Origin of the sequence: Ensifer sp. LC11 (assembly GCF_001695835.1) — a bacterium.
In the GTDB taxonomy this organism is placed as follows: domain Bacteria; phylum Pseudomonadota; class Alphaproteobacteria; order Rhizobiales; family Rhizobiaceae; genus Ensifer.
The window spans coordinates 1-112,118 of the sequence record NZ_MBSO01000010.1; the positions used below are offsets into that span (position 1 = coordinate 1).

Below are 112,118 nucleotides of genomic sequence, written 5' to 3' on the forward strand. Positions count from 1 at the left end.
ATGGGTGCTGACCGCGCCATCCTGGTCGAGACCGAAGACCAGGTCGAGCCGCTCGCCGTCGCCAAGATCGTCAAGGGCGTCGCCGAGGCCGAACAGCCGGGCCTGATCATCGTCGGCAAGCAGGCGATCGACGACGATTCGAACCAGACCGGCCAGATGCTGTCGGCGCTGCTCGGCTGGGCGCAGGGCACGTTCGCCTCCAAGGTCGAGATATCAGATGGCAAGGCAACGGTGACGCGCGAAGTCGACGGCGGCCTGCAGACCATCGACATCAAACTGCCTGCGGTCGTCACCACCGACCTGCGTTTGAACGAGCCGCGCTACGCGTCGCTGCCGAACATCATGAAGGCGAAGAAGAAGCCGCTCGACAAGAAGTCGCCGGCCGATTTCGGCGTCGATACGTCCGCCCGCCTCAAGGTGCTGAAGACCGAGGAGCCGTCGGGCCGCAAGGCCGGCATCAAGGTCAAGTCGGTCGCCGAGCTCGTCGAAAAACTCAAGACCGAAGCCGGCGTATTGTAAGTTCAGGAAAGGGAGATTTCATCATGGCCATTCTTCTTCTGGCTGACCACGACAGCAACCACCTTTCCGACCAGACCGCCAAGGCGCTGAGCGCCGCCTCCAAGATTGGCGGCGAGGTGCATGTGCTGGTCGCCGGCGCCGGCGCCAAGGCGGCGGCCGAACAGGCCGCGAAGCTTGCAGGCGTCGCCAAGGTGCTCGTCGCCGACGACGCCTCGCTTGCCAACAACCTCGCCGAGCCCTTGGCAGCCCTGATCGTTTCGCTTGCCGGCAACTACGACACGATCGTCGCGGCTGCGACCTCGGTCGGCAAGAACGTCATGCCGCGCGTTGCAGCGCTGCTCGACGTCAGCCAGGTTTCGGAAATCATCGAGGTCGTCTCGTCCGACACTTATCGGCGCCCGATCTACGCCGGCAATGCCATCCAGACGGTGCAGACGACGGAAGAAAAGCGCGTCATCACCGTGCGCACCGCCTCCTTCGCGTCTGCTGCCGAAGGCGGTTCGGCAACGATCGAAACCGTCTCGGCTGCGGCCAACCCGGGCCTCTCTTCCTTCGTCGCCGACGCGCTGTCGTCGTCCGACCGTCCGGAACTGACCTCGGCCAAGATCATCATTTCCGGCGGCCGCGCGCTCGGCTCGTCGGAAAAGTTCCAGGAAGTGATCCTGCCGGTGGCCGACAAGCTCGGCGCTGCCGTCGGCGCATCGCGCGCCGCCGTCGATGCCGGTTATGCCCCGAACGACTGGCAGGTCGGTCAGACCGGCAAGGTGGTGGCGCCCGATCTCTACATCGCCTGCGGCATCTCCGGTGCGATCCAGCACCTCGCCGGCATGAAGGACAGCAAGGTCATCGTCGCGATCAACAAGGACGAAGAGGCGCCGATCTTCCAGGTCGCCGACTACGGCCTGGTTGCCGATCTCTTCGAGGCTCTGCCGGAGTTGCAGAAAGCGCTGTAAGTCCAAATCAATGCCACCCGCCGCACCCATGAAAAGGGCTGGCAAAAGCGCGGACTTGGCATTAACAATCTACCGGGCCGGCCAAACCGGCCCGGTTTGCATGTCTGATGGCGGCCTTGCCGCCAACTCTTGAAGATGGAAGTTCGCCGCGATGATCAAGACGGTCGGAATTATCGGTGCTGGGCAAATGGGCTGCGGCATTGCGCATGTTTCGGCAATCGCCGGATACAAGGTCCAGATCTACGATCTGGCCGCTGACCGGATTGAAGCAGGGCTTGCCACCGTCAACGGCAACCTCGCCCGCCAGGTATCCTCCGGCAAGATGACCGACGAGGCCCGCAAGGCGGCCCTGGCGCTGATCAAGGGCTCGACCGATATCAACGACCTGTCGCAGGCTGACCTCGTCATCGAAGCGGTCACCGAAGACGAGACGATCAAGCGCAAGATTTACGGTCAGGTGTGTCCGATCCTGAAGCCGGAAGCGATCCTCGCGACCAACACGTCGTCGCTGTCGATCACCCGCCTGGCCTCGGCGACCGATCGCCCCGAGCACTTCATGGGCATCCACTTCATGAACCCGGTTCCGGTCATGAAGCTCGTCGAACTCGTGCGCGGCATCGCCACCGACGAACAGACCTTCAAGACCGCCAAGGAATTCGTCGCAACGCTCGACAAGACGGTAACGGTCGCCGAAGACTTTCCGGCCTTCATCGTCAACCGCATCCTGCTGCCGATGATCAACGAGGCGATCTATACGCTTTACGAAGGCGTCGGCAGCGTCGAGGCCATCGACACGGCGATGAAGCTTGGCGCCAACCACCCGATGGGCCCGTTGCAGCTCGCCGACTTCATCGGCCTCGACACCTGCCTGTCGATCATGCAGGTGCTTTATGACGGTCTGGCGGACTCGAAATACCGCCCCTGCCCGCTGCTGGTGAAATATGTCGAGGCCGGTTGGCTCGGCCGCAAGTCCGGCCGTGGCTTCTACGATTATCGCGGCGAGGTTCCGGTTCCGACCCGCTAAGACTGCTGCGGCCCCAAGGCCCTGATCAAGACCCGGCGCAACGCCGGGTTTTTTCGTCATGGCTTCAGCGCGCCGGCGCGTCCGGGCGGCGCCAGCCGGCGAGCCCCCAATCGGCAAGCACGAGAAGAGCCCCGACTGCGAGGAAAGCGCCACTGAGAAGCAGGACGCTGCCGGCCAGGGCGACGAGCGCCATCTCTGCCGGATTGAGGAACCAATAGGCATACCAGCCATCGAGACTGCCGCGTGTCAGCGCATAGGCGAAGTAGAGAAGCGGAGGAACGGCAACCCAGGCAACATCCTTGCGGTTCAGGTCCCCGTGGCTGCCGACAAGCCATGTCGCCAGAAACAGAATCGGCGTGATATCGTGCAGCAGATGGTCGGCAACCGCCTGCCAGCCCGTTGGCTGCCAGGTGGACCGAAGCGCTACGGAATAGACGAGGCCGACAAGCACGATCGCGGTTGTGGCCATCAGCCGGCCGCGTGGGGTAGCGAACCGACCATCGGGCCGAAAGACCAGTGCCGCAGAAATGAGAACCACGGCGCAATTTGCAAGGATCGTGAAAAAGCCGAAGAAGCGCCAGACGGCAAAAAGAACCGTCGCGCCATTCGCGGTCATGCTGGAGAGCACGAGCTGCAGCTGGAGGCCGAGCGCTGCACAGGCCACAAGCGCCGTCAGGAGGGCCATTCCCGTCTCGAGCTTTTTCATCACACGCCCCTGCCCCGTTCACCGTCGGGAACAGTGATGGCAGAAAGGCAGCGCGGATTTCAAGTGCCGCCGCCTCAGACGGTGAAGTCGGCACCCGACGGGCGGCGCCCTTAACTACCGGTAGCCGGAGCGAGCGCAGCGCTGATCAGCGCCTTGGCGTCGTCACTGTCCCAGGCGGCCGGACCGTTCATCGAGCCGATAAGGCAGCCCTTGTCGTCGAGCAGCAGGGTTGCAGGAAGGCCAAAGGCAAGGCCTTCCTTCTTCATGTTGTTGAACACGCCCATGGAGGCATCGCGGTAGTAGGCAAGCTCGTGCACCGCAGTCTCGTCGAGGAAGGCCTTCGGCTTCTCATCGTCGCCGACATCGATGTTGATCGCCACGACCTCGAACTTGTCGCTGCCGAGCGATTTCTGCAGGGCGTTCAAGGCCGGCATTTCCTCGCGGCAGGGCACGCACCAGGTGGCCCAGAGGTTGACGAGCAGGGTCTTTCCGGCAAAAGCCGAGACATTGGTCGGCTTGCCGTCGGGACCGTTGAAGTCGAGCGCGATCGGGCGCGGTGATGACGCCGGCGACATGGCGGCGACCTGCCCCTTCATGAACCGCGTCAGAGAGGCGACCTTGGCAGCCGTCAGCGGGCAGCTCGCGCTCGCCGTTTCAGCCGGCTCGCCATTGCCAGACCCCGTCTCCTTCACGTATACCGCTGCCGCACCGACGATCACGCCGAACAGGGCGGCGAGCGCGAACAGTTTCACGGCCGGGGGGGATTTCTTCTGGTCGGGCATTTCATTCTCCAAGGCGGGCATTCTTCATGACTGACGGCAATTCCGAGACGAAATCCTCCAACCAGATGTGGGGCGGTCGCTTTGCCTCGGGTCCGGACGCGATCATGGAGGAAATAAATGCCTCGATCGGCTTCGACAAGAAGCTCTATGCCCAGGATATCCGCGGCTCAATAGCGCATGCGACGATGTTGGCGCATCAAGGCATCATTTCGGCAGAAGACAAAGACAAGATCGTTCACGGCCTCAACACGATCCTGTCAGAAATCGAAAGTGGTGCGTTCGAATTCTCGCGCCGCCTCGAAGACATTCATATGAACATCGAAGCGCGGCTTGCGACCCTCATCGGTCCCTCAGCCGGCCGCCTGCACACCGCCCGCTCGCGTAACGACCAGGTGGCGCTCGACTTCCGTCTCTGGGTCAAGGAAGAGCTGCAGCGGACCGAAAAGGCGCTGACCGGCCTGATCGCCGCCTTCCTCGATCGCGCCGAGGAACATGCCGAAACGGTCATGCCGGGCTTCACGCATCTGCAGACGGCGCAGCCCGTCACCTTCGGCCATCATTGCATGGCCTATGTCGAGATGTTCGGCCGCGACCGCTCGCGCGTGCGCCACGCCATCGAGCACATGGACGAAAGCCCGATCGGCGCCGCAGCACTTGCCGGCACCGGCTTCCCTATCGACCGGCACATGACCGCCAAGGCACTCGGCTTCACCGGCCCGACCCGCAACTCGATCGACACCGTTTCGGACCGTGACTTCGCGCTCGAATTCCTGTCGATGGCATCGATCACCGCGACGCACCTCTCGCGCCTGGCCGAAGAGATCGTTATCTGGTCCACGCCGCAGTTCGGCTTCATCCGCCTGTCGGACGCGTTTTCGACCGGCTCCTCGATCATGCCGCAGAAGAAGAACCCGGACGCGGCCGAACTGGTGCGCGCCAAAACCGGCCGCATCAACGGCTCGCTGATCGCGTTGCTGACCGTCATGAAGGGCCTGCCGCTCGCCTATTCCAAGGACATGCAGGAAGACAAGGAACAGGTCTTCGACGCCGCCGAGAGCCTGGAACTGGCGATTGCCGCCATGACCGGCATGGTGCGCGACATGACCATCCGTGCCGACCGCATGAAGGCGGCAGCCGGCTCCGGTTATTCGACCGCAACGGATCTCGCCGACTGGCTGGTGCGCGAGGCGGGCCTGCCCTTCCGCGATGCCCACCATGTCACCGGCCGCGCCGTGGCACTTGCCGAACAGAAGGCCTGCGAACTCTCGGAGCTTTCGCTTGCCGACCTGCAGTCGATCCATGCCGCCATCACAGAAAATGTGTTCGACGTGCTGACGGTCGAGGCTTCCGTTGCCAGCCGCACGTCGTTTGGCGGCACGGCCCCCAACGAAGTGCGCAAGCAGATCGCCTGGTGGCGCGCCCGCAACTAGGCCATCCGCTCCCAAGCCTGCGGGCAGTTTCCGCCCGCAGAAACAGGGTGCACAAGTGCCTGAAAAATCGGTAAGACATCGCACCTGCATCAGTTCCCGCGAAGGAAAATCACGATGACATTCACGAAGGCGGCCCGGCTTGCGCTTCTGCTGGCGATCCCCGGGCTGGTTCTTGTCGGTTGCGGACGCAAGGGCGACCTCGATCGTCCCGGCTCGACCGCACCGATCAATACCAAGGCGCCCGCCGGAACCGTCGAGCAAAAGGAAAAGGCGGATGACCGCCCGTTCCTGCTCGACCCCCTTCTCTAGTTGAAATTACGCAATTCCCAACGGAAACCGCTTCACACTTTCCTGGAATTGCCCAAAACCGAGCGTCTTGCCGTGAACCACTTTCAGTACCGCGACGGAATTCTCTATGCCGAAGACGTGCCGGTGACCGACATCGCCCGCGCCGTCGGCACGCCCTTCTACTGCTATTCGACCGCGACGCTCGAGCGCCACTACACGGTCTTTTCCCAGGCCTTCTCGGATGTGGACGCGATGGTCTGCTACGCCATGAAGGCCAATTCCAACCAGGCGGTGCTGAAGACGCTGGGCAACCTTGGCGCCGGCGTCGATGTCGTCTCCGGCGGCGAACTGCGCCGCGCGCTTGCGGCCGGCATTCCGGCAAGCCGGATCATGTTCTCCGGTGTCGGCAAGACGCCGCAGGAAATGGACCTGGCGCTCGAAGCCGGCATCTATTGCTTCAACGTCGAGTCCGAACCGGAACTCGAAGTCTTGAACCAGCGCGCCGTGCGCGCCGGCAAGCGCGCCCATGTCTCCTTCCGTATCAACCCTGACGTTGACGCGAAGACCCACGCCAAGATCTCGACGGGCAAGAAGGAAAACAAGTTCGGTATTTCCTGGGAGCGCGCCCGCGCCGTCTACGCCCATGCGGCCACGCTGCCGGGTATCCAGGTGACTGGCATCGACATGCATATCGGCAGCCAGATCACCGAGCTTCAGCCCTTCGACGACGCCTTCAAGCTGCTGCGCGAACTGGTCGATACGTTGCGCTCCGACGGCCATGCGATCGACCACGTCGATATCGGCGGGGGCCTGGGCATTCCCTACAAGGACGACAATAACCCGCCGCCGCTGCCCGATGCCTATGCCGAGATCGTCAAGAGCCAGCTGCAGTCACTCGGCTGCAAGATCGTCACAGAGCCCGGCCGACTGATCGTCGGCAATGCCGGCATTCTCGTAACCGAAGTCATCTATGTGAAGGATGGCGGCGACAAGACCTTCGTCATCGTCGACGGCGCGATGAACGACCTCATCCGCCCGACGCTCTACGAGGCCTATCACGAGATCCGCCCGGTTCGCATCTCCGCAGCCAATGCGCCGCGCATCCGCGCTGACGTCGTTGGGCCGGTCTGCGAGACCGGCGACTACCTGGCACTCGATCGCGAGATGGCGATGCCGAAGCCCGGCGATCTCTTCGCCATCAGCTCAGCCGGGGCCTATGGCGCCGTCCAGGCCAGCACCTACAACTCCCGCCTGTTGATCCCGGAAGTGCTGGTCAAGGGCGATCGTTTCCACGTGGTTCGACCGCGCCAGGATTACGATGCCCTGATCGGCCTCGATTCCGTTCCGGACTGGCTCGACTGATCCAGCCCGCGCCAAGCGACGACAATCTGTGGATCGGCCATCCGGACGATCACGATTGTGTTTGCGCCCTCGTCTTCGCCACAAACGATGGTATCCTGAGCGCCAGCGGGATAAGCGAAACTGTGCGCCGTTTTCCGGAAGCATGTCGCTTTTATTATACTGGTCAGCCACGCGCGTTGATGGGCGACCGAAAGGAAACTTGGGCGGATGACGCAATTCCGGCAGGATGAAACGCCACAACCGAAGCCGTTTTCGAGAATTCTGGGGCTGAAGAGATGGCTGGCGCGCGCAGTTCTGGTCGCCGAGCAGCTTCTGCCGCGCATCCTGCTGCCCGGCTCCATCGCGCTTCTGTTTCTCGCCTTCGCCTGGCTCGGCTTCTTTCGCGTGGCGCCGTTCTGGCTGCATGCCGCAGTGCTTTTTGCCTTCGCGGTCGGTTTCCTCGCGGCCCTCGTTCCCGTAACGCGGATCCGCCTGCCCGCAAGCGCCGATGCCGATCGCATGCTGGAGGAGCGCAACGCGCTGCCGCATCAGGCAATCCGTGTTCAGGACGATCGCCCGGCAACCGACGACCCCTTGGGCGAAGCGCTGTGGCGCGAACACCAGGCGCGCATGGCGCGTCTGATCGGCGCCCTCGATACCGGCTTGCCGCGCCCCGATATCGCCCGGCACGACCCCTTTGCACTGCGCACGGTCCCTGTGCTTCTTGCCTGCCTCGCCTTCGCCTATTCCTATTCCAACCGCGCGGGACTGCTCAGCGATGCGTTGCGGTTGCCGCAGGCGTCGGTCGAGACGGCCAACATCCGCATCGACGCCTGGGTGACGCCACCGCCCTATACCGGGCGCGCGCCGATCTTCCTCACCGGCAAACCGGGGGCCACACCGACGGCCGAGGACACCGGAACCATCACCATTCCCCAGTTCAGCGATCTGACGGTCCGCATCACGGGTGCCGGCCCGGATGAGATCGTCCACTATGCGGAGACTGGCGCGGCCGAACCAATCGCCATTCCAGCGGCCGGTGAGACGGCCAAGGAGGCACAGCCCCAATCAAAGGCTGCCGGCAACGCCGCTCAAGACACCGTGCGCAGCCCGAACGCCGTGCGCAATCACGTCTACAAGGTCGTCAAGGACGGCGAGCTCGTCGTCGGAGGCCAACGCTGGGCTTTCAAGATTACTCCGGATGGCGTGCCGCAGATCGCCTTCGACGGCATTCCGCGGCCGACCGTCAATGCGGCGCTGGAAATTGCCTTCGTCGCGACCGACGACTATGGCGTCGCCCAAGCCTGGGCCGAGATCAAGCCGCTCGATCAGGCCGCCGAGGGCGCGCGGCCGCTCTACCCGCTGCCGGAGTACCGGCTTGACCTGCCGCGTCGCAACGCACGCGAAGCCAAGGGCACAACCAGCCGAAACCTCAGCGAACATCCGCTTGCGGGCAAACGTGTGCAGGTCACGCTCGTTGCCCGTGACGCTGCCGGACAGGAGGGCCGTAGCCCGCCACAGGACATGATCCTGCCCGCCCGCCAGTTCCTGCAGCCGCTCGCCGGCGCGGTGGCCGAGCAGCGCCAGGTCTTCGCACTCAATGCCAATGATCTGCCGCGCGCCATCGACCTCAACGACGCCGTCGCCTCATTGGCCGAAGAATGGATTCCGAACCTCACCCATTTCCTGCTGTTGAAATCGGCGCGCACGCGCATGGCGCTCGCCTACAATGACGACATGCTGCGCGATGCCGCCGGATACCTCTGGGAGATTGCGCTTGGCATCGAAGACGGCGACCTGTCGCTTGCGGAGCGGCGTTTGCGTGAAGCCCAACAGGCGCTGTCGGATGCCTTGGAGCGAAACGCGTCCGACCAGGAAATCGCCAAGCTGATGCAGGAACTGCGCCAGGCGATGCAGGAGTACATGCAGGCGCTCGCTCAGCAGGCGATGAAAAATCCGCGCATGACCGGCAAGCTCGATCCAAACAACATCATGCGTCAGCAGGATCTCGAAAAGATGATGGATCAGATCGAGAACCTGGCGCGATCAGGTGCACGCGATCAGGCGCGCCAGATGCTGTCAGAGCTGCAGCGCATGATGAACAATCTGCAAGCCGGCCGCGGCCAGCAGCAGATGGGCGAGCAGAACGACGCCATGCGCCAGCAGATAGACAAGCTCGGCAAGCTGCTGCAGCAGCAACAGCAGCTGATGGACGAGACGTTCAAGCTCGACCAGGCTCTGCGCGACCGGATGCAGCGCGGCGACCCGCTGCAAGGTGAAGACAACGAGCTTTTCGGTCAGGAAATGCCACAGGAGCCCGGACAGCGCAGCGATCCGAATGCTCAGCCCGATCCGCTCGACGGAATGACGGCCGAACAGTTGAAGGATGCGCTGAAGCAGCTGAAGGAGCAGCAGGACGCCCTTGGCAAGCAGCTTGGCGAGCTGAACCAGAGCCTGGAAAGCATGGGCATCAAGCCGGGCAAGGGTTTCGGCGACGCCAAGCGCGAGATGGAAGGCGCCTCCGGTGCGCTCGGCAAGGGCCAGGGCGAACAGGCCGTCGGCAACCAGGGCCGCGCGCTGCAGGCGCTCCGCGAGGGCGCCCAGGACATGATGAACCAGATGCAGGGCCAAGGTCAGGGCCCCGGCATGGGCATACCGCAATATGGCCAGAACGGTCGTGATCCGCTGGGCCGACGGCAGCAGAATTCCGGCCCGGATTTCGGCGACCAGGTCAAGGTTCCCGACGAAATCGACTCGCAACGTGCCCGGCAGATCCTCGAAGAAATCCGCCGCAGGCTTGGCGACAGCCTGTCACCGGAAGCGGAGCGTCAGTATCTCGAGCGCCTGCTCGACATGCGGTAAGCAGCCGGGTTCGGTCTCACCGATGAGATCACAAGCGGCAGCATGCCGCTTGTCGCTTGCGCGCGTCGGCGCGCCCTGCCGCGTTCTCAACGATCGGTCGCCAACCCGGGTTGCGTCAGGCAGCCAGCGCCAGTGCCACGGCCTTGCGGATATCGGGAAGAGAGAAGGGCTTGGAAATGACGTCGACGATCTTGTCGGTGAGGTCGTCGGCCCGTTCACGTTGCTCGGCATAGCCGGTCATCAGCAGGATTTTCATCGCCGGAAAGGCGGCTGAGGCCTGGTGTGTGAGCTCTATGCCATCCATGACCGGCATGCGAATATCGGAAAGCAGAAGGTCGAAGGCTTCGGCCTTGAGGCACGCAAGGCCGTCGGCGCCATCGCCCGCCTCGACCGTCTCATGGCCATCGAGCCGCAAGGCCCGCGCGACAAAGGAACGCAATGCATCCTCGTCCTCGGTAATCAGGATCTTCGCCATCATGGCCTCCGCGTTCGCTTCCGAGTCCGGCGTTCACACCAGCACCCGCACCTGATCCAAATGTACAGCGCGCGTGGGTCAACGGGACGCGCTGCGCTGCAGCACCGCGGATCCATGACGAATCACAGGCGGTACGCCCCAAAACAACCAGTTTTTCGTTTGTGTTCGGTAAACGCGGAACGACCGGATTTCAGGGCAGGCGCCCCGAAACGGTACACTTACTCGGCATCGCCGGTGACAACGCCGACAAAAGGCAGCTCGCGGAAGGCATAGGCCACGTCCATGCCATAGCCGACGACGAAATGATCGGGGCATTCGAAGCCGACATAATCCGCCTCGAGTTCGACCTTGCGCTTGACCCGCTTGTCGAGCAGCACCGCAATCGTCACGTTGCGTGCACCGCGCTCGTACATCAGTTCCTTGGCGAAGCGCAGCGTGCGTCCGGATTCGAGAATGTCGTCGATCAGCAGCACGTCGCGCCCGTGCACATCGCTGTCGATGTCCTTGGTGATCTTGACGCCCTGCGAGACGGTGCCGGTGCCATAGCTCGACAGCGTGATGAACTCGACTTCCGGCGCAAGACCTGCCGAATGCATGGCACGGATCAGGTCGGCGGCAAAAATGAACGAGCCCTTGAGCACCGCGATCACCAGCAGGTCCTTGTGCGGACCGTCGACGATCATGTCAGCAAGCTCGTGGTTGCGTGCAGCGATCGTCTCTGCCGTGTAAAGGGGCTCGATATTCTTACCGCGAACGACGGGCATCAAGGCTTCTCCAGCGTTTCATCCGGAAGACCAGCGCCTTCCCATGCGCGCCGCTTAGCACAATCAGCGCGGCGAAACACCGTTTTCGGCGAAGGAAACCGTTACATCGGGCATTTTTCCACCTGCATAGGGCAGTCTTGTCATGAAATGACGGCTCTCCCCGGGCGCAATGGCCGCGCCTTCCGGCATCACCCGCGTGGCCGTGACCTTGCGTCCGTTCGCGGCGATCTCAACCACGACGAGCGGCAATCGCTGCTCGGCAGCAGAGCGGTTGTCGATCGAGCCGTAAACGGAAAGCACCCGCATGCCGCCGGAATAGTCGAGTGCGCTCGTAATACCTGATATCGCCAGAGGCTGGACATCAGCCTGCCCGTTGCCGGCGAAACCCACGATCATCAAAAAGGACGCAAGCGCAAAACCTGCCACCAGACCGGCAAAGCGGCGCGCGGGCATATCGCGAAGCCGTGTTTCGGCAAGGCCCATCAGCCGCGTGGCAAGTGAGCTTTGATCCGCCACGACCGTCAGCGTCGGCCGCGCTCGACCGCCCGCCTTCGCATTGTCGTTGAAAACGGGATAGGGCGTTCGGCGCGACGAGGCGGAGATGACTTCGAACTCTGCGTCAACATAATCGGTCCGTCTCGGCGCTGCCGCGCCATCGCGTCCACTGCGCTCAGGCGGCAGGAAGTCGGTATAGGCGCTGGCGCCCGTGGTCTTGCTCCGGAATGCCTGCATGATCATTTCCTCCTGTCCCGCAAGAGGACGCAGCGCCGCTGGCCTGCCCCGATCCGCGAAACCATCGGGCAATGCTCTGACCCCGGCGGTGCAAGAATCTGGGCATTGCATCAAATCTTTCCGACACGTAAACCGGAATGGTTAATGTTTCGGAAAGAGGTCGTGAAAGCGGCACCTTTTCATGAAAAATTAACCGCTGCTTAACCATGGTTCCGGAGGCGGTTTTGCCTTTCGAGGCTGGTCGTCCTATGCGCGGAGGACCGGAACCGGCTGTCGGTTGCAGGACCGCAAGAGAGACTGGGCTGCCGCTTGATTCACTTTGAGAACGTCGGACTGCGCTATGGCATGGGACCGGAAATCCTCCGGGACCTGACTTTCGATATTCCGCGCCGTTCGTTCCAGTTTCTGACCGGCCCTTCGGGCGCCGGCAAGACGACGCTTTTGAAGCTGCTTTTCCTCTCGTTGCAGCCGACACGCGGTCTGATCCGGATGTTCGACCGTAACATTTCGTCGATCCCCCGCGAAGAATTCCCGATGCTGCGCCGGCGCGTCGGCATCGTCTTCCAGGACTTCCGCCTGCTGGATCATCTCACGACCTATGAAAACGTCGCCTTGCCGCTGCGCGTGCGCGGCAAGGAGGAGGCCAGTTACCGCGCCGACGTGCTCGAACTCTTGAAATGGGTGGGTCTCGGAGAGCGCATCAACGTTCTGCCGCCGGTGCTTTCAGGCGGGGAAAAGCAGCGCGCTGCGATCGCGCGGGCGCTGATCGACCGACCGGAGATCCTGCTCGCCGACGAACCGACCGGCAATGTCGATCCGCCGATGGCGCGACGGCTCCTCAATCTCTTCCTTGAACTGAACCGGCTCGGCACAGCGGTGGTGATCGCCACGCACGATCTGTCGCTGATGGATCAGGTGGAAGCGCGGCGCATGATCCTCTCGCAGGGGCGGCTCGACATCTATGAGTGACAGCCGCACCAAGCGCCAGACCAACGCACCCGAGCAGGCCGGAGAGCCGCAGCAACGCCGGACGGAAATGCGTGTGCGGCCGACTGGCCCGATCGTACCCTCGAGCAATGTCTCCGGCCACGCGCTGATGTGCGTCATCGCCATCATGTCGTTCCTGGCATGCCTGACACTCGGCGGCGTCAGCATGGTGAGAGCCACCGCGCAGAGCTGGCAATCGCAGATCTCCCGCGAGATCACCATCCAGATCAAACCCGACGACAGCCTCGACATGGAAAAGGCGCTTGCCGACGCCCGAGATCTGGCACTGACCTTCAGTGGCACGACGGATGGCAAGATCGTCGACCGTGCCGCAACGGCCCGCCTGCTCGAACCCTGGCTTGGCGAGGGCCTCGACCTCGACGAATTGCCGGTGCCGCGGCTTATCATCATCACCATCGACGAGAACAATCCGCCCGATTTCGCCAGTATGCGCAAGGCATTGACCGAGACGATCCCGCAGGCTTTCCTCGACGATCACCGCACCTGGGTCGACCGGCTGGTCGCCATGGCCAACACGACGGCTATGATCGGTACCGGCGTGCTGGCACTCGTGTTCTCGGCCATGGTGCTGACCGTGGTCTTTGCCACCCGCGGCGCGCTGTCGGGCAACCGCCACATCGTCGAGGTGCTGCATTTCGTCGGTGCAGAGGCCGGCTTCGTCGCATCCGAATTCCAGAAGCATTTCCTCAAAATCAGTATCAAGGGTGCCGGCGCCGGCGGCTTGCTCGCTGCCCTATCCTTTGCGCTTGCAGGCTTCTGGCAGTCACGCACACTCGCGACACCGCAGACCGATCAGGCGACTGCGCTCTTCGGTACGTTCACGATCGGCTACGGCGGATATCTCGGCATCGCCGCGATCATCGTCGTCATCGCCATCCTGACGACCTTGACGGCACGCCTTACCGTCATGCGCACGATCTACGAGATCGACCTCATCCGTTCGGACCCGGGACGCACCGACCTCTACCAAAGCTGAACCGCCTGATGTTTCACCGCCTCTCGATCTATTCCTTGCCGCAATCTGCGGCTATGTGAAGAGAATCATGATGGCGCGAGAACTACGCGGGAACGGAATGGCTGGAGGAGGCAAATGGCAGGGCAACGCCGACGACCGCCGGCGACCCCGAAGCGTCTTGCGCAAGATTCTCCGTCGAACCTTCTTTGTCCTGCTCTTGCCGCTTGCGATCCTGGTCGCTGCCTTCCTGAATTTCGCAGACACGGTCGCGTCCTTGCAGCCGCCCACGCATCCCCGGGCCGACGCGATCGTCGTTCTGACCGGTGGCTTCCAGCGTATCGATCAGGCCGTCGATCTCCTGAAAGCCGGCGCCGGCAAGCGACTGTTGATCTCCGGCGTCCATCCGACCACGACCGGCAGCCAGATCCGACGCAACACGCAGAGCTCAGCTGACCTTTTCAAGTGCTGCGTCGATATCGGTCATGAGGCGATCGACACCATTGGCAACGCCACGGAGGCGGCACAATGGATCAGCGATCGCGGCTATACGCGCGTGCTTGTCGTTACCAACAACTACCACATGCCGCGCAGCCTGCTGGAACTTCGCCGCACCCGCCCGGAAACGGAATTTATCCCCTACCCGGTGGTCAATTCCGATCTGAAGACGACGAACTGGCTGCGCAATCCGATGGTGCTGAAAGCCATCCTGCTGGAATTCGGCAAATACACCGTCGCTTCGCTGCGCGATCTTGCCGGCGCGCGCCCGACGAGCGGCTTGCGCACCGACGCCTCACGCGCAACCCCGGCCGAAGAGTAAGGGCACGCAGCTCTTTGCGAGCCGCAAAGTGAAGCGTGACAGTTTTCCTTTGGCACTTATTCGTGTAGGCAGCCATCAACCGGCCTGAAGCGCCAGCACAAGAAATCGCCAACGAGAGCGTGCCTGATGATCGCCTTGCGTTCGATCCTTTTCAACGTGGTTTTCTACGCTAATCTGATCGTGCAGATGATCGTGCTCACCCCGATCTATTTTCTGCTGCCGCGCAAGAAGGCCTGGTTCGTGCCCAAAAACTGGGTGCGCAGCAATCACTGGCTGCTCGAGAAGATCGTCGGCACGACCTTCGAAGTCGAAGGCGTGGAGAATATTCCCGATGTGCCCTACATCTTCGCGCCCAAACACCAGTCCTTCTGGGACGCCTACGCGCTCTTGCCCTGGCTGAGCGATCCCTTCTACATTCTCAAGCGCGAGCTTACCTGGATCCCGCTCTTCGGCTGGTACATCCTCAAGCAGCGCATGGTCCCGGTAAACCGTGCAGCGCGCGGCAGAGCAATGACCGGCGTCATGGATCGCACAAAGCTGGAAATGGCAACCGGCCGCGAGCTCATCATCTATCCGGAGGGCACGCGGCGCCCGCCGGGCGCTCCGCCGGAGTATAAGTACGGGATCGCCCGGCTCTACCGTGATCTGAATGTGCCGGTCGTGCCGGTCGCCATGCATCCCGGCCTTTTCTGGCCGCGCCGCAAGTTCCTGCGTTTTCCCGGTCACTTCAAGGTCCGCATCCTGCCGCCGATCGAGGCCGGCCTGGATCCGGACGCCTTCCTCGCCAAGCTGGTGGAGGTGACGGAGAAGGCCAGCGACGAATTGCTCGTCGAAACCGTGCGGGACAATCCGCATGTGCCGCTGCCGCCGACGGCGGAGCAACGGCTAAAGGAATTGAGGGCGGCAGGTCAGGCCTGAGCGCGCAGTCGCGTTTGCCTCAGCAAGGCGACCACTTCTTCCAGCCAGTGATCGCGGATACCCATCTCCTTGAGGTGGGTCAGCGTGTTGAACACATATTCGCTGTTCGGTCCCGACTTTCCGGTCGAAACGGCGACGATGCCGGCCGCCTCGGAGGTGCTGAGCGCACCGGCATACTGCACATGGTCGCGGTCGATGACGTAGGCAAGTGCCGGCACGCGTCGCCCGTCGGCCAGCGACACCGGCACCGTGCGTTCCTTGTAGACATGCGTCACAAGTTCACGCTCACGCAGATAGTCGATGACGTTTGCCTTTTGCCCGCGCTCGACGCGAAACGCCGTGCCGATGCAGGAGCCGCCGCGATCGAGGCCCAGAACCAGCCCCGGCCGCTGTTCCGTGCCGCGGTGAACCCAGGAATGCACGCAGAGCGAACGGCGAAAACCGAAGGCGCGTGCCGTCAGCTTCTCCTCGAAGACAAAGCCCGGGTTCCACATCAGCGACCCGTAGCCAAAGACCCAAAATTCGTCCATATCCACTGTCATTCAACCCGCGCTGTCTGCTCTCGCCGCCGAATCACGATCGGCCCCCGTGGGACGGTCGGCCATGTCGGTTTCTACGGCACAGCATCTCGGCACGAAAGAGACAAGGTCGTCCTCGTGCACCCGAAGGAAAGAATAGTTTTGCGGATCGACGGCGCCACCCGAAAGGCTGCCGCTATCCCGTATAGAGTGAGGTACCCGCGCCCATGTCGGCAACCGCAGTTTCCAACCCCTCACCGGTCAGCCGGAAATTCCGCTGGCTGACGGCTGGCGTCGTGCTCGTCGCCGGCATCTATTCGGCCGGCTGGTTCCTGGCGGCCGATCAGATCGAAAAGCGGCTGGCGGCGCGCCTCGCCGAAGGGCAAGCGGCAGGTCTCGGCGGCGAATGCGCGAACATGGACGTGCGCGGCTTTCCGTTCCGCATCGGGCTGTTCTGCGACAAGGTGCATCTCGACGACACCCGCCACGGCACGTCAGCCTCCTTCGGAGCACTTAGGACAGCCGCCCAGGTCTACCAGCCCGGCCACGCCGTGATCGAGCTTGACGGGCCGGCCGAGATCCGAGCGTCGCCGGGCCTCAACATTTTCGCCGACTGGACCCTGTTGCATGCGAGCCTGCGTGCGACCCTGTCCGGTGTCGACCGCACCTCACTCACCTATGACAATCTCACCGGCCGGGTGCGCCTGCCCCTTTCGGGCGACGGACTTGGCTTCGGTGCCAGCCACGGCGAACTCCATTTGCGCCAGAACGGTGCCGATCTCGATGCGGCCTTGAGCGTCGACAAGCTCGACCTTCGCCCCGAGGAAGGTCCGAGCTTCGCGCCACCGGCGACCGTCGCTGCGGACCTGACCTTCACCGACAAGGCCGCATGGCTGAAAGCCTCTCCGACGCCGGAGATGTTTCGCGGCAGCAACGGCGAACTGAGGCAGCTCACCCTCGACCTTGGCTCCGGCATGAACGCCAAACTTTCCGGGCCGTTTTCGGTCAACGATCAGGGACTGATCTCCGGCGAATTCTCGCTGACGATGACCAATATCGAGGCTTGGCGGGCCAATCTGGTCACCCTGATCCCCGACGACGCCAACCTCGTCGACAACACCGCGAACATGCTGAAGGCACTGGCCAATGGCAAGAACGAGGCGACGGTGAAACTCAACGTGCGCGACGGCACGGCGTTTCTCGCCTTCATCCCGATCGGCGTGCTGCCGACGCTCTAAACTCTGCTGCATGGCGCTGCGCGCCCCGTTGGACGCACAGCCTTACAGCGTTATTTCTGGTCCATGGCATGCCGGCCGAAGTCCGGCATCGCCGTATCCTGGCCCGCCTGGATGATGGAGCGACGGATCGCACGGGTGCGCGTGAAGAGGTCGAAGAGCTTGTCGCCATCGCCCCAGCGGATCGCCCGCTGCAGATAGGCGAGATCTTCCGAAAACCGCGCCAGCATCTCCAGGATCGCATCCTTGTTGTGCAGGCAGACGTCGCGCCACATGGTCGGGTCGGATGCTGCAAGGCGGGTGAAATCGCGGAAACCCGAGGCGGAATACTTGATGACTTCGGATTCGGTCACCGTCTCCAGATCATCGGCGGTGCCGACGATGTTATAGGCGATGATGTGCGGCAAGTGCGAAACGATCGCCAGCACCTTGTCGTGATGCTCGGCGTCCATCTCCTCGACCATCGAGCCGAGCGTTTCCCAGAAACGCCGCAGCCGCGCGATGGCTTCCTCGTCAGCGCCATCGGGCGGTGTCAGGATGCACCAGCGGCCGCGGAAAAGGCCGACGAAACCGGCGTCCGGACCGGAATGCTCGGTGCCGGCGATCGGGTGCCCGGGCACGAAGTGGACGGTTTCCGGCAGATGCGGCGCCATCTGCGCAATGACGGAGCCCTTGGTCGAGCCGACGTCGGTGACGATCGCGCCAGGCTTCAAATGCGGAGCAATCTCGGCGGCGACGGCGCCGGACGCGCCGACGGGAACCGAGACGATGACGAGATCCGCGTCGCGAACGGCATCTGCCGCCGACAATGTGTAGCGATCGCCGAGCCCGAGCTCCTTCGTGCGCTGCAGCGTCGCCTCGCTGCGCGTGGAGACGACGAGGGTGCCGGCGAGCTGCTTCTCGCGGATTTCGCGGGCGATCGACGAGCCGATGAGGCCAATTCCGATGAGGGCGATCGTTTCAAACTGCTGTGCCATTACTTTCGTCCCATGAATTCGGTCAGCGCCGCAATGACGCCCTCGTTGGCTTCCGCAGAGCCGATCGTCATGCGCAGCGCATTGGGGAAGCCGTAACTGCGCACCGCGCGCAGGATGTAGCCGCGGCTCGTCAGGAAATCATCGGCATCCTCGGCGCGCTTGCCGTCCTCCTCAGGAAAATGGATCAGCACGAAATTCGTGACCGAAGGCGTAACACGGAGGCCGATTGCCACAAGGGCCTCGCTGACGCGCGAAAGCCAGGTGAGATTGTGGTCGACGGCGGTCGCCGCAAACGCCTGGTCGCGGATCGCGGCAGCCCCTGCGGCAATCGCCGGCGCGCTGAGGTTGAAGGGTCCGCGAACCCGGTTGACCGCATCGATCACCTCCACCGGAGCATACATCCAGCCGATCCTGAGGCCCGCAAGGCCATAGATCTTCGAGAAGGTGCGGGTCATCACCACGTTGCGGCTGGCAGAAACGAGCTCCAGACCGGCGGCATAGTCGTTGCGGCGCACATATTCGGCATAGGCGGCATCAAGCACCAGCAGCACGCCTTCGGGCAGACCCGCATGCAGGCGGCGTACTTCATCGACCGGGATGTAGGTGCCGGTCGGGTTGGCCGGATTGGCGAGGAAAACGATCTTGGTGCGCTCGGTCACCGCCGCAAGAATGGCGTCTACATCGACACGCGCATCCTTCTCCTTGACGGTAACAGGCGTGGCACCGGATGCCTGGATCTCGATCTTGTAGACGAGGAAACCGTGCTCGGTGATGATGCCCTCGTCGCCGGGACCGAGATAGGTGCGGCAGACAAGTCCGAGCAATTCGTCGGAACCGTTGCCGCACATGATGTTTGCCGGGTTGAGGCCATGAACGGCACCGATCGCCTCGCGCAACGCCTTGGCCTGGCCATCCGGATAGCGCTCCAGATTGAACGCAGCCGCCTGGAAAGCCTCGATCGCCTTCGGGCTGGCACCGAGCGGCGTTTCGTTCGACGACAGCTTGTGCACCTTGGCGACGCCAGGCGCGTGCTCCTTGCCCGGAACGTAGGCGTCAATATCCAAGATGCCGGGACGCGGCTCGGGGCTCTTCGAGGCAAGGCTCATCGGGTCAGCTTTCTATGGCCATCAAAGTGCTACAGCGACGTTACGAGCCTCGTCAGACACGACGGCGCCATAGCGGGAAAGAGGTCAAGCCATTACCGGCGCAAGCGGGTTTTGTCGAGGGTCCGCCGCGGCCGCGGCATGGCTCATCGGGGAAGACGCGGCCGGTCGCGCGTGCTTGGAACGCCCTGTGGTGCCAGGACAGGCACGAAGACGCGGCGCGACGCCCGTGCCGCGACCGGCAGCCCCTGGTAGAGCCGCTTCTGCGCCTCGACGACAATGACGCCGGAAAAGACCGGCCAGAGCGACCGGCCGAGACGCTCGAAGCCGCGGCGAAGGCGCAGGATCATCTTCAGCTTCGACGGCGGAAAGAACAGCGCCTCCGACGTCGCGCCCGGGGTGAAGTTGGTTTCCCGCAGAAGCGCCGTCAGCTGGCTGCGCGAATAGGGCCGGCCGGAGCCGAAGGGCGTATGCTCCATGCGCGCCCAGACGCCGCGCCGGTTCGGCACCACGATGACGAGACGCCCACCCGGCGCCAGTACGCGCCAGATCTCCTTCATGGTCTCGCGTGGGCTTTCGGCGAACTCCAGCGAATGCACCATCAGAACCCGGTCGATCGAAGCGTCGGGCAGCGGCAATTCCTCGTCGAAGACGAGGGCCGTGGAGGACAGTTCGGCAACCGGCCAGTTCACCGCCCCCTGCCCGGCAGGCATGAAGGCGAAGGTGCGCTCCGTATCCTTGCGGAACCGCTCGAGATAGGGAACGGCGTAACCGAGGCCGACCAGCCGCTCCTCCGGCAATCGCGCCCAGACGGACGAAAGCGCCATGGTGACGGACTGCTCCGCCATCCGGCCGAGCTCGGAGTGATAGAATTCGCGAAGGTCTACGATATCGGTGTGCATTCGCAACATGTTAGCTTCGAAGCGGTAGACTTCAAGGCAAGCCTCGCTACATTCGGCAGCATCTGATCCCGCCTCGACCGGAGGACATGCCATGGCCGCACTCGAACTCGATCTCTTTCTCTGCCGCACCGACAATTTCGGCGTGCTCGTGCATGATCCGGCAAGCGGCAAGACCGCGTCGATCGATGCGCCGGAGGAACAACCCATTCTGGAAGCGCTGGAGCGGCGCGGCTGGACGCTCACCCACATCCTGACGACGCATCACCACGGCGACCACGTGGCGGCCAACGCCGCCCTGAAGGAACGCTTCGGCGCCACGATCATCGGCCCCTTCGCCGAAGCCGCGCGGATTCCCGGGCTTGACAAGGCCGTTCGCCATGGCGAGCGCTTCGACTTTGCCGGCCGTTCCGTCGAAGTGATCGAGACGCCGGGCCACACGGCCGGCCATATCTGCTTCCATTTCCCCGAGGATAAGCTGCTTTTTGCCGCCGACACGCTCTTTGCGCTCGGTTGCGGTCGCCTGTTCGAAGGGACCCCGCAAGCCATGTGGCAATCTCTCGGGCGGCTGATGGCATTGCCGGACGACACTACCGTGTACTTCGGCCACGAATACACGCTCTCCAACGCCCACTTCGCCGTCACCATCGATCCCGCCAATTCCGAGCTCAAGGCGCGGGCCGCGGAAATCGAAGAAACGCGCTCTGACGGCGGCTTTACGGCGCCGACGACTATTGGTCTCGAAAAACGCACGAACCCGTTCCTGCGGGCTGCAGATCCCGGTATCCGCGCCCATCTCGGCATGCGAGACGCGAGCGACGCTGCGGTCTTTGCCGAGATCCGCAAGCGCAAGGACAATTTCTGATGGCGGCGGTCGAGGCGGCAGCGATCATCGAAGCGCTGGGCCTGGCGCGCCACCCGGAGGGCGGCTGGTACAGGGAGACGTTTCGAGATGCGGCCGGCGATGCTCGCAGCCATTCGACCGCAATCTACTATCTGCTGGAGCGCGGTGAACGCTCGCACTGGCACCGTGTCCGCGACGCCGTCGAGATCTGGCATTACCATGCCGGGGCGCCGCTCGAACTCAGCCTTGCCGAGGATGGAAAGCCCTCAGAAATGCTGCGGCTCGGGCCGGACATCTTCAGCGGCGAACGTCCCCAAGGGGTGGTTCCGGCCAATTGGTGGCAGTCAGCGGCATCGCTCGGCGCGTGGACACTGGTCGGCTGCACCGTGGCGCCGGGCTTTGATTTTGCCGCTTTCGAAATGGCGGCTCCCGATTGGCAGCCGCCTGAACGATAGGATTTCCAGCTATTCCGCCGGCTGCGCCGCTGCAGCCTGCTTGCGCAAGATCAGGTCCTTCGCCGCGAGCACCGCGCCGCCGGTCACAAACAGGCAGGCAAGCGCTATGCGCCAGGACGGCTCGGCAAAACCGAACAGGATCAGGATCAGCGTCGACAGCACCGGCGCCGCATAGCTCGATACGCCGAGAAGCTGGATGTTGCCGTTCTTCACGCCGAAATCCCAGGCATAGAAGGCCGCCCCAACCGGCAGCAACCCGAGGCCGGCAACCGCCAGCCACTCGAACGTCGTCGCTGGCCAGACCGTCGTTTCGAGGGCCAGGTGGCAGACGAAAGACAGGATCGAGGTGGCAAGGCAAAAGCCGGTGACAACATCCGTCGAAACCGCCTCGAAGCGGCGCGTGATCAGCGAGTAACCGGACCAGGTGAAGGCACAAAGAAACGCAGCGCCGTAGCCGAGCAGATAGGCATCGTCGAAAGCGACGCCGTTGCGCGCCACGATCAGGATCGTGCCCATGAGCCCTGCGAGCGCACCGGCGATGTGATACCAGCGCAGACGCTCACCCGGCAGCAAGGCGGAGCCGACGACGATCAGGAGCGGCCAGAGATAGGCGATTAGCCCGGCTTCCACCGCCGGCGCGCTGCGAAGCGCCGTGAAATAGAGAAAGTGATAGCCGAACAACCCGGCAATGCCGGTTATCCAGACCTTGGCGGGCTGCCTGAGCAGCGCCATGCGCTCCGGCTTCAACGCCAGCACAACCAGCCCGGGCAAGCTGCCGATCAGAAAGCAGATCGCCGAAAGCTGAAATGGCGGCATCTTGCCCGACGCCGCCGTGAACAGGGCGAGCAGCGACCACATCAGGATCGCGGAAAAGCCGATCAGCGTTGCCTTGAATTTCATAGTCATCCCCCGCGCAGATTTCCCTCCCGGAAATCTGCATCGATAAAATCATCCGGCAGTTGAATTTAGCCTTTTAGTTACACGCCATCGTGCGTCAACCACCAAATCGCGTCGCTGAAACCGTCACCGGCCCAAGCTTTGTGGGGATGCGAACATAGACAGGTGCATAGACGTTCACAGTCTGCGCCTTGGCGAACCAGATTTCCATTGTCTGCAGCCGACGCAGATATTCGACGTCCTCGCGCCCCTTCTTGTAGCCGGCCTTCGGCACGAAGCGGATGCCGCACACGATCACCTCTCCCTCGAAGCCCTTCGTCTTGAAGGGTCTCGTGCCCTTCGACGAAAGCTTGATGTCGAGCCGCGACTCGCCGTCAAAGATCGGCAGTGTATTGGGGCAGACCCGCGCGTCGGCGGGGATGATCAGTCCGGAAAGCGGGTCGAGCACGTTGCGCATGTCGCGGGATGTCACCGGTACCCAGTTCTTTGGCAGCGGCGTGCGCTTCGGCGTCATGCTCGCACGCACCACGTTGCCGTTGCGGTAGGTGACGCTGATCGCCCGGCTCTTCGAACCGCTGCGATAGGACATCGAATATTGCGAGGCACGCAGGTAGTCCTTGTCGACGACGCCCGAAACCTGCGTCTGCCCGGACGTGCGGCTCAGAATGTCGAGCAGACCGGCCGACTTCAGCGTCCCCGATATCGTGTAGCGATTCTTTTGAAGCTCCGTATGGAAAGAAGCGCGCGCCACCGGCAGACCGGCCAGCGAGATGCTGTAATCCGTCAGATGCTCGACATCGGCGGCCGATGATGCTGTGGAAAACAAGACCGCGGATAGCAGCATTGCCCCGCGAAAGCCATTTCGCAACTTCATGCCCTGAAAAATCCATCACTTGAATATCGCCGCAATACCCTGAAATGCAGGCTCTTTGCGGCTTTTCTGCGCCAAGTTCGCTGCGTCAGCGCTTCTGCCTCTCGGTCGGGCTGTCACGCGTCCTTGTGGTAAGAAATAGCGCATGGCAAAACCGCTTGGAATGGGTCTAGCGAGGCATTATTCTCAATTCAACGATGCTTTCTACGTGAAGAACGGCCGGGAAAAACCGCGGTTTTCCGAGAATGCAAGAGGTTTGGCTTGACGGGCGGGCCGTCTCTGACTATAGAACCGCGACTTTCCAATAATGGCCTAGGAACGCGGCCTGGGCTCTGGGCCCGCTACCGCGCATTGTCCGGCGGCGATAAAGAGAATAGGTGTACCATGTCCCGTAGTTGCGAATTGACCGGCAAGGGCGTCCAGTCGGGCAACAATGTTAGCCACGCCAACAACAAGACCAAGCGCCGGTTCCTGCCGAACCTGTGCAACGTCACGCTGATTTCCGATGCTCTCGGCCAGCGCTACCGTCTGCGCGTTTCCGCAGCTGCTCTCCGCTCGGTTGAACACCGTGGCGGCCTCGACGCCTTCCTGCTGAAGTCGGACGAGAACGAGCTGAGCATGCGTGCTCGCCTGCTGCGTCGCCAGATCGTCAAGAAGGTTGCTGAAGCCGCCTGATCGGCGCCAGCGTCCTGTCTTTGACACGCGTTTAAAAGGCTTGCGGGTTCATCCGGCAAGCCTTTTTCTCGTGTGCACGATTTTGCTTTCGTCGGCCGGGAGCTCTACCCTGCCTTGATCCCTCTAGCTGGTGGCATCTCCCAGGATAAAAAAATGCTGATCAACCGCACGTTCTTCATCTATGTCGCGCTGATGACCCTCGTGGTCGTGGCCTCGAACTTCCTCGTTCAGTATCCTTTGCCGGGCTCGATTGCCGGCATGCAGCTCGGTGACCTGCTCACCTGGGGCGCTTTCAGCTATCCCTTCGCCTTCCTGGTGACCGACCTCACCAACCGCCACTTCGGTCCACGGATTGCACGCCGCGTCGTGGTTGTCGGCTTCATCGTCGCGATCCTGCTCTCCTTCCTCGCCGCCACGCCGCGCATTGCGATCGCTTCCGGCTCGGCCTTCCTGTTCGGTCAGCTTCTGGATATCTCGGTGTTCAACAGGCTGCGTCGCCAGAGCTGGTGGCGTGCACCGCTCGCCGGCTCGCTGATCGGCTCGGCGCTCGATACCGCGATGTTCTTCTCCTTCGCCTTTGCGCCATTCTTCGTGTTCTTCGGACCGAACGACAGCTTCGCGCTGGAAACCGCTCCGCTTCTCGGCGTGCTTTCGTCCGAGGCGCCGCGCTGGATTTCCTGGGCGATCGGCGACTTGAGCGTCAAGATCCTCTGCGGCCTCGTCATGCTGCTGCCCTATGGCGCCCTGATGAACGTGATCAAGCCTATGCCATCAACCGAAGCAAAGGCATCGGCCTGATACGCGTCACGCAAGCCGCCTGCAGACACGCTGCCGGCGGCATGACGTCTTCATTCGGCACTGGGCAGGGAAGGACGGCGACCGCCACCCTTCCCCTGCCTGACCGGCTAGAGCGCCGTGCGTTCATATGAACGCACTAAGGACGCTCTAGCACTTTGATTCTAGAGCATCTTTCCGCCTCATGTGAACCCACTTGAGAGCGGGATGCTCTAGCGCCCCTTCAGAAGCATCTGAGCGTTTTCGAATGGCAGGCCCTCATCGTCACTTGGCCGCCGCGACAGCTCTTCAAAGCCCAGATTTTCGTAGAAGGCATAGGCTTGCGTGTTGGCGGTGTAGACCTCCAGCCGAAGTTGACCCTTCTGCCGCAGGGCGTGCGATATCAGCAGGCGCCCGATGCCAGCGCCCTGGTGTTTCGGAGAAACAAACAGTCCGCCGATGAAATCGTCGAGCAGGCTGATGAACCCGGCCGGTGCGCCGTCGCGTACCGCAACCCATGTCTCTGCCTTGGGCAGATAGACGGTCTCAATCAGCACACGCTGTTCGCTGAGACGGGTCTCGCCGACAAATGCGTGCGCCGTTATCGAGGCCTCGAACCACAGATGGCCGAAAGCTCTTCCATATCCGCAGCCTGATAGGCGCGGATGTTCACATCCATATTTTTCATGATTTTCCGTTTGGTAGATATGCGTCAAGAGACGGCGCCTGTTCGGCGCCTTGAACAACCGCGAATGCGGACAGATTGTCAGCCTCTGCGCATAGGTCTCCTTCAACGGACGATCGGCCAATAGGCCCGCGCAGGAAGCGCGTCAAGCACTGGAGCCGATCTTCTCACAAATGCAGCTCGCGCAGGGCAGACCTTGACGCTCTCTTGTATGAACCTTCGCAACTCCGGACGGAAAACCGCTGCGCACTTTTCCTGGAATTGTCGTTCAAGGGTTCGCAATTCCGGACGGAAAACCGCTGCGCACTTTTCCTGGAATTGCTTTACTGCGTCAAAGCCGTCGTCAGCCGGAACTCGAGCATCAGGTTGCGCTCGAGGATCGAATGGTTGTCATCGGAGACGACGACGACGCGGACTTCGCCGTCGGGCCGCACGATGACATCGAGACCTTCCATGTTGTCGATCTGGTAGCGCATGTCGGCTTCGAAGATCACCTCGCCATCGACCACGGCACCAGGCTTGATCGTATCCCCGGCAATCCTGCGGATCTGCATGCCAAGACCTGAGCCGAACGAGAAGCGCCGCTCTAAGAGCAGGAGGTCGCCGTTGGGCAGGAAGGCGCCATCGGTCGCCGCATAGGGGTCTTTGCGCACGACGCTGAACGCGCCGCGTTGCGGCCCGTCGAGAATGCCGGCCAAGAGATTGTCCGCCTTGTCGACGCTGCGCTCGGCAATGGCAATCATCGCGCCGGCCAGGGGGCTGTCCTTCGGTGAGACGGCGATCGTCTCGATACCGGCATTGCTTCGTAGTTCGTTTATCGGGAACGGCAAGGCGAGGCTTCCGATTGGCGTTGCAGCGGCAAAGCCCGGATCCGGATAGATGTCGATGCGGTGAGCCTGCTCATAGCTGACGACCACCTGCCCCGCCCGCAGGGCAAGCCCCTCGGAATCCACCTTCCACTTCGCAAGGCCAACGTCACCATTCCGATCCGCCATCGGGGTAGCGATGAGATTGGTGACACCGGAGAGCCGCCCCTGCGCATCGCGGGTCACCGCACCTTCGAGCCAATGGCCGGTATCCATGACGGCGACGAACGAGACGCCATCAGGACGAAAACGGATCGCCGAAACGGCACCGAACAGCGAATTCGGCGACGTCATCTCGAGCCCACCGACAAATTCGAGCGCGCCGAACCGGGTCGTGCTCGCTCCGACCTCGAAATTGCTGATCTGGCGGCTACGGATCGGCAGGTTTTCGCTGTCTGGAGCGGACCATGCCGAGCTGGCCGAAGCCAGGAGGAAAAGGGCTAGAAGTCCGCGGCCAAGCATGGAGAGAAGTACCTTCAGGGAAGCATCGGGAATGAAGCGGCGTGCGACCACAGGGAGCGCCACCACTCACGGTAGCTTGGTAGACTGTAAAACTTTGTCCGTAAATTGACCTCGACCACCGGCAGAATTTGCAAACGCCGATAGGAGGTCCGGAAGCGGCACAACACCGCTCCCGGTCGGACGGATCACCCGGCGCGGCGAAGACGCGAGGGACCGCGGCGCTGGCTCTCATCCTCGAAAAGCGCCGCAAGCTGCTCGGTCATGGCGCCGGCCAGTTCGTCGGCATCGACGATGGTCACGGCGCGACGATAGTAGCGCGTCACGTCGTGTCCGATGCCGATCGCCAGCAGTTCCACCGGCGAGCGCGTTTCGATCTGCTCGATCACCGCGCGCAGGTGGCGCTCCAGGTAGTTTCCGGGGTTCACCGACAGCGTCGAGTCATCGACCGGCGCGCCATCGGAGATCATCATCAGGATGCGGCGCTGCTCGCGACGCGCCATCAGTCGCTCATGCGCCCACATCAGCGCCTCGCCGTCGATGTTCTCCTTCAGCAGTCCCTCGCGCATCATCAGGCCGAGATTGCGGCGCGCCCGGCGCCAGGGCGCATCAGCGGACTTGTAGATGATGTGACGCAGATCGTTGAGCCGGCCCGGCGCCTGCGGCTTGCCGCCGGCGAGCCACTTCTCGCGCGACTGCCCGCCCTTCCACGCCTTGGTGGTGAAGCCGAGGATCTCGACCTTGACGCCGCAGCGCTCAAGCGTGCGCGCCAGGATATCGGCGCAGGTGGCAGCAACCGTGATCGGGCGGCCGCGCATCGAGCCGGAATTGTCGATCAAAAGCGTCACGACGGTGTCGCGGAAATTGGTGTCCTTCTCGCGCTTGAAGGAAAGCGGCTGCATCGGGTCGATGATGATGCGCTGCAGCCGTGCCGTGTCGAGGTAGCCCTCTTCGAGGTCAAATTCCCAGGAGCGGTTCTGCTGCGCCATCAGCCGGCGCTGCAGCCGGTTGGCAAGACGGCCCACCGCGCCCTGGAGATGGGCAAGCTGTTTGTCGAGAAAGGCGCGCAGCCGGTCGAGCTCGGCCTCGTCGCAAAGCTCTTCCGAGGCGATGGTCTCATCGAACTCGCGGGTGAAGACCGCGTAGTCGACCTTCTCGTTGAAGTCGGCAAAGGGCTGGTTCGGCCGCTTGACCTCGCCCGGCGTTTCGCTGTCCTCGTCGCCCTCGTCCTGGAGATCGTCGTCGGAGATCTCCGCGCCGTCCATCTCGCCTTCTTCCATCTGCTCTTCGGCAGCCTGGTTTTCATCGGCGGGGGCGGCATCGTCGCCGGCTTCCTCGTCGCTGGCGTTCTCGTCCTGCTCCTGGCTGCGCGGCTGGTCCTCGTCGGTCTCGCTTTCCTGCTCGTCCGGCTCGACGTCGTCGTCGCCGTACTTCTCCGCGACCTCCATCGAGGTCAGCATGTCGCGCACGACCCGGGCAAAGGCCTGCTGGTCGTTGATCGCCGACGACAGGTTCCTGATGTCGCCGGACGCCTTGCCTTCGATGAATTCGCGCCAGAGGTCGAGCACCTTGCCGGCCGATGCCGGTGGTTTTTCACCGGTCAGCTTCTCGCGCACCAGAAGCGCCACGGCTTCTCCGAGCGGCGCGTCCGCCTGCCGCTCGATCGTCGCGAAATTGGCCTTGGCGTATTTCTCCTCGAGCATGACGTTGAGGTTCTTGGCAACACCCGCCATGCGCAGCGCACCGATCGCCTCGACGCGAGCCTGCTCCACAGCGTCGAAGATTGCCCGCGCGTCGGCCCCCTGCGGCGACATGGTCGCGTGGATGCGCGCGTCGTGGCAGGCCTTGCGCAGCGCCATGCTGTCGCCGAGACCACGGGTGACGGCAAGCTCCTGCAGCGTCGGACGTTTCGAAAGCTCCGGCAGGCGAATGCGCTCGCCGCTCATGCCGGGCCGCTCGTTGGCGAAGGCGACTTCCACCTCGGCATCGCCCGCGATCGACCGGATGCAGCCGGAAAGCGCCCGTTTGAACGGTTCGGCAGCATTCTCGCGCGTGGTTGGCTTTGCCTTCGAATTCGAGCTCACGACAGTTCCTTCTTCAGCCAGAGGCGATGGCGCCCCGACTGCATGTTTCCTTTGATCGCAATCGATCAAAGGACAAAAACATGCAGCAATTCAAGTACTGCAGCGACCTTTGCGCGTCTGACAAGACGCGCGGCGCTGCAGGGCATCATCAAGTTTGCCACAGCGTCATAGCCCGCCCTCCCCCGCGGGGGACGGCAGGCCGGGATCAGGCGGTGGCTTCGAGCACGATGTTGGCAGCGCTTTCCTTCAGCTCGATGCCGAAGGCGCGCTGGTAGTGCTCGGCGACCAGCGCCCGCTCCAGCTCGTCGCACTTGTTGAGGAAGGTCACACGGAAGGCGAACGCGATGTCGCCGAAGATATGGGCGTTCTCTGCCCAGGTGATGACCGTACGCGGGCTCATGACCGTCGACAGATCGCCATTGATGAAGGCCGCACGGGTGAGGTCGGCAACACGCACCATCTTGGAAACGGTCTCGCGACCCTTGTCGGCGGTGAAACCCTTGACCTTGGCGGCGACGATGTCGACTTCCTTGTCATGCGGCAGGTAGTTGAGCGTCGTGACGATCGACCAACGGTCCATCTGCGCCTGGTTGATCTGCTGCGTACCATGGTAAAGGCCCGTCGTATCGCCGAGGCCGACCGTGTTGGCGGTCGCAAACAGGCGGAAGGCCGGGTGCGGACGGATGACGCGGCTCTGGTCAAGCAGCGTCAGACGGCCGGAAGACTCCAGCACGCGCTGGATGACGAACATCACGTCCGGTCGGCCGGCGTCGTATTCGTCGAAGACGAGCGCGACATTGTGCTGGTAGGCCCAGGGCAGGATGCCGTCCTTGAACTCGGTCACCTGCAGGCCGTCCTTGACGACGATCGCGTCCTTGCCGACGAGATCGATACGGCTGACATGGCTGTCGAGGTTGACGCGCACGCACGGCCAGTTGAGGCGGGCGGCGACCTGCTCGATATGGGTGGACTTGCCGGTACCGTGATAGCCCGAGACCATCACGCGTCGGTTGTGGGCGAAGCCTGCGAGAATGGCGAGCGTCGTTTCGCGGTCAAAGAGATAGTCCGGATCGAGGTCCGGCACGTAGGCGTCGCCCTTCGAATAGGCAGGAACGCGCAAATCCGTATCAATGCCGAAGACCTCCCGGACAGAGATCGTCGTGTCGGGGAGGTTGGAAATGTCGAGGTCAATCTTGCTCATCATGTCTCCAGAGCGGCCACCGGACGGCACCCGCGCATTCGCCTGCAAAAGTGCTTCTGTAATAATCCGGGTTGTTAGCAGAAACCAGCCTGTTTTAACAATTGGTAGGCTTGAATAACCGCGCGAAAACGCTCTTCCGATCCTCTATCTCCGCCATTGGCATCGGGGTGATGCTTCTTGACGAGATCCTTGTAGGCAGCCTTGATGTCGGCAGCTGTCGCCGAGGCGCCGAGACCGAGCGTTTCGAAGGCCTTCGCCTCGAGCGTCTTCAGTTTGCGCTGGCGCGGCTCCGGGCGGCCGGAACGGGCGCGCGCCTCGCTGACGAAGCCGAAGGGATCGCGCATGCGGGCCTGGGCGCCGGCCGAGCCCGACCGCATCTGCGACTGGCTCGGGCCGTTCTTGGCATTCTTGTTGACGCCGACAGTCCAAGTCGGCCGGTGACCGGTCACCGCCTCCTTCTGGTAGCGGGCAACCTCGCTGTCGGACAGGCCAGAGAAAAAATTGTAGCCCTTGTTGTACTCCTTCACATGCTCGAAGCAGAACATGAAGTACTGGCCCTCGGCATTGCGGCCGACCGGAGCCCGGTGCACGCCCTTCTGATCGCAGCCGTCCCACTGGCAGACCGGTGCAGCCGGCTCCGCCTGCGGCTCAACCTTGCGCCGGGTGCGAATGCGATCGAAGTATTTTGAATCGAGTCTCATGGCGCTCATTATGGGGTTTGGCCGCAGCCACAACAAGAATTGACAAAGCGGAATGTTGCTGGCTTTGTGCGGGCATTTTGCGCCGCCAAGCCAGCGACTACCGGGTACTGCAGATCCGCGAGGGGGCGTCAAGCAACCAAGGAAATGGGACGGAAGAATGTCGCTCACGGACACGATCGAAAAGAAGCTGATCGAGGCCTTCCATCCAGAGAGATTGGTGGTCATCAACGAGAGCCACATGCATGCCGGGCATCAGCCGGATTTCGATGGCGGCGGCGAGACGCACATGCGGGTGCGCATCGTTTCAAGCGCGTTTACGGGCATGAGCCGCGTCGCCCGTCACCGCGCCATCAATGACCTCTTGAAGCCCGAACTCGATGCCGGTCTGCACGCACTGGCCGTCGAGCCGGCAGCGCCTGGCGAACCGACCCGCTGGTAGGCGATAGCGCGGCGATCAGACCGGTGGGGCACCCTCTTCCGCCGGACGGATGCGCAGCTTGGTGATCCGGTTTTTCACCCGCTTCATCACGATGAAGCGCTTGCCATGGAAGGTGAAAGCCTGGCGCTCCTCGGGAATGCTCTTGGATTCGTGGATCACCAGCCCGGCGACCGTCGTCGCCTCCTCGTCGGGCAACGTCCAGTCGAGCGCACGGTTGAGATCACGGATCGGCACCGAACCATCGACGACGATCGAACCATCGGCCTCCTGGCGCACACCTTGGATGTCGAGATCGTGCTCATCGGCAATGTCGCCGACAATCTCTTCCAGAATATCCTCCAGCGTCACCAGCCCCTGAACCTGCCCGTACTCGTCGACGACGATCGCCAGATGCAGCTTGCGCCGCAGGAAGGCATTCAGCTGGTCCTTGAGATTGGTCGTATCGGGTACGAACCAGGGTTTTTGCGCGATCTTGACGATATCGAGGTTTTCCGGCTCGACATTGGGCTCCGCCAGCGCCCTGAGCAGATCCTTCGAATGCACGACGCCGATGATGTTGTCGGTCGAGCCGCGCCAGAGCGGCAGCCGCGTGAACGGACTTTCGAGGATGTCGCGGACACAGCTTTCGGGCGGCTCATCGGCATTGATCGCCCGCATGCTGGTGCGGTGGATCATGATGTCAGAGATTTCGAGCTCGCCGAGATCGAGCACGCCGCCCAGCCGGTCGCGGTCAGCCTTGATCACCGAGCCCTCGCGGTGCAAAAGGTCCACCGCGCCGCGCAACTCCTCATGCGCCGAGAGCATCGACATATCGGCGGCAAGATTGACGCCGAAGAGATGGAGAAGACGCCGGACGATGCCGTTGACCAGGCTGGAAACCGGGCCGACGACCGCGACGAAGGGCCGGACCAGAGGGGCGACGGCGATCGCGAAGCGGTCCGGCGATGCAATCGCCCAGCTCTTCGGCAGCACTTCCGAAAAAATGACGAGCAGCACAGTCATCGCGAGCGTCGCAATCGCCACGCCGGAATCTCCGAAGAGGCCGATCAGGAGGCTCGTCGTCAGCGACGAAGCGAGAATATTGACGAGATTGTTGCCGATCAGCAGCGTCCCGATCAGCCGGTCGCGCCGCTCAATCAGTCGGTTGACGATGCCGGCGCGCTCCTCGCCATTGTTCTCCAGCGTATGCATGCGCGAGCGCGAGGCTGCCGTCAGGGCCGTTTCCGAGCCGGAGAAGAAGGCCGACAGCAGGAGCAGGCAGAAGACCGAGACGATCGACAGCCAGTATTCCGCCAGGAAGGCAATGAAGGCTTCGCCGGTCATTGCGGGTGTTTTTCCCTCAGGAAGCTCAAGACCTCCGACGCCGGAACGTCATCGGCAACAAAGGATTGTCCAATGCCGCGCGTCAGAATGAAAGTGAGCTTGCCGCCCTTAACCTTCTTGTCCTGAGCGATCGCATCCATCAGCCGTTCGGCCGGCGGCAGCGTGCCGGGGATCTCCGACATGCGCGTCGGCAGGCCGACTGCCTTCAGATGCGCCTCGACGCGGGCTGCATCGTCGGGGCTCGCAAGGTTCATGCGTGCCGAGAACTGATGCGCCAGCACCATGCCGATCGAAACGCCCTCGCCATGCACCAGCCGGGCACTGTCATATTCGGTTGCCGCCTCCAGCGCATGGCCGAAGGTGTGGCCGAGATTGAGAAGCGCGCGCAAGCCGTTCTCGCGCTCGTCCGCGGCAACAACATCCGCCTTGGCCTGGCAGCTGACCGCAATCGCCTCGATACGGGCGCTACCTCCGGCAAAGACCGCCTGCCAGTTCTTCTCGAGCCAGGCAAAGAAGTCCGGCTTGTCGATCAGCCCGTATTTGGCGACCTCCGCATAGCCGGCACGGAACTCGCGCGGGCTCAGCGTGTCGAGCACGTCCGTATCGGCCAGCACCAGATCCGGCTGGTGGAAGACGCCAATCAGGTTCTTGCCGTGCGGCGAGTTGATACCAGTCTTGCCGCCGACGGAGGAATCGACCTGCGCCAGCAGCGAGGTCGGGATCTGAATGAAGCGCGAGCCACGACGCACGATGCCGGCGGCAAAGCCGGTGAGGTCGCCGATGACGCCGCCACCAAGCGCAATCACCGCGTCGTTGCGCTCGATCCGGGCGCCAAGCACGGTTTCGCAGACCGGGATCAGATGCTCGAAGCTCTTGGTCTTCTCGCCCGCCGGCAGCACAAGAGACACAGCCTCGATGTCGTGCCCCTTGAAGCTCGCCATCAACGGCTCGAGATAGCGCGGCGCCACATTCTCATCGGTGATCACAGCCATCTTGCGCCCCTTGAGGCGGGCGGCAATCTCCTGGCCGGCAGCGGCGATCAGCCCGGGACCGATGAGGATATCGTAGGAGCGGTCGCCGAGGTCGACGCGGACCTTGCGTTCGGCTGCGGGCATCGCGTGGCTATTCATGGTTCTTCTTGTCCTGGTGTTCGATGACGGCAGAGAGAACTTCCTCGACCATCGTCTCTTTCTTCACATCGCGCGACAGCACCGTCAGATCGGCTTCGGCATAGACCGGGTAACGCGCATTCATCAGGTTTTCGAGTGTCTGCCTGGGGTTCTCCGTCTTTAGGAGCGGTCGGGTATCACGCTTGTTGACCCGCTCCCACAAGACATCGAGCTCGGCATTGAGCCAGACCGTCAGACCACCCTTCTTGATCTGGCGGCGCGAGCGTTCATTGATGTAGGCGCCGCCACCGGTCGAGACCACGCGTGGTCCGCTCCTCAAGAGCCGTTTCAGCACCCGCGTTTCCAAGGCTCGGAACTCCTCCTCGCCGTAGCGGGCGAAAAGGTCCGAGATCGTCATGCGCGAGACGCGCTCGATCTCATGATCGGAATCGACGAAGGGAATGCCGAGTGCCTGGGCCGTCAACCGACCGATCGCCGACTTGCCGGCGCCCATCAGGCCGATGAACACGAGATTGCGTTTACCGAGTACAAGCTTCGCCCGCTCGGCAAGCGTTGCGGAAACCGGTTCGATCACGTCGTTCATTGGACTTCTTATTCCCCATTCCCTTCCGGTATCGACAAATCGGGGATGAGCGTCAAGTCGTCGCGCACGTTGGCTCACGGTTCTTGAACTTGGCCGAAGTGGCGTTCATATAGGTCTGGCACCCGCCATGGCGCGGCGCATTCATTTCGGGTGCGCGTACCGCCCCGGCTGTTCGAACACCTGCATGGGTTTCCTTACGTCCGCTTCGATCGCAGGAGACATGCAGAGGAGACTGAAATGCCGACGCTCTTCCGCTTCCTGTTCTTTTGTCTGGTTGTCGCCGGGATAGTGTACGGCACGATGGTCTCCCTCGTCACCTTCGTCGAGCCGACGGAGCGCGACGTGACCGTAAAGATTCCGTCCGAGCGGGTGAACAAAACCCAATGAGCGATTTCTCCGCCGCCCATGTCGAGGCCTTCCTCGAAATGATGAGCGCCGAGCGAGGTGCTGCGGTCAATACGCTACAGTCCTACGAGCGCGACCTTGAGGATGCCTCCTCGCATCTGCGGACACGCGGAACCGGGTTGACGGGGGCGACCCCGGACGACCTTCGCGCCTACCTCGCCCACCTCGCCGGCCAAGGCTTCAAAGCCTCCTCCCAGGCGCGGCGCCTGTCGGCGCTCAGGCAATTCTACAAGTTTCTCTATGCCGAGGGCCTGCGCGGCGACGACCCGACCGGCATCCTCGACGCCCCGAAGAAAGGGCGCAGCCTACCGAAGACGCTGAGCGTCGATGACGTCTCGCGGCTGATCGGACAGGCCGAGAACGAAGCCGCATCAGGCGGTCCGGACCATCTAGCGAAACTGCGCATGCATGCGCTGATCGAGCTTCTCTATGCCACCGGCATGCGCGTCAGCGAACTTGTTTCGCTTCCGGCAAGCGTTCTTGCGCAGAACGGCCGCTTCCTCGTCATCCGCGGCAAGGGCAACAAGGACCGGCTTGTGCCGCTTTCGCAGGCGGCCATCCGGGCGATGCGCGTCTATGGTGAGGCGCTCGCGGCGGAGATGGCGCGCGAGGAAGCGGGCAACAGCGAGAGCCCGTGGCTCTTCCCCTCCTCCGGCAAGCAGGGTTTCCTGCCGCGGCAGGTCTTTGCCAGGGATCTGAAATCACTCGCCGCACGCGCCGGCATAAGGGTCGCCACAATCTCCCCGCATGTACTCAGGCACGCCTTCGCCAGCCACCTCTTGGCCAATGGCGCCGACCTTCGCGCCGTGCAGGAACTGCTGGGGCATTCGGACATTTCAACGACACAAATCTATACGCATGTGCTGGAAGAACGGCTGCACAACCTCGTGCAAAACCATCACCCTCTTGCCAAACAGGCGAAAAAACAGGATTAGGACCGCCGGGAAGCTGGTTTCGGCCCGCATATCCTTGTCGCAAAATGATCGGAAACGCATCTCATGCACAACTATCTCGATTTCGAAAAACCCATCTCCGACCTCGAAGGCAAGATTCTCGAATTGAAGAAGCTCGCCGGCGAAGACGAGAGCGTGAACACTTCGGATGAGATCGAACGCCTGGAGACGCGCGTCCGCGACGCGATGGTCGAGATCTATTCCAAGCTGACGCCCTGGCAGAAGACCCAGGTCGCCCGTCACCCCTCGCGCCCGCACTTCCTGGATTATGCCGCCGAACTCTTCACCGAGTTCACGCCGCTTGCCGGCGACCGCAACTTCGCCAACGACGACGCCATCCAGGCCGGCCTTGCGCGGTTCCGCGGCATGCCGGTCGCCGTTCTCGGCCAGGAAAAGGGCAACGACACCAAGTCACGCATCAAACACAATTTCGGCAGCCCCCGTCCTGAAGGTTACCGCAAGGCGATCCGCGTCATGGAAATGGCCGACCGCTTCGGCCTGCCGCTGATCACGCTCGTCGATACCGCAGGCGCCTATCCGGGGGTTAACGCCGAAGAGCGCGGCCAGGCGGAGGCGATTGCCCGCTCGACCGAGATGTGCCTCAATGTCCGCGTGCCGATCGTCACCGTCGTTATCGGCGAAGGTGGCTCCGGCGGCGCCATCGCGATCGCCACCGGTAACCGCGTCTACATGCTGGAACACGCGATCTACAGCGTCATTTCGCCGGAAGGCGCTGCCTCCATCCTGTGGCGCGATTCCACCCGCGCCAAGGAAGCCGCCAGCAACATGAAGATCACGTCCGAGGACCTGAAGGCACTTGGCGTCATCGACGGCATCATTCAGGAGCCGGTCGGCGGAGCCCATCGCGATCCGAGCGCGGTCATCGGCCGCACCGGCACCGTGATCGCCGACGCGCTGAAGGAATTGTCCGGACGCAGTGGCGACCAGTTGCGCACGGATCGCCGACAGAAGTACCTCAATATCGGCCGCAACCTCTGAGCTGAAACAGGATGCGGGCCGAAGCCCGTATCTCGTTTGGTCGGACGGCGCGCGATTGCGACAGTGGATTTCGCAACCGCAAATCGGACTATGGCCAAATCTTGGCCATATTCATGAGGTCATGAACAGCGTCGTCGGCAGGGCTCCCTGCAGGGTTAAGAATTCGTGAAGTATAATCGCTTAGTGATTCTCTGAAGAGCCCACCCCTTGCGAACTTGGGCTCTCCTAGTTGAGTTTGGGTTTGAACGGGCCTCTGCTGATGCGTTTCTGGAACCTTTTAGCTTCCGCCGCCATTGTCGCTGCACTTGCCGGCTGCACCAACGAGGCGCTCGACGCCACGACGTCGGTCGATATCAAGTCCGTCAAGAACAAGACCGAGTACCAGGTCTCTGCCCCGATGGTCAAAAAGATGAGCGAGCTCGGGATGCAGAAAACTGCCCCGATCGCGCTGCGCATCTTCAAGGAGGAGGGCACGCTCGAGGTCTGGAAGGCCAACACCGCCAACCGTTTCCAGCTCTTGAAAACCTACAAGATCTGTGCCTGGTCCGGGAAGCTTGGGCCCAAGGTAAAGGAAGGCGATCGTCAGGCTCCGGAAGGCTTCTATCCGCTCTTCCCGCACCAGATGAACCCCAACTCGAACTATTATCTGGCGATCAACACCGGCTATCCCAACGCCTTCGACAAGGCGAATGGCCGCCAGGGCACGCATCTGATGATCCATGGCGCCTGCTCGTCGTCGGGCTGCTACTCGATGACCGACGAACAGATGATCGAGATCTTCGCGCTCGCGCGGGATAGCTTCAAGGGCGGCCAGGAGAGCGTTCAACTCCAGGCCTTCCCTTTCCGCATGACCGCGGAAAACATGGCGCGCCACCGCAACAATCCGAACATCGACTTCTGGAAGATGCTGAAGGTCGGCTACGACCAGTTCGAAATCACCAAGCGTCCGCCTGAAGTGAACGTCTGCGAGAAGAAATACGTCTTCAACCAGCAGGCCTCGGGCCCGTTCAATCCGGGTGGCCAGTGCCCGGCCATGTCGACCCCACCGGCGCTGCAGGTGGCGATGGCAGGTTTCGAGAAGACCTACCAGACCGACTATGACAAGGCCATGAAGAAGTATGACGGCATGGTCTGGTACGAGCCGAGCGAAGCCGAACGCAAGGCGATCGTCGCCAAGCAGCGCGTCGGCCGCGAGCTCGCCTATGCGCCGACCGGCAACTCCTTCGACGCCGGCAAGCTGATGAAGGCGAGCGATCTTGAAAAGAAGATCGCCGATCAGAAGGAAGCGGAAGAGACCAAGCAGGCCATCGAGATCCAGAAGAAGGAACTCGAAAAGGCGACCCAGGGCGGCAAGCATGTCCCGGTTCCGGCCGCCAATCCCGTTCCGCAGCCGGTGATGCAGGCAGCCGTCGAACAGCCCGCGAAGAAATCCTTCTGGAGCCTGTTCTCGAAGAACGAGCCCGAACTGCAGATGCCCGCTCCTGTCGTCGTGACGCCGGATCAGCCGGCGAACGGGCAGCAGGCAGCCGTCGCACCACAGGCACTGGCGCCGGCGAAGGTCGAGAAGCAGACGCCGGCAGTGGCCACGGCCGCTGCCCAGCAGCAAACCGCCGCCGCTTCAACGGCGACGACGCCCGCTGCGGACGCGGCTGCCGAGACGCCCGTCGTGACCGAAGAGCCGCCGAAGAAGCGCCCGTTCTGGAAGATCTGGGGCAATTGATGCCTGACGAAAAAAAGATCGTCTACGACCTGAGGGGGCTTAAGTGCCCCCTTCCCGTCTTGAAGACACGCAAGCGCATGTCCTCGTTGGCGCCGGGCGCGCTGATCGAGATCGAAACGACCGATCCGCTGGCGGTGATCGATATCCCGCATTTCTGCAGCGAAGACGGCCACACGCTCGAAGCGTCCGCGGCCGCCGACGGCGGCCACCGATTTCTCATCCGCAAGGGCAGCTGAGACGCCGCGGCAGGTCCCAGCATCGCTCTGACTTCGCTTGGCTGGTCAGCGCAGCTTAGGACGGAAAACCGCTTCGCACTTTTCCTGGAGCTTGCTTTAGAACCGCATGCCGGGGACTGCGAGCGGATTGTCGGACAGCGCCTGGGCGTCTGGCCGGTCGATGCGCGGCTTGCCGGTAAAGGCATCGAAAAGGTCGCGGACAAAGTCTTCCGTCAATCCCTTGGTGATCAGCACCATGCGGGTGCGCCGGTCATTCGGGTCGGGCCAGGCGGCAAGCCGCTCCGGCGTGTGGAAGAGGTTCTGCACGCCATGCAGCACCAGCGGCCGATCCGGCCTGTCGGCAACCGCGACGATCGCCTTCATCCTGAGCAGCTTTTCACCGTGTGCCGAGCGCAGGAGGTCGATGAACATGTCGAGCGCCATCGGCTCGATCGGCCGGTCATGCACGATGCTGAACGAGCGGATGTCGCCGCCATGCCGCGTCACATCATGATGATGGTGGTGATCGTGGCCGTGATGATGGTCACCGTGATCGTGGTGGTGATGATCGTGATCGTGGTGCGCCTCGTCCTGCAGCCAGCGGCCGACGTCGGCGATCTTCGAGGACGGGTCATAGAGACCGCAGTCAAACAGAGTGGCCCGTCCCGCCTCGGCGCTATCGCCGCCGATGAGCGGCGCGCGCGGGTTGAGCGCCCGGATGCGAGCCGTCACGGCGTCGCGCTCAGGCGCTTCGGCAAGACCCGTCTTGCTGATGACGATGCGGTCGGCAACGGCCACCTGCTTTAAGGCCTCCTCATGGTTGGCGATCGTCTGCAGACCGTTGACGGCATCAACGACGGTGACCACGCCATCCAGACGGAAATTCTGCGCAATGATTGGATTGCCGATCACCGATTGCAGCACCGGCGCCGGGTCGGCAAGTCCGGTCGTCTCGATGACGACGCGCTTCAGCGGCTTGATCTTGCCGGTCTGCATCCGATCCATGAGATCGGCGAGCGTGTCGACCAGTTCGCCACGCACGGTGCAGCAGAGGCAGCCGTCGGAAAGCTCGATGACGCCGTCGCTGGAGGCTTCCACCAGCAGATGGTCGATCGAGACGTCGCCGAATTCGTTGATGATGACGGCGGTGTCGGAGAGATCCGGATCCTTCAGAAGCCGGTTGAGCAATGTCGTCTTGCCCGCACCGAGAAAGCCGGTGAGGATCGAGACCGGCACCGCCGGCAAGGAACTAGACATCATGAACTCCGATCAGAACGTCGGCCGCGGCACGGGGATCGGCACATTGGCGGCGTCGCCCTGGCCGACCGGGTCGCCGGCAACTTTCGGCGCCTTTTCGCCGCTGCCGGCGATAAGACCGGCGAAGGCAAGCTTCAGCGGCCGGTTGATTTCGTGGATATAGGGCGAAAGCAGTTTCTGGCGTCCGGCCTCGTCGCGGCCCTCGCTGCGGACCTTGGCGGCCGCCTTGGAGCAGATCTGCTTGCTGACGTCGGCGACCATGTCGCGCGTCTCGCCATAGGCCGGGATTTGCACCAGCGACGGCTTGCCGTTGCCGCTCGTCGTCAGCGCCATCTGCAGGAGCCGCGCGGATTCGTTGGCGCGGGCGCCCAGGCTGTCCTCGCCGAGCACGACCGAGACGACGCTGCGCCCGTCACGGGTGGCGGACGAAACCTGGTTGAAACCGGAGGCGCAGATGAAGCCGGTCTTCATGCCATCGGCACCTTCGAAGCGGCCGATCAGCATGTTGTAGTTCGAATAGTTCTTCTTGCCGGTGGTGAAGCCCTCCAGCGAGAAATAGGACGCGTACTGCGGGAACTCGCGCTTGAGCGTGATCGCCAGAACCGCGAGGTCGCGCGCCGTCGTATACTGGCCGGGACCCGGCAGACCGTTGGGATTGGTAAAGTTCGACGACGTCATGCCGATGCGGCGCGCCTCGGCGTTCATGCGCTCGATGAAGGCCGGCTCCGAGCCGCCGACCGTTTCGGCGATCGCGACCGCCACGTCGTTTGCCGACTTGACCAGCATCATCTTCAGCGCGCTGTCGAGCGTCATCGCCTGGCCGGGCTTGTAGAACATCTTGCTCGGCGGCTCAGATGCCGCATTCTTGGTCATGATGACCGGGCTCTCAAGCGTGAGCTGCCCGGTCTTGATCGCACGGAACGCCGTATAGGCCGTCATCAGCTTCGTCAGCGACGCCGGATACCACTTCTGGAAGATGTCCTGGTGCTCGTAGACCTTCAGCGAATTGACGTCGACGACCAGCCTCGGATTGGCTGCAGCCGGCAGCGCCGCAAGAAGCGTCGCGCAAGTCGCCGCCGTGACGCCGAGCGCCTTCATCTTGCCACGCGTGAAAAATCCTGCTGTCACCACGATAGAACCTCGAAAATCCGCTGTTGCCTCGTCTCGTCCGGCTATTTAGCCTATATGGCAAGGAGATGGCAAAGCCCATTCGCAGGCCCCCCTGCCAATCCACCGCAGATACTCTAGTGATCGAACAGACCGACAGGACGAACCGATGCCAATACTCAACCGTGCCGCCGAGCTCCAGAACGAAGTCGCCGAATGGCGGCGCCACCTGCACAGGAACCCGGAGCTCCTGTTTGCGGTCGAAAATACGGCATCCTTCGTCGAAAAGAAACTGAAGGAGTTCGGCGTTGACGAAGTCGTGACGGGCCTCGGCCGCACCGGCGTCGTCGGCCTGATCCGCGGTAGTCTTGGTGCTGGCCGCACCATCGGGCTTCGCGCCGACATGGATGCGCTGCCGATCACCGAGACCAGCGGCAAGCCGTGGGCGTCCCAGACTGAAGGCAAGATGCACGCCTGCGGCCATGACGGCCACACGGCCATGCTGCTCGGCGCGGCCAAGTACCTGGCCGAAACCCGCAACTTCGCGGGCAGCGTCGCGGTCATCTTCCAGCCGGCCGAAGAAGGCGGCGGCGGCGGCAACGAGATGGTCAAGGACGGCATGATGGAGCGCTTCGCCATCGAGGAGGTCTACGGCATGCACAACATGCCGGGCATGGCCATCGGCCAGTTCGGCAGCCGCGTCGGCCCGATCATGGCCTCGACCGACGAATTCACCATCACCATCAAGGGCCGCGGCGGCCATGCGGCCCAGCCGCACAAGACGATCGACCCGATCGTCGTCGGCACGCAGATCGTCACCGCTCTGCAGACGATCGCCTCGCGCACCGTCGATCCGCTTGCGTCGGTCGTCGTCTCCGTCACCAAGTTCAATGCCGGCTTTGCCCACAACGTCATTCCGGAAGAAGCCGTTCTCGGCGGCACCGTGCGCACCCTGATGCCGGAAGTGCGCGACGTCGGCGAAAGCCGCATCCGCGCGATCGCCGAGGGTGTCGCCGGCATCTACGGTGCGACCGTCGATGTAGCCTACAACCGCAACTACCCGGTGACCGTGAACCATGCGGACGAGACTGGCTATGCACTGCAGGCGGCAGCCGAGATCGCCGGGACAAGCAACGTCAAGCCGTCGCTCGACCCGATGATGGGTGGCGAGGATTTTTCCTATATGCTGCTGGCGCGCCCCGGCGCCTTCGTGTTCATGGGCAACGGCAACACCGCCGGGCTGCATCACCCGGCATACGATTTTAACGACGAGGCGATCCCGCACGGCATCTCCTATTGGGTGAAGCTCGCGGAAACGCGACTTGCCGCCTGAAGCACGGGTGGGAGGCACCATGCATCAGATCGACAAGATTGACCGCAGAATTCTCAACATCCTCCAGGCGGATGGCCGCATCACCAATCTGGAGCTCGCCGATCGTATCGGCCTGTCGCCGACGGCGACCAGCGAACGCCTGCGCCGGCTGTTGAAGGAAGGGTATGTTTCGGGTTTCGGCGCGCGGCTCGACCCGCACAAGCTCGGCTTCGGCCTGCTGGTTTTCATCGAGGTCATGCTCGACAAGACGACGCCTGACGTCTTCGACCAGTTCGCCGCCGCCGTCAAACAGGCGCCGGCCGTGCTCGAATGTCATATGGTGGCGGGCGGCTTCGACTATCTGGTGAAGACCAGGTTCGAGGACATGGCGGCCTACCGCAACTTCCTCGGCCAGGTGCTCTGGACGCTCCCGGGCGTCAAGGAGACCCGCACCTATGCGGTGATGGAAGAGATCAAGAACGACGGGCCGCTGCCGCTCGTGTGAGGCCGCGTGCTGTTGCTGCGGCGCGGTGGGTAGAACACCCCCCTCTGCCCTGCCGGGCATCTCCCCCACAAGGGGGGAGATTGGATGGAGCACCGCCCTACCCCAATCGTGAGATCGGTACTGCAGCAACGCCGCGTCCTGGCCGAGGCGTCTTAACTGAAGTGTCGGATAGTCCGCATCGGATCGATCGGAAAGTTGGTGGACGAAGCATCACCTCTGGCCGATCTCCCCCTTGTGGGGAGATGCCCGGCAGGGCAGAGGGGGGTATCAACGCCCGCCGCGGCCGCTGTCGTCCTGAATAGCGCGGCATGCCCCGAGACAGCCGCGCCACAATCGCATCACGCCGCCAGCGACGCCATGTCGATCACGAAGCGGTAGCGCACGTCGCTCTTGACGACGCGTTCGTAGGCCGCGTTGATCTCCTGAATGCGGATCGTTTCGATTTCCGAGACGATATTGTGCTCGCCGCAGAAATCGAGCATCTCCTGGGTTTCCTTGATCGAACCGATCATCGAACCGGAAATGCTGCGGCGCGCCGGCACCAGCGAGAAGGCATGCACAGGCACGGCATTTTCCGGAATGCCGACCAGGACGAAATCGCCGTCGACCTTCAGGAGGCTGACATAGGCGTTCCAGTCGATCTCGGCAGCAACCGTGCAGATAATCAGGTCGAACGTTCCGGCCAGCGCCTTGAAGGTTTCGGGGTCGTTGGTGGCGTAGTAGTAGTCGGCGCCGAGCTTCAGCCCGTCTTCCTTTTTGGAAAGGGTCTGGCTGAGCACGGTGACATCCGCGCCCATGGCGTGCGCCAGCTTGACGCCCATGTGGCCGAGACCGCCCATGCCGACGATCGCAACCTTCTTGCCGGGACCGGCCTTCCAGTGACGCAGCGGCGAATAGAGCGTGATGCCGGCGCAAAGAAGCGGAGCCGTAGCATCGAGCGGCAGGTTCTCCGGGATCGAAAGCACGTAGCCTTCCTTGACGACGATATGGTCTGAGTAACCGCCCTGGGTCGGCGTCTTGCCGTCGGCCTCGACGCCGTTATAGGTCACGATCAGGCCCGGCATATAGTGTTCCAGATCCAGATCGCGCGTGGCGCAGGTGGTGCAGGAATCGACGAAGCAGCCAACGCCCGCACGGTCGCCGACCTTGAACTTGGTGACCTTGGAGCCGACGGCCGTCACAATGCCGACGATCTCGTGGCCGGGCACCATCGGGAAGGCCGAATTGCCCCACTCGTTGCGAGCCTGGTGGATGTCGGAGTGGCAGACGCCGCAATATTTGATCTCGATCACCACATCGTCGTCGCGCGGTTCGCGGCGCTCGAAGGTGAAGGGCGTCAGCGGCTTCGACGCATCGGTCGCCGCATATCCTCTTGCAATGGCCATCAGTCTGTCCTCATTTTGGGAAAGGGTGCAGGTCCGGAGGGAACCCGGCCTGACGCACCTCGGACTATGGGGGCGCAGCCGCGGTGAGCGTTAGAGCGATCCTGCAAAGTTTTTGCACGATCCTACAAGATTGACAGTGAGATCCTGGAGATGACACGTCAAAACCCTATCTGAGCGTTGCCTCACACAACGCTAAGCCGCTGGAAAGACCGCAGATTATGACAGCCACGCGACAGACTGCCCGTCCCGAGATGATCGACGTCATTGCCCGGTTTGCCGAAACCGATGGCGATCACATGACCCAAATTCCCGGCCTGACCCTGCATCGCCATGGCGGCGACGCCCCGGTCAATTGCTCCGCCTATCGGCCAAGCCTGGCGATCATCGTGCAAGGGGCCAAACGTGTGGTTCTCGGCGACGAGACACTGATCTACGGGGCGTCGGACTATCTGCTGACGTCGATCGACCTGCCTGTTCTCTCCCAGGTCTGCCAGGCCTCCGCGGAGGAACCCTATCTCAGCATGGCCTTCACGCTCGATCCCGGCAAGATCCAGGCGCTGCTCTCGTCGTTCAGCCAATGGCCGGCGCCCGCGGCCTCGGCGCTCGGCATGACCGTCAGCAAGATCACCGCGGATCTCGAAGACGCGGCGCTCCGGCTCTTGCGTCTGCTCGAACGGCCACATGATATCCCCGCTCTCTTGCCGCTGATCGAACAGGAGATCCTCTATCGGCTGTTGACCGGCCCGCATGGCCACCGCCTGCGGCAGATGGCGACGACCGACAGCCAGCCGCATCAGGTTGGCCGCGCCGTCGCCTGGCTGAAGGAGCACTATTCGCGCCCCTTGCGGATCGACGATCTCGCCAACCGTGTTTCCATGAGCGTTTCGTCGCTGCACCACCACTTCAAGGCGATCACTGCGATGAGCCCGCTGCAGTACCAGAAGCAGCTCCGGCTGCAGGAGGCGCGGCGGCTGATGCTGGAGGAGAGCCTCGACGCCGGCGACGCCGGCCATCAGGTCGGCTACGAAAGCCAGTCGCAGTTCAGCCGCGAATATGCCCGTCATTTCGGCGAGCCACCCATGCGTGACATCGGCCGCGTGCGCCGATCGCTGCTCGAAAGGCTAGGACCGCAGACGGAGATGCTGAGCGAGGGCTGAGCGGGCACCCATTCAACTCCGCTCGACATCCCCGGGGTATCAGCTCCGCTCGATATCCCTTCTGAGCACGATCGACGTCGTCAGGTCCTCGACATTGTCCATCGTCGCGACCTCATTGCGCAGTTCGTTCAGCGCATTGATCGAGCCGACCTCCACCTCGACGACCAGATCGAGCTGACCGCTGACGGACGACACCTTGCGCACGGCGGAAAAGCCGGCGAGCTGGTCAAGCACACCGATCGACGGCGTGCGCTTCAAGGTCACCAGCAAAAAGGCCTGGATCGTGCCCTCCTCCAGCTGGCCGATGTCGGCGCGGTAGCCACGTATAACGCCGGCTTTTTCGAGCCGGCTGACCCGTTCGGTCGTTGCACTTCTGGAGAGGCCGATCCGGCCGGCCAGCGACTTCATCGGGATGCGTGCCTCCTGCGACAGGATGCTGAGGATGGTGCGGTCGATCGCGTCTATATCCTGCATGTCTTGTCCTTGGGGCCCGCCGACAAGATGACGGTTATTATAAACATAGTGCCGGGGCAACCGGCATATTGCCGGATGCATCACAGCACAGCTCATGTAACTCTCGATGACAGATGAGGATCCCCATGAACGATATGCTGAAGACGACGCCTGACTTTTCGACCGATGCCGCAGCGGCGCTCTTGAAGGAGCACTATGGCCTGACCGGCGCGCTTTCGCTGCTAGCCAGCGAACGCGATCAGAATTTCAAGGTCGAGGCCGAAGGCGGCAGCACCTATATTCTGAAGATCATCAATGCCGCTGAGCCCGAAGTCGAAAGCGATTTCCAGACGGCGCTGCTCGGTCACGTCGGCACCCATGCCGCCGATCTGCCGGTGCCGCATATCCGCCCGACGCTCACCGGCACGAGCCTCGCTTCGACCGTGAGCCCGCGCGGCGTCACCCACCGCCTGCGGCTCGTGAGCTGGGTCGAGGGCCTGCCGCTTGCCGAAACCGGACGCAGCGACGCGGCCCTTCAGTCGCTCGGGCAGATGCTCGGCCGCTTCGACGCGTCGCTCAAAGGCTTCATGCATCCGGGGGCGCTGCGCGATCTCGACTGGGACATCCGCCATGCCGGCCGTTCGGCCGCCCGGCTGCATCACGTCGCTTCCGCCGAAGACCGCGCGCTGCTGGAGCGCTTCCTCGCCCGCTTCGAAAAATCCGTCGCGCCGCGGCTTGCGACCCTTCGCGCCGCGGTCATCCACAACGACGCCAACGACTGGAACGTGCTCGTCGCCAAGGCCGATCACGACCAGATCTCCGGCCTGATCGATTTCGGCGACGCGCTACATGCGCCCGTCATCGCAGAGGTCGCGATCGCCGCCGCCTATGCCGGGCTCGATCATCCCGACCCGATCGGCGCTGCCGCCGCGATTGCCCGCGGCTTCCATCAGGAATATCCGCTGATCGAGGAGGAGGTCGATCTCCTCTTTGATCTCATCGCCATGCGCCTCGTCACCTCGGTCACCATCTCGGCCTCGCGTCGGGCCCATACCGACGACAACCCCTATCTCGCGATCAGCGAACGGCCGGCCTGGGCGCTGCTGCGCAAGCTCGACCGGATGAACCCGCGGTTTGCCACCGCCATCCTGCGCAAGGCCTGCGGCTTCGAGGCAACCCCAGGGGCCTGCAGAGTCGCCGCCTGGATCAACGCCAACCGCAAGACGCTGAAGCCGCTGCTCGAACGGCCGGCCGCCACCTACCCGGCAGCGCTGGTGCCCTACGGCGACCCCAAGCATCCGATGACGGTAAAATCTTCAGGCGAACAGCCGGACGAAGCCCAGGCGATCTGGGAAGATTATTGCCGCGAGCACGGTATCGCGCTCGGTATCGGCCCCTTCGGCGAGGAACGCACGGTCTATGCGGGCGAGATGTTCGTCTCGCGCTTCATCGACCACACCCGCCGCACCCGCCATCTCGGCCTCGACCTGTTCATGGCTGCCGGCACCAAGGTCTACACACCGCTCGCCGCCACCGTCGTCAGCGTCGAGATCGAGAAAGACCCGCTCGGCTACGGCTGCCTGATCGCACTTCGCCACGAGCCCGAGGGCTGCCCGCCCTTCGTCACCCTCTGGGGCCACATGGCGCATGAAGCCATGGCCCGCATCAAGGCCGGCGATCGGCTGGAAGCCGGCGCGCTCGTCGGCGAGATGGGTGCACCGAAGGAAAATGGCGGCTGGGCGCCGCATCTGCACCTGCAGCTTTCGACCGACACCAGCCTGACGGCGACCGAAATCCTCGGCGTCGGCGAACCCCAGTTTCTCGACGTCTGGGCCGAGCTGTTCCCGGATGCCCGCACCTTTGCCGGCATCGCCGAAGAGTTCTACGAAAAGAAGGGCCGCTCGCACGAAGAGATCGTCAGGCGGCGCAAGGAATTGCTGCTGCCGAACCTGTCGATCTCCTACGACAAGCCGATCAAGTTCGTGCGCGGCGAAGGCGTCTGGCTGATCGACGACAGCGGCCGCGCCTATCTCGACTGCTTCAACAATGTCTGCCACATCGGCCATGCGCATCCGGCTGTTGTCGAGGCGATGGCGAAACAGGCGGCGATCCTCAACACCAACACCCGCTACCTGCACGACAACATCGTCGCCTATGCCGAGCGGCTGACTTCGACGCTGCCGAAGGAGTTGACGGTTGCCGGTTTCGTCAACAGCGGCTCGGAGGCCAACAGCCTGGCGCTCAGGCTGATGCGCGCCCATACCGGCCGGGAAAACGCGATCACGCTCGACTGGTCCTATCACGGCACGACCCAGGAGCTGATCGACATCAGCCCCTACAAGTTCCGCCGCAAGGGCGGCAAAGGACCAAAGCCGCATGTCCATGTGGCGACCATTCCCGACAGCTACCATGCGCCGGCGGACTGGCCGGCCGAGGAACACGGCAAGCGTTTTGCCGAAAGCGTCGCCGAACTGATCGCAGCCATGAAGGCCAAGGGCGAAGGTCCGGGCTTCTTCATCGCGGAATCGATCCCGAGCGTCGCCGGTCAGGTGTTCCTGCCGGAGGGTTACTTGCAGGAAGTCTATCGCCTGGTGCGCGAGGCGGGCGGCGTCTGCATCGCCGACGAAGTGCAGGTCGGATTCGGCCGCGTCGGCAGCCATTGGTGGGCCTTCGAGACGCAAGGGGTCGTGCCAGACATCGTCACCATGGGCAAGCCGATCGGCGACGGCCATCCGCTGGCAGCGGTCGTCACCACCCGCGAGGTCACCGACAGCTTCAACAACGGCATGGAATATTTCAACACCTTCGGCGGCAACCCGGTCTCCTGCGCCGTCGGCCTTGCCGTACTCGACGTGATCGAGGGACAGGATCTGCGCGGCAACGCGCTTTCGATCGGCAACTATCTGATCGACGCCTTCCGCGCCATGCAGGCCCGCTATGAAGTGATCGGCGACGTGCGCGGCATGGGCCTGTTCCTCGGCATCGAGCTCGTCTCGGACCGCAAGACGAAGGCACCGGCAACCGAGTTCGCTCGCGCCGTCTCCAACGGCGCACGGCGACGCGGGGTGCTGATGGGCACCGAGGGGCCGCATGACAACATCTTGAAGATGCGTCCGCCGATGATCTTCTCGATGCGTGATGCCGATCATCTGATCGCCGTGCTCGAAGAGACTTTCGCAGACGTGGCGAAATCGCTCGGCTAGCGCCGGGTCGAACAGCAGCAAAACAACATGGATTGGCCGGGATGTGAACGCGTCCCGGCAGCGAAGACGCATGCCCTAAAAACATCAAAGAGGAGAACAGGACAATGAAACTTGGAGTGAAACTTGGAGTTCTGGCACTGGCGAGCACGGCGTTGCTCGCCGGCACCGCCGCACATGCCGGCACGCTCGACGTCATCAAGGAGCGCGGCGAACTTCGCTGCGGCGTCAGCCAGGGCGTGCTCGGCTTTTCCGCGCCCAACGACAAGGGCGAGTGGAGCGGCTTCGACATTGATTTCTGCCGCGCGGTCGCTGCCGCGGCCCTCGGCAACCCCGACAAGGTGAAGTATGTGCCGCTCTCGACCAAGGAGCGCTTCACCGCGCTGCAGTCGGGCGAGGCTGACCTTCTGTCGCGCCAGACCACCTGGACGCTGTCGCGCGACACCGACCTCGGCATGAGCTTCGTCGGCGTCAACTACTACGACGGCCAGGCCTTCATGGTGCGCAACGATCTCGGCGTGAAGAGCGTCAAGGACCTTTCGGGCGCCTCCGTCTGCACCGAGACCGGCACGACGACCGAGCAGAACATGGCGGATTACTTCGGCGCCAACAACATCCAGTACCACGTGGTCGCCTTCGAAAAGGCCGATCAGACGATCCAGGCCTTCAACACCGCGCGCTGCGACGTCTATTCGACCGACGCCTCCGCGCTTTATGCCCAGCGCCTGACGCTCAACGACCCGGATCGCTTTGTCGTGCTGCCGGAAGTGATCTCCAAGGAGCCTCTCGGCCCAGCCGTCCGCCAGGGCGACGACCAGTGGTTCAAGGTCGTGCGCTGGACGCTGTTTGCGCTGACGGAAGCCGAAGAGCTCGGCATCACCAAGGACAATGCCGCCAAGCTCATCGAAAGCGGCACCACCGCCCAGAAGCGCTTCCTCGGCATCGAGAACGAAGCCGGAAAGTCGCTCGGCCTCGATCCGAAATGGGCTTACCAGGCGGTTTCCGCCGTCGGCAACTACGGCGAAGTTTTCGAACGTCACCTGGGCAAGGACAGCCCGCTGAAGATCGAGCGCGGCCTCAACAAACTCTGGAGCCAGGGCGGCCTGATGTACGCTCCGCCGGCACGCTGATCCCCTCGAGCAATTCCGGCCCCGCTCGGAATTGCTCGATCAAGGAAAAGCGCCAACGAGACGCCGCGGCCCTCCCCGCGGCGTTTTCGGTTTTCCGAACTAGGGAGCGCCATCACCAAGGACCGGGAACGCCCCGGCCAGCTAACGCCTCCCTCATTCCTGAGCTTGTCACAGGAATCTCTAGCAATTCCTATGGAATTGCGGACCAGCCCAAGTCCTTGGGCTGAAAGAGTCTTTGACCCGACAGACGTCGGGTCGCTGGATCCCCGCCACAAGGGCGAGGATGACGGAGGGTGGAATGGCCCCTTCCGAACACGGCGAAGGGCTTTCAGTTGTCTGGAGCTGCAACACATTGAACGTGTTTCAGCACACACGCCTGCCCGTCTAGCAGCCGCAGCCTAGTTAGAGCTTGACGATCGTCTTGCGGGCAAGCAGGCCCTGCGGCGCGAAGAGAAGCACGCCGATGACGAGCAGGATGGTAAAGGCGTCACGGTAGCTGAGCAGGCTTTCCGGCAGATAGGCCTGCAGGAACACCTCGATGAAGCCGAGCAGGAAGCCGCCGGCAACCGCACCCGACAGGCTGCCGAGCCCGCCGATGATTGCGGCGATGAAGGCTTTGAGCACCGGCAGGAAGCCCATCAGCGGATCGACGCTGCCGCGCTGCGCCACCCAGAGGATGCCGGCGACACCGGCAAGCAGGCCGGAGATCGCAAAGGCGGTGGCAACCACCGCATTGGCGCGGATGCCCATCAGCCGGACGATGGCGAAATCTTCGGAAGCCGCGCGCATGGCACGACCAAGCACGGTCGTGCGCAGAAAGAGATTGAGGCCGACCAGCATGATGATCGTCACCAGGATCGACGTGCCCTGGATGAGGCCGAGATGCAGGCCGCCAATCTCGATTGTCCCTGAAAAGCTTTCGGGCATCGGCACCGGCTTCGGCCGGGCTGAAATGAAGTTCTGGAAGATGACGCGCAGGATGGCGCTGACGGCAAAGCTCGTCAGAAGCAGCGTCGTCCCACTGGCGCCGCGTACCGGCCGAAAGGCGATGCGCTCCATCAGCATGGCAAGCACGATGGCGATCATCAGCGCCGCGCAGACGGCGAGCGGAAACGGCAGCCCCAGCAACAGGGCGAAGCAGAGGCCGTAGCCGGCTGCCGTCATCAGCTCGCCATGGGCGAAGTTGATGAGCCCCATGATCGAGAAGACGACCGCAAGCCCAAGCGCTAGAAGCGCATAGGTGCCGCCGAGGCTCAGCGCATTGACGAGCTGCTGCAGGAACATGTCCATGGTCTTGACCTCTTGCCCGCGGGCCTCAGGCGCCGAGATAGGCGCCCTGAATTTCGGATGAATTGCGCAGATCGGCGGCCGTACCCGACAGCACGATCCGGCCATTGGCCATGACGTAGCCGGCGTCCGCGATCTCGAGCGACAGCGACACGTTCTGCTCGACGAGAAGGATCGTCAGGCCTTTTTGCCTGAGCCCGGCGATCAGGTCGAAGATCAGGTCGACCACCTGTGGCGCAAGGCCGAGCGAGGGTTCGTCAAGCAACAACAGATCAGGCGACGACATCATCGAGCGGGCGATCGCCAGCATCTGCTGTTCGCCGCCGGAGAGCGAACCGGCCTTCTGGGTCAGCCGCTCCTTCAGGATCGGGAAGCGCGACAGCATATCCTCGCGCACCTCGAAGATCGCGCCGCGCGCCTTGTGCATGGCGCCGCCGAGCAAGAGGTGTTCGTCGACTGTGAGACTTGGAAAGATCCGCCGCCCCTCCGGCGTCAGCGTCATGCCGAGCCGGACGATCTGCTCCGGTGCGAGGCCTGAAATATCCTGGCCGTTGAATGCGACGCGTCCCGCCTTCTTCGCCGCCAGCCCGACAAGGGAATTCAAGGTTGAACTCTTGCCGGCACCATTGGCGCCGAGAAGCGTCACGATCTGCCCCTTGCCGACGGTGAGATCGACGCCCTTCAGCGCCTCGACCGCGCCATAGGCGACCTTGAGACCGCTGACTTCGAGCAGCGGTTTCGGAACGGGAATTTCACTCATCATCATCGGGGCAAAGTCCTTGCCGTGGATTGCAGTGCGGGCAGCCGCAGGAGCGATCCCCGGCAAACCGGGGACCGTCCCGTGAGGTCGATCAGGGTGCCGGAACGTCGGCGGCGGCCGGAACGCCCTGGCTGATCAGCTGGCGGTTGCCGCCTTCGATCTGCACCAGCGAGACCGAGCGCATCGGCATGCCTTGCGTGCCGGCATAGCTGATCGGGCCGGTGACACCCTGGACGTTTTCGAGCGAGGCAATGGCGTTGCGGATCGCGACCGGGTCTATGCTGTTGGCTTCCGTCACCGCTGCGTCGATCACCTTGCCGAGATCGTAGCCGTTGGCGATGTAGACCGTGTCCGGTTCCTGACCGAATTTTTCCTTGTACTTCACGTTGAAGTCCGCGAGCGGGCTGCCGTCGCTGGCAAAGCCGGCAGTCGTAAAGACGACACCGTCGACCGTCGCGCCGAGACCGAAGGTCGTCGGAGAATCGATGCCGTCGCTGCCGAGGATCGGGGTCGTGACACCGGCGCCGCGCAGCTGGCGGATGAAGGCCGGGAAGTCCGGCTCGTAGGCCGCCGTCATGATCACGTCGGGCGCCGGATTCATCGCCTTGATCTTGGTGACCTCGGCGCCGAAGTCCTGCTGGCCCATGCTGTAGGTACCCTCACCGAGGAGCTCGCCGCCCTTGGCCTTGAAAGCGGTAGCGAAATATTCAGGGAGCTTCAGCGTATAAGCGCTGTCCGGCGACTTCAGGATGTAGGCCTTCTTGTAACCCTTCTCGGTGGCATAGGTGGCAAGCACCGAAGCCTGGACGTTGTCGGCCGGATAGTTGCCGAACATGTAGTCGCCAACCGCAAGCGGCATGGTCGGGGTCGTGGCGCAGAAAGAGAAGGCCGGGATCTGCGCCGCCTGGGTCACCTGTCCGGCGGCAATCGACGGATCGGCGTCGCAGGGCGTGATCACGATCTTGACGCCCTCATCGACCAGCTCCTGCGCCACCAGCGCCGTCTGCGCCGCATCCGAGCGGGTATCCTTGGCGACGAGCTTGATCGGGAACTTGCCGGCGGCCCCACCAGCCGCGTTGATTTCCTCGACGGCCATTTCCAGACCCTTCAGCGACGGCTGGTCGTAGGGCGCAAGGCCGCCGGTCTGCGCGGTTGCAAGGCCGATGACCAGGTCTTCGGCCAGCGCCGGCAGCGGCGAGAGGGCGAAGCCAGTAAGAATGGTGGTGAGGCAGAGTGCCCTAGCGTTGGTTTTCATCCGAAAAGCTCCCTCTTTGATTATGCAGGTTTGTGAAGGCCCGGCGCACCGGACGGAATGTCTGCGGTGACGGCGGTTTCCGTCCGCGCCTGGGCCGTTGACCGGCGGCGGCCGATATAGGCCTCGATGACAGCCGGATTGGCCTGGATTTCCGCCGGCGTGCCGATGGCGATCTGCTGGCCCTTGTTCAAGACGACGACGACATCGCAAAGCCGCATGATCAGCTTCAGGTCGTGTTCGACGACGAGCAGGCCGAGGCGATACTTCATGCGGATGCGGTCGAGCACATGCATCAGTTCCTCGGTTTCGGCCGGGTTCATGCCGGCGGCCGGCTCGTCGAGCAGCAGGTAGCGCGGCTTCAGCGCCAACGCGCGTGCGATCTCCAGCCGCCGCTGTGCGCCATAGGAAAGCGTGCCGGCCAGCCGGCCGGCAAAATCCTCAAGACCCACTTCCGAAAGCACGACACGTGCACGGGCCGCGGGATCTTCGCCGGTCGCCTTCAGAGCGCTAGCGGCGACCGTGACGTTTTCCAGCACCGTCAGGTTCTTGAACAGGCGGATGTTCTGGAAGGTGCGGGCAAGGCCTGCGACCGGAACGGCATGGACCGGCAGCGACGCGACATCCTGACCGTCGATCAGCACGCGGCCGGTCGATGGCGGCACGACGCCGGAAACGCTGTTGATCAAGGTCGATTTGCCTGCACCATTCGGGCCGATGAGACCCGTGACGAGGCCAGGCTTGATCTCGAAATTGGCATTTTCGAGCGCAACGAGACCGGCGAACTTCTTGCCGAGGCTCTCGACCCGCAGCGTGCCGTGGCCAATTGCAGGTGCCGCGGCCGCCGGTGCGGCGCTCGCCACAGTGCCGTCCTTCGCTGCGGAGCGTTTGAACCAGCCGAAACGCTCATCGAGCTCGCGCACGCCGAAGAGCCCGTCCTGCAGGCAGTACATGACGACGAGGATCGCCACACCGATGCCAAGGTCGGTGAGACCGAAGACCGTCGGCAACTTCAGGAAACCGAGATCGACACCGCCTTCGAGCTTACGCAGGAGCTCGACGATCAGCATGATGACGGCAGCCCCGCCAACTGCGCCCGAAACCGTGGTGATGCCGCCGAGGATCAGCATCGCCAGCAGCATGAAGGTCAGGTTGAAGTAGAAATCCTTGGGTGAAAAGGCCCCGAGGAAATGCGCCAGCAGCGCACCGGCGGCACCAGCCAGCACCGCACCCAGAACCCAGCCGAAGAAGCGATGCAGCTTGACATTGACGCCGACGGCCGTCGAGGCGATCTCGTCTTCGCGCGAGGCCCGAAGTTTCAGGCCGGCGCTCGAATCCCGATAGAGACGCGCAACCGCAACGGCCGCAATGGCAAAGGGCAGCGCCACCCAGAGATTGACGGCGCGCGGGATGCCGAAAAAGGTCTGGCTACCACGGGTGAAATCGGTCGAGGCGACGAGCACGACGTGGACGATGACGAGGAAACCGAGTGTCGCGATCGAGGCCGACGAACCGGCCAGCCGCGCGACCGGAATGCCGATCAGCACCGCGACCAGCGCGACCACCACAAGCGCAATCGCAAGTGCTGGCAGGAAGGGCATGCCGATGCCCGCCAGCCATTCCGGCAGGTGCGGCAGCGCCGTCTTCTGGATGATCGGATTGAGAGTGAGGAGGCCGGAGGCATAGGCGCCGATCGCCATGAAGCCGACGTGACCGAAGGAAACGATGCCGGAATTGCCGGCATAGATGCCGATGCCAAGCACGGCGATGACGTTGATCATGTAGAGCGTCACCAGGCGCTCGCCGCTGCCTGGAAAGAACAGCGAGGCGACGGCGGCGGCGGCCAGAAGCGGCAGCGACGTTACAAGGATACCAACGACGGTTTCTCGCCTGACGCGCACCATCCGCATTCCCCCAGATTTTCTGGCCCGCTCATATTTTTGGCTCGGGCCCGTTCCCGAAATAAACGTTAACGCAGATCGATCAAATGTCAATCTTGTTTCAAAAAACATTCTCTGCTAGCAATTATGTAACAAAAATTAGAAAGCGGAATTCGCGCCATCGTTTTTGGGAGGCAGAAATCGTGGCAATCCGGGACCGACTGACAGACGGCGCCATCACCTTCACGCGCTCTGAACTGAAGATCGTCAGGCAGCTTCTGTCGAACTATCCGGCTGCTGGGCTGAACACGGTTGCGCATCTGGCCGCCGCCGCCGGCGTCAGCAACCCGACCGTCGTGCGCTTCGCCAACACGCTGGGCTTCGAAGGCTATCCGGAATTCCAGAAGGCGCTGCTCAGCGAAGTGCAGGAGCGCATGAGTTCGCCGCTCTCCATGCTCGACGAGCGGCGCCCGTCGCTGGAGCAGGAGAACTTCTACCAGTACTTCCTGCGCGCCAGCATCCATGCGCTGGAATCCTCGATGCAGATGCTGCCTTCGGAGGATTTCGAGGCTGCGGTCGACGCGGCCGCCGACATGAGCGCCCGCATCCATTGCCTCGGCGGCCGCTTCAGCGGCTTTCTCGCCGGTCTGCTCTGGTCGCACATGAAGCAACTGCGCGGCGACACCCGCTGGATCAACGGCAGCCAGGCCGATCAGGTCGACCAGCTGGTCGATCTCGGCAAGCGTGACGTGCTCTTCGTCTACGACTACCGCCGCTACCAGAACGACACGATCCGGTTTGCCCGCCGGGCAGCGGCGCAAGGCGCGCGCATCGTGCTCTTCACCGACCGCTGGCTCTCGCCGATCGCCGATTTCGCGACCGTGACGCTGACGGCACCGGTGGACACGGTGTCGCCCTACGACACGATGGTGCCGGCGATCGCCCAGACGGAGGCGGTGATCGCCGCACTCACCGCCCGCCTTGCGACGCAGTCGCGCGGCCGCATCGAGCGCATGGAGGAACTGCGCCGCGGCTATGCGATCACCGAGGACGCGTTCAGCGCGCCCGTTGAAGACGACCGCTGACCCTTTCCGCCGCCATGGCGGACCAGACAAACCGAGGAGAATTTCGAATGAGTGCAGTCACTGTAAAGGTTGGCGACGATCTCTTGAGGCGCGACAGCGCCTATGAGGCGGGCCGAACGTCGCTGCTGTTCGTCGACATGCAGCGCATCTGGTGCGAGCCGAACCTCGACCCGACCCACCCGCAGGATGCCGACAGCTACTATCACAAGCGCCTGCGCCAGACGGTCATTCCCAATCAGGTCCGCATCCTTGAAGCGGCACGAAGGGCCGGTTGCGAGGTGCTACACACCATCATCGAGAGCCTGACGCTCGACGGCCGCGACCGTTCGCTCGACCACAAGCTCTCCGACATGCATGTGCCGAAGGGATCTCCCGAGGGCCAGGTCATTCCGGAACTCGCACCCGTAGATAACGAGATCGTGCTGCCGAAGACCTCATCTGGCGTCTTCAACTCGACCAACATCGACTACGTCCTGCGCAATCTCAACACCCGCTACCTGATCATATCAGGCGTCATCACCGACCAGTGTGTCGACATGGCGGTGCGTGACGCTGCCGACCGCGGCTACCTCGTCACCGTCGTCAACGACGCCTGCGCCACCTACAGCGAACAACGCCACGAAGGCGCGCTTCGCGCCTACTCCGGCTATTGCTGGACGACCGACACCGAGACCGTTGTCAGCCGCCTCAACGGCCTGCGCCAGGCCTGAGCGCGCAAAAACAAGACTGGAGGGGAACTCATGACCGAAACCAACAACGGCAAGGCGGCCGCCGAACTGACGGAACTCGCCACCTTCGTGACCACCGACATCGCCGGCATCACCCGCGGCCGCAGCTTCGCCGCGACCGAGATCGACAGCTATCTCCGCAAGGGTGTCGGCTGGGTGCCGGCCAATCTGGCGCTCACCCCCTTCGACCTGATTGCCGAAAACAATCCCTGGGGCTCTGCCGGTGACCTCCGGCTGATGGCCGATCCCGAAAGCAAGGCACGCGTCACCTGCCTGCCCGACGAAACGCCGCTGCATTTCTACCACTCCGACATCACCGACCTTCAGGGCAATGCCTGGGACTGCTGCGTGCGCAGCTTCCTGAAACGGACGCTGAAGGAATACGAAGACGCCGGTCTCAAGGTCATCTCCGCCGTCGAGCAGGAATTCCAGCTTCTCGGCGTCGACTGGCCGGATGCCCCCTCCTTCGGTCTGCGCGCACAGCGCCGGGCCGAGCCTTTCGGCTCGCTGCTGATGACCGCCTTGCAGGAGGCGGGCGCCGAGCCGGAAATGTTCCTGCCGGAGTATGGAAAAGACCAATTCGAAATTACCTGCCGTCCGGCCGACGCACTGACCGCCGCCGACCGCGGCGCCACCATCCGCGCGATCACCAAGGAAGTCGCCGCGCTCTTCGGCTGGAACGCGAGCTTCGCGCCGAAGACGGCTTCTAACGGCGTCGGCAACGGCGTGCACCTGCATGTGAGCTTCACCGATCTTGACGGCAATCCGGTCACCTTCGACGCATCGCGTCCTGGCCGCCTCTCCATGGTTGCCGGCTCCTTCGCCGCCGGAGTCATCCGGCATCTGCCGGCGCTCACCGCCTTCACCGCTCCGTCCGTGCTTTCGTACATGCGGCTCGTGCCACACCATTGGAGCGCCGCCTACACCTGCCTCGGCGAAAAGAACCGCGAAGCGACGCTCCGCATCTGCCCGACGCTCGACCTGCCCGGCAGCAATCCAGCCAAACAGTTCAACATGGAGTATCGCGCCGCCGATGCCTGCGCCAGCCCGCACCTCTCGCTGGCGGTGCTCTTGAAGGCCGGGCTCGAAGGCATCAAAGCCGGGCTCGAGCAGCCGCCTTTGATCAATTCCGACCCGTCCGATTTCTCGACCGTAGAACAGGAGACGCTCGGCATCCGCCGCTTGCCGTCCAGTCTCCCCGAAGCACTCGACACGCTGGCGGCCGATCCCGTCGTCACCGGCTGGTTCTCCAAGGATTTCCTCGACTGCTACGTCGCGATGAAACGCAAGGAGATCGAGATCGTCGATGGGCTCTCGCCCGATGAACTCTGCGCCCGCTATGCGGCGGTCTACTGATTGACGGATGGGCAGCCCATGACCTCGAAAACGGCCATCAAGAGCCCCGAAATCGGTGCGCGACACGATCCGAGCACGCCCCTGCTTTCGATCGACGAACTGCCGCCCTATGCGGTGTTCAACCCGGACGGCACTTCGCCGATCCTGCTTCTGTGCGAGCATGCGTCCAACCGGATGCCGCGCGCGCTCGGCGACATGGGGCTGCCGCTCCATGAACGCCAGCGCCACATCGCCTGGGACCTCGGCGCCATGGCACTGGCGCAGCGCTTAAGCCTCAGCCTCGACGCGCCACTGTTCTTCACCAACTATTCGCGCCTGGTGATCGACTGCAACAGGCCATTGGCGGCACCCTCGATGATCCCCGAGATCAGCGAGGCGACGGAGATCGCCGCCAACAGGAACCTGAGCGACGCAGAGCGACAGCAGCGGATCGACACGCTGTTTGCGCCCTACGCCGATGCCGTCAGCCGACGTCTCGACCGGCTCGAAGGCGAAGGCAAACGGTCCTTTGTCGTCGGCATCCATAGCTTCACACCCGTCTACTTCGGCAAGCCGCGCCCGTGGCAGGCCGGTATCCTCTATCGCGATGCGGTCGACTTCGCCGGCTCTTTGATCCGTGAGTTGGCGAGTGAAAGCCATCTGATGATCGGCGACAACGAACCCTACAACATCCATCCGGACGAGGACTACACCGTGCCGGTGCATGCCGATGCACGCGGATTGCCGGGCGTGCTGGTCGAGGTGCGGCACGATCTGATCGACACTGATGCCGGCGTTGCCGCCTGGGGCGAGCGGCTGACACGGTGTCTCAAGGCCAGCATCGGGCAAGGCTCGTGACCGCGCTCTATGAGAGGGACAAGGCGGCAATCGCCACCCTGCAGAAGCTGCGCTTCTTCCCGCTCGCCATTACCGGCGGCCGCGGCGCGCGGGTCGTAGAGGAAGATGGTCGTGAACTGATCGACCTCTCCGGCGCCTGGGGTGCGGCGAGCCTCGGCTATGGTCACCCGGCACTTGTCGCAGCGATATCGAATGCCGCAGCCAATCCCGCAGGCGCGAGCGTGCTTTCGGGCGCCAACCGGCCGGCGACCGAACTCGCCGAAAGGCTGCTCGCCGTCTTCCCGGGACAGAGCGACAACAAGGTCTGGTTCGGCCATTCCGGCTCCGATGCCAACGAGACGGTCTTTCGTGCCGTTACCAAGGCGACGGGGCGCACGGGTGTCATCGCCTTCCTCGGCGCCTATCACGGCTGCACTGTGGGCTCGATGGCCTTTTCCGGCCACAGCGTCCAGGCGGGTGCTGCCAAGGCCGAAGGGTTGCTGCTGCTTCCCTACCCCGATCCCTACCGGCCCTATCGCGACGACCCGACCGGCGGGGCGATCCTCGCCGAATTGCGGCAGCGCCTCGAAGCGGCACCGGACCAGTTCGCCGCCGCCTTTATCGAGCCCATCCAGTCCGATGGCGGACTGATCGTTCCGCCACCCGGCTTCTTCACGGCGTTCGCCGCGATCTGCCGCGAATTCGGCGTGCTCGTCGTCTGCGACGAGGTGAAGGTCGGGCTCGGCCGCAGCGGTCGACTGCACTGCTTCGAGCACGAGGGTTTCACACCGGATATCCTGACCATCGGCAAGGGGCTCGGCGGCGGACTGCCGCTGTCAGCCGCGATCGGCCCGGCGCGCATACTCGATTGCGCCAGCGCCTTTGCCATGCAGACGCTGCACGGCAACCCGATCTCTGCCGCGGCGGGCCTTGCGGTGCTGGAAACGATCGAACACGAAGCGCTGGCTCAAAACGCCGAGCACAAAGGGCAGCGGCTGCGCCAGGGCCTGCAGCGCTTGGCCGAGCGCCATCGCCTGATCGGCAACGTTCGCGGACGCGGCCTTGCCTGTGGCGTCGAACTGGTCGCCGACCGGGAGGCCCGCGCTCCGGCCTCGCGCGAAACGGCCAAGCTCGTCTACCGCGCCTATGAACTCGGCCTCGTTGTCTATTACGTCGGCATGAATTCGAACGTGCTGGAGATGACACCGCCGCTGACGATCACCGACCAGGACATCGACGCAGCGCTCGATCTTCTCGACCAGGCATTCGACGACGTAGTGGCCGGTCGCGTCTCTGACGACGTTCTGGCGGATTTTGCCGGCTGGTAGCTGGCCCCGGGGGCGTTGCCGCCTAAGCCCTTACCAGCCTTCCTCGAGCACGCGACCCAGCATGTCGGCGAAGAAGTCGGCGCTCTCCTTGGTCAGGCAGAGCGGCGGCTTGATCTTCAGCACGTTCAAGTGATCGCCGGTCGGCTGCATGATGACGCCGAGATCAAGCAGGCGGTCGCAGATCGCCGCCGTCTCTTCCGTCGCCGGCACGAGGGTCTCGCGGTCGCGCACGAACTCAACGCCAAGATAAAGCCCCATGCCATGCACGGCACCGATCAGCGGGAAGCGTTGCCCAAGCGCTTCGAGGCGGGCTTTCAGATAGCCTCCGACGACACGGGCGTTCTCTGGTAACCGTTCTTCCGTCAGGAGGTCGAGCACGGTCTGGCCGACGACGGAACTGACGGGGCTGCCGCCGGAAGACGAGAAGAAATATCCCTCCTTCTCCAGTGCATCGGCAATTTCGCGCCGGGTGATGACGGCGCCGAGCGGGTGGCCGTTGCCCATGCCCTTGGCGACCGTGATGATATCGGGCACGACGCCCTGTTCCTCGAAACCCCAGAAATAGTCGCCAAGGCGGCCATAGCCGACCTGTACTTCGTCGGCGATGCACACACCACCACGCGCGCGCACCATCGCGTAGACCGCATCGAGATAGCCCTTGGGCAGGGGAATGCCGCCGGCATTGCCATAGACCGGCTCGCAGATAAAACCGGCCAGCTTTTCACCCGCGGCATCGAGCGCCGTGAGCTTGGTAACGACGGAGCGGGGATAGCTGTCGCGCGTATCGTCGCCGCGGAACTCGCCGCGATAGGTGTTGGGCGCCGTGACCGGATGGACCCAGGCCGGACGGGTCTGAAGTGCCTGCGGATTGTCGGCGATCGACGTGGACACCGCATCGCTCGCGACCGTCCAGCCATGATAGGCCTCCAGCAGGCTGACGACGTTGCGCGCACCGGAATAGGCCCAGGCAAGCCGGAGTGCCAGGTCGTTGGCCTCCGAGCCACTATTGACCAGGAACACCGTGTCCAGTCCATCCGGCGCAAGCGCTGCCAGCCGGGCCGAGAATTCGGCAACCGACGCATAGTGGAAGCGCGAATTGGTGTTGAGCAGCGACCATTGCCGCCCGACCGCGGCTGCCAGCCGTGGATGCCCATGGCCAAGAATCGTCACGTTGTTGACCATGTCGAGATAGCTGCGACCCTCGATGTCGAAGAGGTGTTCCTTCCAGCCGCGCTCGATCTGGGGTGGGTGCCGGTAGTACTTCTTCTGCGGCTTGGCAAAGTGCTGCTGGCGACGGGCAAGCAGCGCCTCGCTATGTGGTTCCGGCGCATCGCATTCGAACCCGAGGATACCTGCCGGCGACGGGCACAGCGCTTTCCAGGCGTCCGCCTGATGCGGCATCACAAAGAGCGGTGGAACGAGACCGTGCTCGCGGCAAAGCTGAACGCGGATCAGGCCGAGGGACTGTTGTTCGCCCGTTACGACCCCCAACGCGGACCCGGCAACGATTGTCTCCGAGAGGCCCGCGCCGACTTCCACCCCTTCGAGAAACAGGTTGGCCTCAGCTCCCTCCAGCACCAGCAGCCCGTCCTGCTGCACGACGCGCGCTGCAAAGGGGGCGACGATCTCGCTGCCGGCCGCAAGGCAGATATCGACGTGCAGCGCGAAGGTTGCGTCGGGCTTCGGCGATCGCAGCTGGGTCTCGGTCATGCGATACTCGCCGTAGCGCGTGGTCGCGATGCCGATCGCGTGCGCCGCATGCTGGAGCAGCGAGACCGGCAATCCCTGGTGTTGCCAGCGCTCCTCCGGCAGGAGCGGGCTCAGGATCGACAGGTCGATGTGGCGTACATCCGTTGGACCGAGTCCCTGGATCAGGCTCGCTCCGGTCACCGGAGCCGGTTCCGGCGTAAAGCCGACGGCCGAAAGAATGGCCTGTTCCATCAGCGCCGAAGGAACCGAGGATGCGACGTCGAATATCTCCCGCTCATGGACGGCATTGCCCTCGACGTAAGTGTTTTCAGGCTCGCGCGCGAGCTGGTGTTCGGAGCTTGCGACCAGCACGGCGGCGCGGGCGACGATCAGTGGCCAGAGTGCCTTAAGCTCCGTCTCGGTCAAAGGGCATGCCGCGTGAAACGCCCTGACCGCTGGCAGCATGAACCAGGGGTCGCCGTCGGCATGATGCAGCAGCGAAGCGCAGGTGACGGCGAGTTCAGCGACCAGCCAGCCGTTCAGAATGTCGCCGAAATCGATGACGCCATCCGGGATCGCCCGGCCAGCGGCATCCGGCTGGCTCACGACATTGTCGTCGGTGATGTCGTGGTGGATCGCCTGGATCCGCAGATCCGGTATCAACGGTTGCAGGCGCCGCATGGCGCCAACCACGACTTCGGCGATACGTTTCTTGCGCTGCTGGTCCGACATTTCGGCGAGGAGATGGAGAATGACCGGGCCGGCGCGGCGCAGATCCCACTGCAGTTCGCGTTCGAGGCCGGGATGTTCGAAATCTCGTAGAGCCGAGGCGAGCTGTCCCGCGAGCGCGCCGAGCGCTGCAATCGCCCCCGGCGACAGGTGCTTGCGTCGGGTCAAGGGCTCGCCGTCGAGATAGCTGAGCAGCCGGATTCGGTAGGCCTGGTCGCGGACGATCACATTCTCGATCACCTCGCCTTTGAGCGACGGCATGACCTGCGCAACCCGTGCCGATACCAGCCTCTCGGCGAGATGCTGCAAGGCCGCGTTCTGCGCTTCAAGCTCAAGCAGCCCGTACTCCGCCCGGCAGATCTTCAGCACGTAGCGCCGCTCGCCGGTATCAAGCAGGTAGTTGCGGTCCTGCTGGCTGCCGAGCTCGCGGATCGCGCCTGACAGACCGTAGTGCTCAGCCAGAAGCGTGGCCGCCTCCTCGGCACTGATATCGGGCCTCGGCAGCTCGGTACGAAGCTTCAGCGCGTCCTCAACCATGGTCTCGTCATCCTCCCATTCGGCGGTCGATCCTCCGAATCGACCGGAATGTTGTCGAGATTAGAGCGGGACGAGGAAAAGTCTGCGCGGTTATGCGCCCTTATCCTGCTCGCGTGCTACTGCGACATGCCTTCCAGGCGATAGCGCGTGCCGGGGTAGAGCAGCCGCGCCGTCGTCACATTGCCCGCATCCGACCAGGTGCGGCGCCGGATCATCAGGCATGGCTCGTTGCGGTCGATGCCGAGCAACTTGCATTCCCAGAGCTGCGGCGACACGGCTTCGACGATCTGTTCGGTGCGGGTGATCGGCGCCATCGCGGTCAGATAGGCATTCGGCGTCATCGTCTGGAAATCCTGTTCCAGATAGCGCGGGCAGATCGCCGGATTGACGAAACGATCCTCGATCTGGATCGGCAGGCCGTTTTCCGAATGCACCATGATCGAGTGGAAAACGCGGGCGCCGGTGGCAAGCCCGAGCGCGTAGCCGGTCTCGGGTGTCGCCACCTCTTCCTGCAGCAGCGTCATCAGCGACGTGTGGGTGTGGCCGCGTCCATGAATCTCGTCGGCAATGTTGCGCACTTCCAGGAGCGCCGTGCTGCCCTTATGCGCGGCGACAAAGGATCCGACGCCCTGAACGCGTGTAATCGCGCCCTCGGTTGCCAGTTCCCGAAGCGCCCTGTTGGCGGTCATGCGGCTGACCCCGAGGTCGGCGACGATTTCGTTTTCCGAGGGGATGCGGTGATGGGCGGGCCACTCGCCACTCTCGATACGGCTGCGGATGAACTGCTTGACCGCCTCGTAGCGCGGCACCGGGCCGTCTTCGAAAGCGCCCATATCGTTGCGTTTTCCCAGTGCCGTCATCAACTCACGCCCCGCCCTTCCGGAATGCCGAACAAATCATGCGCATTCCCTCACGAATCTTTTCGTTCATTTCACGCTTGCGCGCCAGCTTAAAATATCTATAGTTCCATATACAACTACGTACAGGAAAATGCACATGGCAACTTTTCCCGTCAACCGGATCTTTGCAGAACGGGCGCTGCTGCCCGGCGGCTGGGCCGAAAACGTCGCGATTTCGCTCGATGCGTCCGGCCGGATTGCAGCGATCGAACCCGGCAGCGCCGCCGCCAATGGCGACGAGCGTGCGGCTGGGCCACTGATCCCGGCGATCGCCAACCTGCACTCCCATGCTTTCCAGCGCGCGATGGCAGGCCTCGCCGAAGTCGCCGGCAGCGGCGACGACAGCTTCTGGACCTGGCGCGAGGAAATGTACCGCACCGTCGGACTGGTAAACCCCGATGATGTCGAGGCGATCGCCGCCAAGCTCTACATGGAGATGCTGAAGGGCGGTTTCGGCCACGTCGCCGAATTCCACTACCTGCATCACCAGGCCGATGGCAGCGCTTACGCCGATCCGGCGGAAATGTCGCTGCGCATCCTTGGCGCCGCCCGCACGACCGGTATCGGCCTTACCCATTTGCCGGTTTTCTACGCTCACGCTAATTTCGGCGGCGTCGCACCGAATGCCGGCCAACGGCCGTTCCTGCACGATCCCGACCGCTTCCTCGCTCTTCTCCAGCGCCTTGAGCCACTCTGCCGCGAAGCCGGCCATACGCTCGGCTACGCCATCCATTCGCTGCGCGCCGCAACGCCCGAAGAGATGCGCACGATCCTAGAAGCGGCACCCGTCGCCGGCCCGATCCACATTCACGTCGCCGAACAGACCAAGGAGGTTGACGACAGCCTCGCCTGGAGCGGCCGCCGCCCGGTCGAATGGCTGCTCGACGAGATGCCGGTCGACGAGCGCTGGTGCGCGATCCACGCGACGCATCTGACGGAAAACGAACGCCAACGCCTGGCGCGCTCCGGCGCTGTTGCCGGTCTCTGCCCCGCGACCGAGGCCAATCTTGGCGACGGCATCTTCCCGGCGGTTGATTTCTTGGTCGAAGGCGGCACCTTCGGCATCGGCACCGACAGCCATGTGGCGACCAGCGTCGCCGAGGAATTGCGGCTGCTCGAATACGGCCAGCGCCTGCGCGACCGCCGCCGCAACCGGCTGGCCTCCGGCCCAGGCACTTCGATCGGTCGCACCATTTTCGGCGCGGCTCACAAGGGCGGCGCGCAGGCAGCTGGCCAGAAGACGGCCGGCATCACTGTGGGCGCCCGTGCCGATTTCGTCGTGCTCGATGGTGACAATCCGTACATCGCCGCCGCCAGCGACAACCAGATCCTCGACCGCTGGCTCTTTGCACTTGGCGGCGAGAGCGTTCGCGACGTCATGGTCGCTGGCGCGTGGAAGATCCGGAACGGACGCCACGACCGGGAGGAAGATATCGACCGCGCTTTTGCGCGGGTGCTGATGAAACTGAAATAGTCGTCGAAGCCAAAATCAAAACAGGGAACAGCTTTATGTCGATCAACAAACTGAAACTCACGCTTGCCGCCACCGGCCTCGTGCTTGCCGCCTCCACCGGCAGCGCCAGCGCCTCCTATTGCGGCGACGGCAAGACCGTCATGTTCGCCGGCATCGATTGGGAAAGCGGTGCGTTCATCACCGAAGTGATGAAGACCATCCTTTCCAAGGGCTACGATTGCCAGGTGGATTCGATCCCCGGCAACTCCGTGACGCTGGAGCAGGCAACCGCCAACAACGACGTGCAGATCTTCGCCGAGGAATGGCTCGGACGCTCTGACGTCTGGAACAAGGCGGTCGAGGAAAAGAAGGTCGTCGCCGTTGGCAAGACCTTCGTCGGCGCCAGCGAAGGCTGGTTCGTACCGGAATACGTGATCAAGGGCGACGCCGCGCGCAATCTCGAAGCCAAGGCGCCGGACCTGAAGAGCGTTTCGCAGCTTTCGGACCCCAAGATGGTCGAACTCTTCGCCGATCCGGAAGAGCCGACCAAGGGCCGCTTCCTCAATTGCCCCTCCGGCTGGACCTGCGAGGGCGTGAGCTCCGCCAAGCTCGAAGCCTACAAGCTTGGCGAGACCTATGTGAACTTCCGTCCGGGCACCGGCACCGCGCTCGATTCCGCCATCACCTCGGCCTATCTCCAGGGCGAGCCGATCCTCTTCTACTACTGGTCGCCGACCGCGATCATGGGCAAGTTCAAGCTCGTCCAGCTTGAGGAGCCGGCCTATAGCGAAGCCTGCTGGAAGGAGCTTTCGAGCGCCAACGGCAAGCGCGATGAGGGTTGCGCCTTCCCGTCGGTGGACGTCTCCTATGGCGTCAACAGCACCTTCGCCCAGGAAGCCCCCGAGATCGTCGCCATCCTCGAAAAGGCGACCTTCCCGCTCGACGCCGTCAACGGCAGCCTTGCCTATATGACCGACAACAAGGTCGACGCGACGGCAGCCGCCGCCGAGTTCCTGAAGACCAAGGCGGATGTCTGGGGCCAGTGGGTTTCCGATGAAGCCCGCGGCAAGATCGAAGCCAGCCTGAAGTAATCGCGACCAGCCGCCGGCTCGGGCTCCGTCGTCGCGTCCAACGCGGCGCGAGCCTGATCCGATGGCCGGCCACAATACCCGAAGCAAGCGCCATCGGCGGCCGCCAGCGGCTGCCCGCCGGCCCGAGCAAGGAACGTTTCCGATGTTTCCGGATTCTCTCAATCTCTCCATTCGCGGGCCGGTGAACGATTTCATCCAGGCACTGGTCAGCGGCTATGGCTGGGTCTTCAAGGCGATCAGCGCCGTCATTCTGAAAGCCGTTCTGTATATCGAATGGATCCTGCGCGGCCTGCCCTGGTGGGTCGTCATCCTGATTTTCATGGCGCTCGCCTGGCAGAGCTCCAAGCGCTGGCCCCTGACGGTGGTCGTCGGCGTTCTGCTCTTCTTCGTCGGTGTGCTCGGCCTCTGGGACCTGACCATGCAGACGCTGGCCTTGATGCTGATGGCAACGATCGTCTCGGTCGTCATCGGTGTGCCCATGGGCATTCTCGTCGCCAAGAGCCGCGTGATGCGCAACATCACCCTGCCGGTGCTTGACGTCATGCAGACGATGCCGAGCTTCGTCTACCTGATCCCGGCGCTGATGCTCTTCGGCCTCGGCAAGGTGCCGGCCATCCTCGCCACCATCATCTACGCGGTGCCGCCCTTGATCCGCCTCACCGATCTCGGCATCCGCCAGGTCGATCACGAGGTGGTGGAAGCGGCGACCGCCTTTGGCGGCAGCCCCAACCAGATCCTCTTCGGCGTCGAGCTGCCGCTCGCCACCCCGACGATCATGGCCGGCCTCAACCAGACGATCATGATGGCGCTGTCGATGGTGGTCGTCGCCTCGATGATCGGCGCGCGGGGCCTCGGCGAGCAGGTGCTGAACGGCATCCAGACGCTCGACGTCGGCAAGGGGCTCGAAGCCGGCATCGGCATCGTCATTCTCGCGATCGTACTCGACCGCATCACACAAGGCTTCGGCAAGAGCCGGACGGAGGATCCCCGCAATGGCTGATATCGAGATCCGCAACGTCTACAAGATCTTCGGACAGGACGCCAAAGCCGCCCTCGCCATGGCCAAGGAAGGGCTCAACAAGTCCGAAATCCTCGCCCGCTCAGGCTGCAGCGTCGGCCTCAACAATGTCAGCCTGACCATCGGCGCCGGCAAGATCTTCGTGATCATGGGGCTTTCCGGCTCCGGCAAGTCGACGCTGGTGCGCCACATCAACCGGCTGATCGAGCCGACCAGCGGCGAAGTGGCATTCGACGGCAACAACATCCTGGACCTCGACGCCAAGGCGCTGCGCACCTTCCGCATGCACCGCGTCAGCATGGTGTTCCAGAGTTTTGCGCTGATGCCGCATCGTACCGTGCTGCAGAACGTCGTCTACGGCCAGCGGGTGCGTGGTCTCCCCAAGGCCGAAGCCCGCGAGATCGGCATGAAATGGATCGAGACGGTTGGGCTTTCCGGCTACGACGCCAAGTTTCCGCATCAGCTTTCGGGCGGCATGAAGCAGCGCGTCGGCTTGGCTAGGGCGCTGGCCGCCGATACCGACGTGATCCTGATGGACGAGGCCTTCTCGGCGCTCGACCCGCTGATCCGCGCCGATATGCAGGACCAGCTGCTGCAATTGCAGCAGAACCTGTCGAAGACCATCGTCTTCATCACCCACGATCTCGACGAGGCGCTGCGCATCGGTTCGGAAATCGCCATCCTCAAGGATGGTCAGGTGGTGCAGGTCGGCACACCGGACGATATCTTGGAGCGGCCGGCCAACGACTATGTCGCCCGGTTCGTGCAACGCCGCCAGGGACGGCCGGAAGCCCATGAGTAAGAGCATAGCCCTCGATGCGCCGCTGACCTGGCAAGAGATCGCGGCGGTCGCCAATGGCGCCCGCCTTGAGCTTTCGAAGGCCGCGCGACAGCGCATTGTCAATGCCCGACGGATCGTCGGCGCTCTGGTCGAGCGCGGCATCCGCGGCTACGGCATCAACACCGGAGTGGGCGCGCTCTGCGATGTCATCATCGACCGCGAGAACCAGCAGGCGCTGTCGCGCAACATCGTCCTCAGCCACGCCTGCGGCGTCGGCGACCCGCTCCCCCGCCCGGAAGCCCGCGCCGTGATGGCAGCCCAGATCGCCAATTTTGCCCACGGCTATTCCGGCGTGCGCATTGAAACGGTCGAGGCGCTGCTGGCACTGCTCAATGCGGACCTCGTTCCGGACATTCCGTCGCGCGGATCGGTCGGCTATCTCACCCATGCGGCCGCGATCGGCCTCGTCCTGATCGGCCATGGAACGGTCGATGACGGCAAGGGCAGGATCGGCGGCGCCGAAGCGCTCGCGCGGATCGGGTTGAAGCCGCTGCGGCTGGAAGCCAAGGAGGGCCTGAGCCTCGTCAACGGCACACCTTGCGCCACTGGCCTTGCGGCCTTGGCGCTGTCGCGCGCCGCTCGCCTGTTCGACTGGGCAGATGCGGCCGCCGCCATGACCTACGAAAACCTCGGCAGCCAGGCGAACGCCTTTGCCGCCGTCCCGCTGGCGCTTCGCCGCTCCAAGGGGCTCGAGGCGGTCGGCGCGTCGCTGCGCACCTATCTCGCCGACAGCCCGATGCTGGCAGAGACCGCCGGCACGCGCACCCAGGATCCTTTAAGCCTTCGCGCCGTACCGCATGTGCACGGCGCTGCCCGCGATGCGTTTGCCCAGGTCGCCGAAGTCGTCGACCGGGAACTCGCAAGCCTCACCGACAACCCGGCCGTTGCCGGAACGCCGGAGGCGCCGGAGGTGCATTCGCAGGCGCACGCGGTCGGCGCCGCCCTTGGCCTTGCCATGGACAGCCTGGCGGTCGCCATCGCCGAAGTCGCCGCCATCTCCGAGCGCCGCATCGACCGGCTCGTCAATCCGCTGGTGAGCGGCCTGCCGGCCTTCCTTGCCGGGGACAGCGGCGTTTCCTCCGGTTTCATGATCGCGCAATATACGGCCGCTTCGCTCGCCGCCGAAAACCGGCGCCTCGCGGCCCCCGCAAGCCTCGACGGCGGCATCACCTCGGCGCTGCAGGAGGACATCCTCACCCATGCGACGCCAGCCGCCTGGAAGGCGCTCTCAATCGCCGACAATCTCGAAACGATCCTGGCGATCGAACTGCTCGCCGCATCCCAGGCCTATGACCTGCAGCCGCGTCGCCGCGCCGCCGGTACCGACGTGCTCTACCAGCGCATCCGCACCGTGATCCCTGTTTATGCCGACGACCGGCCGCTGAACGGCGACTTTGCGCGCATGCGCACGATCATTGAAGAGACCATGCCATGAAGATCCTGCGCGCCAGCACCTACAAGCGCATGCCCTGGAAGAACGGCGGCGGCGAGACCGTGGAGATCGCGGTTTTCCCCGAAAAAGCCTCGCTTGGCGATTTCGACTGGCGCGTCAGCATGGCGACCGTCGCCAGCGACGGGCCCTTCTCCAGCTTTCCCGGCATCGATCGCACGCTCTCGATCCTTCAGGGCAAGGGCATGCGGCTCTCGATAGAAGGCCGCGCGCCTGTTGTGATGACCGGCGAAGCGGCCCCGCTCCCCTTCCCGGCGGATGTCGCGACATCGGCGACGCTGGTAGACGGTCCGATCGTCGATCTCAATGTCATGACAAGGCGCGGCAGGCTCGCCCACACGGTTCGACGCCTGGCGATCGATCATCCGCAGACGGTGGAAGGCTCGGCGGAAACGACCCTCGTCCTTTGCCACGGCGGTGCCGTGCGTTTGACCGCAGCAGAGGGACAGGCAGACCTCGCGGCAGGAGACACGGCGATCCTCAAAGGTGCCGCCGCCGTCACCATCGAACCGGCGGCCTCTGCCGTTCTGTTCCTGATCACCATCGACCGGCCGACTGCCTGACCCGGCGCCGGTTCGCGCCGTTCAACCCCGACGCAAATGCAGCAGCGGATAGGGCCGCCCTGCATCATCGACCGGTGAGCGCCCGACGGTCTCGAAACCCATGCGCTGGTAGAATCCGGCTCCCGATGCGTTCTGCTCGTTGACGTCGACCGTCAGCACCGGATGCAGGCTCATCGCGTGTTCGATGAGCCGTCGGCCGACACCGGCGCCACGCGCCTGCGCATGGACGAAGAGGGAATCGATCTGCGCACCGGTCATGCCCATGAAACCGAGCGCCCGGTCGTTCTCGTCGGCCGCGATCCAGAACTCGGCAGCCGGCAGATACTGGTCGCGCACCAGCGCCTCGATGGCAACAAAATCTTCCGGCGTCAAAAAATCATGGGTGGCGACAACGGCTGTGCGCCAGATCTCGAAGGTGCGCGGAAAATCGGACGGCAGGGAGGGGCGTATGGAAATGGTCATGAACAATCACTTTTGTGAGAATTGGCTTTGACGGAGCGCGCTCGACCCTCCGATAGAAGCTGGCGTGCAGCACGCCGGACGTAAGACCGGCCGCCCGATTGGGGCCGGCACGGGTGGCGCAATTTATTCAAACGGACGTTAATCGCAAGCCGTTAACCGGTCACGTAGAGGACGGGCGCAGCTAAGAATTCGCTAACCATATTTCATGTTCCCGGGGGAACAGCGGCATCGACGCCACACGATAGTCTCCGTGTCACGATTTCTACCGACACACGTCAACAAACGCAGGGCTCGGAGGACAAGGGACATGATCAAAACCGCTTTCGGCGTCAACGTCACTGTACTGGTTTTCTCGATCACCGTAATCGCCATCATGCACTTTGCCCTGTCCCAATATCGGGCGCCCGAAATCGCCGATATCAACCTGCCCGACTACACGACGATCACCTCATCCATCCATCGCTGATGGCGTAGCTCGGATTGAGCGTGCCGCTTCCGATAGCGGCCGGCGACGGCGGGCGGGAAACGGGTGGTTTCCCGGATCACCGGGACCGAGAATGTCCCATCAAACGATGGAGCCAGCCATGATGTCTCTCCTCACCCTTCACATGATCGCAGCCGCGCGCGGTGACGGTCTTCGTCCCGAGTTGCTTGCCGCCAAAACCAGCGTTCAGCCGGTGACGATGGTCGCTGGGCACGCGATGCGAGCCTTGAATGCCGGATGGCCCCAGCGATCCCAACATGTTCGCTTCCGACGCATAGAAGCTTGAACCCCGTCCCGTTGGCGTCCTTGCGCCACGGGTGAAGACGCCCTCGGACGGCATACGTCAATCAACATACTTCGCTTATCCATGAAGGCCCGGATGGAATATGTTAGGCAGCCGGTTGAGCGAATCGCCGCTCCCGGCGGCGCTGGACAGGACATGCAGGAAAGGCCCGAGATGAAGGATCCGCAAAACGAACTGAAGCTCAGCGCTTTCACGTTCCACGAGCAGGCGGTGCGGGCATCCGTCGGCGGGAAACCGCTGGCACTCGATGCGCTCGAGCTCGGCGGCGAGATCCTGGTCGTCCTCACGTGGCTCGGCAATTCCGAGAGAGGCCTGCGCAAGCCGGAATATGTGTTGCCCTTAAGCGCGGTGACGCACCAGAGCCTGAGCAACGATCCGGAAGCGAACTACAAATGGGCCATCGGCGCACCGCTGCCGCAATCGCTGTTTGACGGCAGCGCATCACGGCAGTTCAGAAGGCAGTTCGGGGTCAGGAGTGGGCCAGCGCTGACACTGCCGTTGGAGCCGACGCGCCATTGATGCCCAGGTTCGGTTGGACCTCGGCCCCGGAAGGATCGTTGTAGGTGTGACCGGGATTTTGTAGAATTCGGTGAGGTGCGCGATGACGTCCATGGCGCGATGCCACTGGGTTTCCGTCATCGGTGGTCGCCGCGGGCGAGCGTGCCCGCCCCCTCGACGAAGAAGTGATAGTGCCCCTTGTCAAGTTTGGAGGCTCAATAGGCGCCGGCGCTCCAATGCGCGATGATACGCGACGTCTGCACCGGCTGGAGCCATTCCAGCGGTGGGCGGTCGATCATAGCGATTTCCTTGGAGAGAGATGTACGCCCAGAGGTAATTGAAACGAGGCACAAGTTGAATTAGTCGAGATCCATCGCGTTAACTCTGAGGGGGGGACAGGGCATGAAGTTCGTTGAGAGGCTTGCGCGCAATTATCTGCGCAAACGAGGCTATTCCATTTCGGAATGTGGCGCTGAGGATCATGACGGCGACTACCGTCTTGTGCGCTATTCCAGCTACGACCAGTATGTTTCAGTCCAGACCGAGGGGAACAAGCGCAAGATCAATCAGGTGTGGGCTGACGAGGCCACCATTGATGTGATCTGCGACTATATCCGCAAAACAATTCCCGATGCGAAGCGCGGTCTTTGCCACGGGTCGAGGAATGGTACGGAGGTGCGCTGGTTTTCGGAGCGTCTGGGTATCGACGTCATGGGGACGGACATTTCCGACACCGCCTCTCAGTTTGGGCTCACCCAGTGGGACTTCCACAACGAAAACCCGGCTTGGGAGAAAGCTTTCGACTTCGTCTATACCAACTCCCACGATCATGCCCATGATCCGAAAAAGGCCTTCACAACTTGGGTCGGACAACTTGCCGCTGGCGGGAAGCTCTTTATCGAGCATTCCGTCGGGCATGCCCCGGCGGCTGTATCCACTCTGGATCCTTTCGGTATAGACCCGAAGCTGCTGCCCTATGCGGTCTTGGGATTCGGCGACGGAAAGTTTGCCGTAACTGACGTTCTCAAGCCCGATCACAAAAAGGCAGGCGGCCCAATCTGGGTCTTTGTGATCGAGCGCGTCCAGGCGAACTAGAGGCTGCTTACAGCCTTCCACATGGCGTCGATCTCAGTCCCGGCAAGACCGAGTGCGGCGCCAACCATCACGTGGCGGGTGCATGCGATTGAAGGTGGTCGCGCATGCACATTCGATCTCCGCTTTGCCCCGGTCTGAGCCCGGCGGCAGGCCCGCGATCGTCGATGTGAGTAAATGAGTCGTTCTTCGCCTTCAAAAACTCTTCCAGACGATCTTAAACCTTTGGTGACCACGTAGGATTGAAGGTAGGATTCGACTGATTTGCAACAAGGGGAAGCGCGATGGCTTCGAACTCAACTATTGAGTGGACTGACCACACCTTCAATCCTTGGACCGGATGCACAAACATCAGCCCTGGATGCGATAACTGCTACGCTGAAGCCTGGTCCAAACGCTCAGGCCAGGTCAAGTGGGGGAACTCGCCACGAAAGAGAACGACCGAGGCCTATTGGAAGGCTCCGCACATGTGGCAAAAAAGAGCCGCACAGTTCGCGGCGCAGTACGGGCGCCGGCAGCGAGTATTCTGTGCATCGCTGGCCGATGTGTTCGATAACAAGGCCGACGCGAAGTGGCGGGAAGATCTATTCGAGGTTATCAGGGCGACCCCTGCTCTCGATTGGCAACTCCTGACAAAGCGCCCGCAAAACATCCGTAAGATGCTGCCGAGCGATTGGGGTGATTCGGGATACTCGAATGTTTGGCTCGGCTTCACCGCTGAGGACCAGACTAGGTTCGAACAACGCAAAAGGTTCATAGCGGAGATCCCAGCGGCAGTTTGGTTTGTTTCCTATGAACCTGCTATTGGGCCTTTGCGTATCGTCGAGAGCGACCCAAAACCAAACTGGCTCATCAGTGGCGGCGAAAGCGGTCATGGCGCGAGACCAATGCTCGCGCAGTGGGCACGCGACGTTATTTCAGACTGCCGTCAGTTCGGCATAGCGGCGTTTCATAAACAGTGGGGCGCCATTGGCAACAACCCACTTGTCGAGGAGCAGGGTATGTCGCCGGCCGAAGTCAAGGAGCTTGACATCTATGGCAAGGGCGGCGGGCTGATGGACGGCCAACTCGTTCGAGAATTTCCGCATGTGAACATTAGCGATCAACGCATGCGAGCTTGACGAATCGGCCGTGGTTCAACTCACTGTTGTCGAAAGAGCAGAGGAGTTGCATCATAGCAGAATTCGGTTGGAAAGTCGGCGCACCCCCACCGCCACTACACGATCACAGCGACGCCAAATTGAGGCTGATTGCCGAATACTTGGAACGCTATTTCCCGGCCATCCTCGTTAGCCGAGGGCAGACGCGACAACGGATCACCCTGGTCGACGGCTTCTGTGGTGGTGGAAAATTCACGAGGGATGGCGCCTATACGAAAGGTACGCCCTTTCTGTTTCTCGAAGCAGTCGAGAATGCCGAACGCCAGGCCAACGTTGGCCGATCGAAAAAGCTTACGATCGATGCCGAGTTCCATTTCGTCGACAGCAACCAGCACCACATCGACTTTCTACGCAACGAGCTCATTCAAGCGGGCTACTCGGCGAAACTCGATCAATCGATTTTTCTCCACTGTAGCGAGTTCGAGCAGATATTCCCGGACATCTGTCGTCGCATCGAGGTTCGCACCCGTGGCTATGTTGGTCGGTCGATCTTCCTCCTCGACCAGAAAGGATACACCGACGTCACGTTTGAGACGGTGAGGCAAATCCTTCGGTTCTCTGCTGCAGAGTGCATCCTGACATTCGCCGTGGGGTGGTTGATCGACTACTTGAGCAACAAGCCTGAGGTTCTGCAGCGAGTAGCGCCCGTCGAGCTTTCTGCGGACCAGATTAAGGAATTCCTCCGCCTGAAGGGCGAGTGGGGTGGTCGCTATTCAGTACAACGGCTGCTGCTTCGGCACATCTCTCAGGCAACCGGTGCGGAATTCCAGAGCCCCTTCTTCTTGCGCTCCCAGGAAGCCAGAAAAGACCTTTGGCTCGTGCATCTTTCCAAACACCTAAAAGCGCGCAACGTCATGGTCGATAGTCACTGGATTATCAACAATCAGTCCCTTCACCAGGGGCATGGTGGGTTGGAGATGCTCGGCTTTGATCCGAACATCGATCAAGGTGGGGCACCTGATTTTTGGTTTGGAGCGAACGACCAAACGAAGATGAAAGAGCGCCTGGCAGAGGATTTTATGAGGCGCATTCACGACCAACATCGCCACGCGCCAATTTCCTATTCTCGCTTCTTAACCTCGATCGCGAACGAAACACCGGCAAGACTGACCGACCTCGATAACGTCACATCGTTGCTCGTCGAAGAGAAAGAACTCGACCTAAGGAACGAGCACAATTCGGCGAAGCGGAGTTCAAGACCCGGCCAACGCGACAGCATCGCTATTGCCCGCGAACCGAGACTCTGGTCGTTCGGGAAAACCTAGCAGTGAAAAGAATTTTGACACCGGAGATCGGAGAAATTGTTTTTCCGGTTTTCGCTGTCAAAATTCCGGAAAATCGCGGCGAGCTACAGGCGTAAAACGCAAAAAACCGTGTAATTCCAATGACTTGGGAATGGTAGCGGAGGAGGGATTCGAACCCCCGACACAAGGATTATGATGCCAATGCTCTGACTTATAGCGGTTTTTCGCGGGTCGTCAATTCAACAAACCTTCCAGAAAAATCGTCTTATTATCAAGCTATTTCAGTGTATTAGTCAAAGATCAGCGATCCCAGCCGTTTCCGTACAAAGAGCTTGCCTGGCGAAACGCCACCGGTATAAAGCCGGTATAAAAGCGGGGTGGGCATGGCAAGCGAAAACGTCTTCATTGAAAAAGAACATGCAGACCGGGCGGCGGAAATGGCCGCGTCAGGGTCGACACCGGACGGCAAACCATTCTTCTTTTCTGACCGTGGTGTGCCGGGTCTTCGCCTGTTGGTGCAGAGTAGCAAGGCGGCCTGGATTATTCGATATGGCGCGAAATCCACGTCGAAGACGCTCGGCTATCACTTCCCTGGCGACCACATCCGCAGCATCACGATCAAGCAGGCCAGGGATTTGGCGCAGGAAGTGCAGCGTCTTGTCCAGAACCGAGAGGAAGGCAAGATCGATGGCGTGATCGCCGCCTTTCACGAGCAAAGGAAAGGCAAGAAGTCGGTCGCCAAGGCGGTGGACGAAGCTAAACCGGTCGCGACGACATGGACGCTGAAGGAGTGTTTCGAGCAGACAATACAAGACAAGCGGAGCCAGGATCACACTAACCCGATTTCCGACGCCCAGGAAAAGGACATGCGGGTAACGATGGGTCGGTCCGCATTTGCAAAGTTGATGTCGACTCCGGCTGTTTTGATCTCCCAGGGAGACATCGAATCCGTCCGCGATACCGTAAAACAGGAGCAGGAGCAGGCTGGAAACTCGGGTATCAGCCCTTCGAACAAAGTGATCAATCATACCAGGGCTGTTCTCGACTATTGTGCGAGCAGATACAGCGGACCTTCAGGCCTCGGAAGGGTACAGCCGTGGTGGCGGATGCTCGCGACCCTCTACAAGACACCGAAGAAGAAGCGTAAGCCTCACCTTGAAGACATCGTTCGTACGCTAATGCTCGCGGAAGAGTATCTCGACAAGCCGCTTCCCGGACGTGCGATCAAGGCCGCAGGTGTTAAGCCTGGCACTCTTGCCGGGCTGTGGTGGATTATCCTCACGTGTCAACGGTCTGACGCAGGCCTGTCACTTCTACCTTACAACGTCGGACCGGACCTGGGTCCTGATCTCGCCTCCCCGGTCAAGGGGTGGCAACTGGCGGCTTGGGACGAAGGTACCATGAAAGCGGGCGAGTCATTCGTACTGCCGGTACCGGCTCGGTCATGGGGTTTTATCCAGCAGCTTCGGTCGAAAAATCGGCATCATGCGTCCGATCACTGGGTCTTCCCAAGCGAGAAAGATGCTGAAAAACACGCGACGGTCAGTGGCATCTATCGCATTCTGTATCGCCTCGCAGGCCGCGACGCACTGATCCAAATTCCGAAGCAGATTGGAGACGAAACAAAAAAACGGGATCGCAAGGCCTCTATCAGGACGGAGAGGAAGGACCTGCTGGCGGAAGCCGGTATCGAATGGTGGTCGATGCACGACGTCAGAAGGACGCTCGGAGAGGTGCTCAAACAGAAGGGCATTCCGGGCGGCACGTCCGCGATCTTGGCTCACGAGGTTCAGGAAAGCGAGGCACTGACTGCAACAGCATCGGAACAGCGTCGCGCGGACTTCCTCCGACAGCGGACAGCGAAAATCACACGCATGGCATACGACAGTGAATCGCAGTTTATCGAGCTTAAGCGCGAGGCCATGGAGATTTGGACGAATGCCGTGCTCGATTGTTATGAAGAGCTGACCGGTAAGTCGGCCGCGCGACGCTCTGTTGAAGCCGAGCGGGCCCTACTATTGGCGATCTATCAAGATGCGACGTCGCTCCAAGACGCGAAAAAACACGCTCTCATCGAACTGGAGAAGAAGCGCCACGAGAGTGTTGATGCGCTGAAAAAAGAAGAAGCGATGCTGTTGGCTTTGATGCAGTCGTCGACCGACCTTGCCAAAATCCGGCAGGTAAAAGCTTGGGTCGAGGAATCCAGACAGATCACCGAACAGTATAGGACAAGTCCGGCTAATGAGCTTTCGCGCTTGAGCCGCGAGTACAAGAGCCTGTCGATGATAATGGTAGGAGGTCTGCGGTCTAATGGTGCATCCAAGATTGATCTGCCCACCGATGCGCCGGAATATGAGGTCCTGCGCACCCGTTTTCTGCTGAGCGAGATCGATTACGAAACGTTCAAGCGAGAAGTCGAACAGCGCTGGCGCATTGATTTCAGCTTGATGTCGGACCGTATCGTCCTGCCCAAGACGTCGGAGTGACCGTCCATGTCCGCACCCAATTTTAACCGCGCTCGACCAGAATATCTCGCAGACATCGAGGAACTGCGCGGCCGCCTTTCTGATGACCAGATCGCCGACGTTCTGGAGCGATATCAGGCTGGTGGCCTGGATCGCGACCAGACGATGGAGGCGCTCGCTATCGATTACATCGGCCTCCTGTATGAGCTGATCGCCGTCTATGAGATTGAGGCTCCGGCACCCGATCCGGCAGAGGAAGAACGTCAGGCGACGGTAATGAGCATGCTGCTCAACGGCGAGGAAGTCCCGATGGACCTGCGACAGCCTGCATCCTGGCGGGTGCGGCATTAGAGAGATTAGAAGCTAAGACAAGGTAGCTTCCAATCTCGAAGCCGAAGTGGCCGGAAAATCAGGCTAATCCATTGCCCGATAGTGGGCGTCGAGATCAAGAATGACCCCGTCCTGTTCCTCGTTGAGCGGATATACCAGGTGCTTATGTCGCTCGCACAGCGTCAAGCAAACGGAAATGCCCATCCGCAATCTACCCGGCTCCCCGCACTCCTGACACGTCTGCAGTGATCGCCGATACGCGATGCCGCGCAATCGGCCGACGGCTTCGTCGTCTCCGCTCTCGGGGTCAGGATTTCGGGTATGAAACAATCTCATCGCGCCAAATTTTTCTTTACCCCAGCGCAGGTAATACCGCTTGCCCTGCCGGTGCAGCTCGCGGAGGCCGTCACAAAACTCTCGTAATATCCCTTCCCAGCCCGGAGAGAATTCCAACCCCCGACCGCCCGGCAAATCGTCCTCAGGTAAAAAAACGTCGGCATACTCCGCTCGGAAATAGAAGAACCTCCGCCGCACGTGGATTTCATGGTGCATCGCCAGGATGTCCTCCCATGAGAACCCGATCTGGTGCAGTTCGTCCGGTTTCGGCCAGCTGTGATCGCGCGGAAAAACCGGTCGGCGGCAGGTCAGGTCGCCGACTTCGAGGATGTGGACAATACTTGTCTGCCACTTGAGCCCCAGGATCGCGGTAGCCGAACTCAGTGGGATCAACTTGTGTGACCTCCGATATCCAAATTTAGATTCCGGCATCGCGCGGCCTCCCCTCGTCCCGAGCACGCCGTGTCAGCACCAGGCGCGTGCATGATACGGCCCAGTACCGGCGCGTTTGCTCATCGAGATCGGCAAACGTTTTCAGGAAATCACTGAGGATGACGTCGGCGGAGAGGCCCTCGTCTTCCCAGGCGGCAATGATCGGCCGCCAGCGATCGGAGCATTCGGAAAAATGCCGCTGCAGGCGTTCGTATTCCTCGTCTGACAGATCGAGGACGCGACCGACCTCATGCTCGTCACACAAGGTCTTTCTCCAGTGAAATTTCCTGAGCTTTCCGGGGCGACCACAAGTTTCGCAGGTTACCTTACTCTGTTCGACTGCCTCGATTTCCGCTTCCTGTAGATCATCCGGCCGAGCGAAAGCCTCCCAGCTCAGTGCCAGAACGCCCCACTTTTCCCTGGCGCTCCAAAGTTGGAATCCGGAGTGCTCAATGCCCGCGTCAACGAAGCGTTCAACGATCCGGTGCCAACCCTGGTCACAGGAGTACCGCGACCGATAAGCTCGATGCCGCTCGACGTAGACAGTGATCGCTACCCGCAGCGCGGCTTCGGAGAACCGCAAATCGTGGTCGTCGGTGAACCGCTGGCGGGCCTTCGCTTTCGCCCAGGCTTCGATAGTGTCCGGGGTCCGCTGACTGTCGATGAGGAAGACGTCAGCGTACTCTTGGCAGTCGGCATCGATCTCGTCAGCATGACGCCTACGAATGCCCTCGTAAAGCTGCCGGATGTCGTGGGTCGCAAGCGATTTTGCCAGGCCGGGATACAATTCGGACAAGTATTTTTCCGCGATCTCTTCGTAGGGCGGCAGGAAAATCCGGGCCCGGCGTTCGGACATGCGACGCCGAACTGCGGCGATTTTATCTTCGCGGTCGTCAGTCATTTTGATCACCTCGCGCTCGCTCGGCGGCGATTTGCGAGATCGACATCTTGGCACAGCTGATAGCCTGTCGATGGCGGATACCCGTCAGGTGATCGAACCTTGCAGTCCATTGTTCTGGCAAATCACCCGTGCGGAGATATTCGGAAATCGCTTGCTCGATCTCATCAGCATGCGCCGCTGCGAATCCAGAGGGCAATCCGGGTCCGCCAGCTGCAAGCCACGCTAAGCGCTCGTGACGGTGATAGCGGCACAGTGTCTGGTAACAGCCGTCGTAGTTCCCGACCTTCGCTGGATCGCCGCACACCTCACACGTCTGCATGCTTTGCTGCTCAGCTTTGTCCCGGATGTCGGTCAGCTCGATCTCAAGCTGCTTTGGTAAGTGCACAGCCGCGCTGATCGGTTCGACGTAAACGCGCATCGCGGCAAGTTTTTCCTTAATCCGCACAACTCGTGCGAGACCGAGACAACCGTGGCTTTCGAGGCATGTCTCGATCTCTCCGAGAATCGCGGCGATGAGCCGGAGCCAGCCGTTGTCGACCGACATCGCCACGCTCGGAAGCAGGATGTGGGCGTGTTTTTCCCGGAGTCCGGAAATGAAACCTTCGCGGTCGAAATTGTCAGGAAGCATCGGCACCTCCTGGGACATGCTCATCGCAGAACACACCCTCCTTTGGGCCATAGTTTCGCAGCCAGGCATCGCGCGATCCGCACACCCGGCAGGTCGTCTGCGTTTCCCCCCTCAAATCGTCGACGATTTCAAGGAGCGCAATTGCCATCAATGGGTCCCATTTTTTGATGCCGAGGACGGGCGTTACGTAGACCATGATGCCGTTAGTGCCGACTTGCCATTGAAGGGCTACCAGGACCTTGTCGTGGTCTTCGGGCCAAGCAATCGTCCGCAGTTTCTTCAGGAATGTCTCCAGCGGCCCGATCCAACCGTCCGGCACCGACAGCAGGTCGTCGGAGACGTAGTAAGGATATTCCGCACGAAGGCGGTCGATGTCTTCCTTCTTCATGCCGCGACCTCCGCGTCCTGCATCGAGGCCGTCAACTGTTGGAAAGTGGCCGGGGCATACCCGACATCCCCGCAGTCAACGCCAACATCCCTGGACCGACCGTAGGGTTCCAGGCGACCGTGCGAGTGGCCATACAGATGCCAGGAGCCGTGGCATGAGGCCGACCAGGTGCGCATCGCGTAGTGATGCAAGATGACGCGTTCGCCATTCTGTTTGGTCTCAGCGTAGTGTGTTGGCGGCTGATCCCAGGCGAGATTGGCAATGGACGCGCGAATGTTGCCTTTGTTGTCCAGATCATGATTGCCGAGGATCAGGCGCTTGCGGCCACGGAGCTGGGCGAAGATAGAGCGAGTGCGGGCCTCGGCATGGTACGAGAAGTCACCCAAATGCCAGACGATATCGCCGTCCTTGACGACGGAATTCCACGCATCGATCAGGTAGTGATCCATCTCGTCCGCCGATTCGAACGGACGAAACTTGAGCATCAATTGATGCCCGAAATGATGGTCGGCGGTGAAAAATTGGCTGGTGAACGCCATTTCTGCGAGTCCTTTTTCCATTCGATACATTCCAAAGCACCCGCAAACGCGGGCAGCCTAGCCGTCAGGCTAGGTCTAGCTGCTTGGATAGCTGTATCGAGCGGACTCGCATTTCGTGGTGCCTCGGATGGCGTTTAGGACTTCCTTACTCAACCACAGGGGAGTCCCCTGCGCAAGACTCTATGCGCAGGAAAGTTGCCGTGATTAATAGTCGATCACATTCTGTGATTTCGCTGATCTGACCGCCTCGGCCATCTCGCGCTTCTTCCAGTTCCACTTTCCGCCGGTCAGATCATCAACGCTGATGCGGTCAGCGTTAGCGAAGACACCTTTGACGATCCGCTGGATAATAGTGAAATCGTTGCTCAGCACGGCGCGTCCGAAAGACGTAGCAGCCAGTTTCATCCGGTTTGGATGTGCGTTCGACAACAGCCGGACCGCTTTCTGCAGGCCACCTAGATTGATATCCTGAGGCGAAGCAGCGGGAATCTTGTGCCAGTGAATGTCATACTGGAAATGCGAGCGGAGAGCGTCGTAGTCCTGCTCCTGACACTCGGAAAAACCAGCCAGTCTCCAAAAGAACTCATAGAGGGCCGGTGAGAAGACCATCTCCTCCGGATACGGTGTCGTCGCCGTCCGGGTCGGAATTGGCCTGGATCGGATCGGACCACAGCGCTCGTCGTCCATTGCCCATCGCTCAAATACCTTGTCGATGCCGCCGGTCCTCCAATCATCGAGAGCTGCCAAAATGTTGAAGCCTGTCATCGTGGATGAGATCGGCTTTTCTGGGTCCGTGTGTGCGATATCGAGCGCGTGACGCCACCGTGCATCCAGGTCACGTGGAAGTCCGACCTCGTTATGGTGGCGGCTCTCGGACGCCTGAAATCCGAAGTAGCCTTCGGTCATCCGTTTCCGATGACATACCGCTGCGAAGGTGGCGGCGGATGGGAACCAACTGCGGTCGTAAAAGGGATCGTCGGCTTCGATGATCTCACGAACGGCCTTCGCAATACGGCCACGCTTCCGGCGAGTGATGTCAGCCTGGTCGTAAGGAATGTCAGCTCTTGGCGTGATCACCTTGAATTCAAGGTCGGCGAGAGGACGTCCACGGCCTTCTTCTCGTCGGAGAGGAGACATCTCGACTTGGAAGCCGATCAAGTCCTCGGTTTCCGCGAGGTCATTGAGAACAGGCTTGATTACTCGGTCGACAAATAGGGCAGCGTTGAACTTCTGCTTACCGTTAGACCAGCCCAGCCGCTTTGCCAGGTCCTCGGCGCTGATCTTCAGCGGCCGTCTAAGGAACTCGTCTTGCGGAGCCTTGACTGCCAGTAGCTGATAAAAGGCGTTTGCGTACATCGATTTGAAGCTGGCGATGGCTGCCAGGGACAGCCAAGTGTATGGCTTCGGCGCAAGGTAGAGTTCCCGAATTTCCTCTGGGACTTCAAAGGTCAAAGTCGCGCTCTCTTGCTGAAACTGCTCCTTTAGCAATCCTCTGAGGTGCCGTGCGTCATCATATTCGAGATCGAAAGACAGCAGGCTACGAGCCCCGCGACGACGACGACCGGTAGCGAGAATCCGGAAATCATAAGCTACTGTAGTCGACACGATACGAACGAGAGCATCGCAAAGCCGGTCAATGCTAGTGATCTGCAGATACCGCATTAGTGTGGAGACTGCGACGGTGTGCTTGCGATCTTCCATGCCCTGTTTCCGTGCGACGGCCAGCAGAGCTTCATACAAGGCCATATCTTTTGCACTGGACCTGCATTCGTTCACGATCTCAGCGCTCTCGATCATGATCGCGGGTTTGTCGACCTGCACCTTCTGTCGGCGCATCTCGGTGATATCGGAAAGCGCTAGGTAGAAGTCGCGAGCACGCACTCCGGTTCGCTTTGCCGCCGACACCAGTTCGCCGTTCTTAAACACGTATGGTTTGTATGTGTGGATTGATCGGCTGACCGGCATGTTGCGCTCCTTGTTAGGAATATGCTCATTCGGTCGGCGGAATGGAGCAAGCCTTTTGCACGATGTAAGCAATAAAATATCGATAACGCATTGTATTTGATAGAAAATTTCTTGTTTTTTCTCGCTTCAAAAAGAGCCATTTCCAGGCACAAAAAGCAAAAACGAAGCAAATAAAATTGAATTAATCGTCTGTTTTTATTCAATAAATTCCTTCAAAAATGGCAATTTGATACGCGGATATAATGTAGAATATTATAGGGCTGCGCCGCAGTCGGTTTCCAGATTTTTGAATCCAATGGTTTCTGAGATTCAGGCGCTTCGCGCCGCCGTGAGGATTTTTGTTTTTCTTTTGATTAGGTCTTGCTCAGTCCTACCAAGGCTTTTGCAAACGCTTCCAAGGAAGAAGGCTTACGCCTTCTGACATGAGAGGTTTCGTTTTCTTTCCTTTGAAGGGTTTCAAAGCTCCCCTCCTCACTCCAGGCGCTTCATATTTTCATTTTGACATGTCAAAAACTGCTTTGAGTTTTCCGCCGATCAGGTCAGCATGTTCTCAGTACAAAAGAGAAATGACATGTCAAAACCAATCACAGATATTGAGATCAGCACATTGCTCCAGGCAATGAAGGCCGAACCGTCAGGCATTGCTGCAATGTCAGCGCTGGAGCGCCAGGAATACAATCGAGCAGCGAAAGCACGCTCCCGAGAGCGTCAGCGACAGTCGGTCGAAGCTGGGGCCGCCAAGCCTAATGTAGACACTGCACGCGATTTGCTTGCTGACATTGCGATCATGATGCTTGCCGCCGATGCCGTCGGATCGGACACGATCATGTCTGCGCTCAACAGGTATTATGGTGGCGGTGGTTGGCCGGAGCAGATCAAGCGCCGAGCAAAGACCGGCAGGTTGAAGACCAGAATCCTGGGTCGTCAGTCAGCTTGACGGTAAAAGCTACATTTTTGATTTAAAAGAAAGCGTCTCAATTTATTTCGATTGCTGTCGATTTATCCCGCTTTCTTGCATCGCCGAAGTTTAACGTCGTTATACACGGCGTTATTGCTTTTTCGTCACGCCGTTATCGGTAGGTGATTGAAGAGGCTAAGCAATGGCAAGGAAAGCGAAAGCGACGACATCAAAGAGAGCAATCGCACAACGCCGTTATCGTCAGCGTGTTTCTGAGCGCAGGGAGCCGGACATCCGTGTGATCGACGTTGCGGCCATGTCGGCGCTGGCTGAGTTTATCGTGTCGTCAACGGTACCTGCGGGAGACCGCACGTTTTACAATCGGCTCCTTTCGTTGGTCCATCGCCGCCTGACGGATCAAGGCTACGACGGCACTAAAGCCAAGGAGGTGCTACATCGCAGGTTGGCATTCTTAGCTAAGGAAGGTCATCAGCCTGATGCTGACGACGTTGTCCGGAAGTCGTGGTCGCCTCCACTTCCTTCAAACAGGCCGTCATCGGTCACCCCAATGAATCCGGAAATGGACGATGTCGACGATGATTCCTGATCAGCACTCTCCCCGTTACTTCCTGCAAAAGAAACAGTTTTCTCAGATGTCACGCCGTGATCGTTGGCAGGCCGCAGCCAAGGTCCACCAGGCGCTCGTTTATCTCAAGCGGTTAGACGGCGATCACGCCTGTTACGAGAACGGTCGAGGCTTCAGCAAGGCCGATAGTCGAAAGGGCCATGAGTTGGCATCTTGGCCAGAATTCGTCTTTGTCCACTCGCATTGGATGCACGACCCCGGGCGAAGCTTGGTTCACAAATACCGAAAGCAGCTGCCTCAACATCTTAAGCTGCCGATTGACCGAGACCCGGTGTTAATGTCCAGCAACAAAACAAAATTCTGATCTGTCTTGCCGCCGACGGCGATCACGATGACGATAGTAGTCAGAGTTTAGGACCAGCTGAAACAGTCCTGAGCCGCACGCTATGCCCCCGTCGAGGTCATCCTCCGGGGGCGCTTTTTTTTGCCGAAGAACCTCTGCTTTCTTGCGTCGCCAGAACCCACGATCTCCTCAGCACAACGCCTGAGGAGAGAGGCGATGACGGTTCCTAACGTCGGCGACAAGATCGCAAGCCGGGTCATAGACAGCTGTAACTCACTGGGATTGGACCCGCAACTCGGCCTTCGTCGATATGCTGTCGAACATGTGCTTTTGGGTTTCCGTGCTGTCTATCCCAACCTTTTCATCGTCAATGGTAACGACATCAGGTTCGTTCGCAAAGCAACCGCCGACGAAATCCGTCAGGCGTTTATCCGGCTAGCGCCCCTTATTCAGCATCTCGGCATTGAGATGGAAACCGTCTCGGCACCCGAATACCTCGATATGCCGAATAGCGTGCCAGGCATGCGGTTCAAGTTCCGAGCACGGATCGGGACCAGAACCGTCGACGCTCACATCAACATGAGCTTTTCTGACGGCAGGAAGTGCGCTTTCCCGGGCAGATGGTCGACGGAACTGCCGACCTGGATCGAGGGTCAGCCGGTTTTCAAAGGCCGCGTTGCGTTGCCAGAAACCCATGTAGCCGAGCAGATGGTCACGATTCTGGCAAAGGGCGACACTGATCTCCGCTGGAAGAATTATTTGGACATCGCCATGGTGGCCGAGAACCTGGACAGACAGTTCCTGATCCGGGAGATCGCTCGCGTCATCGAAGATCGCCGCCTCGATAGCTCGATCATGAAAGATGTCCCCTCCGGTCTCGACCTGGAGCTACTTCGGATAAAGGCTGCGGATTGGGCGGCATTCACTCAGAAGACGGGCCGCAAGGTCGATATGACACAGACATTGTGCACGGTCCGTCAGTTGTGGGCACAGGTCCGCGATCAAGCAAGGCAGTTAGTGGTCGAGCGCGAGAACCGCGAACTCCAGGACCTGATCCATACGCCCGGTAGCCTACGACCGCGCCGCCCTGGCCGTAAGGTGATGCCGCAAGCTCAGGTGTTTGATCTGGATCGCTACCGGCAGACGAGGCCCCGATTCTAAGTATAAATGTCAACATATGTGAGCCATATAGAATGTTGACATTTTACCCGTGAGCAACGACAAAAAAATACTTTAAAAATAATGATCTTTTCTTGCATCAAAGCTTGCGCCGACAGTTTTCTCGACTCACAATTATTATATTGAAACGTCGCCGGATTGGTCCGGCGACAACGTTGGAACCGTCCGATGTCGAAGAAGCAAAGATCAGCCTGGATTATGAGGAAGGCCTGGCAGCTTGCAAAAGCTGGTGCCGAACGCTTTGGCGGAAAGGCCCGCGAGTATCTCGCTGAGGCTATCCGCGAGGCCTGGGTTATGTTCCGCGAGCTGCCTCAGAAATCGCATCCTCTTGCCGTTACACTGGAGCTGGCCGCGTCTCTGGCGAAGAGCCTTTTCGGTATCAAGTCGGAAGCTCGCAACGAGCATTCTGCTGCTGCAATGCCGACCGTTCGCTCGGCTGTAGTCTCCGTTGCTGGCAAGGTTTCGAGCGCTTTCAAATCCCTTTTCCGCAACATCACCGCCCCGGTCACCCCGGCATATGCCTTCGCTGGGAACGGCACCGGACATCACCAGCGAGAGTAGCAATGCAAACACATATGTCCGCCGCTGATCTCCTGATCATGTGCGGCGAGGAAATTCACGGAGCAGGCTGGAAACGCCCGCTGGCCGACCGCCTTGGCGTGTCCGTTCGCACCCTTTCAAGATGGGCTGCGAAGACGACATCGCTGGGCTACGACCACGGCCTTTGGGCCGATCTTCGCGAGATAATCGCGGAGGAAATCCACGACACTCTGGATCGCGTCAAGTCAATGCAGGTCCTCGAACAACGAATCAAGATACATGCCGAAGGGGAGACAGCAGATGCAAAGTGACGGGCCGAAGAACATGGGACGGGGCGAGGTATATTACCGCCCGCAAAGTGGAGATGACTGGCGACTGATCGGATACACCGACAACCGTGACCCGGTTCGCGGCAAAGCCGAAGCCGAACGGCTCATCATGGAAGCTCCGGTGATGGACTGGGCACTCGACTGTCTGGAACGACTTGAAGTAGAAGCCGAACAGAAAGCTGGTGCCGAGGACCTTCGGGCTCGCATGGAGGTCGAAGGCTTCGGTGAATCCGATATCGATAGCCACCTGTTGAGTGGGATCATGTCGCGTGCCCAAGCGATCAAGTTTTTCGGCCTCGGCAACATTCAAAATCCAGTCACGGCGGAAATTGAGCGGCTTGTAAATAGTCTGGCTGCTGCTGCTCACGTGGAAGGATGGCTCAGCCGAAGGCAAGAAGACTGCGAAGAGGCGAAGGCGGAGACACAGTGTGCCAAAGCCGATCTCCTAGCCGCATTTGATCGGCTGAGGGGGCGTGTATGAACGGCATCAATCCCGACTACTTCCTGGAAGAAAGCACCACGATAACGCCGATCTATCCGTATCATGTTTTCTGGCGTCGTTTCTCCAGTGGTTTCCTCGTGTCGTCCAAGCTGTCATCGGAAGCGTGCGAAGAACACATCCGCCGTCAGGTTTCCGACAACCTGCGGAGTTACCCGTATTGCGTCGCACGTGGCGGCATGACCACCTGTAGCCCGACACCTGACAATCCAATCAACGACATCAGGCGCTCGATGTCGTTGATTGCCGAATACGAACTGGCCGAGATCGATGCGGACATGTCTGCGATCAGGATCGCCGCTAGTCGCGGCTACATGACTGGTGAGGCCGTGGCGGCCTACAGCCGGTTGACGAAGCGCAAGGATAAGCTGGAGGCGATCATCTCCAAGACCGACGAGGTCTCGGCATGAACATTCTCGTGAAACTCAACGGGAAGCCGCTACCCACCGATAACCTGGCAGACTTGATGATCGAGGTCAGAGCAGCATCCGAAGCCTATCGGAAACCGCACATCACCGAGCAGCTGCAGACCATGGTCGTCGCGCGTGTGAGGGACGCCTTAAAGGGGGTTTGCGACGATATCGGTACCGCCGATCATGACCGCCCAGGTGTCGACATTACGGTCCGGTTCTTCGCATTGTAAACACGACGGGAATCAAACCGTCAAAACCATAGACGGCACAGGATGGTCTGGAATTGATGCGCAAAGCCTGATTGAGTGGGAGGACAACGCGGAGCATAAAGTTACGGCATGGCGGCTATGGATGACGAGCAAGCAGAAGCAATAGCGACTGAATGGGGCGTAGACCCAGAATTGCTCAAGGAAGCCGAATGGAAACTGGAGACTATCGACGGTAACGATGGCGAGCTTTACGGCTACTTTGTACGGTTTCGAGAGGATACCGATCCTGACTTGCTCGCACAGCTAGGCGTATCTCCTGGTGAATACTATCGACAGGTTGGCATCAATGTGTTTGATGAGCCCGAGCCTGAACAAGACAACCCCTTCCCCGACAACCGCCTTGAAATTGCTAATGCTTATCCTGAGGAATGGGGAAATATACTGGCTGATTTTGCCCGGGGCGATCCCATCGAATCTGCAACCGGGGCGGCTTTCTCCGGGTCAGCTTTTGATGGCGATGCATTCGCGGCTGCCGATGCCTCTGTGTTGACGGCGGATAGCGGAGAGGTCCTTACAGACGACGATGGGAACCGGCTGGTAGTTGGCACGGACGACACGACGAGAGATTTTCAAAGAGACTTGTTGCTTCGACTGGACCGCCTTGAGGTAGCACTACAGACGTACCGTGATCATGTTCCACCCCGCAACCACAACGGTCCGCCAGAACTCGTAGAAGCCGATCCGATCCCTCCCAAGGACCTTGAACTGGTCGTCAAGGTGGTCGTTGACCTGAGGACCGAAGCACAACAGGAGCAGCCTGATCCGGTTAAACTGGAAGTTCAGGCATCCACCTTTCGACGGGTAGCAGGCGCGATTCTTTCCTGGATAGGCCGTAAGGCAGATAAGGCCGTTGATAGTGCCATCACGTCTAGTGTGCCGATTGGCGTCGCGTGGGTGATCGCGGACCCAAAAAGCCTTCATGACGCGCTTGTGTCAGTGGCCGATGCAGCGTCGGCGTTGGCTGCTCACCTTCAGAACTTGTTGTGAGGTGTTGGGCGGCTATGTCCCGGCAGGCTGCTTCACTGCGGCTTGCTCCCTCATTTCCCGTTCCTGGCGCTCTTTGCGAGACTTTTCCATTCGAGCGAAGAACTCCGCCTGCTTGGCCTTTTGCGCTTCGCGAGACTTCTTGATCTTGACGATAGTCGCTTCGAATGTGTGCTGCGGATCGTGATGCTCCCGCTCCTGGAACTCGACACCATAATCGTCCCGAAGGCGATTCAGGATATGGACGGCGGAGAGCCCGATCTTCGAATAGCGATCTTCAAGCTCTTCAAAATACTCGCTGTAGTCCGGTGGACCCGCGACATGCTCAGCAACGAAACTGGCGGACTCTTCTGCAGATTTGATCATGCCGGGGATGAGCAAGCTGCGATACATGAGGTCAGACGGTATCGACGCCCAGTCTAAGGCTGACGGCCATTCGATCCTCGGCGTCGGTGCGGTTGCGTGTGCGACACCCTCGTCGTCTTCATGCTTCGGATCGAAGACGACGTTCATGCAGTCGTCGATAAGCTGATCCATTGTCGTAGCAAGAAGCATCGCGTGATAGCGGATGAGCCTGCGACGCTTCCACCAGTCGGTGAAGATATCCTTCAAGCCGCCGAGAAACACGCCGAATAGCGTCACCAGCAACGTGCCACAGACCGTGATGACCACCTTGCCGAAGTCATCTTTTGCGAATGCAGTCAGCCAATCCATGTGAACCCCTGATTTTTGCGATCAGAGTGCATGAAACATCACGGGTTTCAATCAGCCGACGCCCGCACACTGTTGAAAACAGGAGATCATTATGGCCGGAATCGAAGTTTCCTTCGACGCACAGAAGTTCGCTGCCGAAGCGCACCGGATGGTCCAGGTCGAGCTGCCAGCCGCCATCCGTGCGGGTATGCGATCTGCTGCCAACAGGATCACGCACCAGCTCGGGCTAATGCTCGCCGACAAGCTCGATGACCCCGTTCCTTTCACCCAGCGCGGCTTCTATGCCGAGGTCAGCACTGCTGCAGCTGAGCCTGAGATGGAGATCGGCGTCAGGCCAATGCAAGCTGCATACCTGCAATACGTGTTCGATGGCGGCGTTGACAGCAACGCCCTTGTGCCAACGGCTGACACCGATCTCGACCGATACGGCAACATCCCTCGCGGTTACCTGGCCGCTGAGCAGGCTCAGGGCGCGGTCTGGATGACCGCACGCAGCGGCGTCCGCACATTGTTCGAAGACGGCAAAGGCCGCCTGAAGGCCGTGGCCATGATTGTCGACGAAGTCAGCTACGACAAGCTGGTCGACTTCGAGACGGAGGTCAGCATCGCTGTGTCCGATCTTCTACCCGATGCTGTCGCCGACAAGCTCGCCATTGCATTCGGCTGACCAGTTCATCCGGGTCTCTATCACCCCCACCGGGTAGGTTCTTTCCAGGAGCAGAACGACGAGAGGGTTCGGCATCGTCCCACCCCTCTCAATTGCTGGTGCGAAAACCAGGTAACGGGTAACGCTCGCGCCACAACCTGGGGGAGAACGGCATGGATTTTTCAAAGCTCGAACCGCTGTCGCAGGCAAAGTTTGCAAAGATTGCGGGTGTCTCTGGAAAAACCGTAAGTGATTGGAAATCAAAAGGTTATCTGACTTTTACGGATGATGGCCTCGTTGATTCAGCCGCTTCAGCAAAAGTTCTTCATGATCGCGGTTTGGGCAAGTTTGAGACCGTTACCCCACCTGCGGCAACCGTTACCCTCGCCGAGCCGACGGAAGAGTCTGACGCCGACACCGAAAGCCAGGCCGCCAATCTCATGATGCAAATCCTCGACGGTCAGGTCGAGATGGAGCTGCTCACATACAAGGAAGCCGAGACATACAAAGAAAACTATCTCGCGATGAACGCTCGGCTCAAATACGAGCATAGCGCCGGTCGGCTTGTAGAGAAGGCTGCGGTTGAAAAGCTATTCATCGAGCGCTGGTCGGCCGAGCGCGATGCTTGGGAAGTATGGCCGTCACTCGTCTGCGGCACGCTCGCCGCGAAGTTCGGCATCGATCAAATCCAGCTGCGTGTCGCTCTTGAAGATGCCGTTGAGGCTCAGCTCAAAGACCGCGTGTCCCGGCCAACGGTGAAACTATAATGGCTCGTCAGTGGCGTCCTGGCGAAGATGACAACGAGGAAGTCGGCGAGGGTATCAAGCTTGTCCTGCGTCGGTTATTTGACCAGTCGCTGCCAAAGTTGGCCGACCCGGCAAAGGTCGAGCAGGACGCCTTCAGCTTGGGCTATAGCCCGAACGAACGGCTGCTAGTCAGTGAGATAGCCGACCAACACCGCTACCTCGCTGGTGTTGGTGCATCGGAACCTGGCCTCTTTCGCACAGCCCGCACCCCGTACCTGAAGGAGCCGATGGACAATGCGTCCGTGGGGTCACCGGTTTGGAAGACAGTGTTCGTTTCGGGTGCACAGACCGGCAAGTCGGAAGCCGGTAACAACATGGTCTTCTATTGGATGTCGGCGGCACCCGGGCCGATCATGATGGTATTGCCGTCAGCCGGAGTCGCCAAGAAGGTCAGCAAGCAGCGCCTCACGCCGATGATTCAAGCTTCGGATTATCTGAGGGAGCGTGTCATTGAAGACCTGCTGCTATCGAAGGAGTTTCGCGGCGGTCTCCTTTTCATGGCATCGGCCGAGTCCGGGGCCGACCTGCGTTCGCTTCCTATCCGATACCTGTATTGCGACGAGGTCGATGCATACGTTCTCGACGTCAACGGGGAAGGTCCGCCTGTCGGACTGGCCATGCGCCGCACGAACACCTTCAAGAGCAAGCGAAAGGTCTACCTGACTTCGACACCGACAAAAGAAGCGACGTCAGTAATCTGGCGTGAGTTCCTGCTCGGTGACCAACGTCTATACCACATGCCTTGCCCGTCCGAGAAATGCGGTAAGCTCCTAGTCTTCGAATTTGAAGGTCTGAAGTGGACTTGGGGCAAAGCAGCCGAGACGGTCTATTTCGAGTGCCCGCACTGCAAGTTCCACATTCATGAGCATCACAAGGAGACGATGCTCCCGGCCGGTCAGTGGATCGCGACCAGGAAGGACCTGGAGAACGTCGAGGAAGGCGTCCGTAGCTACCGCCTCAATTCGCTTTATTCGCCACTGGGCTGGCTCTCGTGGGCCGATATCGCTCGGACTTGGGAAGACTACCAAGGCTCGCCGATGAAGATCGCCGAGTTCCGCAATACCATCCTTGGCCTACCCTCCATTGAAGTCTCCGAAAAGGTCGATTGGGAAGCAGTCTACAATCGCGGAGACATCGGCGAGACGCCGTATGTCATGGAGAAGAACGGTCGCACTATCGTGCCGAGCGGCTGCCTTTTCCTTACGCGCGGGATCGACGTCGGTCAGGACCATATCGAAATTGGTGTCCACGGCTACGGTCGTGACGGCCACCGGTTCTGGATCGATCATTTCCGCATCAGTGGCGACACCAATCAGCAGGCAATCTGGGACGAGCTGACGCGGCATATCCAGCACGCATACGTCAATGTCTACGGCGTGCCGATGCTGCCAAAGAAGAACCTTATCGACACCAGCTATCTGACCCCAATGGTGAAGGCCTGGATACGCAAGCAGAACCAGACTCTGGTGCTGGGTGTGGACCCTATGGATGACAGGCCCATGCCAGTTAAGGTCGAAGTACAGGGTGAACCCGATCCGTTCAATTCAGGCAAGAAGACGAATGTCGGGGCACTGAAGATTGTCCAGGCGGATGTTAGCCACTTCAAGAGCGAGCTGCTCAGTATCCTGAATATCCCGACCCCGAGCGATACGACCGAAGCGCCGATGAACTGGTTCCACGTCCCTCTCAAGGGCGGAGAGTTCTCGAAGGAGCTGGCCAAGCAGCTAACGTCCGAGCGCAAGGTTCTCATCCGTGATCCGAGCGGTCTGATTACCGGAGAGAAGTACGTCCGCATCGAGGGTCGTCGAGCAGAAGCTCTCGACTGCCACAACTACGCCCGTGCAGGCGCATACCTGCTTGGGTGGGACCGCTTTACGGGGGCGCACTTCGACCGGCTCGAACAGCAGCTCCGTGATGCGGCAGATGCGCTGAAGGCCGAGCAGGCAGCAGAGGAACGCGGGGCTCCGGTCCAGAAACCGGTCTCTCGAACCAAGGTCGAAGCTCCTCCCATGGTGCCGAAGCTCGACATCACACCGCCAGGTCAGAAGCCGATGATTAAGATCACGCCACCGAAAACATCCGGGTCTCAATCAGCCAATCGTCCGACAGTTGAGGGAAAGCCTCGCCGCCACATCGTCCCGATGCCTGCGGCCGCGTTGCAGGGAGACGATGACGATGAGTTCTAACCAGGCCCGACTTCTGCAGCTCAATTCCTGGATTGCCGACGGTGAACGGGCGCTGTTCGAGCTGGCTACCGGGTCAAAAGTTGTGATGTTGAGCTACAGCATTGACGGCAACATGCAGCGCCAATTTAATCAGGCAAGTGCCCAGTTCCTGCGCGACCTGATCGTCCAATGGAAGTCTGAGGCTGCTAGCCTTGGAGGCGGAGGATTCCGTCGTCGTCCGATGATCCTTGCGTAAGGATCGCCGATGACAGTCACGATCATTCCTCCCTCTGCCGGTCCCCGTCATCCGAAGATGTATCAGCTCCTAAATGCTGACGGGTCGCCCATGTCGTCTGTGTCCGCATCCGACACAGCGTTCAAGGCCGCCTCCCAGGAAGGCAAGATGCGGCTGTGGAACCCCGCTAAAGGTTCTGCGGATTCTGACTTATTGCCGGAAAAGCCGACCATCGACGCGCGTTCGGTCGATCTCGTCCGCAACGAGGTCTCCGCGAAGTCGGGCATCGACACCTTACTAGACTTGGTGATCGGCACCGGGCCGACCATCGTGCCGATCCCTGACTATAAGGCTCTGGGTCTGGACAAGGAGTGGGCAGCAGAGTGGGCTCGTAACGTGCAGGGCATCGTGCACGACTACATCGATTCAGAGGCTATGGACGTGACCCGCTCAGGAAATCTAACCGACAACTTGAGGATGGGTCTCCGCACTGAGATCGCACAGGGCGAACAGGCTGTCGTCCCATACTTCATCGAAGGCCGACCCGGCTCTGATTTCGCGACGTGCTTCCAGTGGATTGATCCCGACCGTATCAGCAATCCCCTCGGCACGTTCGACTCACAGTATCTCCGGTCAGGCATCGAGATTGACGAGTTCGGAGCACCACAGCGTTACCATGTGCAGAAAGTTCATCCCGCTGATGTAGGCACCTTCGCGGCAATCGAAGGGGCCTACGAATGGGAGGCAATCGACGCTTTGACCGAGTGGGGCCGACCCAGCTTCATACATGTTTTCGAACGTGAGCGTCCTGACCAGCATCGTGGTCTATCGATGCTCGCGGCGATGATGCCGTTCTATAAGGACGCGTCCGACTACCGTGGGGCCGAAGTAAAGGCCGCCCTTGCAAACGCCATTGTTGCGGGCTTCACCGAGAGTTCCATGGAAATGAGCCAACTGCTCGACATGTTCGGCGGGGACGCATCGTCGTTGCTTGCGGCACGTGCGGAATACATCCTCAACATGCAACCTGGATCGATCTTGCCGCTATTCCCTGGTGACAAGTTTGCGTCGCACAACCCATCTCGTCCGAACGCTGCGTATGAGGGTTTCATGCGTGCGATCAAAAAGGACCAGTCGCTTGGCTTCAACTTGCCGCATCAGATCGCCATGAAAGACACCGACGGTGATAGTTATTCCAGTTTGAAGGGTGCCTTCAACATGGCACGGCGTGCCATTGCACCCCGACAGTCGTCCTCCAAAACGAAGTGCGTCGACAAGATCGTTCGCTGTTTGATGGAAGAGCTAGTCGGCACCGGCATCATCGAAGCACCGGGTTTTTGGGACAACAACCGTACACGCAATGCCTGGCTTCGAACCCGGATCATCTGGGACGGTGAAGGGTGGCTTGATCCTGCTCGTGAGGCACAGGCAGCTCAGCTCCGCATTGCTCTCGGCATCAGCACCTACGAAATCGAGTGTGCGGCACAGGGTCTCGATTGGCGTGAAGTGATGGAACAGAGGTCGGTTGAGCAGCGCTTCATGAAAGCGCTCGACCTCGACCAGAATCAGTTGACGACCTCCATCGCTCTGGCTCCCCAAACGCCGGAGCGGCCCGAGCAATAATTCCTCCGGGTTTCAATCAGCCGATTGCGATCTCCTGTGCTGAGAACAGGAGATACGCATGCGCTTTTTCAACCGTTTGAGATCGTCGGGGGAGCCGTGGCTGCTCACGCCAGAGGCCTTCCGTGCGATGTCGGAAGCTGCCGCTGAGCAGGACACGACGATCCGCGCCATTGCTAAAGAGTGGGGCGAGCCGGAGGAAGGTACCTGGGACGTAGAAGTTCACAATGGCGTCGCTGTCGTAAAGGTAGACGGCGTCCTGATGCGCAATTGGAGCATCTGGTCCTTTCTGTTTGGCGGCTCCGCTTACGAACTCCTGATCAAAGATATCGCCACCGCCATCAAAGACGACAACATCAAAGCCATCGTTCTCGATATCGACAGCCCTGGCGGCGAAGTTACCGGATGCGCCGAGTTGGCAAACGCCATCTTCGAGATGCGATCACAGAAGCCGATCATCGCATATGCGACCGGTACCGCTGCATCAGCCGCATATTGGATCGCCTCCTCGTGCTCGAAGGTCATCATCAGTTCCACCTCCGCTCTCGGCTCCATCGGCTGCGTCATGGAGGTCAGTGACTATTCGTCGGCGCGGGAAAAAGCGGGCATCAAGGACATTCAGATTGTCAGCTCGCAGAGCCCTCTAAAGCGTCCGGACCTTAGCACCGACGAAGGTTTGTCAACGGTTCAGGCCCACGTCGACGCCATCGCCGCAGTCTTCATCGCTGACGTCGCGAAATTTAGGGGGGTCTCTATCAAACGTGTCAGCGAAGATTTCGGAAAGGGCGATTGCTTCATCGGACAAGCCGCCGTCGACGCCGGTTTGGCGGACGAGATCGGGAGCCTGGAAGCGGTGATCGCCGAATACGGAATCGAACAACAGGCCACGCCGACAGTCGGCGTACCGGCCGATACGGGAGGAAATGGAATGCTGAAAGCTATCGCTAAGGCAACCAAGAAGACCGCCAAGATCGCTGCTAAGGCAAAGGCTGAGGAGCAGGACCAAGAAGCGGAGGACGAAGAGATCGATCCTGAAGCCGAAGATGATGTCGACACCGATGCTGAAGGTGAAGACGTCGATCCAGATGCAGAAGGCGAAGAGGACGTCGACGCGGAGGATGAAGACCTAGACCCCGACGCGGAGGACGAGGAAGTCGATCCGGATGCCGAGGACGAAGAAGAGCAACCTGTTTCGAATAAGGCTTCCGCCGCTCAGAAGCGTATTGCTGCGATTCTTCGTGCTCCGGAAGCTAGCGGACGCCGCAAGCTCGCCGAGCACCTCGCGCTAAACACGCACCTTTCCAGCAAAGCCGCTCGGTCGATCCTGAAGGCGTCCCCGAAAGCGCAGGCGGCTTCGGGGAACTCGAAGGCTTCCAGTTCCTTCCGGTCGGCCATGCTCGCCAAAGGGAACCCAAAAATCGGAAACGGTACCGGCAAGGGCAAGACCATGTCGGCTGAAGACAAAGCTGTCGACGCGATCCTCGCATCCGTTGACCAGCTTCGCGGAAAGTAAGGGAGGATTACGATGACCGCATCTATTCAATTTGACGAGCTGAAGCAGGTCGAAATCCTCGCCAGCAATCTACCGACCGCCATGGAGATGGTCACTATTGCAGCCGGTCAGAACCTGCCGCGTGGTGCCGTTCTCGGCCGCGTCACGGCGACGAAGGAATACGTCCTTTCGCTCGCCGCATCCACCGATGGTTCCGAAACCCCAAGCGCGATCCTCGAAGAGGCTGTTGACGCTTCTGTAGGTGCCGACAAAGGGCCAGCCCATCTTTCCGGACATTTCGTCGCTCGCAACTTGACGTTCGGCACCGGCCATACAGCGGCCAGCACCAAGGACGGCCTGCGTGCATTCGGCATCTACCTCGATCTCGCGCCAGCGATCTAAGCAAGGAACAGACACATGAGCAATATCTATGATCCAATCGTCCTGGCGAAGACCGTTAAGCGTCTGATCCGCCCGAAGACGCATTTCCTGTCGAGCGCATTCCCGATCATCGATGTCCAGGAGACTGAAATGGTCGCCATCGATATCGAGAAGTCTCGTCGGGCTCTAGCGCCTTTCGTTCACCCGGACATGCCAGGCCAAGCAGTCGATGCCCTGCCGTTCGAGACGGTTACGCTGAAACCGGCATACGTGAAGCCGACCAGCATCCTGAAGCCGAAGGACACGCAGAAGCGCCGCGCTGGCGAACGCATCGGAGGCGACATGACTCTCCGCGACCGCCGCGCCGCTGCAGTCGCTGAAACGCTGCTCGACCACGTCGACCAGATCACCCGCCGTAAAGAGTTCATGGCAGCTCAACTGCTGACGACCGGTAAGGCCACGATCACTGGCGAGAATTATCCGACCCGCATCATTGACTATCGTCGTGATCCTGATCTTACCCTCACACTGACGGGCACGGACCGTTGGGGTCAGGCGGATGCAAAGCCCCTTGACGATTTGGAAGACATGGCAGAACGCGTCCATGAAAAGGAAGGCGTGACCGTGCGCAAGATCACCATGGACCCCCAGGCCTGGCGAGCGTTCAAGAAGGATAAGGATGTCAGAGAAATCCTCGACAACCGTCGTGCGGCCGGTGGCTATGCTGAGTTCGGCGCACTCGATCTAGCCAACGGTGCGCAGCTCGCTGGTGTCTTCGGGCTCTTCGAGGTTTGGGTCTACAGCGAGTATTACGAGCTGAACGGCGTTAACTACCCGCTCATGGCACCAGGCACGGTCGTCGGACACTCCGATCAGATGGAAGGCATCCAAGTTCACGGTGCGATCCTGGACGAAGAAGCTCTACAGGCCATGGAAATCTTCCCGAACTCTTGGATCGAGCGGAACCCGAGCCGTCGCCTCCTACAATCGCAGTCTTCGCCAATCCTGAACCCTGGCCGCCGCAACGCGTCGTTCACGATCAAGGCATTCGGCTAACGGATTTGGGCCTCTGGGAGATCAGAGGCTCTCCGAACTTTGGAGAAAAGAAAAATGGCAACCGCAAAGAGACAAGAACAGGTCACCTCGGAAAATGTGGAAGGTTCTGTTCTTCCGACCCTCATTCTCACCGGCTCGGTCAAGATCGCCGGAGAATACCATGGGGCTAAGTCCAAGATCGACACCGACGACCGGGAGCTTCACGCGGCGCTCTTGGCATCCGGTGCCGCCAAGAAATTCCTTGTCGTTGAGAAGGATGAGGTCCTCCTCGATGAGGAAACCGGCCTTCCAGTCGAGGTCGAAAACGTAGTCGAGACCGAGTGAGACATTTTCTCCAGTTGTCTCGCTCCCGAGGCCGTCTGTAGCTCCTTGCAGACGGCCTCGTCATTTTCAGGGGTCTCTATCAGCCGATGACTCCACGATAGCTCTAACGACGGAGCTTTGAGATGGCTGACACCAATATCGATTATCTACTGACAGTTTTCGGCGAGCATCTGATCACCCCCGTTCCGCCCATGCCCAGACTGGTGACTAGCATCCCCGTGGCCGCCGGAGACACGGTCGAGCACACGTTCGACGACACGACCGAATTCATGTCGTTCCGAGTGCCCCCAGGTACCGAAGGTGCCAGCATGCTCGGTGGTTCTATGGCTGAGGCGTCCGGAAAAACGTTCCTTCCAATCTATCCAGGAGATGAGGGCCGTAAGGTCGATCCGGGCTCAAAAGTCTGCATCAAGAACTCCGGTGCATCTGCCATCGAAATCTACATCGCGGAGATTTAACGATGAGCTGGTCTCCTTCCTACATCGCGGGCTCGTCTGGCGGTGGCGCTTCCGGTCCCTTCCCGGCTCGTCGACGCATCATGAAATTTGGCACCGCCGACCACATCAAATACACCACGTCAGCCACGACGTCGAAAGCAGACATTGTGGCTGCGATTGGTGCTGCTGAGCCTGGTTTGGACCCGCGCCAGATCGAGCTGGAATTCATGGTTGTCGGTGCTGGCGGTGCAGGAGCTTCCGGTGAATCAGCCTTTGGCGGCCTCGCTGGCATCGTCTCCGTTAAGAGCATTTGGCTCTCGGACGTCCCCGACGGCTCGATCTACATCGACATCGGCGCGGGTGGCCTCGGGGCAATCGGGGATATGGGCAATGGCGGTAGTCCGACTGTAGTCACTTTTACCGGTGGCCGGTCGATTATGGCTTTCGGCGGGATGGGAGGATGGCCCAACGTTGATGCGCAACGAATGAACTGGGTTATCGCTGTCGGCAACGGCGCTAGATACGGCGATCCTGCGATTGTCAAAGACGGCCCAAGCAATCCAACCGGACCTGGCAACGGCGGCGGGCGTGATCCCGGCTATTTTGGGACCGGTGGAGCATCGTCGACGGCCGACAACGAGCTGGCATTGTATACCGGCTGGGGCGACTTCGGCATTGCCGGGTCGGATGCGAATACCAACCTCTACGGTCAATTTGGCTCCGGCGGTTCTTGCGGAGACGGTAGCACACCAGGCGGCAAAGGAGGCATTCCCGGTGGGGCCGGAGGGGCGTCCCCTGTCGATCTAGCTGGTGGTCCCGGTGAGCGAGGCGAAGTTAGAATCCGCGTGATTGTCTGGGAGACCCTCTGATGCACAATCGATATTTTAAAGTCGACATTGCCACGCATTACATCGTGGCAGTTACCGTTGGTCAGGCACCTAGACCGGGCATCGAGTTCCTCGAACAGACGCCGGAGACCGCTCACGTCGGCATCGGCTGGAGCTATGTCGGAGGTGAGTTCACCGACACCCGCGAGGCCTACAAGCGGAATTTGGGAGCTGTCTGATGCACCTGAACTCCGGTTCCTTTCCCATCGCTACAGCCCCTGGCTTCGAAACCATGGCCGACGATCTGCTGACATACGGCGGATCGGAGCCTGTGGTTTGGACAGCAGGCGGTCAGCAGCCTGTTACCATCCGTGCCATCGTGCGGCAGTTCTCGGCCAAGGTTGAGACTGCTCTGCAGACCGTTTCCAAGGTTGGCATCAGTTCGATCCTTGTCGCGGCAATGGATGTACCGGGGCTTCAACCAGGTGATCTCTTCTCCCTTCGCGGTGCCACCTTCCGCGTCGCCGATGGAGGCGTCTGGCCCGACGGATTTGCGATGGTGAAAGTCGAGGTGACGGAGGTCTATCCGTGAAGCTAGAACTAGACCTTTGCGACACGATCCGTGACCTCCTGATTGCCGGTTTGCCAGATATCGGAGGCCGCATCCTAGTTGATCAGAAATTTCCGACGGATAAACGGTACTGGCCGTGCGTCCTCGTTTGGATGCCACGCGTCGACTACCGGCATACGGGCAAACGCATCGGACATCGGCCGAGAACGGGTTTACCAGCACTCACGATCACGGTCGCCGATGACGGCTCTAAGCCGGAAATCGGCCGATCACTTGCCCTGCTCGGCCAGCAGATCGACGACATTTTGACCGGTAGCGAAAGCCTGCAGGACGGCGGCCTAACTTTATCGTGGTCTCAATCAGATGTTGCCCGACACAATGGCGCAATGCTCGCAGTCCGGCAGCTCGGCTATGGCCTCACTTACGAGACGCGCGAAGGGGAAACAACCGAGACGATTGGGTCTCGATAAGGGAGGAATACATGCCTAGCTACAATGTGCTTAGCAAAACTCTATACGAAATCCGTCGTGCGGAAGTCATGATCCGCAAGGTAGGCAGCAGCCTCTGGCTTCAGCTCGGTGACGTGGACAGCTTCACGCTCAACCTTGCACCTACGTTCATTGAGCGGAAAGGCAAAAACGGTCCGGTCCGAACGACCCGGACCCGCATTCTCAACGAGATCGCGTCGACCGTCAGCTTCACGGCCATGCAGAAGACAAAGTTCATCCGCGCCGTATCCTTGCTCTCGTCCGAGGGTGTCTTGACGCAAGATGCCGTTGCAGCCGGAACGTTCGACAGAACGGTAGGCATCGGCGACCTTATCCATGCCGGTCACTACGATATCGCTGATGTCGAGATTCTTTCTGGCGCGACCTCACTAGTTGAAGGTACCGATTTCAAAGTCGTCGATCCCGAATTTGGCATGATCCAAATTCTGAAAGTACCGACCGGTGTTACGCCTGACGCCAGCGGAAAGTTCCCGATCACGGGCGCATACACTGCTACGGCAATCACAGCGTCCGACAAGCGCCTGCTCGCCAAGATCGGCTCCAACACCGAGATCGATGTCGAGATCGCCGTGCGTGATGTAGGCAAGAACTCGCAGCCGAAGGTCCTTCGTCTGTGGCAAGTGACCCTCTCTCCAAACGGGGACATCGCCTACGTCGACGAAGATGATGTCACAGGCGTCCAGATCAACGGCACTGCACTAGACCTTGGCGGCGATCAGGGTATTGGCATCGAAGTCGATCTCGCCGCCTGATCTTTATCGATCCCACTTTATGAAAGGCCGTCGTAGTGCGGCCTCTCTTTTTTCCGGGTCTCTATCAGCCGATAGCGTCACGCTTTTCCAGAACATCAGAACTGGAGAACGCGATGTCGAACCTGAAAACAATGAAATCGACAGTACGAAATATTACGGTCAACGACGGGTCTGGCAACGCCATGACTCTCAATCCAATCGGCTTCATTCCCGTTACCGAGCGAATCTCCGGAGATAGAGACCTGTCGAACGCTGTGATGCTTGCAAAAGATCACGGGCCATACGCCATGCTGACAGAAATCAGGAAATTCCCTGAGTTCATCCGCTGGATTATTGTTCAGTCGTTCATTCGAGCTGAGGTCACTCCATCCAAAGAGGATGTCGAGATCATCGAAGCCTATGTCGACGGGCTGTCCTTCGACGAAATGTTCGATATGGCCAAGGCACTCTTCGAACACTGGTTCCCCGATTTAGAAGTGACTAAAAAAAACCTTTCGATCCTGTTCGCGACTTTGTCGGAGAAGAGTCCGCCGGAGCCACAAGCCGACGACGGGTCAGCCACCCAAGCCAACTCGTAGACGACCAAGGCCCAGATCGCCTGGGCTTTTTCGAAGCGCTCGACGAGATGTGCGCTGCCCTTTGCGAAGCCGGTTATCCAGACCCGTGGATGATGACACCTCGCCAGATCGTACACCGTTTCCAGGTTCATCACCGTCTCAAGCAGCGCTCTGACATTCGTGATCTTGAGATCGCCGTCCTTGGCGCTCGTGGCGAGCAAAAGGCGCTGACCGGTTTCATCAACCGCCGGTCGGGAGGCTCGGATTCATCCGGGTCTCAATCAGCCAAACCGGACACAATTCCAGAATTGGAGACCAAGCGCGTGTCGACAGCCACGGCGTCGCGCCTCGACCGGGAGATCGAGGACATGGGGTGGAGTAAGCGGTAATGGCAAAAGCGCCGGAGATCAAAATCAATGCTAAGGTCACGGGCTTTGACGAGATTTTCGCGCGTCTCCAAGACCTTGAGAGCCGCTTCAAGCAGGTTTCGGCGAAGATCGATGCATCCGCGTCGAAAGCTACAGATGGTCTTACCACCGGCCTAAAGAATTCCCAGACGGCGATTGCCACAACCGCCTCAATCGGCGTGAAGAGCTTTGGCGCTATAAAAGGCGCTGCCAGCACGTTCGTGTCTGTCTTGCAGACCGGTGTTTCCATTCTTGCCAGCCTGGGTCGCATGGCCGTCAATGTGGGTGGTTCCATCGCTCTGCTTGGCGGCGGTGCTTATACCGCCATGAAGGCCTTCTCGACGCAGACTGCATCCTCGATTGCGGACATGGGCAACCTGGCGAAGGCTGCCGGTGTTCCCGTCGAACGGTTCTCGCGTCTTGCGTCGGCCGTTCGCGGTGTCGGTGGCAATGTTAATGATCTGACGACCGGCCTGCAGAGCCTGTCGGACAAAGTCATCGAAGCCGGTAAGGATGCTGAGGGAACCGCCGCCGGGGCTTTCGAGCAAATCGGTGTCGAGGTCCGTGATGCCCAGGGAAACCTGAAATCTACGTCGACCGTCATTGATGAGGTTGCGGACGCACTTCAAAGAGTCCCGTCCGACACTCTGCGAGCCGGGGCCGCGTTCGACTTGTTTGGCACCTCGGCTCAGAAAATCTTGCCAATCCTCCGTAACGGAGCAAAGGGGCTGGCTGAGGCTGAGCAGCGTGCCGACCGCTTTGGCACCGTTGTGACAGCCGCCCAGGCGGAGAAGATGGAAGGTCTGCTCGTGAAGCAGCGATCCGTCAACGAAGCCTTGCGCGGGCTCGCCTACAAGACCGTCGACGCCATCTTCCCTACCCTGACGGATAGGTCGGAGGAATGGGCCGACGCGATTGCGAAGAACAGTGCCCGGGTGTCGAAATTCCTTGGCGACACGCTGGTTACCGTGAAGCAAATCGGCGATGACGTCGTAAGCGCCTTCCAGGGTAAGACCGTCGAGATTGAAAACAGTGTCGTCCGGAGGATGGCCCCTGCCCTTTATACTGTCCGCCGCATCTCACTCGACCTGATCGATACGCTCAACGGGCGCGGTGCCTCTCGTGAACTGTGGCTGAATGACGTCGGCAAGAGCCTCAGTGCCGCGACTGACGGTGCGCTCCAGTTTGGCTTGGCGATCCTGGGGGCTGCTGGTTACGCACAGGACGATTTGCCGACAATTGCTCAGCTTGCCGAAGGCGTGCGCATTGCTATCGAGAGCTTGAAGAACGGTTTGGCTGGAAATGATAGCTCGGACGCTATCATGCCGTGGGCGTCGAACATCGGTGAGAGCCTTCGCAATCTCGGTATAGCAGTCGGTGCCGTCGCGAGCGTCATTATCAAGCACAAAGACGAGATCACGGCCGCCCTGGCGTTCATCACAAAGGGTTTCAGCGATCTTGTCCAGGCCGTGGCGACCTTGCTGAACGGCGGTCAAATTTCCGAAGAGAATCCTTTCGAATTCCTGCAGCCGATTGCGGAATTCGTCCGCGCGAATTCCGACATGATCATTGCGACTATCGTAGCGATCCCGGCTCAGATCGCCGGTGCTTTCGAGTTCCTAAAGAGCTTCTTCGTCACGATCTACGGCTTCCTGGACAGCTTCGCCCAGATGATCGGTCTCGACTCGGCTCTTCAGCTCGGCCTTATCCTGCTCGCTCTGAAACTGACGGGCGTCGGAGCTTTGCTGCAAAAGCTAGGAACCGCATTTTCGACCACACTCTTTATCGTCAACGGCCTGACCGGCGTTTTCAAGAACCTCTTTTCCTTGATCGCAGTATCTGTAGTCCCCGCGATCTCTTCGTTGGCGACGATGATCGTCGGTGCAACAGCGCCAATATGGCTATTTGCTGCGGCCGTCGCGGGCATCGTTGCTGCCATCGTCGCAGCTGCTGCCGCTGTTTGGTACTGGCGGGATGAGCTGTGGTCAGCAGTCACGTGGATCGGCGGCACCCTGTGGTCTGCGATGAAGGGCATCGTCAACGCCCTGCTTCATCCTGTCGACACGTTCTACAAAGCGATGGACTTTGTGAAATCGAAGTTGCGCTCCTTCGCCGAGTGGATCGGTCTTTTCGATAAGGAGATCGAAAGCCCGTTCGACACGGCTGCTGAGAAGATCGAGGAGAAGACCGGCAGCACGGTTGATCGCCTGAAGGATAAGTACGGCGAGCTGAAAGAGAGCGCTTCCGACACGGCTGACGACATCAGGAAAGAGATGTCCGACGCAGCTGTCGACAGCGAAAAGGCCTTCGACAGTTTCCTATCCACCGCCCCGAGCGCCGCAGATGCCGCTGTCGACGGCATGAAGAACAAGCTCAGCGAACTTCCCGAAGCTGTGAAAGGAAATGCTGAGGACCTGCAGAAGTCGCTCGGTTCGACCTTTGACGGCTATGCGTCAAAGGCGTCGCCAGCCATCGACGGCATGAAAGCGAAGTTAGATGCGCTCGGACAGCGCTCTGAAGAGCTGACCGCTCGTGGAAAAGCGACTTATGACGAACTTTCGACGGATGGTCTCAATGTTGATCTGTCCGGTGCCGGTGCCGCCGTCGATAAAGGCATGCTGCTGGTCAAAGATAAGTTTGGACAGCTCGTTCCTTACGTTGACGGCGTCTCTTCCGAGACCGAGCAGCGCACCGACGAACTTGGCAAGAACCTGGCGAAAACTCTCGACCAGCAGGTCTCGAACGCTCAGAAACTGTCGAGCGACGGCACTGCATATGTGCTTGACCAGTACGGTCAGGTAGTGCCCGTCGTCGGGAAGATCGCAGATGAGGCCAATGCTCGCTCTCGCGATATCCTCCAAGGTCTCAGCGATCAGGCCGTGCAGAGCAACGACGCAATCCAGCAGTCCCTCGGCGAGCTACCTGGTTTCCTTGGTGAACAGGGCAAACTTGTGCGGCAATCGCTCGATCAGCAGATCGGTGACGTCAAGTCGACGTCGGCCGACGGAATTGCCTATGTTCGTGACCAATACGGGCAGTTGGTACCATATGTTGAACAGCAGCGGGACGGTATGCGCTCGGCCGCGCAGGGGGCATTTGACGCCGTCGGAGAACGGGCCACAAAGGTCGGTGAGGATGTACGCACCACGTGGGATACCCTGCCCGGCTACATCGACCAGCAAGCGAAGTCGGTCAACTCCGGCATCAATCAGTTGCTCGATCAGGCTGATCGTTATCAGACTACCGTCCTCGGGAAGATGGAAGCCGGATGGACCCGCTTCAACGAGTTCTTCCGCAGCTCAGTGAATACCTTCAGCGGACTCTTCGCCGATCTCTGGGGTTCTTTCCTGGAAACACCGCAGCTTGCCTATGAAGCGGTCGTCAATGCATGGGGCGGCATGGACGACCACTTCGCCAGTGTCGTCGGAAATGTCGACGGTTACTTCGAGACGCTCTGGAAAAACGTGAAATCCGGTGCCACCGAAGCCTGGCAAAAAGTCCGGACCATGTTTGCCCCGGGCTTCTCGTCTGCGAGCGAAGCCATCACCGGAGCGGTCAGCCAGGTCCAGAAGTTCGCGAACGGCGGCACTATCTCCGGCCCCGGTACCGGCACGTCGGATTCGATCTGGGCGAAGGTTTCAACCGGCGAAGGTATCCTGACGTCCCGTGCCGTTTCTCACTACGGCTCAGGCATCGTCGACATGCTGAACAGTCTGGTCATGCCGAAAAACTTCATGGCGACGCCTGCCTACGCTCCGTCTCGATCCGGACAGGACCTGGGCCGCTTGTCCCTTGCAATTGATGGCCGTGGCGTCGGTGGGACCGTCTACGCCGACAGCGATGCGCTGCGCTCGATCAAGCGAGACTTCCGCAATCGAGCTTCGTCGGCACGTGGCGCAGTTCCACGCTGGAGAGGATACTGATGACGACCGAAACTGTTCTTGATCTCGTTGAACTTGGCATAGTGCCACAGTCGGCAAGGGCGCTTGGCCAGACCTTGACGCCGATTGCAAATGGTTCGCGTCGCCGTCTTGCAAATGGGGAGCTGGTCAGCCGCAAGCGGGTTTCTTTCGAAAAATTCGCATCCACGATCAGCTTCTCCGACACCTACGCACCGGCTTTCGGAGACCTTTGGGCGGGGGAGACCATCACGGTCTATTGCGTCTGCGAAATCAACGAAAAGGTCGGCAGACCCTTCCAACGGCCACCGGTCCCAGGCTCCGTCATCTACCGTGATGCTGGCGGCAAGGTCGTGCCTCATGGCAGCGATGAAACCGTGGCTCCGGTCGGCGCGTTGTGGCGCACCTACCGTCCGATCATCGTATTCATGGTCGACGGCTGGGATATGGACACGGACGAGTACGCTGCTGTCGTCAGCTCCACCCTGAATCTGTTTGAGGCCTGATCATGGCCTACGGCGACCCATATTTCGCTTGGATTGATGAGACCGAGGGTTTCGACCAGGTACTGCACCGCCGTTTCGATGAAGAGATCGAGGAGTGGGTCCTTGATGCGGAGGAAGACGGCTTCGCGGTCGGCACACTCAAAGTCCGACCACCGGAAGGTGGCATGCTGAAAACCACTCGGAAGTTGTGGGGTCTTCTCTCTGTAGAGCTGTCCGACGGCAGCCTCGATCTTATCTGGAAAGGCAAAGTCGACAGTTTTCCGCTTGGCGGCAATCCGGAAGAAGCGACGCTAAAATTCAAATGCGCCCCAGGGGACTGGCAAGACCGTCAGCTCACCTTGTTGCAAGCGACGAAGTCCCAACCTCATTGGGACGACGTTCTCGTAGCGAAGGAAAGCAGAAACGATCCGACGGAAATCCTGGACGGCCAAAGCCGCGTGATCTGCTTTCATCCGGCTACGCACGTCTGCGAGCTGCACGACATTTTCGGCGTTGGCCTGGACGAATGGGATATCGGTCTCGAATGGTTCGAAGACAGCTTGTCGGCTGAGATCACGGAGCCACCAATTTCCTATGTTGACGTCACGGTCACCGCGAAGTGGAAGCAGCAGCTGTCAGGCAGTTTCTCTGCCACGGCTGCGGTTCGCAGTGCTTTCGGTGGCACCGATCCCGCTACATTGACTGGCGAAGATTTCGAGAACAGGTGGCCAGGTCAGGGTGACGGCATCTCGAACAACAATGGCTACACCGTCCAGACCAGCAGCTTAAAACTGATCACGCCGAATGACGGTCGACCGACGGAGCACACCTTCCGCGCGGCCGCGAAATGGTTTCCATATCTCACCGATGCAAACCTGACCTCCCCTGGGACCCGGAATCCACCTTTGCCGATCACGTATTATAACGCCGATATCGACCTGTCCTGGACTGCCGAACAGTCTCGCAGCGAAGTCATCAAGATGCGTCTGAAGAGCGGCGTGCAAGACACTTCTCTTGGTAATGGCGGTGGCCGCACGCTCGATATCACTCTTCAAGACATTACCGTCGACGACGTGTCAGAAGCCTGGAGACCGGGCGTGTTCTATGCCGTCGGTCAACAGGTCCGTGCTGGCTCCAAAACTTACGAACGTCTTCGAGCTGGGGTGTCCGAGGCGACCTGGGGCGAAGACTTCACTTACATGGACCTGTCAACATTTCCTCCAACGTTGCGCCAAAACTGGGAGGCGGTACAGGATCAAAGCCCGCTCGGCGGCATTGGAAGCGACAAGTATTTTCCAACGGTCCGAGGACATACAACCCTCCTCGCTGTCTTGATGAAGGCCCGAGCCATTCTCGCCGAAGCCATGCGCTGCATCGAGATCGAGTTCGAGGTCCCTCTCATGGACGCACTCGAAGCAGGTCTCTATCTCGGCAAGCGCATCCGTGTGGAGGTCCCCCCGGGCCGCCTGGCTATCGAGGGTGAGATCATCGTCGGCAAGGTCTCGGCATACACGATGACCTCGAATGCATCGGACGACACCTGTCGTATTACTATCAAAGCAGCCTGTGGGTCCGGGAAATCTACGACCGGTACTGGTGCGCAATCGGCATCTCAGACCGGCGAAACCTGGGACCAGGTTGTCCTTCCGAGCATCGCTGGTCTGACACCTACGCCGATGGCGACAGGCGGTATCGTTCGTGCTCGTGTCGAGAATGCCCTGCAAGAGCAGATCGATTACATCTCCGCACGGGACTACGACCCAGCAGCCGGTCGCACCAACGAAGATGCGACGAATCCCGAGAAGCTCATCCGAGACGTCCCGACAAGGCTCACTTTCGACCTGGTTCCTATCGCCGCCGCAGATGATCTTGTTCTTGAGCATTCGATGACGATCCCGGTTCCCTTCGAAGGTCCGCGTCAGATCGACTTTGGAGGAGCGTGATCATGAGCGATTTGACGTCTGGTATTCGTCGAGCAGCAGCACCTGAACGAAAGCCCGGTGCCGTCGTCACCTCGTCGTCCGGCGTCAACCAGGGCGATCCTACCCTCTCGCGAGAACCTGGTCGGGAGACCATTGGTTCCCGCAGCAAGGCTTTTCCGTCCGACGCCGGAGCGGGACACAAGAGCAATGGCTGGCATGAGCTGACCGACGTCGAACATCGAGCTTACACAGAGACGGCGGTTAATCTCACGCTCAACGCGGGAGACGTGCTGACGCTCGATCCGACGCGCTGCCAAAACTGGCGCGTGTCGGTGAATGGCGCGACCACGATCATCATGCCTGCCCCCAGCTTCCCGGAGCCTGCCGTGGCTCGGATCGACGCGCCCGAGCGTAGCCGTCTATGGTCCTGTGTCCTGATCGTCGATGTCCCGAGCGGCGGGACCTTTCCGACCATCCAAGGGGCGAAGTGGAGCGAAAAGGCAGCGGCTCCAAACGTCAAGAAAGCTGACGGTACTGACCCGGAAGATTGGGGTGGGCGTTATTCATTCACGTTCGTGCTCGATCCGCTGCTTGGCGATGTTATCGGACACGAGGGAGCGGTGAGGGTCTAATGCTGGCGAGACGTCTTTCCGGGGCTCGGCCAGCGGTGCCGGAGGCCGAAACTTTCACCGATTATTATGTCGTATGTGGCGGTTCAGGCATCATCTACGCCTCGCCAAGTCTGTCCGACCCCCGATTTGCGGTTTTGGGAAAGATCGCCATGTCCGCGCCTCGCCCGGTCGTTCCGTACATCTCAAAAGACGAGATGGGGATCGGTCTCTCTTACGGCTCCGCAGGGCACAAGTTCATCAAGCACAAGACGAAGGATTTTGACGGAACGCTGGCACCGACCTCCGAAGTTCCTAACACGACCGAAGGCTATCGCTGGACAACAACCCGATCCGCCATCTTGAGGTACAAGATCGACGGTGTAATTCCCCCAGCGGAGCAGAACGTTATCAGTTTCTTCTCATGGTCCGGCACGTCAACGCCGATTTCGCAGATCGATGTGGACGACTACGGCTTCGATATTTTTTCAGGTATTGGATCAGGACTTGTTTACAGCCCGTCTGGATACAGCGCGTACCTGCTAAATAATCGGTCAGACAGGGTCGGACCTGCGAATACTATTCTTGCTCTTAACAATAACCGAACCGTGTTCTCTTATCTAGAAAACAAGAGCAATCCGAGTCCCTGTGTTGAACCAGATAGAGCCGATTCTTCGGGTCTTAGTTCAGGCCTTAAGCCGTTCGCACTGAGAATTCCGCCGTCAGGGACACCCACAACTATCGATCTCAGCATCATCGACCACTGGTCTTGCCGTCCCTACGTCCCTGCGGGATCGGAAGGATTGCCATCGTATCGAATGATCAGGAAATTCAAAGAATTGGCGCATTGCCAGGCTCGCGACGCTCTGTATGTCCTGGGCCGCATCGATATTGAAGAAATGCGCCGGTCAGACATTACCATTCTCAATCTTGGCAAGCGGGCAGGTGTCGCAACTGGACTTGATCGGCTGATTGGCCGCGTTGAGGGCTCATACTCGACTCAGTCAGCGATTGTGATTTTCAAAGTGACCGATGCGGGAATTGCGGTTGCAGACTATCTATACCGCAACATTCAAGCTGTGCCGTACGGCCGCTACCCATACCGCCAGGCGACATCGCAGCGGGATATTATGTGCATCGACGGTACGCTTTTTGCTAACAACGGTACGTCGTCTGATTACGAGATCAGTAGAGCTGAATGGGATGCAAACTTCGACCGCGCGAGCTACGCAGTCGTGCCTTCCGTCCCGAACGTAACGAAGATTCCCGGCGTATTCACAGCTACCATCAAAAGCCCGTTGATGGCTTTTGACGGAAGAGACTTCTTTTTTGAAATCGCGGAGACCGCGACGCGGCACGCGATCTATAGGCTCGACAGGTCAAATGGTGATGTAACGCGGGTCTTTCAGCTGGACGCAAACGATACGTACGCTCACGCCTATTTTGACGTGATCTCGAATCCGCCCGTATTTCACGCTGAAAGCACATCGACATCAACATTTGCTACGTATCAAGTGACGAAGGACGGGAGTGCCACCGCTAATGTGGCTCGGGCCCTTGTCTCTACTACATCCTGGTTGTGTA

At 60.9% G+C, this 112,118-nt stretch carries 114 protein-coding genes (1 of these 114 running past the window's edge); 77 read left to right on the forward strand and 37 right to left on the reverse strand.

Annotation, left to right across the window (positions count from 1 at the left end; genetic code table 11):
• The 3 genes from BBX50_RS07265 to BBX50_RS07275 form a co-directional block, all read left to right on the forward strand.
• On the forward strand, positions 1-519 hold a 519-nt coding region (locus BBX50_RS07265), incomplete at its 5' end, for an electron transfer flavoprotein subunit beta/FixA family protein (protein WP_065774652.1).
• 23 nt (positions 520-542) lie between these two features.
• Complete coding sequence (locus tag BBX50_RS07270) at positions 543-1,472, forward strand: electron transfer flavoprotein subunit alpha/FixB family protein (RefSeq protein ID WP_065774653.1); 930 nt, start codon at positions 543-545, stop codon at positions 1,470-1,472.
• Between the two features lie 151 nt (positions 1,473-1,623).
• Positions 1,624-2,496: a 3-hydroxybutyryl-CoA dehydrogenase gene (locus BBX50_RS07275; RefSeq protein WP_065774654.1), complete on the forward strand. Its 873-nt coding sequence runs from the start codon at positions 1,624-1,626 to the stop codon at positions 2,494-2,496.
• 64 nt (positions 2,497-2,560) lie between these two features.
• Here the strand turns inward: BBX50_RS07275 and BBX50_RS07280 are convergent, their stop codons facing one another.
• Positions 2,561-3,202 carry a Pr6Pr family membrane protein gene (locus BBX50_RS07280; protein ID WP_065774655.1) on the reverse strand — a complete coding sequence of 214 codons (642 nt, stop codon included), beginning with the start codon at positions 3,200-3,202 and terminating at the stop codon, positions 2,561-2,563.
• A 110-nt stretch (positions 3,203-3,312) separates the two neighbouring features.
• Complete coding sequence (locus BBX50_RS07285) at positions 3,313-3,984, reverse strand: TlpA disulfide reductase family protein (protein WP_065774789.1); 672 nt, start codon at positions 3,982-3,984, stop codon at positions 3,313-3,315.
• A 26-nt stretch (positions 3,985-4,010) separates the two neighbouring features.
• Between BBX50_RS07285 and argH the strand changes: the two genes are divergently transcribed.
• The 4 genes from argH (at position 4,011) to BBX50_RS07305 (ending at position 9,905) form a co-directional block, all read left to right on the forward strand.
• Positions 4,011-5,414, forward strand: a complete 1,404-nt coding sequence (argH, locus tag BBX50_RS07290) for an argininosuccinate lyase (protein WP_065774656.1) — start codon at positions 4,011-4,013, stop codon at positions 5,412-5,414.
• 114 nt (positions 5,415-5,528) lie between these two features.
• Positions 5,529-5,723, forward strand: a complete 195-nt coding sequence (locus BBX50_RS07295; RefSeq protein WP_065774657.1) for a lipoprotein — start codon at positions 5,529-5,531, stop codon at positions 5,721-5,723.
• Between the two features lie 72 nt (positions 5,724-5,795).
• Complete coding sequence (gene lysA / locus BBX50_RS07300) at positions 5,796-7,064, forward strand: diaminopimelate decarboxylase (protein WP_065774790.1); 1,269 nt, start codon at positions 5,796-5,798, stop codon at positions 7,062-7,064.
• Positions 7,065-7,271: 207 nt separating this feature from the next.
• The gene (locus BBX50_RS07305; RefSeq protein ID WP_065774658.1) at positions 7,272-9,905 is read left to right on the forward strand and encodes a TIGR02302 family protein; all 2,634 of its coding nucleotides are present in this window, start codon (positions 7,272-7,274) and stop codon (positions 9,903-9,905) included.
• 115 nt (positions 9,906-10,020) lie between these two features.
• Here the strand turns inward: BBX50_RS07305 and BBX50_RS07310 are convergent, their stop codons facing one another.
• The 3 genes from BBX50_RS07310 to BBX50_RS07320 all read right to left on the reverse strand — a co-directional run bounded on the left by BBX50_RS07310 (position 10,021) and on the right by BBX50_RS07320 (position 11,876).
• Positions 10,021-10,380: a response regulator gene (locus BBX50_RS07310; protein ID WP_065774659.1), complete on the reverse strand. Its 360-nt coding sequence runs from the start codon at positions 10,378-10,380 to the stop codon at positions 10,021-10,023.
• 218 nt (positions 10,381-10,598) lie between these two features.
• On the reverse strand, positions 10,599-11,144 hold the full coding sequence (gene hpt / locus BBX50_RS07315; protein WP_065774660.1) for a hypoxanthine phosphoribosyltransferase: 546 nt from the start codon (positions 11,142-11,144) through the stop codon (positions 10,599-10,601).
• Positions 11,145-11,207: 63 nt separating this feature from the next.
• Positions 11,208-11,876 (reverse strand): hypothetical protein, encoded by a 669-nt coding sequence (locus tag BBX50_RS07320; RefSeq protein ID WP_065774791.1) that lies wholly within the window; start codon positions 11,874-11,876, stop codon positions 11,208-11,210.
• A 309-nt stretch (positions 11,877-12,185) separates the two neighbouring features.
• Here BBX50_RS07320 and ftsE point away from each other — a divergent pair, with 309 nt between their 5' ends.
• From ftsE to BBX50_RS07340, 4 genes are all read left to right on the forward strand, one after another.
• The gene (gene ftsE, locus BBX50_RS07325) at positions 12,186-12,845 is read left to right on the forward strand and encodes a cell division ATP-binding protein FtsE (RefSeq protein ID WP_065774661.1); all 660 of its coding nucleotides are present in this window, start codon (positions 12,186-12,188) and stop codon (positions 12,843-12,845) included.
• Positions 12,838-13,860 carry an ABC transporter permease gene (locus BBX50_RS07330; protein WP_065774662.1) on the forward strand — a complete coding sequence of 341 codons (1,023 nt, stop codon included), beginning with the start codon at positions 12,838-12,840 and terminating at the stop codon, positions 13,858-13,860. Before ftsE ends, BBX50_RS07330 begins: the two co-directional genes overlap by 8 nt.
• 97 nt (positions 13,861-13,957) lie before the next feature.
• Positions 13,958-14,656, forward strand: a complete 699-nt coding sequence (locus tag BBX50_RS07335; protein ID WP_065774663.1) for a YdcF family protein — start codon at positions 13,958-13,960, stop codon at positions 14,654-14,656.
• Positions 14,657-14,782: 126 nt separating this feature from the next.
• Positions 14,783-15,574 carry a 1-acyl-sn-glycerol-3-phosphate acyltransferase gene (locus tag BBX50_RS07340; protein WP_065774664.1) on the forward strand — a complete coding sequence of 264 codons (792 nt, stop codon included), beginning with the start codon at positions 14,783-14,785 and terminating at the stop codon, positions 15,572-15,574.
• Here the strand turns inward: BBX50_RS07340 and BBX50_RS07345 are convergent.
• The gene (locus tag BBX50_RS07345; protein WP_065774665.1) at positions 15,565-16,116 is read right to left on the reverse strand and encodes a gamma-glutamylcyclotransferase; all 552 of its coding nucleotides are present in this window, start codon (positions 16,114-16,116) and stop codon (positions 15,565-15,567) included. The two genes, BBX50_RS07340 and BBX50_RS07345, sit on opposite strands and share 10 nt — an antisense overlap.
• A gap of 203 nt (positions 16,117-16,319) precedes the next feature.
• On the opposite strand from BBX50_RS07345, the gene BBX50_RS07350 reads away from it, so the two are divergent.
• Positions 16,320-17,330 (forward strand): DUF2125 domain-containing protein, encoded by a 1,011-nt coding sequence (locus BBX50_RS07350; protein ID WP_065774666.1) that lies wholly within the window; start codon positions 16,320-16,322, stop codon positions 17,328-17,330.
• 50 nt (positions 17,331-17,380) lie between these two features.
• Here BBX50_RS07350 and BBX50_RS07355 read toward each other — a convergent pair whose 3' ends face one another.
• From BBX50_RS07355 to BBX50_RS07365, 3 genes are all read right to left on the reverse strand, one after another.
• Complete coding sequence (locus BBX50_RS07355) at positions 17,381-18,304, reverse strand: prephenate/arogenate dehydrogenase family protein (RefSeq protein WP_065774667.1); 924 nt, start codon at positions 18,302-18,304, stop codon at positions 17,381-17,383.
• Positions 18,304-19,410, reverse strand: a complete 1,107-nt coding sequence (hisC, locus tag BBX50_RS07360; RefSeq protein ID WP_065774668.1) for a histidinol-phosphate transaminase — start codon at positions 19,408-19,410, stop codon at positions 18,304-18,306. The genes BBX50_RS07355 and hisC overlap by 1 nt, the downstream gene beginning before the upstream one ends.
• Before the next feature lie 143 nt (positions 19,411-19,553).
• Positions 19,554-20,318, reverse strand: coding sequence for a class I SAM-dependent methyltransferase (locus tag BBX50_RS07365; protein WP_139108308.1), 765 nt, complete (start codon positions 20,316-20,318; stop codon positions 19,554-19,556).
• Positions 20,319-20,400: 82 nt separating this feature from the next.
• Here BBX50_RS07365 and gloB point away from each other — a divergent pair, with 82 nt between their 5' ends.
• Both gloB and BBX50_RS07375 read left to right on the forward strand, forming a co-directional pair.
• Entirely contained in the window at positions 20,401-21,171 is a 771-nt protein-coding gene (gloB, locus tag BBX50_RS07370; RefSeq protein WP_065774670.1) for a hydroxyacylglutathione hydrolase, read from the forward strand.
• The gene (locus tag BBX50_RS07375) at positions 21,171-21,605 is read left to right on the forward strand and encodes a cupin domain-containing protein (RefSeq protein ID WP_065774671.1); all 435 of its coding nucleotides are present in this window, start codon (positions 21,171-21,173) and stop codon (positions 21,603-21,605) included. Before gloB ends, BBX50_RS07375 begins: the two co-directional genes overlap by 1 nt.
• A 9-nt stretch (positions 21,606-21,614) precedes the next feature.
• Here BBX50_RS07375 and BBX50_RS07380 read toward each other — a convergent pair whose 3' ends face one another.
• Both BBX50_RS07380 and BBX50_RS07385 read right to left on the reverse strand, forming a co-directional pair.
• Positions 21,615-22,505 carry an EamA family transporter gene (locus BBX50_RS07380; RefSeq protein WP_065774672.1) on the reverse strand — a complete coding sequence of 297 codons (891 nt, stop codon included), beginning with the start codon at positions 22,503-22,505 and terminating at the stop codon, positions 21,615-21,617.
• Between the two features lie 94 nt (positions 22,506-22,599).
• A complete protein-coding gene (locus BBX50_RS07385) occupies positions 22,600-23,376 on the reverse strand; it encodes a DUF3108 domain-containing protein (RefSeq protein WP_065774673.1) in 777 nt (258 codons plus the stop codon).
• A gap of 381 nt (positions 23,377-23,757) precedes the next feature.
• Here BBX50_RS07385 and rpmB point away from each other — a divergent pair, with 381 nt between their 5' ends.
• Both rpmB and BBX50_RS07395 read left to right on the forward strand, forming a co-directional pair.
• Positions 23,758-24,048, forward strand: a complete 291-nt coding sequence (gene rpmB / locus BBX50_RS07390) for a 50S ribosomal protein L28 (RefSeq protein ID WP_034806568.1) — start codon at positions 23,758-23,760, stop codon at positions 24,046-24,048.
• Between the two features lie 153 nt (positions 24,049-24,201).
• Entirely contained in the window at positions 24,202-24,846 is a 645-nt protein-coding gene (locus tag BBX50_RS07395) for a queuosine precursor transporter (protein WP_065774674.1), read from the forward strand.
• 209 nt (positions 24,847-25,055) lie between these two features.
• Here the strand turns inward: BBX50_RS07395 and BBX50_RS07400 are convergent, their stop codons facing one another.
• The 5 genes from BBX50_RS07400 to BBX50_RS07420 form a co-directional block, all read right to left on the reverse strand.
• Positions 25,056-25,538 carry a GNAT family N-acetyltransferase gene (locus BBX50_RS07400; RefSeq protein WP_320410500.1) on the reverse strand — a complete coding sequence of 161 codons (483 nt, stop codon included), beginning with the start codon at positions 25,536-25,538 and terminating at the stop codon, positions 25,056-25,058.
• 292 nt (positions 25,539-25,830) lie between these two features.
• Positions 25,831-26,835 carry an esterase-like activity of phytase family protein gene (locus BBX50_RS07405; RefSeq protein WP_065774792.1) on the reverse strand — a complete coding sequence of 335 codons (1,005 nt, stop codon included), beginning with the start codon at positions 26,833-26,835 and terminating at the stop codon, positions 25,831-25,833.
• Between the two features lie 185 nt (positions 26,836-27,020).
• Positions 27,021-28,916 (reverse strand): cobaltochelatase subunit CobT, encoded by a 1,896-nt coding sequence (gene cobT, locus BBX50_RS07410; RefSeq protein WP_065774675.1) that lies wholly within the window; start codon positions 28,914-28,916, stop codon positions 27,021-27,023.
• Between the two features lie 205 nt (positions 28,917-29,121).
• Positions 29,122-30,117 (reverse strand): cobaltochelatase subunit CobS, encoded by a 996-nt coding sequence (gene cobS, locus BBX50_RS07415; protein WP_034806552.1) that lies wholly within the window; start codon positions 30,115-30,117, stop codon positions 29,122-29,124.
• A gap of 74 nt (positions 30,118-30,191) precedes the next feature.
• Positions 30,192-30,827 (reverse strand): J domain-containing protein, encoded by a 636-nt coding sequence (locus BBX50_RS07420; RefSeq protein WP_065774676.1) that lies wholly within the window; start codon positions 30,825-30,827, stop codon positions 30,192-30,194.
• A 148-nt stretch (positions 30,828-30,975) separates the two neighbouring features.
• Between BBX50_RS07420 and BBX50_RS07425 the strand changes: the two genes are divergently transcribed.
• Positions 30,976-31,257, forward strand: a complete 282-nt coding sequence (locus BBX50_RS07425; protein ID WP_065774677.1) for a BolA family transcriptional regulator — start codon at positions 30,976-30,978, stop codon at positions 31,255-31,257.
• A 15-nt stretch (positions 31,258-31,272) separates the two neighbouring features.
• Here the strand turns inward: BBX50_RS07425 and BBX50_RS07430 are convergent, their stop codons facing one another.
• The 3 genes from BBX50_RS07430 to BBX50_RS07440 are packed head-to-tail and all read right to left on the reverse strand — an operon-like array spanning position 31,273 to position 34,293.
• Positions 31,273-32,580, reverse strand: coding sequence for an HlyC/CorC family transporter (locus BBX50_RS07430; RefSeq protein WP_065774678.1), 1,308 nt, complete (start codon positions 32,578-32,580; stop codon positions 31,273-31,275).
• Positions 32,577-33,710 carry a 3-dehydroquinate synthase gene (gene aroB, locus BBX50_RS07435; protein WP_065774679.1) on the reverse strand — a complete coding sequence of 378 codons (1,134 nt, stop codon included), beginning with the start codon at positions 33,708-33,710 and terminating at the stop codon, positions 32,577-32,579. The genes BBX50_RS07430 and aroB overlap by 4 nt, the downstream gene beginning before the upstream one ends.
• A complete protein-coding gene (locus tag BBX50_RS07440; RefSeq protein WP_065774680.1) occupies positions 33,703-34,293 on the reverse strand; it encodes a shikimate kinase in 591 nt (196 codons plus the stop codon). Before BBX50_RS07440 ends, aroB begins: the two co-directional genes overlap by 8 nt.
• Positions 34,294-34,530: 237 nt before the next feature.
• On the opposite strand from BBX50_RS07440, the gene BBX50_RS30430 reads away from it, so the two are divergent.
• The 5 genes from BBX50_RS30430 (at position 34,531) to BBX50_RS07460 (ending at position 38,606) form a co-directional block, all read left to right on the forward strand.
• Positions 34,531-34,680: a hypothetical protein gene (locus tag BBX50_RS30430; protein WP_139108309.1), complete on the forward strand. Its 150-nt coding sequence runs from the start codon at positions 34,531-34,533 to the stop codon at positions 34,678-34,680.
• Positions 34,677-35,633: a site-specific tyrosine recombinase XerD gene (gene xerD / locus BBX50_RS07445; protein ID WP_065774681.1), complete on the forward strand. Its 957-nt coding sequence runs from the start codon at positions 34,677-34,679 to the stop codon at positions 35,631-35,633. Before BBX50_RS30430 ends, xerD begins: the two co-directional genes overlap by 4 nt.
• 63 nt (positions 35,634-35,696) lie before the next feature.
• Positions 35,697-36,650: an acetyl-CoA carboxylase carboxyltransferase subunit alpha gene (locus BBX50_RS07450; RefSeq protein WP_065774682.1), complete on the forward strand. Its 954-nt coding sequence runs from the start codon at positions 35,697-35,699 to the stop codon at positions 36,648-36,650.
• Between the two features lie 259 nt (positions 36,651-36,909).
• Positions 36,910-38,370: a murein L,D-transpeptidase family protein gene (locus BBX50_RS07455; RefSeq protein WP_065774793.1), complete on the forward strand. Its 1,461-nt coding sequence runs from the start codon at positions 36,910-36,912 to the stop codon at positions 38,368-38,370.
• The gene (locus BBX50_RS07460) at positions 38,370-38,606 is read left to right on the forward strand and encodes a sulfurtransferase TusA family protein (protein ID WP_065774683.1); all 237 of its coding nucleotides are present in this window, start codon (positions 38,370-38,372) and stop codon (positions 38,604-38,606) included. Before BBX50_RS07455 ends, BBX50_RS07460 begins: the two co-directional genes overlap by 1 nt.
• 96 nt (positions 38,607-38,702) lie before the next feature.
• Here BBX50_RS07460 and BBX50_RS07465 read toward each other — a convergent pair whose 3' ends face one another.
• Both BBX50_RS07465 and BBX50_RS07470 read right to left on the reverse strand, forming a co-directional pair.
• Entirely contained in the window at positions 38,703-39,842 is a 1,140-nt protein-coding gene (locus BBX50_RS07465; RefSeq protein WP_065774684.1) for a GTP-binding protein, read from the reverse strand.
• A 12-nt stretch (positions 39,843-39,854) separates the two neighbouring features.
• Positions 39,855-40,940 (reverse strand): D-alanyl-D-alanine carboxypeptidase family protein, encoded by a 1,086-nt coding sequence (locus BBX50_RS07470; protein WP_065774685.1) that lies wholly within the window; start codon positions 40,938-40,940, stop codon positions 39,855-39,857.
• Between the two features lie 178 nt (positions 40,941-41,118).
• On the opposite strand from BBX50_RS07470, the gene BBX50_RS07475 reads away from it, so the two are divergent.
• Together BBX50_RS07475 and BBX50_RS07480 are read left to right on the forward strand one after the other, a co-directional pair.
• Complete coding sequence (locus BBX50_RS07475; protein ID WP_065774686.1) at positions 41,119-42,282, forward strand: M20 aminoacylase family protein; 1,164 nt, start codon at positions 41,119-41,121, stop codon at positions 42,280-42,282.
• Between the two features lie 19 nt (positions 42,283-42,301).
• The gene (locus BBX50_RS07480; RefSeq protein ID WP_057254736.1) at positions 42,302-42,766 is read left to right on the forward strand and encodes an Lrp/AsnC ligand binding domain-containing protein; all 465 of its coding nucleotides are present in this window, start codon (positions 42,302-42,304) and stop codon (positions 42,764-42,766) included.
• 338 nt (positions 42,767-43,104) lie between these two features.
• Here BBX50_RS07480 and BBX50_RS07485 read toward each other — a convergent pair whose 3' ends face one another.
• Positions 43,105-44,151 carry an NAD(P)-dependent alcohol dehydrogenase gene (locus tag BBX50_RS07485; protein WP_065774687.1) on the reverse strand — a complete coding sequence of 349 codons (1,047 nt, stop codon included), beginning with the start codon at positions 44,149-44,151 and terminating at the stop codon, positions 43,105-43,107.
• A gap of 218 nt (positions 44,152-44,369) precedes the next feature.
• On the opposite strand from BBX50_RS07485, the gene BBX50_RS07490 reads away from it, so the two are divergent.
• Complete coding sequence (locus BBX50_RS07490; RefSeq protein ID WP_065774688.1) at positions 44,370-45,308, forward strand: AraC family transcriptional regulator; 939 nt, start codon at positions 44,370-44,372, stop codon at positions 45,306-45,308.
• 39 nt (positions 45,309-45,347) lie between these two features.
• Here BBX50_RS07490 and BBX50_RS07495 read toward each other — a convergent pair whose 3' ends face one another.
• The gene (locus BBX50_RS07495; protein WP_065774689.1) at positions 45,348-45,782 is read right to left on the reverse strand and encodes an Lrp/AsnC family transcriptional regulator; all 435 of its coding nucleotides are present in this window, start codon (positions 45,780-45,782) and stop codon (positions 45,348-45,350) included.
• A gap of 125 nt (positions 45,783-45,907) precedes the next feature.
• Between BBX50_RS07495 and BBX50_RS07500 the strand changes: the two genes are divergently transcribed.
• Together BBX50_RS07500 and BBX50_RS07505 are read left to right on the forward strand one after the other, a co-directional pair.
• Positions 45,908-48,964 carry an aminotransferase class III-fold pyridoxal phosphate-dependent enzyme gene (locus BBX50_RS07500; protein WP_065774690.1) on the forward strand — a complete coding sequence of 1,019 codons (3,057 nt, stop codon included), beginning with the start codon at positions 45,908-45,910 and terminating at the stop codon, positions 48,962-48,964.
• A 116-nt stretch (positions 48,965-49,080) separates the two neighbouring features.
• Positions 49,081-50,091 (forward strand): amino acid ABC transporter substrate-binding protein, encoded by a 1,011-nt coding sequence (locus tag BBX50_RS07505; RefSeq protein ID WP_083213583.1) that lies wholly within the window; start codon positions 49,081-49,083, stop codon positions 50,089-50,091.
• Positions 50,092-50,493: 402 nt separating this feature from the next.
• Here the strand turns inward: BBX50_RS07505 and BBX50_RS07510 are convergent, their stop codons facing one another.
• The 4 genes from BBX50_RS07510 to BBX50_RS07525 all read right to left on the reverse strand — a co-directional run bounded on the left by BBX50_RS07510 (position 50,494) and on the right by BBX50_RS07525 (position 55,294).
• Positions 50,494-51,381 carry a branched-chain amino acid ABC transporter permease gene (locus tag BBX50_RS07510; RefSeq protein WP_244513111.1) on the reverse strand — a complete coding sequence of 296 codons (888 nt, stop codon included), beginning with the start codon at positions 51,379-51,381 and terminating at the stop codon, positions 50,494-50,496.
• Between the two features lie 25 nt (positions 51,382-51,406).
• On the reverse strand, positions 51,407-52,144 hold the full coding sequence (locus BBX50_RS07515) for an ABC transporter ATP-binding protein (protein WP_139108311.1): 738 nt from the start codon (positions 52,142-52,144) through the stop codon (positions 51,407-51,409).
• A gap of 85 nt (positions 52,145-52,229) precedes the next feature.
• Positions 52,230-53,393 (reverse strand): ABC transporter substrate-binding protein, encoded by a 1,164-nt coding sequence (locus BBX50_RS07520; RefSeq protein ID WP_065774692.1) that lies wholly within the window; start codon positions 53,391-53,393, stop codon positions 52,230-52,232.
• Positions 53,394-53,413: 20 nt separating this feature from the next.
• Positions 53,414-55,294, reverse strand: coding sequence for a branched-chain amino acid ABC transporter ATP-binding protein/permease (locus BBX50_RS07525; protein ID WP_065774693.1), 1,881 nt, complete (start codon positions 55,292-55,294; stop codon positions 53,414-53,416).
• Between the two features lie 179 nt (positions 55,295-55,473).
• Between BBX50_RS07525 and BBX50_RS07530 the strand changes: the two genes are divergently transcribed.
• From BBX50_RS07530 to BBX50_RS07550, 5 genes are read left to right on the forward strand one after another with little or no spacing between them, the layout of a single operon-like run.
• Positions 55,474-56,355 (forward strand): MurR/RpiR family transcriptional regulator, encoded by an 882-nt coding sequence (locus tag BBX50_RS07530; protein ID WP_065774694.1) that lies wholly within the window; start codon positions 55,474-55,476, stop codon positions 56,353-56,355.
• Positions 56,356-56,402: 47 nt separating this feature from the next.
• Positions 56,403-57,065 carry an isochorismatase family cysteine hydrolase gene (locus BBX50_RS07535; RefSeq protein WP_083213581.1) on the forward strand — a complete coding sequence of 221 codons (663 nt, stop codon included), beginning with the start codon at positions 56,403-56,405 and terminating at the stop codon, positions 57,063-57,065.
• Between the two features lie 30 nt (positions 57,066-57,095).
• Entirely contained in the window at positions 57,096-58,439 is a 1,344-nt protein-coding gene (locus BBX50_RS07540) for a glutamine synthetase family protein (protein WP_065774695.1), read from the forward strand.
• Positions 58,440-58,457: 18 nt separating this feature from the next.
• On the forward strand, positions 58,458-59,276 hold the full coding sequence (locus BBX50_RS07545) for an N-formylglutamate amidohydrolase (protein ID WP_065774696.1): 819 nt from the start codon (positions 58,458-58,460) through the stop codon (positions 59,274-59,276).
• Positions 59,273-60,583 carry an aspartate aminotransferase family protein gene (locus BBX50_RS07550; RefSeq protein WP_065774697.1) on the forward strand — a complete coding sequence of 437 codons (1,311 nt, stop codon included), beginning with the start codon at positions 59,273-59,275 and terminating at the stop codon, positions 60,581-60,583. Before BBX50_RS07545 ends, BBX50_RS07550 begins: the two co-directional genes overlap by 4 nt.
• A 30-nt stretch (positions 60,584-60,613) precedes the next feature.
• On the opposite strand, the gene BBX50_RS07555 is transcribed toward BBX50_RS07550, so the two are convergent.
• Together BBX50_RS07555 and hutC are read right to left on the reverse strand one after the other, a co-directional pair.
• Positions 60,614-63,538, reverse strand: a complete 2,925-nt coding sequence (locus tag BBX50_RS07555) for an aminotransferase (RefSeq protein WP_065774698.1) — start codon at positions 63,536-63,538, stop codon at positions 60,614-60,616.
• Positions 63,539-63,654: 116 nt separating this feature from the next.
• Positions 63,655-64,398, reverse strand: coding sequence for a histidine utilization repressor (gene hutC / locus BBX50_RS07560; protein ID WP_065774699.1), 744 nt, complete (start codon positions 64,396-64,398; stop codon positions 63,655-63,657).
• 136 nt (positions 64,399-64,534) lie between these two features.
• Here hutC and hutF point away from each other — a divergent pair, with 136 nt between their 5' ends.
• From hutF to BBX50_RS07590, 6 genes are all read left to right on the forward strand, one after another.
• On the forward strand, positions 64,535-65,911 hold the full coding sequence (hutF, locus tag BBX50_RS07565; protein ID WP_065774700.1) for a formimidoylglutamate deiminase: 1,377 nt from the start codon (positions 64,535-64,537) through the stop codon (positions 65,909-65,911).
• Between the two features lie 35 nt (positions 65,912-65,946).
• Entirely contained in the window at positions 65,947-66,981 is a 1,035-nt protein-coding gene (locus BBX50_RS07570; protein ID WP_065774701.1) for an ABC transporter substrate-binding protein, read from the forward strand.
• Positions 66,982-67,123: 142 nt separating this feature from the next.
• Positions 67,124-67,981 (forward strand): proline/glycine betaine ABC transporter permease, encoded by an 858-nt coding sequence (locus BBX50_RS07575; RefSeq protein ID WP_065774702.1) that lies wholly within the window; start codon positions 67,124-67,126, stop codon positions 67,979-67,981.
• A complete protein-coding gene (locus tag BBX50_RS07580) occupies positions 67,974-68,801 on the forward strand; it encodes a betaine/proline/choline family ABC transporter ATP-binding protein (RefSeq protein ID WP_065774703.1) in 828 nt (275 codons plus the stop codon). The genes BBX50_RS07575 and BBX50_RS07580 overlap by 8 nt, the downstream gene beginning before the upstream one ends.
• Positions 68,794-70,275: a histidine ammonia-lyase gene (gene hutH, locus BBX50_RS07585; RefSeq protein ID WP_065774704.1), complete on the forward strand. Its 1,482-nt coding sequence runs from the start codon at positions 68,794-68,796 to the stop codon at positions 70,273-70,275. Before BBX50_RS07580 ends, hutH begins: the two co-directional genes overlap by 8 nt.
• Entirely contained in the window at positions 70,272-70,853 is a 582-nt protein-coding gene (locus BBX50_RS07590) for a HutD family protein (protein WP_065774705.1), read from the forward strand. The genes hutH and BBX50_RS07590 overlap by 4 nt, the downstream gene beginning before the upstream one ends.
• A gap of 21 nt (positions 70,854-70,874) precedes the next feature.
• Here BBX50_RS07590 and BBX50_RS07595 read toward each other — a convergent pair whose 3' ends face one another.
• On the reverse strand, positions 70,875-71,315 hold the full coding sequence (locus tag BBX50_RS07595; protein WP_065774706.1) for an acetyltransferase: 441 nt from the start codon (positions 71,313-71,315) through the stop codon (positions 70,875-70,877).
• Between the two features lie 307 nt (positions 71,316-71,622).
• Here BBX50_RS07595 and BBX50_RS30235 point away from each other — a divergent pair, with 307 nt between their 5' ends.
• The 7 genes from BBX50_RS30235 (at position 71,623) to BBX50_RS07630 (ending at position 78,913) form a co-directional block, all read left to right on the forward strand.
• The gene (locus BBX50_RS30235) at positions 71,623-71,781 is read left to right on the forward strand and encodes a hypothetical protein (protein WP_161490857.1); all 159 of its coding nucleotides are present in this window, start codon (positions 71,623-71,625) and stop codon (positions 71,779-71,781) included.
• A 475-nt stretch (positions 71,782-72,256) separates the two neighbouring features.
• On the forward strand, positions 72,257-72,622 hold the full coding sequence (locus tag BBX50_RS07605) for a hypothetical protein (RefSeq protein WP_139108312.1): 366 nt from the start codon (positions 72,257-72,259) through the stop codon (positions 72,620-72,622).
• Positions 72,623-73,003: 381 nt separating this feature from the next.
• A complete protein-coding gene (locus tag BBX50_RS07610; protein ID WP_065774709.1) occupies positions 73,004-73,696 on the forward strand; it encodes a hypothetical protein in 693 nt (230 codons plus the stop codon).
• A gap of 281 nt (positions 73,697-73,977) precedes the next feature.
• Positions 73,978-74,814: a DUF5131 family protein gene (locus BBX50_RS07615; protein WP_065774710.1), complete on the forward strand. Its 837-nt coding sequence runs from the start codon at positions 73,978-73,980 to the stop codon at positions 74,812-74,814.
• A 26-nt stretch (positions 74,815-74,840) separates the two neighbouring features.
• Positions 74,841-76,118: a three-Cys-motif partner protein TcmP gene (gene tcmP, locus BBX50_RS07620; RefSeq protein ID WP_065774711.1), complete on the forward strand. Its 1,278-nt coding sequence runs from the start codon at positions 74,841-74,843 to the stop codon at positions 76,116-76,118.
• 362 nt (positions 76,119-76,480) lie between these two features.
• Complete coding sequence (locus BBX50_RS07625) at positions 76,481-78,583, forward strand: DUF4102 domain-containing protein (RefSeq protein ID WP_065774712.1); 2,103 nt, start codon at positions 76,481-76,483, stop codon at positions 78,581-78,583.
• A gap of 6 nt (positions 78,584-78,589) precedes the next feature.
• A complete protein-coding gene (locus tag BBX50_RS07630; protein ID WP_065774713.1) occupies positions 78,590-78,913 on the forward strand; it encodes a hypothetical protein in 324 nt (107 codons plus the stop codon).
• Between the two features lie 63 nt (positions 78,914-78,976).
• Here the strand turns inward: BBX50_RS07630 and BBX50_RS07635 are convergent, their stop codons facing one another.
• The 6 genes from BBX50_RS07635 to BBX50_RS07660 all read right to left on the reverse strand — a co-directional run bounded on the left by BBX50_RS07635 (position 78,977) and on the right by BBX50_RS07660 (position 84,081).
• Entirely contained in the window at positions 78,977-79,621 is a 645-nt protein-coding gene (locus BBX50_RS07635) for a hypothetical protein (protein WP_065783764.1), read from the reverse strand.
• A gap of 25 nt (positions 79,622-79,646) precedes the next feature.
• Positions 79,647-80,561: a hypothetical protein gene (locus tag BBX50_RS07640; RefSeq protein WP_065774715.1), complete on the reverse strand. Its 915-nt coding sequence runs from the start codon at positions 80,559-80,561 to the stop codon at positions 79,647-79,649.
• Positions 80,554-81,189 carry a hypothetical protein gene (locus BBX50_RS07645; protein ID WP_065774716.1) on the reverse strand — a complete coding sequence of 212 codons (636 nt, stop codon included), beginning with the start codon at positions 81,187-81,189 and terminating at the stop codon, positions 80,554-80,556. Before BBX50_RS07645 ends, BBX50_RS07640 begins: the two co-directional genes overlap by 8 nt.
• The gene (locus BBX50_RS07650; RefSeq protein WP_065774717.1) at positions 81,179-81,577 is read right to left on the reverse strand and encodes a hypothetical protein; all 399 of its coding nucleotides are present in this window, start codon (positions 81,575-81,577) and stop codon (positions 81,179-81,181) included. Before BBX50_RS07650 ends, BBX50_RS07645 begins: the two co-directional genes overlap by 11 nt.
• Positions 81,574-82,137 (reverse strand): hypothetical protein, encoded by a 564-nt coding sequence (locus BBX50_RS07655; protein WP_083213580.1) that lies wholly within the window; start codon positions 82,135-82,137, stop codon positions 81,574-81,576. The genes BBX50_RS07650 and BBX50_RS07655 overlap by 4 nt, the downstream gene beginning before the upstream one ends.
• Before the next feature lie 183 nt (positions 82,138-82,320).
• Positions 82,321-84,081, reverse strand: coding sequence for a replication initiation protein (locus BBX50_RS07660; RefSeq protein WP_065774718.1), 1,761 nt, complete (start codon positions 84,079-84,081; stop codon positions 82,321-82,323).
• Between the two features lie 571 nt (positions 84,082-84,652).
• Between BBX50_RS07660 and BBX50_RS07665 the strand changes: the two genes are divergently transcribed.
• The 10 genes from BBX50_RS07665 (at position 84,653) to BBX50_RS07705 (ending at position 90,124) form a co-directional block, all read left to right on the forward strand.
• On the forward strand, positions 84,653-85,018 hold the full coding sequence (locus BBX50_RS07665) for a hypothetical protein (protein WP_065774719.1): 366 nt from the start codon (positions 84,653-84,655) through the stop codon (positions 85,016-85,018).
• Between the two features lie 163 nt (positions 85,019-85,181).
• Positions 85,182-85,586, forward strand: a complete 405-nt coding sequence (locus BBX50_RS29710) for a hypothetical protein (RefSeq protein ID WP_065788383.1) — start codon at positions 85,182-85,184, stop codon at positions 85,584-85,586.
• On the forward strand, positions 85,567-85,929 hold the full coding sequence (locus BBX50_RS07670) for a hypothetical protein (RefSeq protein ID WP_065774720.1): 363 nt from the start codon (positions 85,567-85,569) through the stop codon (positions 85,927-85,929). The genes BBX50_RS29710 and BBX50_RS07670 overlap by 20 nt, the downstream gene beginning before the upstream one ends.
• A 195-nt stretch (positions 85,930-86,124) precedes the next feature.
• Positions 86,125-87,069: a nucleotidyl transferase AbiEii/AbiGii toxin family protein gene (locus tag BBX50_RS07675; protein WP_065774721.1), complete on the forward strand. Its 945-nt coding sequence runs from the start codon at positions 86,125-86,127 to the stop codon at positions 87,067-87,069.
• Positions 87,070-87,255: 186 nt separating this feature from the next.
• Positions 87,256-87,648, forward strand: coding sequence for a hypothetical protein (locus BBX50_RS07680; protein ID WP_065774722.1), 393 nt, complete (start codon positions 87,256-87,258; stop codon positions 87,646-87,648).
• Between the two features lie 2 nt (positions 87,649-87,650).
• A complete protein-coding gene (locus tag BBX50_RS07685) occupies positions 87,651-87,938 on the forward strand; it encodes a hypothetical protein (RefSeq protein WP_065774723.1) in 288 nt (95 codons plus the stop codon).
• Positions 87,928-88,437: a hypothetical protein gene (locus BBX50_RS07690; RefSeq protein WP_065774724.1), complete on the forward strand. Its 510-nt coding sequence runs from the start codon at positions 87,928-87,930 to the stop codon at positions 88,435-88,437. The genes BBX50_RS07685 and BBX50_RS07690 overlap by 11 nt, the downstream gene beginning before the upstream one ends.
• Complete coding sequence (locus BBX50_RS07695) at positions 88,434-88,865, forward strand: hypothetical protein (RefSeq protein WP_065774725.1); 432 nt, start codon at positions 88,434-88,436, stop codon at positions 88,863-88,865. The genes BBX50_RS07690 and BBX50_RS07695 overlap by 4 nt, the downstream gene beginning before the upstream one ends.
• Entirely contained in the window at positions 88,862-89,098 is a 237-nt protein-coding gene (locus BBX50_RS07700) for a hypothetical protein (protein ID WP_065774726.1), read from the forward strand. Before BBX50_RS07695 ends, BBX50_RS07700 begins: the two co-directional genes overlap by 4 nt.
• 108 nt (positions 89,099-89,206) lie before the next feature.
• On the forward strand, positions 89,207-90,124 hold the full coding sequence (locus BBX50_RS07705; protein ID WP_065774727.1) for a hypothetical protein: 918 nt from the start codon (positions 89,207-89,209) through the stop codon (positions 90,122-90,124).
• 12 nt (positions 90,125-90,136) lie between these two features.
• Here BBX50_RS07705 and BBX50_RS07710 read toward each other — a convergent pair whose 3' ends face one another.
• A complete protein-coding gene (locus BBX50_RS07710; RefSeq protein ID WP_065774728.1) occupies positions 90,137-90,835 on the reverse strand; it encodes a hypothetical protein in 699 nt (232 codons plus the stop codon).
• Positions 90,836-90,926: 91 nt separating this feature from the next.
• Between BBX50_RS07710 and BBX50_RS07715 the strand changes: the two genes are divergently transcribed.
• The 22 genes from BBX50_RS07715 to BBX50_RS29715 form a co-directional block, all read left to right on the forward strand.
• The gene (locus tag BBX50_RS07715; protein ID WP_065774729.1) at positions 90,927-91,502 is read left to right on the forward strand and encodes a hypothetical protein; all 576 of its coding nucleotides are present in this window, start codon (positions 90,927-90,929) and stop codon (positions 91,500-91,502) included.
• A 152-nt stretch (positions 91,503-91,654) separates the two neighbouring features.
• Entirely contained in the window at positions 91,655-92,248 is a 594-nt protein-coding gene (locus BBX50_RS07720; protein ID WP_065774730.1) for a hypothetical protein, read from the forward strand.
• Positions 92,248-94,473: a terminase gpA endonuclease subunit gene (locus BBX50_RS07725; protein ID WP_065774731.1), complete on the forward strand. Its 2,226-nt coding sequence runs from the start codon at positions 92,248-92,250 to the stop codon at positions 94,471-94,473. Before BBX50_RS07720 ends, BBX50_RS07725 begins: the two co-directional genes overlap by 1 nt.
• Entirely contained in the window at positions 94,463-94,708 is a 246-nt protein-coding gene (locus BBX50_RS07730) for a hypothetical protein (RefSeq protein ID WP_065774732.1), read from the forward strand. Before BBX50_RS07725 ends, BBX50_RS07730 begins: the two co-directional genes overlap by 11 nt.
• 9 nt (positions 94,709-94,717) lie before the next feature.
• Positions 94,718-96,310, forward strand: coding sequence for a phage portal protein (locus BBX50_RS07735; protein WP_083213579.1), 1,593 nt, complete (start codon positions 94,718-94,720; stop codon positions 96,308-96,310).
• Between the two features lie 58 nt (positions 96,311-96,368).
• Positions 96,369-97,820 (forward strand): S49 family peptidase, encoded by a 1,452-nt coding sequence (locus BBX50_RS07740; RefSeq protein ID WP_065774733.1) that lies wholly within the window; start codon positions 96,369-96,371, stop codon positions 97,818-97,820.
• Between the two features lie 12 nt (positions 97,821-97,832).
• Positions 97,833-98,201 (forward strand): head decoration protein, encoded by a 369-nt coding sequence (locus BBX50_RS07745; RefSeq protein ID WP_065774734.1) that lies wholly within the window; start codon positions 97,833-97,835, stop codon positions 98,199-98,201.
• Positions 98,202-98,216: 15 nt separating this feature from the next.
• Entirely contained in the window at positions 98,217-99,236 is a 1,020-nt protein-coding gene (locus tag BBX50_RS07750; RefSeq protein WP_065774735.1) for a major capsid protein, read from the forward strand.
• Positions 99,237-99,290: 54 nt separating this feature from the next.
• Complete coding sequence (locus BBX50_RS07755; protein ID WP_065774736.1) at positions 99,291-99,560, forward strand: hypothetical protein; 270 nt, start codon at positions 99,291-99,293, stop codon at positions 99,558-99,560.
• Between the two features lie 122 nt (positions 99,561-99,682).
• Complete coding sequence (locus tag BBX50_RS07760; RefSeq protein ID WP_065774737.1) at positions 99,683-100,018, forward strand: hypothetical protein; 336 nt, start codon at positions 99,683-99,685, stop codon at positions 100,016-100,018.
• Positions 100,019-100,020: 2 nt separating this feature from the next.
• Positions 100,021-100,866, forward strand: coding sequence for a glycine-rich domain-containing protein (locus BBX50_RS07765; RefSeq protein WP_065774738.1), 846 nt, complete (start codon positions 100,021-100,023; stop codon positions 100,864-100,866).
• Positions 100,866-101,063: a hypothetical protein gene (locus tag BBX50_RS07770; protein ID WP_065774739.1), complete on the forward strand. Its 198-nt coding sequence runs from the start codon at positions 100,866-100,868 to the stop codon at positions 101,061-101,063. Before BBX50_RS07765 ends, BBX50_RS07770 begins: the two co-directional genes overlap by 1 nt.
• Complete coding sequence (locus BBX50_RS07775) at positions 101,063-101,416, forward strand: hypothetical protein (protein WP_065774740.1); 354 nt, start codon at positions 101,063-101,065, stop codon at positions 101,414-101,416. Before BBX50_RS07770 ends, BBX50_RS07775 begins: the two co-directional genes overlap by 1 nt.
• Complete coding sequence (locus BBX50_RS07780; RefSeq protein ID WP_065774741.1) at positions 101,413-101,865, forward strand: hypothetical protein; 453 nt, start codon at positions 101,413-101,415, stop codon at positions 101,863-101,865. The genes BBX50_RS07775 and BBX50_RS07780 overlap by 4 nt, the downstream gene beginning before the upstream one ends.
• 11 nt (positions 101,866-101,876) lie before the next feature.
• On the forward strand, positions 101,877-102,656 hold the full coding sequence (locus BBX50_RS07785) for a hypothetical protein (protein ID WP_139108313.1): 780 nt from the start codon (positions 101,877-101,879) through the stop codon (positions 102,654-102,656).
• 113 nt (positions 102,657-102,769) lie between these two features.
• Entirely contained in the window at positions 102,770-103,234 is a 465-nt protein-coding gene (locus tag BBX50_RS07790; protein WP_065774743.1) for a hypothetical protein, read from the forward strand.
• 89 nt (positions 103,235-103,323) lie between these two features.
• Complete coding sequence (locus BBX50_RS07795; RefSeq protein WP_065788384.1) at positions 103,324-103,602, forward strand: hypothetical protein; 279 nt, start codon at positions 103,324-103,326, stop codon at positions 103,600-103,602.
• A complete protein-coding gene (locus tag BBX50_RS07800) occupies positions 103,602-107,543 on the forward strand; it encodes a phage tail tape measure protein (RefSeq protein ID WP_065774745.1) in 3,942 nt (1,313 codons plus the stop codon). Before BBX50_RS07795 ends, BBX50_RS07800 begins: the two co-directional genes overlap by 1 nt.
• Positions 107,543-108,025: a hypothetical protein gene (locus BBX50_RS07805; RefSeq protein ID WP_065774746.1), complete on the forward strand. Its 483-nt coding sequence runs from the start codon at positions 107,543-107,545 to the stop codon at positions 108,023-108,025. Before BBX50_RS07800 ends, BBX50_RS07805 begins: the two co-directional genes overlap by 1 nt.
• A gap of 2 nt (positions 108,026-108,027) precedes the next feature.
• Complete coding sequence (locus tag BBX50_RS07810) at positions 108,028-109,947, forward strand: hypothetical protein (RefSeq protein ID WP_065774747.1); 1,920 nt, start codon at positions 108,028-108,030, stop codon at positions 109,945-109,947.
• 2 nt (positions 109,948-109,949) lie between these two features.
• On the forward strand, positions 109,950-110,558 hold the full coding sequence (locus tag BBX50_RS07815; protein WP_065774748.1) for a hypothetical protein: 609 nt from the start codon (positions 109,950-109,952) through the stop codon (positions 110,556-110,558).
• A protein-coding gene (locus tag BBX50_RS29715) for a hypothetical protein (protein ID WP_139108314.1) crosses the window boundary here: on the forward strand, positions 110,558-112,118 show its 5' portion. It continues 8 nt past the right edge of the window; only the first 1,561 of its 1,569 coding nucleotides appear in the window; it begins with the start codon at positions 110,558-110,560; the stop codon falls past the right edge of the window. The genes BBX50_RS07815 and BBX50_RS29715 overlap by 1 nt, the downstream gene beginning before the upstream one ends.

Bases quoted from the DNA above. Each gene is read 5' to 3' on its own strand.
- BBX50_RS07655 (WP_083213580.1), bottom strand. From the start codon at position 82,137: ATGGAAAAAGGACTCGCAGAAATGGCGTTCACCAGCCAATTTTTCACC.
- BBX50_RS07275 (WP_065774654.1), top strand. From the start codon at position 1,624: ATGATCAAGACGGTCGGAATTATCGGTGCTGGGCAAATGGGCTGCGGC.
- BBX50_RS07450 (WP_065774682.1), top strand. From the start codon at position 35,697: ATGCACAACTATCTCGATTTCGAAAAACCCATCTCCGACCTCGAAGGC.
- BBX50_RS07775 (WP_065774740.1), top strand. From the start codon at position 101,063: ATGCACCTGAACTCCGGTTCCTTTCCCATCGCTACAGCCCCTGGCTTC.
- BBX50_RS07460 (WP_065774683.1), top strand. From the start codon at position 38,370: ATGCCTGACGAAAAAAAGATCGTCTACGACCTGAGGGGGCTTAAGTGC.
- BBX50_RS07425 (WP_065774677.1), top strand. From the start codon at position 30,976: ATGTCGCTCACGGACACGATCGAAAAGAAGCTGATCGAGGCCTTCCAT.
- BBX50_RS07575 (WP_065774702.1), top strand. From the start codon at position 67,124: ATGTTTCCGGATTCTCTCAATCTCTCCATTCGCGGGCCGGTGAACGAT.
- BBX50_RS07500 (WP_065774690.1), top strand. From the start codon at position 45,908: ATGAACGATATGCTGAAGACGACGCCTGACTTTTCGACCGATGCCGCA.
- BBX50_RS07475 (WP_065774686.1), top strand. From the start codon at position 41,119: ATGCCAATACTCAACCGTGCCGCCGAGCTCCAGAACGAAGTCGCCGAA.
- BBX50_RS07715 (WP_065774729.1), top strand. From the start codon at position 90,927: ATGGCCGGAATCGAAGTTTCCTTCGACGCACAGAAGTTCGCTGCCGAA.
- BBX50_RS07625 (WP_065774712.1), top strand. From the start codon at position 76,481: ATGGCAAGCGAAAACGTCTTCATTGAAAAAGAACATGCAGACCGGGCG.
- aroB (WP_065774679.1), bottom strand. From the start codon at position 33,710: ATGAATAGCCACGCGATGCCCGCAGCCGAACGCAAGGTCCGCGTCGAC.
- BBX50_RS07405 (WP_065774792.1), bottom strand. From the start codon at position 26,835: ATGCTTGGCCGCGGACTTCTAGCCCTTTTCCTCCTGGCTTCGGCCAGC.
- BBX50_RS07720 (WP_065774730.1), top strand. From the start codon at position 91,655: ATGGATTTTTCAAAGCTCGAACCGCTGTCGCAGGCAAAGTTTGCAAAG.
- BBX50_RS07440 (WP_065774680.1), bottom strand. From the start codon at position 34,293: ATGAACGACGTGATCGAACCGGTTTCCGCAACGCTTGCCGAGCGGGCG.
- BBX50_RS07515 (WP_139108311.1), bottom strand. From the start codon at position 52,144: ATGATGATGAGTGAAATTCCCGTTCCGAAACCGCTGCTCGAAGTCAGC.
- BBX50_RS07520 (WP_065774692.1), bottom strand. From the start codon at position 53,393: ATGAAAACCAACGCTAGGGCACTCTGCCTCACCACCATTCTTACTGGC.
- BBX50_RS07355 (WP_065774667.1), bottom strand. From the start codon at position 18,304: ATGGCACAGCAGTTTGAAACGATCGCCCTCATCGGAATTGGCCTCATC.
- BBX50_RS30235 (WP_161490857.1), top strand. From the start codon at position 71,623: ATGATCAAAACCGCTTTCGGCGTCAACGTCACTGTACTGGTTTTCTCG.
- BBX50_RS07605 (WP_139108312.1), top strand. From the start codon at position 72,257: ATGAAGGATCCGCAAAACGAACTGAAGCTCAGCGCTTTCACGTTCCAC.
- BBX50_RS29710 (WP_065788383.1), top strand. From the start codon at position 85,182: ATGGCAAGGAAAGCGAAAGCGACGACATCAAAGAGAGCAATCGCACAA.
- BBX50_RS07725 (WP_065774731.1), top strand. From the start codon at position 92,248: ATGGCTCGTCAGTGGCGTCCTGGCGAAGATGACAACGAGGAAGTCGGC.
- BBX50_RS07670 (WP_065774720.1), top strand. From the start codon at position 85,567: ATGTCGACGATGATTCCTGATCAGCACTCTCCCCGTTACTTCCTGCAA.
- BBX50_RS07455 (WP_065774793.1), top strand. From the start codon at position 36,910: ATGCGTTTCTGGAACCTTTTAGCTTCCGCCGCCATTGTCGCTGCACTT.
- BBX50_RS07580 (WP_065774703.1), top strand. From the start codon at position 67,974: ATGGCTGATATCGAGATCCGCAACGTCTACAAGATCTTCGGACAGGAC.
- BBX50_RS07645 (WP_065774716.1), bottom strand. From the start codon at position 81,189: ATGCTTCCTGACAATTTCGACCGCGAAGGTTTCATTTCCGGACTCCGG.
- BBX50_RS07555 (WP_065774698.1), bottom strand. From the start codon at position 63,538: ATGGTTGAGGACGCGCTGAAGCTTCGTACCGAGCTGCCGAGGCCCGAT.
- BBX50_RS07310 (WP_065774659.1), bottom strand. From the start codon at position 10,380: ATGGCGAAGATCCTGATTACCGAGGACGAGGATGCATTGCGTTCCTTT.
- BBX50_RS07525 (WP_065774693.1), bottom strand. From the start codon at position 55,294: ATGGTGCGCGTCAGGCGAGAAACCGTCGTTGGTATCCTTGTAACGTCG.
- BBX50_RS07790 (WP_065774743.1), top strand. From the start codon at position 102,770: ATGTCGAACCTGAAAACAATGAAATCGACAGTACGAAATATTACGGTC.
- BBX50_RS07545 (WP_065774696.1), top strand. From the start codon at position 58,458: ATGACCTCGAAAACGGCCATCAAGAGCCCCGAAATCGGTGCGCGACAC.
- BBX50_RS07695 (WP_065774725.1), top strand. From the start codon at position 88,434: ATGAACGGCATCAATCCCGACTACTTCCTGGAAGAAAGCACCACGATA.
- hpt (WP_065774660.1), bottom strand. From the start codon at position 11,144: ATGCCCGTCGTTCGCGGTAAGAATATCGAGCCCCTTTACACGGCAGAG.
- BBX50_RS07305 (WP_065774658.1), top strand. From the start codon at position 7,272: ATGACGCAATTCCGGCAGGATGAAACGCCACAACCGAAGCCGTTTTCG.
- gloB (WP_065774670.1), top strand. From the start codon at position 20,401: ATGGCCGCACTCGAACTCGATCTCTTTCTCTGCCGCACCGACAATTTC.
- BBX50_RS07805 (WP_065774746.1), top strand. From the start codon at position 107,543: ATGACGACCGAAACTGTTCTTGATCTCGTTGAACTTGGCATAGTGCCA.
- hisC (WP_065774668.1), bottom strand. From the start codon at position 19,410: ATGAGCCTTGCCTCGAAGAGCCCCGAGCCGCGTCCCGGCATCTTGGAT.
- BBX50_RS07685 (WP_065774723.1), top strand. From the start codon at position 87,651: ATGCAAACACATATGTCCGCCGCTGATCTCCTGATCATGTGCGGCGAG.
- BBX50_RS07490 (WP_065774688.1), top strand. From the start codon at position 44,370: ATGACAGCCACGCGACAGACTGCCCGTCCCGAGATGATCGACGTCATT.
- BBX50_RS07615 (WP_065774710.1), top strand. From the start codon at position 73,978: ATGGCTTCGAACTCAACTATTGAGTGGACTGACCACACCTTCAATCCT.
- BBX50_RS07470 (WP_065774685.1), bottom strand. From the start codon at position 40,940: ATGAAGGCGCTCGGCGTCACGGCGGCGACTTGCGCGACGCTTCTTGCG.
- BBX50_RS07395 (WP_065774674.1), top strand. From the start codon at position 24,202: ATGCTGATCAACCGCACGTTCTTCATCTATGTCGCGCTGATGACCCTC.
- BBX50_RS07595 (WP_065774706.1), bottom strand. From the start codon at position 71,315: ATGACCATTTCCATACGCCCCTCCCTGCCGTCCGATTTTCCGCGCACC.
- BBX50_RS07345 (WP_065774665.1), bottom strand. From the start codon at position 16,116: ATGACAGTGGATATGGACGAATTTTGGGTCTTTGGCTACGGGTCGCTG.
- BBX50_RS07335 (WP_065774663.1), top strand. From the start codon at position 13,958: ATGGCTGGAGGAGGCAAATGGCAGGGCAACGCCGACGACCGCCGGCGA.
- BBX50_RS07510 (WP_244513111.1), bottom strand. From the start codon at position 51,381: ATGGACATGTTCCTGCAGCAGCTCGTCAATGCGCTGAGCCTCGGCGGC.
- BBX50_RS07285 (WP_065774789.1), bottom strand. From the start codon at position 3,984: ATGCCCGACCAGAAGAAATCCCCCCCGGCCGTGAAACTGTTCGCGCTC.
- BBX50_RS07350 (WP_065774666.1), top strand. From the start codon at position 16,320: ATGTCGGCAACCGCAGTTTCCAACCCCTCACCGGTCAGCCGGAAATTC.
- BBX50_RS07630 (WP_065774713.1), top strand. From the start codon at position 78,590: ATGTCCGCACCCAATTTTAACCGCGCTCGACCAGAATATCTCGCAGAC.
- hutF (WP_065774700.1), top strand. From the start codon at position 64,535: ATGGCAACTTTTCCCGTCAACCGGATCTTTGCAGAACGGGCGCTGCTG.
- BBX50_RS07570 (WP_065774701.1), top strand. From the start codon at position 65,947: ATGTCGATCAACAAACTGAAACTCACGCTTGCCGCCACCGGCCTCGTG.
- BBX50_RS07480 (WP_057254736.1), top strand. From the start codon at position 42,302: ATGCATCAGATCGACAAGATTGACCGCAGAATTCTCAACATCCTCCAG.
- BBX50_RS07535 (WP_083213581.1), top strand. From the start codon at position 56,403: ATGAGTGCAGTCACTGTAAAGGTTGGCGACGATCTCTTGAGGCGCGAC.
- BBX50_RS07385 (WP_065774673.1), bottom strand. From the start codon at position 23,376: ATGAAGTTGCGAAATGGCTTTCGCGGGGCAATGCTGCTATCCGCGGTC.
- BBX50_RS07540 (WP_065774695.1), top strand. From the start codon at position 57,096: ATGACCGAAACCAACAACGGCAAGGCGGCCGCCGAACTGACGGAACTC.
- BBX50_RS07795 (WP_065788384.1), top strand. From the start codon at position 103,324: ATGATGACACCTCGCCAGATCGTACACCGTTTCCAGGTTCATCACCGT.
- BBX50_RS07705 (WP_065774727.1), top strand. From the start codon at position 89,207: ATGGCGGCTATGGATGACGAGCAAGCAGAAGCAATAGCGACTGAATGG.
- BBX50_RS07320 (WP_065774791.1), bottom strand. From the start codon at position 11,876: ATGCAGGCATTCCGGAGCAAGACCACGGGCGCCAGCGCCTATACCGAC.
- BBX50_RS07280 (WP_065774655.1), bottom strand. From the start codon at position 3,202: ATGAAAAAGCTCGAGACGGGAATGGCCCTCCTGACGGCGCTTGTGGCC.
- BBX50_RS07640 (WP_065774715.1), bottom strand. From the start codon at position 80,561: ATGACTGACGACCGCGAAGATAAAATCGCCGCAGTTCGGCGTCGCATG.
- xerD (WP_065774681.1), top strand. From the start codon at position 34,677: ATGAGCGATTTCTCCGCCGCCCATGTCGAGGCCTTCCTCGAAATGATG.
- BBX50_RS07485 (WP_065774687.1), bottom strand. From the start codon at position 44,151: ATGGCCATTGCAAGAGGATATGCGGCGACCGATGCGTCGAAGCCGCTG.
- BBX50_RS07700 (WP_065774726.1), top strand. From the start codon at position 88,862: ATGAACATTCTCGTGAAACTCAACGGGAAGCCGCTACCCACCGATAAC.
- BBX50_RS07330 (WP_065774662.1), top strand. From the start codon at position 12,838: ATGAGTGACAGCCGCACCAAGCGCCAGACCAACGCACCCGAGCAGGCC.
- BBX50_RS07755 (WP_065774736.1), top strand. From the start codon at position 99,291: ATGGCAACCGCAAAGAGACAAGAACAGGTCACCTCGGAAAATGTGGAA.
- BBX50_RS07665 (WP_065774719.1), top strand. From the start codon at position 84,653: ATGTCAAAACCAATCACAGATATTGAGATCAGCACATTGCTCCAGGCA.
- BBX50_RS07745 (WP_065774734.1), top strand. From the start codon at position 97,833: ATGACCGCATCTATTCAATTTGACGAGCTGAAGCAGGTCGAAATCCTC.
- BBX50_RS07770 (WP_065774739.1), top strand. From the start codon at position 100,866: ATGCACAATCGATATTTTAAAGTCGACATTGCCACGCATTACATCGTG.
- BBX50_RS07340 (WP_065774664.1), top strand. From the start codon at position 14,783: ATGATCGCCTTGCGTTCGATCCTTTTCAACGTGGTTTTCTACGCTAAT.
- BBX50_RS07660 (WP_065774718.1), bottom strand. From the start codon at position 84,081: ATGCCGGTCAGCCGATCAATCCACACATACAAACCATACGTGTTTAAG.
- BBX50_RS07365 (WP_139108308.1), bottom strand. From the start codon at position 20,318: ATGTTGCGAATGCACACCGATATCGTAGACCTTCGCGAATTCTATCAC.
- rpmB (WP_034806568.1), top strand. From the start codon at position 23,758: ATGTCCCGTAGTTGCGAATTGACCGGCAAGGGCGTCCAGTCGGGCAAC.
- BBX50_RS07610 (WP_065774709.1), top strand. From the start codon at position 73,004: ATGAAGTTCGTTGAGAGGCTTGCGCGCAATTATCTGCGCAAACGAGGC.
- BBX50_RS07710 (WP_065774728.1), bottom strand. From the start codon at position 90,835: ATGGATTGGCTGACTGCATTCGCAAAAGATGACTTCGGCAAGGTGGTC.
- BBX50_RS07730 (WP_065774732.1), top strand. From the start codon at position 94,463: ATGAGTTCTAACCAGGCCCGACTTCTGCAGCTCAATTCCTGGATTGCC.
- BBX50_RS07815 (WP_065774748.1), top strand. From the start codon at position 109,950: ATGAGCGATTTGACGTCTGGTATTCGTCGAGCAGCAGCACCTGAACGA.
- BBX50_RS07375 (WP_065774671.1), top strand. From the start codon at position 21,171: ATGGCGGCGGTCGAGGCGGCAGCGATCATCGAAGCGCTGGGCCTGGCG.
- BBX50_RS30430 (WP_139108309.1), top strand. From the start codon at position 34,531: ATGCCGACGCTCTTCCGCTTCCTGTTCTTTTGTCTGGTTGTCGCCGGG.
- BBX50_RS07750 (WP_065774735.1), top strand. From the start codon at position 98,217: ATGAGCAATATCTATGATCCAATCGTCCTGGCGAAGACCGTTAAGCGT.
- BBX50_RS07430 (WP_065774678.1), bottom strand. From the start codon at position 32,580: ATGACCGGCGAAGCCTTCATTGCCTTCCTGGCGGAATACTGGCTGTCG.
- argH (WP_065774656.1), top strand. From the start codon at position 4,011: ATGACTGACGGCAATTCCGAGACGAAATCCTCCAACCAGATGTGGGGC.
- BBX50_RS07765 (WP_065774738.1), top strand. From the start codon at position 100,021: ATGAGCTGGTCTCCTTCCTACATCGCGGGCTCGTCTGGCGGTGGCGCT.
- BBX50_RS07420 (WP_065774676.1), bottom strand. From the start codon at position 30,827: ATGAGCGCCATGAGACTCGATTCAAAATACTTCGATCGCATTCGCACC.
- BBX50_RS07785 (WP_139108313.1), top strand. From the start codon at position 101,877: ATGCCTAGCTACAATGTGCTTAGCAAAACTCTATACGAAATCCGTCGT.
- BBX50_RS07760 (WP_065774737.1), top strand. From the start codon at position 99,683: ATGGCTGACACCAATATCGATTATCTACTGACAGTTTTCGGCGAGCAT.
- BBX50_RS07740 (WP_065774733.1), top strand. From the start codon at position 96,369: ATGCGCTTTTTCAACCGTTTGAGATCGTCGGGGGAGCCGTGGCTGCTC.
- BBX50_RS07810 (WP_065774747.1), top strand. From the start codon at position 108,028: ATGGCCTACGGCGACCCATATTTCGCTTGGATTGATGAGACCGAGGGT.
- BBX50_RS07495 (WP_065774689.1), bottom strand. From the start codon at position 45,782: ATGCAGGATATAGACGCGATCGACCGCACCATCCTCAGCATCCTGTCG.
- BBX50_RS07800 (WP_065774745.1), top strand. From the start codon at position 103,602: ATGGCAAAAGCGCCGGAGATCAAAATCAATGCTAAGGTCACGGGCTTT.
- hutH (WP_065774704.1), top strand. From the start codon at position 68,794: ATGAGTAAGAGCATAGCCCTCGATGCGCCGCTGACCTGGCAAGAGATC.
- cobS (WP_034806552.1), bottom strand. From the start codon at position 30,117: ATGAGCAAGATTGACCTCGACATTTCCAACCTCCCCGACACGACGATC.
- BBX50_RS07465 (WP_065774684.1), bottom strand. From the start codon at position 39,842: ATGTCTAGTTCCTTGCCGGCGGTGCCGGTCTCGATCCTCACCGGCTTT.
- hutC (WP_065774699.1), bottom strand. From the start codon at position 64,398: ATGACGGCACTGGGAAAACGCAACGATATGGGCGCTTTCGAAGACGGC.
- BBX50_RS07690 (WP_065774724.1), top strand. From the start codon at position 87,928: ATGCAAAGTGACGGGCCGAAGAACATGGGACGGGGCGAGGTATATTAC.
- BBX50_RS07270 (WP_065774653.1), top strand. From the start codon at position 543: ATGGCCATTCTTCTTCTGGCTGACCACGACAGCAACCACCTTTCCGAC.
- BBX50_RS07380 (WP_065774672.1), bottom strand. From the start codon at position 22,505: ATGAAATTCAAGGCAACGCTGATCGGCTTTTCCGCGATCCTGATGTGG.
- BBX50_RS07680 (WP_065774722.1), top strand. From the start codon at position 87,256: ATGTCGAAGAAGCAAAGATCAGCCTGGATTATGAGGAAGGCCTGGCAG.
- BBX50_RS07295 (WP_065774657.1), top strand. From the start codon at position 5,529: ATGACATTCACGAAGGCGGCCCGGCTTGCGCTTCTGCTGGCGATCCCC.
- BBX50_RS07590 (WP_065774705.1), top strand. From the start codon at position 70,272: ATGAAGATCCTGCGCGCCAGCACCTACAAGCGCATGCCCTGGAAGAAC.
- BBX50_RS07735 (WP_083213579.1), top strand. From the start codon at position 94,718: ATGACAGTCACGATCATTCCTCCCTCTGCCGGTCCCCGTCATCCGAAG.
- BBX50_RS07650 (WP_065774717.1), bottom strand. From the start codon at position 81,577: ATGAAGAAGGAAGACATCGACCGCCTTCGTGCGGAATATCCTTACTAC.
- BBX50_RS07675 (WP_065774721.1), top strand. From the start codon at position 86,125: ATGACGGTTCCTAACGTCGGCGACAAGATCGCAAGCCGGGTCATAGAC.